This window comes from Pseudomonas sp. TE3911 (genome assembly GCF_054062775.1).
On the sequence record NZ_JBSSFP010000001.1, the window covers coordinates 3,719,755 to 3,835,097 of the forward strand.

A 115,343-nucleotide genomic window follows, 5' to 3' on the forward strand; every position below is an offset into this window, starting at 1 on the left:
AGGTTCTCCACCGACTTCGCGCTGGTGCTCCAGGCTGATATCTGCCCCCATCAGCCGCAGGATATCAATCACCCCGGTACGGGTAGGGTTGATGCCGACATGTTCCAGCAATAACTCGGAACCCTCGGCAATCGACGCAGCCACCATAAAAAACGCCGCCGAGGAAATATCCCCCGGCACCTCAATACGGGTAGCAGTCAGCGTATGACCCGACTCAACCGCTGCGGTAGCACCCTGCACCCTCACGGGATAGCCAAAACCTCGCAACATGCGCTCGGTATGATCGCGCGTAGGTGCTGGCTCGGTCACTGCGGTCTTGCCTTTGGCGTATAGCCCGGCCAGCAACAAACAGGATTTGACCTGGGCGCTGGCCATCGGCAACACATAGTCCAAACCTTTGAGCGACTGCCCACCACGAATGGTCAGCGGTGGACGTCCTTGCGGCCCGGTTTCGATCACTGCGCCCATCTCCCGCAGCGGCTTGGCCACGCGGCTCATTGGGCGCTTGGACAACGACGCATCGCCAGTCAACACGCTGTCAAAGCTTTGCGCTGCCAGCAAGCCGGACAACAGCCGCATGGACGTGCCCGAGTTCCCCAGGTAAATCGGCCCCGGCGCCGGCTTCAAGCCATTCAAGCCCACGCCATGAATGGTCACGCGCCCATGGTGCGGACCTTCAATGACCACTCCCATGTCACGAAACGCCTGCAAGGTCGCCAGAGCATCTTCGCCCTCAAGGAAGCCTTCGACCTCGGTCACGCCGTCGGCCAATGAGCCCAACATGATTGACCGATGAGAAATCGACTTATCGCCCGGCACACGGATGCGCCCGCTCAAGCGGCCACCCGGGTTGGCGACAAAGGTCAACTCGTCGGCGTTCACAGCGGTTTCCACATAGGCCCGGCGCGCCAGGATCTTGCTGAAATGCTCACGCGCCACCCGCGCACGGGTGAACACACCCAACAATTGATGACCATCACCCGCATCCACTGCATCGCGCAGGGCGTCGAGATCACTGCGGAAAGTGTCCAGAGTACGCAACACCGCTTCGCGATTGGCGAGAAAGATGTCGTGCCACATCACCGGGTCGCTGCCGGCAATTCGCGTGAAATCGCGGAAACCACCGGCTGCGTAGCGGAAAATATCCAAGTTCTCATTGCGCTTGGCCAAAGAGTCCACCAGACCAAATGCCAGCAAATGCGGTAAATGACTGGTTGCCGCTAGCACTTCGTCATGGCGCTCGACTTGCATATGCTCGACGTCCGCCCCCAACTCACGCCAGAGACGATCCACCACCGCCAACGCAGCGGGATCGGTTTGCTCCGACGGCGTCAGGATCACTTTATGCCGACGGAACAACTGCGCATTGGACGCCTCCACCCCGCTCTGCTCGGAACCAGCAATCGGGTGGCCCGGTACGAAGCGCGCGGGCATCCCGCCAAATGCCAGTTGCGCCGCGCGCACCACATTGCCTTTGGCACTGCCGACATCCGTGAGAATCGCCTGCCCCAAGTCCATACCCGCCAACAACGCCAGCAACTTCTCCATGGCCAGGATCGGTACCGCTAGCTGGATCACATCCGCGCCATGACACGCGAGCGCCAGGTCCGCTTCACAGCGGTCCACCACGCCCAGCTCAACCGCCAGCTTGCGCGATTGAGGGTCCAGGTCAACACCGACCACTTCACCGCATAGCCCACTTTCACGCAGGCCTTTGGCGAAGGAGCCGCCGATCAACCCCAGGCCGACCACCACCAGGCGACCGATCATAGGCACAGCAGGTTGCAATGCAGTGACATCAACCACGAGCCAGAACCTTGGCCAGCGCTTCCAGGAAGCGGCTGTTTTCAGCCGGCAAGCCGATGGTGATGCGCAGGTGGTTGGGCATGCCGTAGTTAGCCACCGGACGCACGATCACACCTTCGCGCAACAGACCCTGGAAAACAGGCGCGGCCACTTGGCCGAGGTCGACGCAAATAAAGTTGCCCTTGGACGGAATCCAGCCCAGGCCCAACTCACGCAAGCCTTCCTGCAACTGCAGCATGCCGTTTTCGTTGATGCGCCGACCTTCTTCCAGGTACTCGGCATCCTTCACCGCCGCACAAGCCGCCGCCAAGGCGAGGCTGTTGACGTTGAACGGTTGGCGTACTCGGTTCAGCACATCAGCTACCACCGCCGTGGACAGACCATAGCCAACCCGCAGCGAAGCAAGGCCGTAAGCCTTGGAGAAAGTGCGCGACACCAGCAGGTTCGGATACGCCGCCAGGAAATCCAGGCCGTCCGGCAGGTCGCTGCCTTCTGCGTATTCGATGTAGGCCTCGTCCAGCACGACCAGCACGTGCTCGGGCACATCCTGCAGGAATTCGTTGAGCGCCTGCTCATCGAACCAGGTACCCGTCGGGTTATTCGGATTGGCGATGAACACGACGCGGGTCTGGGCGTCGATTGCTGCCAGCATCGCTGGCAAGTCATGCCCCCAATCCTTGGCAGGAATCACGCGCGCATCAGCACCGACGGCCTGAGTGACAATCGGGTAAACCGCGAACGCATGTTCACTGAACACCGCATTCAGGCCTGGCGCCAAGTAAGCGCGACCGACCAGCTCAAGGATGTCATTGGAGCCGTTACCCAGGGTCACTTGGTTCAGATCGACCCGGCACTTTTCCGCCAACAACCACTTCAGGGCGAAGCCGTTGCCATCCGGGTAACGGGTCAGCTCCGCCAGTTCCTCACGAATCGCCGCCAGCACTTTGGGGCTAGGGCCCAGCGGGTTCTCGTTGCTCGCCAGCTTGACGATCTTCGACGGATCCAGGTTCAACTCACGCGCCAGCTCGTCCACAGGCTTGCCCGGAACGTAAGGCGACAGTTGTTGCACGCCCGGCTGAGCCAGGGCGAGGAAGTTGCCACTCATGTTAACGCCTCACAAAACCGCTTTCGGGTAAGAGCCCAGCACCTTGAGCGCCACGGCTTCTTGACTGATTTTCTCCAGCACACCTTTGACCAGCGGGTCGCGGTGATGGCCGATGAAATCGATAAAGAACACGTACGTCCATTTACCGCTGCGCGAAGGACGAGTCTCGATGCGCGTCAGGTCAATCCCGTTGTCGTGAAACGGCACCAGCAGTTCATGCAGCGCGCCAGGCTTGTTGCTCATCGAGACGATGATCGAGGTCTTGTCGTCGCCGGTCGGCGGCACTTCCTGGCTGCCGATCATCAGGAAGCGCGTTGAGTTGTCCGGACGGTCCTCGATTTTTTCGGCTAGACGCGTCAAGCCATAAAGACCTGCGGCCATATCACCGGCAATCGCCGCCGAGTTCCACTCACCTTTGACACGCTTGGCCGCTTCGGCGTTGCTGGATACCGCCACGCGCTCGACATTCGGGTAGTGGGCATCCAGCCACTTTCGGCACTGGGCCAGGGACTGGGCGTGGGAATAGATGCGGCTGATGCTGTCGGTCTTGGTGTTCTCGCCCACCAGCAGGTGATGGTGGATACGCAGCTCGACTTCGCCGCAGATCACCATGTCGTGCTCAAGGAAGCTGTCCAGGGTGTGATTGACCGCGCCTTCAGTGGAGTTTTCCACTGGCACCACGCCAAAATTTACCGCACCGGCCGCTACTTCACGGAACACTTCGTCGATGGCCGCCATCGGCTTGCTGATCACAGCGTGGCCGAAGTGCTTCATGGCCGCCGCCTGGGTAAACGTACCCTCAGGACCGAGATAAGCAACCTTCAGCGGCTGCTCAAGCGCCAGGCACGACGACATGATTTCACGGAACAACCGCGCCATCTCTTCGTTGCCCAGCGGCCCCTTATTACGCTCCATCACGCGCTTGAGCACCTGAGCTTCGCGCTCGGGGCGGTAGAACACCGGCACTTCGCCTTCAGCGAGGGACGCCATCTTCACCCGTGCCACTTCCTGGGCGCACCGCGCACGTTCACTGATCAGCTCCAGGACTTTCTCATCCAGGCTGTCAATGCGTACACGCAGGGCCTTGAGCTCTTGTTCAGACATTAGCCGTGTTCCTTTTCGAACTCTGCCATGTAGGCAACCAGCGCATTGATCGCGTGGATGTCGACAGCGTTATAGATGGAGGCGCGCATGCCACCCACCGAACGGTGGCCCTTGAGGTTCAACAGGCCGCGCGCGTCGGCACCGGCCAGGAATGGTTTGTCCAGACGGTCGTCAGCCAGGCGGAACGGCACGTTCATCCACGAGCGGTCGCTTGGATTGATGGGGTTGCTATACAGGCCGCTGGCGTCAATGAAGTCGTACAGGGTGCGCTTCTTCTCTTCGTTGAGCTTGCCCATGGCGGCGACACCGCCCTGCTCTTTCACCCACTCGAATACCAGGCCGGACAGGTACCAAGAGAACGCCGGCGGGGTGTTGTACATCGATCCGTTGTCGGCTGCGACCTTGTAGTTGAGCATGGTCGGGCACAGCGAACGGGCGCGGCCCAGCAGGTCTTCACGAACGATGTTAACCAGGATGCCACTTGGACCGATGTTCTTCTGCGCGCCGGCATAGATCATGCCGTACTTGGACACATCGATAGGCCGCGAGAGGATGTCCGAGGACATGTCGCACACCAGCGGAACGTCGCCGACTTCCGGCACCCAGTCGAACTCCAGGCCGCCAATGGTTTCGTTCGCGACGTAGTGCACGTAGGCCGCATCCTTCGACAGCTTCCATTCGTTCTGACCTGGAATGGCGAAGTAGTCGTAGGGCTTAGCGGTGCCGGCAACGTTGACGTGACCGTAGCGCGAGGCCTCTTCAATAGCCTTCTGCCCCCAGATACCGGTGTCGATGTAGTCGGCAGTGCCGTCTTCCGGCAGCAGGTTCAGCGGGATCTGGGCGAACTGCTGGCTCGCGCCACCCTGCAGGAACAGCACTTTGTAATCGGATGGAATGCCCAGCAAGTCGCGCAGATCCTGCTCGGCCTTGGTAGCAATGGATACGAACTCATCGCTGCGATGGCTCATTTCCATCACAGAGAGGCCTTTTCCATGCCAGTCGAGGAGTTCACCCTGCGCACGCTGCAGGACTGCTTCAGGAAGCGCCGCGGGACCGGCACAGAAGTTATAGGCTCTCTTGCTCACATCCAATCTCACTCTGATCTGGTGGGGTGGTGCAATAAATCGGGATTTCAATATTTCACAAGGGACAAACAACAAGGGGGCGAATCTTCATCCGCCCCCTTTGTGTCCGCTTATTCCTGCGGTTCTTCTTCGTCTGCGGCAGCATCGAGGGTTGGCTCGTCGACGATATCATCGCCACTCGCCATGACCTCACGTGCGAACTCGGCATCGGCCTCGTCCAGCTCTTCGCCTTCAACTTCCGATGGTTCCTGGACACGCTCCAGGCCTACCAGTGTCTCGTCGCTGGCCAGCTTGATGAGCGTCACGCCTTGGGTGTTGCGACCCAGGCTCGACACTTCAGCCACACGGGTACGTACCAGGGTGCCCTGGTCGGAAATCAGCATGATCTCCTCGCCGTCGAGCACCTGTACCGCGCCGACCAGACGGCCGTTGCGATCGTTGCTGACCATGGCAATAACGCCCTGGCCACCACGTTTGTACTCCGGGAACTCGCCGATGGCCGTACGCTTGCCATAACCACGCGCCGAAGCGGTGAGGATCTGGCTGCCTTCTTCCGGGATCAGCATCGAAATCAGCTTCTGCCCTTCCGGCAGACGCATGCCGCGCACACCGCGGGCGGTACGGCCCATGGCGCGAACGTCGGATTCCTTGAAGCGCGTAACCTTGCCGCCGTCGGAGAACAGCATGACTTCACGCTCGCCGTCAGTGATGGCCGCGCTGATCAATACGTCGCCTTCGTCCAGTTCCAGGGCGATCAGGCCCACGCTGCGCTGGCGGCTGAAGGATTCGAGCGGGGTCTTCTTCACGGTGCCTTTGGCAGTTGCCATGAAGATGAAGTGACCTTCGGTGTATTCGTCTACCGGCAGCATGGTGGTGATGTATTCATCACTGTCCAGTGGCAGCAGGTTGACCAGCGGACGACCACGGGCGGCGCGGGACGCTTCCGGAATTTCGTAGGTTTTGAGCCAGTACACCTTGCCCTTGCTGGAGAACAGCAGCAGCGTGGTGTGGCTGTTGGCGACCAGCAGGTGAGCGATGTAGTCCTCATCCTTCACGCCAGTAGCCGATTTACCTTTACCGCCGCGACGCTGGGCCTGGTACGCAGCCAATGGCTGGGTCTTGGCATAGCCGCCGTGGGAGATCGTAACCACGCGCTCTTCTTCCGGGATCATGTCACCCAGGGTCAGATCAAGACGGGCATCGAGGATTTCGGTGCGGCGCACGTCGCCGTATTCGGCGCGGATTACTTCCAGTTCTTCGCGGATCACTTCCATCAGGCGCACGGCGCTGTTGAGGATGCGGATCAACTCGCCGATCTGGTTGAGAATTTCCTGGTACTCGGCCAGCAGCTTCTCGTGCTCAAGGCCGGTCAGACGGTGCAGGCGCAGTTCCAGGATAGCCTGGGCCTGTTCCGGCGACAGGAAGTACTTGCCGTCACGCAGACCGTATTGCGGGTCCAGTGTCTCCGGGCGGCACGAGTCAGCACCGGCACGTTCAACCATAGCCACGACGGCGCTGGATTCCCACGGCATCTTGATCAGCGCTTCTTTCGCTTCCGATGGTGTCGGCGAGGCTTTGATCAGGGCGATAACCGGGTCGATGTTCGACAGCGCAACCGCCTGGCCTTCCAGAATGTGGCCACGCTCGCGGGCCTTGCGCAGTTCGAATACGGTGCGGCGGGTCACTACTTCGCGACGGTGACGCACGAAGGCTTCCAGCAGATCCTTGAGGTTCAGGATGCGCGGGCGGCCGTCGATCAGGGCAACCACGTTGATACCAAACACGCTTTGCAGCTGGGTCTGGGCATAGAGGTTGTTGAGGATCACCTCAGGCACTTCGCCACGACGCAGCTCGATCACTACGCGCATACCGTCTTTGTCGGATTCGTCGCGCAGCTCGGTGATGCCTTCGAGTTTCTTCTCTTTAACCAGCTCGGCGATCTTTTCGATCAGACGCGCCTTGTTCAACTGGTAAGGGAGCTCGGTGATGACGATTTGCTGACGGCCACCGACCTTGTCGATGTCTTCGATCATCGAGCGGGCGCGCATGTAAATGCGGCCACGGCCGGTGCGGTAGGCTTCGATGATGCCGGCGCGACCGTTGATGATCGCGGCGGTCGGGAAGTCCGGACCCGGGATGTACTGCATCAACTCATCGACGGTCAGCTCAGGGTTGTCGATGAGGGCCAGGCAACCGTCGATGACTTCACCGAGGTTGTGCGGCGGGATGTTGGTCGCCATGCCCACGGCGATACCGCTGGAACCGTTGACAAGCAGGTTGGGGATCCGGGTAGGCATGACAGCCGGGATCATTTCGGTGCCGTCGTAGTTCGGCACCCAGTCCACGGTTTCTTTGTGCAGGTCAGCCAGCAGCTCATGCGCCAGCTTGGTCATGCGCACTTCGGTGTATCGCATGGCAGCAGCGTTGTCGCCGTCGACGGAACCGAAGTTACCCTGGCCGTCTACCAGCAGGTAGCGCAGGGAAAACGGCTGGGCCATACGTACGATGGTGTCGTACACCGCAGTGTCGCCGTGAGGGTGATACTTACCGATCACGTCACCGACAACACGGGCAGATTTCTTGTACGGCTTGTTCCAGTCGTTACCCAGCTCGCTCATCGCGAACAGCACACGCCGGTGCACGGGCTTCAAGCCATCGCGCGCATCAGGCAGTGCCCGACCGACAATTACGCTCATCGCGTAGTCGAGGTAGGACTGTTTCAGCTCGTCTTCGATATTGACCGGGAGGATTTCTTTGGCCAGTTCGCCCATGAGAAGCCTGATTCCTTTTTCGGGTGAAACCTCGTCACATCCATATGGGACGAACGAAGCTCGCCGCTGCCGACAGAGTGCCTGACAACGACTTACGACAAATCAACGAGTTATGACACGGATCTGCACGTTATAGGCAACCCCTCGGGGCGGCCCTGGAAACCGCCGGATGTTATCACAATCGCCGCCACGCACCTATCCCCCTGATGCGCATGGAGACTAGTAATTTGACGGATGACAGGCTTGAGGGGGACGAGAGGGCCTCAGAGATGGGGTGGTGCTTTTTTTTGAGGGCGGATCCGAGGGTTTTATTGACTTTCAGGGCCAATCGGGGGCAAGCCCCCTCATACATTTTGACTGTGTTCGTCATTCAAGTGTGGGAGGGGCTTGCCCCCGGTAGCCATTTCACAGACACCGCAGCCCTCAATGCAGCCGCTTACGGCACATCAGCTTGGCCAATTTCGCCGTATCCGGCCGCTCAACCACGCCCTTCTCAGTCACAATCACATCAATCAAGTCGGCCGGAGTCACATCAAATACCGGGTTAAACGCATTAACCTCCAGGCGCTTCCCGTTGACCTCCAGCAGCTCACCCGGATCGCGCTCTTCCAACGCAACATCTTCGCCAGTGGCCATCATCAGATCCAAGGTCGAACTCGGCGCCACCACCATAAACCGCACGCCGTGATGCATGGCACACACGGCCAACTGGTACGTGCCGATCGTGCTGACCACATCTCCATTGGCCGCAATACAGTCAGCCCCGACGATCACCCAGGTCACGCCTTTGGTCTTGAGGATATGCGCGCCCGCCGAGTCGGCATTGACCGTGACAGGGATGCCCTCGCCCGCCAACTCCCAGGCCGTCAGCCGCGAACCTTGCAGCCAGGGCCGGGTTTCATTGGCATAGACGTGTTCAACCAAACCCTCCAAGAAGGCCGCACGCACAACCCCGAGGGCCGTGCCGACGCCGCCCGTCGCCAACGCGCCGGCATTGCCGTGGGTCAGGATCGCCTGGGCGTTGCCCTGGTGCTTGCGAATCCGCTCAACGCCCAACTGCGCCATCACAAGGTTGGCTTCGCGGTCACTTTCATGGATCGCGATGGCCTCTGCTTCCAGGACTGCCAGCGGATCGGCGTGCATCTTGATGCGATCCAGGCGATCGCGCATGCGCTTGAGGGCCCAGAACAGGTTCGACGCAGTGGGACGAGTATCGGCCAGCAGTGCGTAATCCTCCTCCCACGCAGCCTGCCAGTCTTCGCCCTCGGCCATACGATCACGGGCGGCCAGAACCAAGCCATAGGCCGCACTGATACCGATGGCCGGCGCACCACGCACCACCATGGCGCGAATGGCGGCAGCCACGTCGTCGACCGTGGAGCAGGCCACCCAGTTTTCCTGGGACGGCAAGGCACGCTGATCGAGCAGGTGCAGCGTGCCATCACGCCAATCGATGGCCTTCACTTTCTCCGCTGCCAACAGTCGGTCGCGCATCCCTTACTCCGCACTCATGAACAAAAGCCGCCGATTATAGCGATCCGCCAGCCAGGACGCTCGGGTATACTTCGCGCTTCTTTTATAGCTGCCCGGGAAGAAGCCTGCGATGACCTCCACTGCCGCCCCGCTCGACTTACTGCTACTGCCAACCTGGCTGGTACCTGTCGAACCTGCTGGCGTGGTGCTCAAGGAACATGGCGTGGGCATCCGCGATGGGCGCATTGCCTTTATCGGGCCGCGGGCCGCTGCCTTGAAGCTGTCAGCCACTGAGGTGCGCGAACTGCCGGGGATGCTGCTCAGCCCAGGCCTGATCAACGCCCACGGGCACGCGGCGATGAGCCTGTTTCGCGGCCTGGCCGATGACCTGCCCTTGATGACCTGGCTGGAAAAACACATCTGGCCCGCCGAAGCCAAGTGGGTCGATGAAGCCTTCGTGCGTGATGGCACCGACCTGGCCATCGCCGAGCAACTCAAGGGCGGCATCACTTGCTTCTCCGACATGTACTTCTACCCCAAGGTCGCCAGCGATTGCGTGCACAACAGCGGCATGCGTGCACAGATCGCGATTCCGATCCTCGACTTCCCGATTCCCGGCGCCAGTACCGCCGATGAGGCGATCCGCCAGGGCATCGAGCTGTTCGGCGACCTCAAGCACCACCCGCGCATCAAGATTACGTTCGGCCCCCACGCGCCCTATACCGTGTGCGATGCCAACCTTGAAAAGATTCGGGTGATCGCCGAAGAGCTGGACGCCGCGATCCATATGCACGTGCACGAAACCGCCTTCGAGGTACAGCAAGCCGTCGAACAGACCGGCGAACGCCCGCTGGCACGCTTGGGCCGCCTCGGATTACTGGGGCCGCGCTTCCAGGCCGTTCATATGACTCAAATCAGCGAGGACGACCTGGCTTTGCTGGTAGAAAGCAACACCAGCGTTATCCATTGCCCGGAATCCAACCTTAAACTGGCCAGCGGCTTCTGCCCGGTGGAGCGTCTGTGGCAGGCTGGGGTCAATGTGGCCATCGGCACCGATGGCGCTGCCAGCAACAATGACCTGGACCTGTTGGGCGAAACCCGCACCGCTGCGATGCTGGCCAAGGCCGTCGCCGGCTCGGCCACCGCGCTGGACGCGCACCGCGCATTGCGTATGGCTACGCTCAACGGTGCGCGGGCCATGGGCCTGGAAAGCGAGATTGGCTCCCTGGAAGTGGGCAAGGCGGCGGATATGGTCGCCTTCGATCTCACAGGGCTGGCGCAACAACCGATCTACGATCCGGTCTCACAGCTTATATATGCCACCGGGCGCGATTGCGTGAAACACCTTTGGGTCGCCGGCAAGCAGTTGCTCGACGATCGGCAACTCACCCGCATGGATGAACAACAGTTGACCGCCACGGCCATTGCCTGGGGAAAACGCATCAGCGGGCACACCGAATAACGCTGGCTCTGAACCTGAGTGTTCAGGACCGACAAACCGATTTATCAGATTTAGAGGATTCACCATGAGCAACGTCGACCACGCAGAAATCGCCAAGTTTGAAGCCTTGGCCCACCGCTGGTGGGACCGCGAAAGCGAGTTCAAACCCCTCCACGACATCAACCCGCTGCGGGTCAACTGGATTGACGAACGCGTCAACCTGGCCGGCAAGAAGGTGCTGGACGTCGGCTGCGGCGGCGGCATCCTCAGCGAAGCCATGGCCCAGCGCGGCGCCACGGTGATGGGGATCGACATGGGTGAAGCGCCGCTGGCCGTGGCACAACTGCACCAGTTGGAGTCCGGCGTGAACGTGGAATACCGCCAGATCACAGCCGAAGACCTGGCTGAAGAGATGCCCGAGCAGTTCGACGTGGTCACCTGCCTTGAGATGCTTGAGCACGTACCGGATCCCTCCTCGGTGATCCGCGCCTGCTTCCGCATGGTCAAGCCCGGCGGCCAGGTGTTCTTCTCCACCATCAACCGCAACCCCAAGGCCTACCTGTTCGCGATCATTGGCGCCGAATACATCATGAAGCTGCTGCCGCGCGGCACCCATGACTTCAAGAAATTCATCCGCCCGTCCGAACTGGGCGCCTGGAGCCGCCAGGCCGGGCTGACCGTCAAGGACATCATCGGCCTGACCTACAACCCGCTGACCAAGCACTACAAACTGGCCAGCGACGTTGACGTCAACTACATGATCCAGACCCTGCGCGAGGAGTAAGCCTGTGAAGTTGCGAGCGGTTCTCTTCGATATGGACGGTACCTTGCTGGACACCGCGCCGGACTTCATCGCCATCTGCCAGGCCATGCGCGCCGACCGCGACCTGGCGCCGATCAACCCGCAGCATATTCGCGATGAAATTTCCGGCGGTGCGCGGGCGATGGTCGCCGTGACTTTCTCGATGGACCCGGAGTCACCGGGCTTTGAGGAACTGCGCCAGGAATTCCTGGAGCGCTACCTGAAGGACTGCGCGGTGCACAGCAAGCTGTTCGACGGCATGGCCGAGCTTCTGGAAGACATCGAGAAGGCCAAGCTGGTCTGGGGCGTCGTCACCAACAAGCCATTGCGCTTCGCCGAACCGATCATGCAGCAGTTGGGCCTGGCCGAGCGTTCGGCCCTGCTGATCTGCCCGGACCACGTGACAAACAGCAAGCCGGACCCGGAACCGATGATCCTGGCGTGCAAGATGCTCGGTCTGGACCCGGCCAGCGTGTTGTTCGTGGGCGATGACCTGCGCGACATCGAGTCCGGCCGCGATGCCGGCACGCGCACGGCGGCGGTCAGCTACGGCTATATCCACCCGGACGACAACCCACGCCACTGGGGCGCAGATGTAGTGGTGGATCACCCACTGGAACTGCGCAAGGTGCTGGATAACGCACTGTGCAGTTGCTAATGGCTCACCGGCCTTAGTGATTGATAAAGATCCAAATGTGGGAGGGGCGGTGCGACGATTCGACTTGCCCCCGATTGCAGTGTGTCAGTCACTGCATTTGCTGACTGATACACCAGTATCGGGGGCAAGCCCCTCCCACAGGGGATCTTCAGTGTTTTCCAGCTCGCTGTTTGTAACCTGCTGAATTCTGTCGAGGCTTTTTATGTTTGATTACTCTGCACGTCCAGAACTGCTCAAAGGCCGGGTCATCCTGGTGACCGGCGCCGGTCGCGGGATTGGCGCGGCGGCGGCAAAAACCTATGCCGACCATGGCGCTACCGTGCTGCTGTTAGGCAAAACCGAAGCCAATCTGGCCCAGGTCTACGACGAAATCGAAGCGGCCGGCAACCCGCAGCCAGTGGTGATCCCATTCAACCTGGAGACCGCCCTGCCCCATCAATACGATGAGCTGGCAGCCATGATCGAAAAAGAATTCGGCCACCTCGACGGCCTGCTGCACAACGCCTCGATCATCGGCCCGCGCACGCCCATCGAGCAGCTCTCCGGTGAGAACTTCATGCGGGTGATGCACATCAACGTCAACGCAATGTTCATGCTCACCAGCACCTTGTTGCCGCTGCTCAAGCTGTCCCAGGATGCGTCGGTGGTGTTCACCTCCAGCAGCGTAGGGCGCAAGGGCCGCGCGTATTGGGGCGCTTATGGGGTGTCGAAGTTTGCCACTGAAGGCTTGATGCAGACCTTGGCGGATGAGCTTGAAGATGTGGCAGCGGTGCGGGCCAACAGCATCAACCCTGGCGGCACTCGTACCAGCATGCGGGCCCAGGCGTATCCGGGGGAGAACCCGATGGAAAGGCCTGCGCCGGAAGAGATCATGCCGGTGTACCTGTACCTGATGGGGCCGGACAGTGCCGGCATCAATGGGCAGGCGTTTGATGCGCAGTAACATCTGACACCCAACTCGCTGTGTGAGTTGGCTTTTGTAGTGAGCGGGCTTGCCCCGCGCGGGACTGCGAAGCGGCCCCAAAACCTGCCAGCGCGATCTCTCTGTCAGATCGCGCTGGCTGTAATGGGGCTGCTTCGCAGCCCCGCGCGGGGCAAGCCCGCTCATCACAGGTCTCGCCCCACATTGGGTTTACTTAGTTCTTCACCACTTCCTCAAGGGTGAAGCGCCCCAGCGGGTTTTGCAGAAAGTTGCTCACGTTCTTGCGTGAGATGTTGATGTAAGGGCTGTAGTACAAGTCGATCCAGTTCACATCCTGTTTCGCCAGTTTTTGCAGCTCCACATACATCTGCTCACGCTTGACCGGGTCCGCCTCAATCCGCGCCGCAGCCACCAGGTCCTTGACCTTGTCGTTCTTGTAGCGGGTCATGTAGTTCTGGTTGGTGTCGTGGCCCAGCACAAAGGTGGTCTTCTGGTCCGGGTCGAGGATGTCGTTGGTCCAGTACATCACGGAAATATCGTACTCACCGTCCACCAGCATCTGCCAACTTTGAGTCGGGTCGACCTTCTGCAGGTTGGCGGTGACGCCGACTTTGGCCAACTGGTCCTTGATGATCACCGCGATCTGCTCGTCAGCCTCATTGCCGGCGTTGACCACGTAGTTCAGCTTCAAGTCCTTGGCACCGGCAGCAGCCAGTAATTTCTTGGCTTCGGCCGGGTCGTACGGGCGTTGCAGGTTGTTGGCGTAGTGGTACAGCGAACCTTTTGGAATGTAGGAATAGGCCACGGTGCCCTGACCGTAGGTGGCGGTCTTGACCAGCGATTGTTTGTCGATGGCCATGTCCAGCGCCTGACGGACTTCCGGTTTGGCCAGCAGGCCATGGGCGTGGTTGATCAACAGGTGATCTTCACGGGTGGAAGGGTCGGCGTGGATCACCACGTTCTTGTCTTTCTTCAGCTCTTCAACCCGGGAGAACGGCACGAAGATCGCCGTGTCCAGCTCGTTGTTCTGCACCATGCGCATGCGCGTGTTGTCGTCGGTCACCGAGACCCACTCCACGCCATCCAGGCTCACATTCTTGGCCTGCCAGAAGTTCGGGTTCTTCTTCAGGATCACCCGATCGCCCTTGCGCCACTCCTCCACGGTAAACGCGCCGGATGTCACCGGGTTTTCCGAGTAGGCGTCTTCGCCCATCTTGGTCATGGCTTTTTCCGACAGGATCGAAACCGTCGGGGAGGCCAGTTGCGAGAGGAACGCCACGGCAGGCGTCTTCAAGGTGACGACCAGGGTTTTCGGGTCGGCGGCGTTGGCCGTGTTGATCAGGTTGAAAGGGTCCGCCCACAGCGAGGCTTTGTTATCGCGGATGCGCAGCAGGCTGAACGCCGCATCTTCAGCGGTGATCGGCGAGCCGTCAGAGAATTTCGCATCGCGCAGTTTGAAGGTGTAAGTCAGGCCATCCTTGGAAATCTCCCAGCTTTCGGCCAGGCCCGGTTCCATCTTGGTGCCCAGGTTATCCACGCGCACCAGGGTGTCGTAGACGTTGGCGAACACCCACGTGTCGCGGTTTTGCGCGCTTTTGATCGGGTCGAACGTGGTGCTGTCTTCACGGCAGCCAATAGTCAGGACGCCAGCGGCCTGGGCCAAACCAGCGGTCAGCGACCAAGCCGTAAGCGTAGCGGCGGCGAGCAACTTCAAGTGACGGGATTGCATGTCATAACTCCTTGTTCATGAATGGCAGGAAAGGGTCAAACCAAAGGTGATTCAAGCACGCAACTGTATCGATGCTCGTGCAGGAAATGAGTAGGCGGCGACGCCACGGAACACATGGCGCGCGCATACCGGCAACGTGGATGAAAGGCACAGCCGGTGGGCAAATTCAGTGGGCTCGGTGGCTCACCGGGCAAAGGTTCTGCAGGCAATGGCCGATGCGGATCGATCTCCGGAATCGCCTGGATCAACGCCGCCGTATAGGGATGGCGCGGCGCGCTGAACACTGCCTCAACGGGCCCTTCCTCGACAATCTTGCCCAAGTACATCACCGCCACGCGGTCGCACAGGCGCCGCACGATGGCCAAGTCATGGGCGATAAACAGGATGGCCAGGTTCATGCGCTGTTGCAGTTCCAACAGCAGATTGATGATCTGCCCCTGGATCGACACATCCAGCGCGGCCACGCACTCATCGGCGATGATCAGGCGCGGTTCCACCGCCAAGGCGCGAGCAATGCCGACGCGCTGGCATTGACCGCCACTGAGGGAGCCGGGTTTTCGACTGGCCAGTTCGGGGCGCAAGCCGACCAGCTCAAGCAGTTCATTGACGCGCGCCGGGATGCGCTCTGCCGGGACTTTGCGCTGCACCCGAAGCACCTCGGCGATGGTTTCGCCGATGGTCTGGCGCGGGTTCAACGCGGCGTAGGGATCTTGAAAGATCATCGCCGTTTCATGGCGCAAACGCGCGATGTCGATCGCGCTGCCGTGGGCCATGTCGATACCATCGAACAACACCTGCCCGGCGCTGATCGGGTTGAGGTGCAGGATCGCCCGGCCAAGGGTGCTTTTACCGCTGCCGGACTCGCCCACCAACCCGAGGGTTTCGCCGGCCGCCAGGTTCAGCGACACACCGTTCACCGCCCTCACCCACTGTGTGTTCAGGCCAAACAAACCGCTGCCGGACGCCGCAAAGCGCACCTCCAGATCCTTGATCTGCAACAGGCTCATGGTCGCGCTCCCAGCGGATAGTGACAGGCTACGCGGGCACCTTCTGGCAGCACCTCGGTACATAAGGCACCGACCTGCGGGCAGCGCGGATTGAAGCGGCAGCCGCCGGGCAAGGCATCCAGCAACGGCGGCTGGCCGGGAATGGTGCGCAACAAGGCGTGGCCACTGCTGTGGGCCGGCTGGCAGTCAATCAGGCCAGCGGTGTACGGATGTTGCGGATGGGCCAGCAGGTCGTACTTACTGCCGTGTTCGCACAGGCGCCCCGCGTACATCACCGCGATGGAATCGCAGGTTTGCGCCACCACGCCCAAGTCGTGGGTGATCATGATGATCGACAAGCCACGCTGGTCGCGCAGGTCCAACAACAGACGCAGGATTTGCGCCTGGACGGTCACATCCAGGGCGGTGGTCGGCTCGTCGGCGATCAGTACCCTTGGGTTGCAGCCCAAGGCCACGGCGATCATGGCGCGCTGGCGCATACCGCCGGAAAACTCGTGAGGATAGTTGTCGACGCGCGCCTGTGGATCGGGAATACCCACCTGGCGCAGTACGTCGATGGCGTGTCGTCGGGCATCTTTTTTCGACGCGCCCTGGTGCAGGCGAATACCCTCGGCGATCTGCTCGCCGATGCGCATCAGCGGGTCGAGGTGGCTGCTGGGGTTCTGGAAAATCATGCCCAATTGCCCGCCGCGTATCGCACGCATGCCCGCGTCATCCAGTGACAGCAGATCCTGACCGGCCAGGCACACGGCACCGCCCTGCACGCGCAGATCAGGCGACGGCAGCAGCCGCATCAGGCCTCGGCAGGCCATGGTCTTGCCCGAGCCGCTTTCGCCCACCAAACCAAGGATTTCGCCTTCGGCCAGGTCGAAGGAGACGCGGTCGACCAAGGTGACATCGCGCCCCGCGTTATTGGCGATTACGCTGAGGTCTCGTACCTGAAGCAGACTCATGACCGATCCCCTAACACTTGCGCCAACCCATCAGCCAACAGGCTGAAACCCATGGCCAGGGTCACGATGGCCAACCCCGGAAAGGTGCAGATCCACCAGGCCGTGGTAATAAACGCCTGCCCTTCGGCGACCATCGTCCCCCATTCGGCGGTCGGCGGTTGCACCCCAAGGCCCAGGTAGCTCACGGCGGCACCGTTGAGCAGCACCAGCACCGCATCGGACATGGAAAACACAATCGAGCCAAACATCGCATTCGGCAGCAAATGCCGGAACAGGATGCGCCCATGACCAAAACCCAGGCTCTTGGCGGCCAGGGCAAAGTCGCTTTCCTTGAGCACCAGGATCTGCGAACGGATCAGCCTCGCATACGAGACCCAACCCACCAGCGCCATGGCGATGTAAAAGCTCTTAAGGCCCGGGCCGAGGATGGCCATGATCGCCAGCATCAGCACCAGGAACGGGAACGCCAGGATCACATCGATCACACGCATGCAGAAACTGTCGAAACGACCGCCGATGTAACCTGAGACCGCGCCCACAAAGGTGCCGATCATGAAGGGGAAAATGACCCCGATGATGGCCAGCTGCAGGTCAATACGTGCGCCCCAGATGACCCTGGACAGAATGTCGCGACCGTAGTTATCGGTGCCGAATGGATGGGCCAGGCTGGGACCGATCAAACTGATATCGGTGTTCTGTGCAATCGGATCAAAAGGCGCGATCCATGGCGCCAACAGCGCCAGGGTCAACCACACCAACAGTATCAATAGCCCCCACGCGGCCGTCAGCCGGCCATTGCGAAAACCAAAGCGCAGGCGCAAGCGCCATGGGGCAATCAGCGGGCGGCTGCTCATTGCATTTTCACCCGCGGGTCGAGGGCCACCGTCGCCACATCCGCGATGAAGTTCACCACCACCGTCGCGCAGGCCAACACCATGGCCACGCCCTGCACCACCATGTAGTCGCGGGTAAAGATGCCGCGCACCAATAACTGACCGATGCCAGGAATGGCGAACAGGCTTTCGATGACCACCGTGCCGCTGATCAGCCAACCGATATTCACTGCCAGCAGGTTGACCGCTGGCACCAGGGAATTGGGCAACACATGGCGGCGAAACACGGCGGCTTCGGAAAGTCCGCGCGCACGGGCGGCGGTAACATGGTCCGCCTGCAACTCCATCAACATGCTCGCCCGCAGGTTGCGCACCAGTACTGCCGACAGCGCCAGGGCAATAGTCAGGCACGGCAGGACCATATGGTGTGCCTTGTCCAGCCAGGTGCGACCGTAGCCGGACACCGGGAACAAGCCCCATTTCACACTCAGCAGCAGGATCAGCATCAAGCCCAGCCAGAACGCCGGCATGCCCAGGCCCACCGTGGTGAATACGCGGATCAGGTTGTCGGCCCAGCCGCCTTTATTGCGCGCAGCCAAGGTTGCCAGGGGCACCGCGATCAGCAGCGCCAGCACCACGCTGCCGAGTACCAGCACCAGGGTCGGCTCGATACGGGTGACGATCAGCTTCAGCGCGTCGACCTTGTACAGCAGCGATTGACCGAGGTCGCCCTTCAGGAGGTTCTTCAGAAAATAGAAATATTGCAGCCACAACGGCTGATCGAGGCCGTACTGGGCGCGGATTTTCAGCAACGCGTCCGGTGTACTGCGCGAGCCGAGCAACGCACGCGCCGGGTCGCCGGGGATCGAGCGCACCAGCACAAAGGTAATCAGGCTGATGCCAAACAGCACCGGCAGCAATTGCAGCGGCCGGGACAGCACAAAACGGTAGCGCGCCAAGTTCATCCGTCAGCCTCGGTGGCGAGCAAGAAAGTCCAGCAGCACCGGGAAATACGCCTGGGGTTCTTCGTAGAACGGCATATGGCTGCTGTTGGGGAATACGTGCAGTTCGGCGTGTCTGGCCGCCATTTTCATGCGCATGGCACAGGCCGGGGTGAGTTCGTCGTGCTGGCCGGTGGTGATCAAGATCGGCATCTTGAAATCGGCCATCTCGGGGATGCGGTTCCAGTCCTTGAGGTTGCCGACATAGAGGAATTCGTTAGGGCCCTGCATGGTTTCGTAGGGGCCCATGTTCCAGTCGCCGAGGGAGCGTTTGACCGGCTCGGGCCATTCGTCCAGACGGCACACGTGGCGATAGTTGAGCAAGGTGATCGCGGCCTGGTACTGCGGGTGATCGAGAGTGCCCATCGCTTCATGGCGCTGCATCATGGCCACGGTTTCGCTGCCTAAGGCGCCGCGCAGGCGCTCCAGCTCCTGGGACAGGTGCGGAATGTCGCCGACAGTGTTTTCCAGGATCAGGCTTTTCAGCGCGTCGGGATAATGGATGGCGTATTCGATGCCCAGCCAGCCGCCCCATGAATGCCCGAGCAAGTGCACACGGCCCAGCCCCAGTGCCTGGCGCACGGATTCGACTTCTTCGACATAACGGCGTATTTCCCACAGGGAAACATCGGTCGGTCTGGCTGATGCCCCCGTGCCAAGCTGGTCGAATGCAACCACTCGCAGGTTATGCTCTTTGAGCCAGCCATGGGCGTCGCGCAAGTAGTCACACGGCAGGCCTGGCCCGCCGTTGAGGCACAACAGCACCTCATCGCCTTCGCCAAAGCTGTAGACCACGAGGTTATGGCCGTCGACTTGCACGTTGTACTGCTGGTCGGGGGCAATTTCACGCCACATGCATACATTCCTTGTGTTGTATCGGCCTGGCGAGTAGCGGCCGCTTGTCAGGCCAACACTACCGAGGATGCCGCGCGTCCATAACCTAGTAGTTCTTATAGGTTTGGCCTGGCAGTCCTTCGCCGGGGCGTGGCATTCTACTTGCCGCATGTCGAGATTCAAATGAATTCGGGAGCAGAACGGATGCTGACCAAGCTGACTGCCTTCAACAATCGTCTGATGCCGGGCAGGAGCCTGGATGAGCAGATGGACAACGCGTTTATCCTCGCTCAACAGTTAGGCTTCGATGCGCTGGTGTACGACTACTCCCCCGTGCCGATCGACCAGGACGGCGCATTGATCACCCCCTCGGTGCTGGAACTGCGCAATACACCACCCGACTGGCACGCATTATGGTGCAGCAAAGGGTTTTACCAGATCGACCCGGTGCAACACCTGGCCCTGAGCACGGTATCGCCTTTCGTATGGTCCTACGAAGCCAAGGCCGACACCCCACTGCAAAAAATCATCGATCCGTGCCACGCGCCGGTTTCATCCTACCTGCATGACCAGCAGCTGACCTGCGGCGTCAGCGTACCGATCCACCTGCCCCGTGGTGGCTTTGCTTCGCTGACCGGCCTGCGTATCGGTAGCGCGCACACGGTGTTGCAGGACGCGCAGCAAACTTTGTCGGATTTCAGTGTGATTTCCCATGCGTTGCAGGAAGCAGCCTACCCGCTGTTCAGCAAGGAACTGCGCACCTACCCCCATATTCACCTGACCAAACGCGAACGCGAGTGCCTGAAATGGGCCGCCGAAGGCCTGACCGCTGCTGAAATCGCCACGCAGTTGAGCCGTTCGCTGGCGGTGGTCACGCTGCACCTGGCTTCGGCGATGCACAAGCTGGGCGCCAAAAACCGAGTCCAGGCGGTGGTTCGGGCTACCCATTACCGCCTGCTGGAAGACTGATCCATCGGCAAAACCTAGCTGTTTTGCTAGTTACCTAAATTTCGCGCGCAGACTATCGTGTCCCTGAGCCTTTTTTCAGAGCAGGGTACGAAATGGAATTCATCGAAAAAATTCGCGAAGGGTATGCGGCCTTTGGCGCCTACCAGACCTGGTATCGCGTCACTGGCGACCTGTCCAGCGGCCGTACACCACTGGTCGTCATCCACGGCGGCCCCGGCTGTACCCATGATTATGTCGACGCCTTCAAGGACGTCGCAGCCAGCGGCCACGCGGTCATCCACTACGACCAACTGGGCAATGGCCGCTCCACGCATTTACCTGAGAAAGATCCGTCCTTCTGGACCGTCGACTTGTTCCTCAAAGAACTGGATAACCTGCTGGATCACCTGCAGATCAGCGACAACTACGCGATCCTCGGCCAGTCCTGGGGCGGCATGCTCGGCAGTGAACATGCAATCTTGCAACCCAAGGGTTTGCGCGCGTTCATCCCGGCCAACTCCCCGACCTGCATGCGCACTTGGGTCAGCGAGGCCAATCGCCTGCGCCAATTGCTGCCGGAAGGCGTGCACGAAACCCTGCTCAAGCACGAAGCCGCTGGCACCTATCAAGACCCGGAATACCTCGCTGCCTCGCGGGTGTTCTATGACCAGCACGTATGCCGCGTGAACCCCTGGCCGGAGGAAGTGGCGCGCACTTTCGCCCAGGTCGATTCAGACCCTACGGTTTATCACGCCATGAGCGGCCCGACCGAGTTCCACGTGATCGGCAGTCTGAAGGACTGGAAATCCATTGGCCGCCTCTCGGCGATCAAGGTGCCGACCCTGGTGATCTCGGGCCGACATGACGAGGCCACCCCACTGGTGGTCAAGCCGTTTCTGGATGAGATCGCGGATGTACGCTGGGCGCTGTTCGAAGACTCCAGCCACATGCCCCACGTGGAAGAACGCCAGGCCTGCATGGGGACCGTGGTGAAGTTTTTGGATGAGGCCTGTTCAGTGCCGCACCCCGTCCGCAAGGCTGGCTGAGTTCCAAATGTGGGAGGGGGCTTGCTCCCGATAGCGCTGGGTCAGTCACGACTACTGTGGCTGACACCCTGCTATCGGGAGCAAGCCCCCTCCCACATTTTCAGACCTCTGTGGTTTCAGGCTGCGCCGTTTTCCTTGGCACCTCCGCTACCAGCGGAATCTCCTTGCCCTCGGCATCAAACAACTTGCCGCCCCTGAAGTAATCTCCATCCCGCAACGCCGCGACATCGTGGAAGCACAAACTGCGCTCGGTCCCCGCCACGAACACCGACTGCTGATCCGAATTGCCCGCCGTGAAGTGGTTAAACGCCAGGTTCAACAAGATCGCCATGATCGCCGACGAGCTGATGCCCGAGTGGAAAATGGTCGCAAACCAGCTAGGGAATTGATCGTAGAAACTCGGCGCAGCAATCGGAATCATGCCAAAACCGATGGAGGTGGCGACGATGATCAGGTTCATGTTGTTGCGGTAATCCACTTTCGACAGGGTGCGAATACCACTGGCCGCCACGGTGCCGAACAGCACAATCCCGGCACCGCCCAGCACCGAGGTGGGCACCGCGGCGATCACCCGCCCCATAAATGGCAGCAGGCCAAGGATCACCAGGAACAGGCCACCGGTGGCAACCACAAAGCGACTCTTCACCCCGGTCACCGCCACCAGGCCGACGTTCTGGGCGAACGCACTCTGGGTGAACGAACCGAAGATCGGCGCGAACATACTCGACAGCATGTCGGCGCGCAGGCCATTACCGAGGCGTTTAGAGTCGACTTTGGTGTCGATGATTTCGCCCACGGCCAAGATGTCGGCCGAGGTTTCCACCAGGGTCACCATCACCACGATGCACATGGAAATGATCGCCGCGATGTGGAAGGTCGGCATGCCGAAATGGAAGGGCGTAGGGAAACCAAACATCGGGCCCTGGGTCACGCCGGAAAAGTCCGCCATGCCGAGGAACACCGCAATCACCGTGCCGATGACCATCGCCAGCAGGATCGACAGGCGCGAGATGGTTGCGCTGCCAATCTTGCTCAATAGCAGCACCAATACCAAGGTCAACGCCGCCAGGCCGATATTGGGCATGCTGCCGAAATCCGCAGCGCGGCTGTTACCGCCCATGGCCCAGCGTGCCGCCACGGGCATCAGCGTCAGGCCGATGGTGGTGATCACGATGCCAGTCACCAATGGCGGGAAGAACTTGGTAATCCGCGAGAACACTGGCGTGATCAGTAGCCCGATAAACGACGCGGCCATCACCGCCCCAAGAATCGCCGGCACCCCGCCAGCGCCGTCGCTGCCGACAATCGCCACCATGGTTGCCACACCGGCAAATGACACGCCCTGCACCAGCGGCAACTGACAGCCAAAGAACGGCAGGCCAAGGGTTTGCAACAGGGTGGCCAAGCCACCAGCGAACAGCGACGCGGCGATCAGCAGACCAATATCTGCCGGTGACAACCCGGCCGCCTGACCGACGATCAACGGTACCGCGACGATGCCGCCGTACATGGTGAGCACATGCTGCAGGCCGTAAGCCATGTTGGCGGCGACGCCGAGATTCTCATCTTCTGGCCGCTGCGGTGACGCCTTCGGGATAGTCATGGTGAGGGGTTCTCTGTTTTTGTTGTGCGGCCACTGTATGCAATGTTAGGACTAGATGTCCATAGAGTTGTATACAATCAATCGAACAAGATACCCTCCGCCGGCGTTACAAAAACAATCCGGCCGTGATGAGCCAGAACGCCAAAGGACCAGGACCATGAAAAAGGTATTACAGGGCGCCACCGTTGCACTCACCCTTCTCGGCGGCGGGGAGGCTGTCGCGGTGGAATGGATGAACAACAGCGTAGGCTTTCGCTACGGCCAGCAGTTCACCAACCCGAACAACCCCGATGAATTCAGCAAGCGCATCTACAGCTTCACCCACGCCAGCGGCTACCAGTACGGCAGCAATTTCCTGAACCTGGACGTGTTCCTGTCCGACAGCCGCGACCCGCGCAAGGGCACTGATCACGGTGGCAGCGAGGTGTACGCCGTGTATCGGCATCAGCTGTACGCCTCACGCGTATTTGATGTGCCGCTGGGCACCGGGCTGATCAAGGATTACGCGCTGACCTTGGGCTTTGATGCCAACCGCAACAACAACTTCGCCTCGGCCAAAAAGCGTGCGCTGGTGCTCGGCCCGACCTTGAAGTTCAACACCGTGGGCGTGCTGGACCTGAGCCTGATGTACTACAAGGAAAAGAATCACACCGGCATCCCCGGCGCGCAGGAGTCGAACCACACCTTCGACGACACCTACATGCTTAACCTGACTTGGATGCGCCCATTCGAAATCGCCAACCACGCGGCAAAATTCCAGGGTTTTATCAATTACGTCGGGGAAAAAGGCGAGGACTACCATGGCCGTGACACTGCGCCGGAAGCCTTGATGCGCACCGCGTTGATGGTGGCGGTACGACCGGGTAAGAGCGTAAAGCCGAACCTGTACCTCGGGGTGGGTTACGAGTACTGGCACAACAAATTCGGTGTGGGCGGCGGCCGGGGTAGCCGCACGTCAACACCGACGGTGAATATGGAGATCACGTTTTAGCCACTCACCCAGCCGAGTCAAAATGTGGGAGGGGCTTGCCCCCTCTCACAATGACCGCACTGTCAGCCTAAACGCGCGACAGCTTCGAAGCCGTGTGCTTCGGCCGCGCCAGCCAGTAGCCCAACACCGCAAGTGGCGCGGTCGCCAGCATCACGATCACGGTGATCAGCAGCGGTTGGTCGATCATCGAAGACACCAGCAGGCTGCTGAGAAAACACAGGCCCAGTTGCAAGGTGTTTTGCAACGCGGCCGCCTTGCCGGAATTTTCCGCAAACGGCATCAGTGCATTCGCCACCACGATCGGATAACTCGCACCGTTGACCAACGCCATCAGACAGAACGGAATCAGCAAGGTGGTGAGGGTCGGCACGGTCATGGTCGCAACCAGATACAGCGCCACCATGCTGATGCAGTAGGCCGCCAGTAACCAAGGCAACAGCGTCTTGCCCTGGAAACGCTGCAAGGCGCTGCGGCAGCTGTAGCCGCCCACCAGAAACGCCAGTGTCGGCAACACGTAACTCAGGCCGATGTCATTCGGGCTGTAGCCCATGTCGCCAAGGATGAACGGCGAAGCCGTCAGCCAGGCAAAGAAACTGGCGGAGCAGGCAGCGAAGATCATCACGTTGCCGGTGAACACCCGGGAGGTGAGCAACTGTCCATAACCGAGGCGTGTCGGAGTTTCTGCCTGCCGTTTCGGCACGCTGCGCAGGAACAAGGTCGGCAGCAGCAACAGCAGTGATACGCCCAGCAAGACCCCAAAGATCGCCTGCCAACCGAAGTGATTCAGCACCATCGCGCCCAACAGCGGCGCCAGGGCAGGCGACAGCGACATCAGCGGCATGATGCTGGCGAACACCCGGTGAGCCTTGTCGGCCGGGTAGCGGTCAATGACCAGCGCCTGCCAGCTCACAGCAGCGGAGCACACGCCAATGGCCTGCATAAAGCGCAAGGCCAGCAGTTGAGACGCGGTCTCGACCCAGAACATTCCGGCGCAGCCCAGCACAAACAGACTCAAGCCTGCGAGCAAGATCGGCTTGCGCCCCAGGCGATCGGACAACGGGCCCCACAGCAACTGCCCCAGCGCAAAGCCGGCGAGGAAAATACTCAAGCTGGCCCCCACCGCGCCAGCGCCAATCTGCAACTGCTCGCCCATGGCGCCGAACGCCGGCAAGTACATATCCATGGCCAGATAACCGAGCATGCTCAGCCCCGCCAGGTACCAGGTAAAACCAAAAGAATTTTTCATTGAAGCCTTGTAGATCTTGCCATCAAACTATTTGCTGACTGGCGGCCATTATGAGGCTGACAGATTTTGTGTGAAGCGATAATAATTGGACACTCTTATCAATAATTTTGAAGGCAGTCACCATGTGGTCTGAATACTCCCTGGATGTAGTCGATGCGGTGGCACGCCATGGCAGTTTCAGCGCTGCCGCCCAGGAATTGCACCGCGTGCCATCGGCCATCAGCTACACGGTGCGTCAGTTGGAAGAATGGTTGGCAGTGCCACTGTTTGTGCGGCGCCATCGCGACGTAGAGCTGACCCCGGCGGGCCGTCTATTTATAGACGAAGCCCGAGGCGTGATGAAAAAAATGCTCGGCACGCGGCGTCTGTGTCAGCAAGTGGCGAACGGTTGGAGCGGTCAGTTGAAGGTGGCCGTGGACTCCATCGTCAAACCCCAGCGTTGCCGGCAGTTGGTGCTGGATTTCTATCGACAGTTCCCCGAGGTGGAATTGTTGCTGGAATACGAGGTGTACAACGGCGTGTGGGACGCCCTGGCCGATGAGCGCACCGACATTGTGATCGGCGCCACCAGCGCGGTGCCGGTGGCCAGTCACTTCACCTTTCGCGACATGGGGTTGTTGAACTGGTTGTGTGTGGTCAGCGCCAAGCATCCACTGGCGGCGGTGCAAGGGCTGCTCAGCGATGACCAACTGCGCCCGTTCGCATCACTGTGCATGACCGACACTTCACGCAACCTCCCCAAGCGCGACACCTGGACGCTGGATAACCAACGTCGGCTGGTGGTGCCGAACTGGGCGTCCGCCATCGATTGCCTGCGTGATGGTCTGTGCGTCGGCATGGCGCCAGCGCATCAGGTGTTGCCGTGGATCGAACGCGGTGAACTGGTGGCGCTGCAATTGACCCGGCCCTTCCCCGCCAGCCCGTCGTGCGTGGCCTGGGCACAGAACAAGCTGTCCCCGGCCATGGCGTGGTTGCTGGAGTATCTGGGGGATAAAGAGACAATGAACCAGGAATGGCTCAATGGGCCTGATCCAATAAACGGGTGATGGCTCGCACGATCATTTCGACCTCCTTGGCATCCAGGGTCAACGGCGGCAACAGGCGAATGACCTTACCCCGCGTCACATTGATCAGTAGCCCATGCTCCTGGGCAGCGCGCTGGGCCAGTTCGCGGTAAGGGCTGGTCAGCTCGATGCCGATCATCAAGCCTTGCCCGCGAATCGCCATTACCTGCGGGTGTTCGTCCAATTCCATCCGCAACCGCGCCAGCAAGCGCTCGCCCTGCTGCGCAGCGTTCTGCAACAGGCCTTGCTCTTCGATAATGTCCAACACGGTGCAGCCCACCCGACACGCCAGCGGGTTGCCGCCGAAAGTGCTGCCGTGGCTGCCCGGCGTGAATAACTGGGCCACCCCCGCCCTTGCAAGGCAGGCGCCGATGGGCACACCGTTGCCCAGGCCTTTGGCCAAGGTCATCACGTCCGGCAGGATGCCTTCATGCTGGAAAGCAAACCAGGCGCCGGTACGGCCGATGCCGGTCTGGATTTCATCCAGCATCATCAGCCAACCGTGGCGCGTGCAGTGATCGCGCAGCGCTTGCAGGTAACCCGGCGGCGCCGGCAGCACGCCGCTTTCGCCCTGGATCGGCTCCAGCAAGACCGCCGCGATCCGCGTACCAAACGTTTTGGTGAGTGCTTCGATGGCCGCCAGATCACCAAACCGGACCTTGAGAAAATCCCCCGGCAAGCGCTGAAAACCAAGGCGCACCGACGGCCCATCACTAGCGGCCATGGTGCCAAGCGTGCGGCCGTGGAAGGCATTCTCCATGACCACCACCAACGGCTCTTCGATGCCTTTTTTCCAACCATGCAACCGCGCCAGTTTCAACGCGGTCTCGTTGGCTTCGGCGCCGGAGTTGTTGAAAAAAACGCGGTCCAGGCCGGACAGTTGCGTCAAGCGCTGGGCCAGACGCTGCTGCCAATCAATGCTGTAGAGGTTGGAGGTATGCAGCAACAGGCCAGCTTGCTCGCTGATAGCCGTCACCAGTTTCGGGTGGGAGTGGCCGACATTGGTCACCGCCACACCCGCTACCGCGTCCAGGTATTCACGGCCCTGTTGATCCCACAGGCGTGTGCCCAGGCCACGGGTAAAACTCAAGGCCAAGGGTTGGTAGGTGGTCATCAGGCAGGCGGCGGTCATGGTGGCAGGCTCCGGTTGTGGTGATGGAAGTATCGTTAGCCACCTCAGCTGGATAAACTGCGCTTTCCTGCAATGACTTTAAATCAGGGATTTATAATGGACCTGTTCCAGGCAATGTCGGTGTACGTGAAAGTGGTGGAGACCGGCAGCATGACCGCTGCGGCACAGGCCTGTGGGATGTCGACCACAATGGTCGGTAACCATTTGCGCGCCTTGGAGCAACGCCTGGGCGTCAGCCTGCTCAAGCGCACCACCCGCAAGCAGAGCCTGACGGAATTCGGTGGCCAGTATTACCAGCGCTGCCTGGAAGTGCTGGGACTGGTCGCCGACTCCGAACAATTGGCAGAACAGGCCCACAGTGACGTTCCCAAAGGCACCCTGCGCATCACCGCGCCACCCGCCTTCGGCACCGAACGCCTGGCGCCGGCCTTGAGCGAATTCTCGCAACGCTACCCGCTGATCAAACTGTACGTGGTGCTCAGCAATCAGCGTATGGACATGGTCGACAGCGGCTTTGACGTGGCGATCCGCCTGGGCGAACTGGAGCCGTCGAGCCTGATCGCCCGCCCCATGCAGGACTACACCATCACCCTATGCGCCTCACCGCAATACCTGGAACGGCGTGGCACGCCACAGACGCCTGTAGACCTGCAGCACCACGACTGCCTGGCCTTCGCCTACCCATCCACCGACGACTGGCGCAATGCCGACAAGCTCTGGCGCATGACCGGCGCAGAGGGCGAAGTGGAAATCCCGGTGTCCGGTTCGCTGACCATCAACAGCTCCCAAGCCCTGCGCCAGGCGGCAGTGCAAGGCATGGGCATCGTCATGCTGCCCGACGCCCTGGTACAGCCCGACCTGCAGAGCGGCAAGCTGGTGGCGTTGCTGACCACTTACCAACTGCCCAGCCGTCCCATGCACTTGCTGTATGGCCAGGACCGCTATCGCCTGCCAAAGCTGCGCGCCTTTGTCGATTTCGCCATGGAGAAATGGGCGCGCTAGAAGCCCACACCCAACTCCCTCAGCCGAGCCGCCGTCTGTTCGGCTGACACATGGTGAATGCCTTGCCAGCCGAGGGCGATGGCCGCGTCGATATTGCCGCCAACATCATCGATAAATACGACTTCTCATGGCTGGATATCCGGCAAATGGGCACGAACTTGACTAAGGCTGGCGTGGTAGATCGCCGGATCGGGCTTGATCAGCTTCAACTCGCCAGACACCACGATGTCGCGAAAACACTGCAGGAAGGGATAGTGGGCACGGGCATAGGGAAAGGTTTCGGCTGACCAGTTGGTAAGCCCAAACAAGGGCATGTTGGCTGCATGCAGCGCCCTGAGAATCGCCACGCCTTCGGGCAACGGGCCACGCAGCATTTCATGCCAGCGGTCGTAGTACGCCGTGATCAGGGTTTTGTGGTGCGGGAATTGATTGATCAGGACGTGCGTGGCTTCGGCCAGCGGCCGACCCGCGTCCTGCTCGGTGTTCCAGGCCTGGGTGCAGATATTCTCGAGAAACCATTGCCGCTCATCATCATCGGCAATCAGCTTGCGGTACAGGTGTTGCGGGTTCCAATCGAACAACACACCGCCGAAATCAAACACTACTGCGCGAATCGTCATGGGGTCCTCCCGTGTGTGAAACGACATAACCATCACAGTCTGGCATGCCTGCGACCTGCAAGAGCATGTAAGAGCGAGTAGGAACGCTCTGAGAATTCGACCAGGCCCGGCGATGGGAAACAGCGGAGCTCCCGTGCAGTACGCGGTTTTAACTGACTTGTGCGAGTTCAACTTCACACAGACAGTCACACTCGTTCTCTGCGATTGAGGGCGCTTTCACCTTAGTGTCGGTCGGACAACTCAAGGAGCTGGCGTTTGGAGGGAATCGTTCAACTTCGCAGTAGACATACGTGGAGAAACTTCAATGACAGGCATGATTTCCTCAGTGATTTCCCCTTGCGCGCACAGCCTTCATGCGCTGCAAAGCTACCGTGCCCAGGGCACGAATGATCCCGCAGCCGATCTGGTCGGCCAAGTAAAAAACCAAACAGGCATCGTGACGAGCCATCTTGCCCCCTTGCAAGGCATCGCGGTAATCACCAACTCCATCATTGGCGTACGCCCGGTCGAAACCGTGGCAACAGGCCTGATAGAAGCCGGGCACCCCACCAAGGACTTCCACATCAAAGGGAAAAGCGCCAACTGGGGCCCCCAGGCAGGTTTTATCTGTACAGATCAGGCGCTCAGCAAGCTTGAGCAATTTGCTGAAAAAACGCCGGCCAAAGTGGCCAAGGCCAATGAGCAAATCCAGGCGTGCATCCAGGAAGGCCATGCAGTTGCAACCCCTCTGAAACTCTCGGGCCAGCGCATTGATGAGCTGCTCAAGCTCGGCCAGATAACCCAACTGGCAGCCCATGGACCTGACGGCATATTGCAGTTGAGCGCCTGCGGGCCCAGTCAACAGTCGTATACATTCGAAGGCCATCGCACGTCGCCTTCAAGTGACAGCTACCTCATCACTCATCAGGGCAAGCCCCTCGAAGTGCTGGCCAAGCAATCAGAAGGCAAACCGTTGACCGCCGATTACGACCTGCACATGATCGCGCCCCACATCAGCGACTTTGGTCCACAGGACAAACTCCCCGTGCCGGACGTGGCCCACCGTGTCTTCAGGGATCGAGTTGAGCGCTACAAGCAGGTTCCGAAAGAGCTACGCGCAGACTTTGAAAGTGCGGCGCACTTCTACCAGAAAGAAGATCCCCACCTCGGCAATGCGACACCGCGAATAGAGCAGATGATAGAACTCATCAATCAAACGTTGATAGGCGAGGGAGAGCGCGTGGTTCATCACAATGCGGACTCGGGCAGCCCGGCAACGGAAGTGGCCGACAATTACCCGGCGACGTTTTTCCTGCCGGCAAAACTGGGCCGATTCAATGAAATCAGCATCATCCGCGACAGTAGGGAAATGGCAGAACTGATAAAGACCGCCAAGGACAGCGGTTATCACGTACCGCTGAATCCACTCTGGGAGAAAGACGTGACCACTGTCAGGCGGTCCGACTTTACCCTGGCAAAAAACCGTCTTTCTTGAATCAAGAAAGAGCTGACAGCGGCCTGATAACCCGGTTATCAAGACCGCTGTCAATCACATCATTTACGCCTGGACCAGACCGTTGATCTTCACGATCGGGTTCACGTCAGCGTCGTAGTCCACGCCATCGACTTCAAAGCCGAACAAGCGCAGGAACTCCGCCTTGTAGCCGGCAAAATCGCTGATCTCGTTGACGTTTTCGTCAGTAACCTGATCCCACAGTGCCGCAACGGCGTCCTGGACCTTAGGCTCCAACTCAGCCAGATCGGCACGCAGGCGGCCGTCGGCGTCGAGTTTCGGCTCGCTGCCGTACAGGCTGTCCTTGAACAGACCGTAGACCTGCTCGATGCAGCCTTCGTGGGTGCCCTGCTCTTTCATCACGCGGAACAGCAGCGACAAGTACAACGGCATGATCGGGATCGCCGAACTGGCCTGGGTCACCACGGCCTTGAGCACCGACACGCGGGCGTCGCCCTTCAGTGCGGCCAGGTTGTCGCGCAGGGTCAGGACTTTCTTGTCGAGGTCTTTCTTGGCTTCGCCGATGGAGCCGTTCCAGTAGATATCCTGGGTCAGCTTCTCGCCGAGGTAGGTGAACGCGGTGGTCTTGGCGCCTTCGGCCAACACGTCCGCATCACGCAGGGCGTCGATCCACAGCTGCCAGTCGGCGCCACCCATGACATTCACGGTGCCGTCGATTTCTTCCTGGGTTGCAGGCTCAAGGGTGGTGTCGACCACAACGCCTTTGTCGGTATTGATACCGCGCAGGGTCACAGCCTTGCCAATTGGCTTGAGGGTGGAGTTATAGACTTCACCGGTTTTAGGATCGGTACGGCGTGGCGCCGCCAGGCTGTAGACCACGAGGTCGATCTTGCCCAGGTCTTTCTTGATGGTTTCGATGGTCAGGCGCTTGATCTCGTCAGAGAACGCGTCGCCGTTGATGCTCTTGGCGTACAGGCCTTTTTCGACGGCAAACTTCTCGAACGCAGCACTGTTGTACCAGCCAGCGGAGCTGAGCTTGCCTTCTTCGCCTTCTTTCTCAAAAAACACGCCCAGGGTGTCGGCGCCGCAGCCAAACGCAGCACTGATACGCGCGGCCAGGCCGTAGCCGGTGGAAGCGCCGAGGACCAGCACCTTCTTGGGGCCGCCTTCGATGACGCCGTTTTTAGTGACGTAGTCGATCTGCTCTTTGACGTTCGCTTCACAGCCAACAGGGTGAGCGGTCACACAGATAAAGCCACGAACCCGCGGTTTGATGATCATAAAAATTTCTGCCTCTTCCAAGGTGCCGAAGGCCAATGGTGGCCATTCAACTTCAATCGTACCGGTCTATGACGCCTGAAAAACCGAAGCGTCACGATAGACGTAAATCTTCCGTTTACAAAATTCAATCCACACAAGGCTGGCAAGGCTTGGAAACGATGTAAAGCCTGCACAAGGTCGCACGCCTTTGCGGTGATGCCGTCGCTGCTCAACGCCGTGATCGCAGGGTTTTGCGGAATGGCCGTTACCCTGCGTCGGGTTTTCTACAAAAACTGGAAGCTGATTCGGTAAGTTCTGCGGCATGATGGGGGTGGACGGTATTTGCGCTGGGCCCCGCGCCTGAGGTAAATATTCGGCTCGTGCGACCGTTTACGGCGCCCATCATTCTCAAGCTATCGCGCCTCGTCGGGTGCGGTGGCTGTGCTTTCAAGGAATCAGAATGCCCCAACGCCAAGTCATCAATGCCTCCGTCAGCCCCAAGGGCAGCCTCGAAACCCTGTCCCAACGTGAAGTCCAGCAACTGAGCGAAGCCGGTACCGGCAGTATCTACACCCTGTTCCGCCAGTGCGCCCTGGCGATCCTCAACACCGGCGCGCATATCGATAACGCCAAGACCATCCTCGACGCCTACAAAGACTTTGAAGTGCGCATCCACCAGCAGGACCGTGGCGTGCGCCTGGAACTGTTGAACGCGCCTGCCGACGCGTTTGTCGATGGTGAAATGATCGCCAGTACCCGTGAGATGTTGTTCAGCGCACTGCGCGACATCGTCTACACCGAGAACGAACTGGACAGCCAGCGCATCGACCTGAGCAACTCTCAAGGCATCACCGACTACGTGTTCCATCTGTTGCGCAACGCCCGCACGCTGCGCCCCGGCGTGGAACCGAAGATCGTGGTGTGCTGGGGTGGGCACTCGATCAATACCGAAGAATACAAATACACCAAGAAAGTCGGCCACGAACTGGGCCTGCGCAGCCTCGACGTATGCACCGGTTGCGGCCCCGGCGTGATGAAAGGCCCGATGAAGGGCGCGACCATTTCCCACGCCAAGCAACGCATCACCGGCGGCCGCTACCTGGGCCTGACCGAGCCGGGCATCATCGCCGCCGAAGCGCCGAACCCGATCGTCAACGAGCTGGTGATCCTGCCGGACATCGAAAAACGCCTGGAGGCCTTTGTGCGTGTCGGCCACGGCATCATCATCTTCCCAGGCGGTGCCGGCACGGCTGAAGAGTTCCTGTACCTGCTTGGCATCCTGATGCACCCGGACAACCGCGACGTGCCCTTCCCGGTCATTCTCACCGGGCCGAAACAGGCTGCGCCGTACTTGCAGCAACTGCATGCCTTCGTCGGTGCCACCCTGGGCGAAGCAGCGCAGGCGCACTACCAGATCATCATCGACGACCCGGCCGAAGTGGCCCGCCAAATGACCGTCGGCCTCAAGGCGGTGAAACAATTCCGCCGCGAACGCAACGACGCGTTCCACTTCAACTGGCTGCTGAAAATCGACGAAGGCTTCCAGCGCCCGTTCGACCCGACCCACGAAAACATGGCCGGCCTGCAACTGAGCCACGCACTTCCACCCCACGAACTGGCGGCCAACCTGCGACGTGCCTTCTCGGGGATCGTGGCCGGCAACGTGAAGGACAAAGGCATCCGCCTGATCGAGGAGCATGGGCCGTACGAGATCCACGGCGACCCGGCCATCATGAAGCCGCTGGATGAGCTGTTGCAGGCGTTCGTCGCCCAGCACCGCATGAAATTGCCGGGCGGTGCGGCGTACGTGCCTTGTTATCGCGTAGTGCAGTGAGATAAAGGGGCTGGCCGGTCGGTCATCGTTTTTATCGCCTTGGCCCATCGGCAAGGTTGTGAACACACCGCCACCTTTGACCTCAATGCGGTCAAGGCGGCGGGCATCAAGCGCCTGACCTGAACCCGCGCGTTGCGGCGAAGGGCAGGCTTTGGTAAAAACCACCTCTGCCCCTGATCGAGAGAAAGCCCCACGTGCGCTCGTTTCTTCTTGCTGCCCTGGCCTTGTCGCCGTCCCTCGCCCTGGCCGATATCGCCTGGCCTGAGCTACCGAAAACCTGCTTCGTCAGCGGCCGTTCGGCCACCAGTACGGATGTCGACACTGGCTGCGCGGCGTTTCTGATCAATGTGAAGGGCAAGGCAGCGGGTACACCGATCAAGCTGGATATTCCCCAGTACGCGATGCACGTCGACGAAGCCACCGGCAAGGAAACACCGGTGATCATCATCCAGGCGGAAGAGAACGGTGAGGTTAAAGCCGTGGGTTACAAGGAGTTGGGCACCGATCAACTCGGCGCCGCGCTGTTAAGGGAAGTCAGGCTCTTGGGTACGAAAAAGCCCTCTTAGGACGAAGCTCAGCGAATCCAGCCACCAACCTGCCAGTGGTATCCATCATTGCGCTGCACCCAATGCGGATGCACATAACGATAGCCCTGGCGCACAGGCTCCCAATGGCCGTGTACCGCAACATAGCGCCCACCTTCCCAGCGCCAGTAACCACGCGACCATATGTAACCTTCGCGTACCGCAGGCTCGACCTCGATCACCTGCACCGGTGGCGGTTGTGGCGCAACCACCTCGACATACTCACGTTGTGGCGGTCGACGCTCATGCACGACACGCTCTTGCACACACCCGGATGCCGCAACGACCATGGCCGCCAATGCTGCGTAACGTAGCAACATATAACCCCCTCGGGCGCTGACGCCCAACACTTGCACCAGTAAAAAATGCCCCCGTATTTGAGCCACGCTCCTGCTAAGGCCTGGGTACTTTTTTAACAGGTGATGTCTGTCGGATTGCTGAACTGTTCTCACGGCCATGAAAAAGCCCGCTGACCGTCACCGGTTCAGCGGGCTTTTTTACAGTTGGACCTGAATCAGCGCCCTACCTGTTTTTACAGCGCCAGATCAGACGCCGGCTTGCTCGGCTCAGCCGCAGGCTTCGCAGCCTCGGTCGCCTTGGGAGCAGCCATTGCCGGGATCACCGGCGGTGTAGGCAGTTGCAGGATATTGGCGGTGTAGGCCCATTCCTTGGCAACGGCTTCAGGACTGTCGTTCAGCTTGGTGCCGTAGCTTGGCACGATCTGATGCAGCTTTTCCTGCCAGGCCGGAGTAGCCACCTTGTCCTTGAACACTTTCTGCAGCACGGTCAGCATGATCGGAGCCGCGGTGGACGCGCCTGGCGATGCACCCAGCAGGCCTGCGATGGTGTTGTCGGCGGAGCTGACCACTTCGGTACCGAGTTTCAGGACGCCGCCCTGCTCTTCGTCACGCTTGATGATCTGCACGCGCTGACCAGCTTGCCACAGGCGCCAGTCGGATTGCTTGGCGTTCGGGAAGTACTCTTGCAGCGCCTTGAAGCGGTCGTCATCGGACAGCATCAGTTGGCCAGCAAGGTACTCAACCAGTGGGTATTCACGAATACCGACTTTGGTCATTGGCCAGATGTTGTGGGTGGTGGTGCTGGTCAGCAGGTCCAGGTACGAGCCTTCTTTCAGGAACTTGGTCGAGAAGGTGGCAAATGGGCCAAACAGAATTACGCGCTTGCCATCCAGCACGCGGGTGTCCAGGTGCGGAACCGACATCGGTGGCGCGCCAACCGAAGCCTTACCGTAGGCCTTGGCCAGGTGCTGCTCGGCAACGGTTGGGTTATCGGTCACGAGGAACGAACCACCCACCGGGAAGCCAGCGTATTCCTTGGCTTCAGGAATGCCCGACTTTTGCAGCAGGTGCAGTGCACCGCCGCCGGCGCCGATGAACACGAACTTGGCGTCAGTTTCAGTCTTGGTGCCATCTTTCAGGTTTTTGTAGCTGACACGCCACGAACCGTCGGCGTTCTTGGTGATGTCCTGCACTTCGCTCGACAGTTTCAGGTCGAACTTAGGTGTGGTTTGCAGGTGAGCAACGAACTGGCGGGTGATCTCGCCGAAGTTCATGTCGGTACCCAGCGGGCTCCAAGTGGCCGCGATTTTCTGGTTCGGGTCACGCCCTTCCATCATCAGCGGAACCCATTTGGCGATCTGCGCCGGGTCTTCGGAGTACTGCATGCCGGCGAACAGCGGGCTCGCTTTCAGGGCTTCGTAGCGCTTCTTGAGGAACTTGATGTTGTCATCGCCCCACACAAAGCTCATGTGCGGAGTGGTGTTGATGAACGAACGAGGGTTCTTCAGCACGCCCTGCTGGACCTGCCAGGACCAGAACTGACGGGAGATCTGGAACGCTTCGTTGATCTCGACCGCTTTCGGGATCTCAACGTTGCCGTTCTTGTCTTCCGGGGTGTAGTTCAGCTCGGCCAGGGCCGAGTGACCGGTACCGGCGTTGTTCCAGCCGTTGGAGCTTTCTTCGGCCACGCCGTCGAGGCGCTCGACCATCTCCATCGACCAGTCCGGTTCCAGCTCGTTAAGCCAGACACCGAGGGTTGCACTCATGATGCCGCCGCCGATCAGCAGCACATCGACTTTCTTTGCCTCTTCCGCATGAACGGACGTGATCCCCAGCGACAAAGCCAGCCCCAGCAGGGCAGTGTTTACTTTTTTAAACATCAGTAGCACCTATGATAAAACGCCATCCGCCCCACTGCCCCTGATCATGGGCAACCCTCAATCACGCTACGCCAGGCAACGTACCGCGGGGTTTGCACACTCACACGAAGGCCACAGGGTGGGCACACAAAGCCGACGTATCGACCTCACTTTTATGTCCCTTCTGCGCTGACTTTTTATCTTTATTGGCTTCAGCAACCTGGGCGACAGTCAACCGCTGGGACGTATACGGATGTACGTACCAAGGAAAGACTAGACCAAGACGGCGCGCAGAATATCACGCCCGGCGTCGGATATGGACTCACCGGTCGAACGGCCATCAGTAGGCCAGCTTTTAAGATCTGTCTCATGTGCCTCCAAATCCCAGCATTGCACTATGGATTGGCTTACCCAAGGGGGGTAAGCAGACAACCATCCATCTCGTAAAGGGCATTGCAATGCTGAACAAACTGAGCCAAATCACTCTCGCATGCGGCGCTTGCTGGCTGCTGGCCGGTACCGCACAGGCTGCGGACGGGCAGATCCAATTCACCGGTTCCGTGACCGACAACGCGTGCACCATCAAAACCGGCGACGAGAGCAAGTCCGTGACACTCGATCCGGTGCGCATCGCTGACTTCGGGAAAACAGTGGGCGCCACCGCCAAGCCGAAAGCGTTCTCGATCAGCCTGGACAACTGCAGCACCGCGACCAAGAAAAACGTCGCGATTACCTTCAGCGGCCAGGAAGACGCCAGCGACTCCACCCTGCTGGGCCTGACCGGTGAAAACCAGGTCACAGGTATCGCGATCAAGATCGCTGACGCGCGTACCGGAAACGCGGTTCCACTGAATACCGCGACCGCCGACTACGACCTGCGAGCGATGTCCAACACCTTCAACTTCACCGCCGCCTATGTGCGCACCGCCGCCGATGTGACTACGGGCACGGGCGACGATGCAGTGACCACGTCTGGCATCGGCACCGGTCAAGTCAACGCCCTGGCCAGCTTCGACGTTACCTACAAGTAATTGCTCGTCAACACCGTGGGCCTGGCGCCGTCGCGCCGGCCTACGGACTTTTAAAGGTCTCCCCTCATGCGTTTGAAACTGTATTTTTTGCTCGCGCTCTTACCGCTCTGGCATGTCGCAGCAGCGGACGCCGCCGTGACAGTAGGCGCCACGCGCCTGATCTACAACGGCGCCTCCAACGAAGCCAATCTGAATGTGAGCAACCGCGAAGACACCTCGCCTTACCTGGTGCAGTCCTGGGTCAGCCGTTTCGGCGGCACCAGCGAAGAAAGCGTCGACAGCTTTATCGTCACCCCGCCGCTGTTCCGGCTCGACGCCAATAAGGAAAACATCCTGCGTGTGATCTTTGCCGGTGGCGCCGATGTGCCACAAGACCGTGAAAGCCTGTTCCTGATGAACGTCAAGGCGATCCCGGCCATGAGTGACGACCAGAAAGGCAAGAACGTGCTGCAGATCGCCCTCAAGACCACCATCAAGCTGTTCTACCGCCCCGCTGGCCTTAAAGGCGAACTCAAGGACGCGGTGGCGCAAGTGAACTGGAAGGCCAATGCCGGCGCGCTGATGTTCAACAACACGTCCAAATTCCATGTCGTGGTCAGCGAGCTGAAGCTCAACGGCCAGCCGATCACCCAGGCACCGGATGTGCTGCGCCCCGGCCAACAGCAGGAACTAGCGATCCAGGCCAAGCCCGGTGATGAAGTGCAAATGAGCTACATCGATGACTACGGCAGCGTCGTGACCGCCCCCGTCGTCCGCCTTCACTGATACCCAAGCGCCAACCTCGAAACGCCATTTCAGGAACGCCCATGCCCCGTTCACTCCCATTCATGCGCCGTTGCGCCATGAAGGCTTTCGGCTGCCCGATCGCGGCGGCCTTGGCCTTGCATTTGGCCCCTGCACAGGCTGGCTACGAGTTCGATGCGTCGTTCCTTGAGATCGGCGGCGGGCAGAGTTCGGCCGCCGTGAAACAACAGGTCAGCGCCATGAGCGAAGGCCAGTTGCCGGGGATTTACCGGGTAGACGTGTTGGTCAATGAGCATTCGGTCGAGCAGCGCGATGTACGCTTTATTCGCGCCAGCGGTACGTCGGACCGCTCCTCCACCGGGCTTTTCCCGTGCCTGGATACCGACTTTTTTCGTAGCCAAGGGGTTGCCGATACCGCCCTGCAAAACCGCAGCGACGCCGACGCTACCTGCATCGCGTTCGACCAAGGCCTGGCCGGGATGGTCTACGACTACGATTTCAACCGCCAGGTGTTGTCGATTGAGATCCCCCAAGCGTACCTGGGCAGCATCCCGTTTGAAGTACGCCGCCGGCAGTGGAGTGACGGCGAGCAAGTAGCGTTCACCAACTACAGCTTTTCCGGGAGTACGGTGGAGTCCGACACCGGCAGCCGCCAGGACCAGTTCGGCAGCCTGCGCAGCGGTATAAACGCCGGAGCCTGGCGGCTGCGCAATTTCTCCACCTGGCAGAAAGGCACAGGCGACACCGGGCGTTGGGAGTCGATGGAAACCTACGCCCAGCGCAACATGGGCAACATGATGGCGATTGCCACCGTGGGCGACTCCACCACCGAAGGTGACCTGTTCGACGCCATCCCCTATCGCGGGCTGGGCATTGCCTCGGACATGGACATGCTGCCGGACCAGGCCCGCCAATTCGCGCCAGTGATTCGTGGCATCGCCAACGGCCGCTCGCGGGTGATCATCCGCCAGCGCGGTTACGTGATCCATGAGCAGTGGGTGCCCTCGGGGCCGTTCGCGTTGACCGACCTGTACCCCACCGCCAGCAATGGCGACATTGAAGTCACCGTGGAAGGCCCCGATGGCCAGCGCCAGGTGTTTACCCAGTCGTTTTCGTCGGTGCCTTACATGCTGCGTGAGGGCCAACAGAGCTACTCGGTATTCGCCGGCCAGTACCGCCCGGCGCAAGCGACCACGCAGCAGGACACCCCGCGTTTTATCCAGGCGTCCCTGCGGCGCGGCCTGGCCGGCGGCACCACGCTGTTCGGCGGCAGCCTGCTGAGTGATCAGTACAGCGCCGGCCTGCTAGGGTTCGCCCACGACTTCGCCGGTTTCGGTGCGATTTCAGTGGACATGACCCACGCGCGCAGCGAAGCCATGGGCCCGGCAAAAACCACCGCCAGCGGCCAGTCGTTTCGCTTTCGCTACTCCAAAGCCCTGGCGGCCACCGACACCAACTTCAGCCTGATCGGTTATCGCTATTCCACCGGCGGCTACTACTCGTTCAACGAGGCGCTCAACAGCCGCACCAACGAGCAGTCGCTGGAGATGTACCGCAGCGGCCATATGAAGAGCAACTTCACCGCCAACGTGTCCCAGCAACTGGGCAGCTACGGCGGTGTGTATGCCAACGTGACGAAAACCAACTACTGGGACAAGAGCAATGCCGACACCTCGATTCAACTGGGCTACAGCGCCAGCGTCGGGGACATTTCCTACACACTCGGCTTGAGCGCTAACAAAGGGGACAGCAGCAATGACCGCACGCTGTCCCTGAGCATCAGCATGCCGCTGGGCGGTACACGCAACCAGCGTGTATCGGTCAACGCGAACCAGAGCGCGCGGGGCACGGCCTCGCGCACGGCGACGTTGAGCGGCAATGCGCTGGAGGACGACACCCTGGCCTACAGCGCTGGCGTGTCGCAGCAAGTCAACGCTAATGACCGCGTGATGGGCAGCACGTTTGCCGCGCGCTATGACGCGCCCAACGCCATCGTGCACGGTGGCTATAACGAGACCTCCGGTAGCCGGCAGCTGGACATGGGCATCGAGGGCTCGGTGGTCGCCTATGACCGCAATCTTATTTTCAGTCAGCCTCTGGGCGAAACCAACGTGATCGTGGCCACACCCGGCGCCGCAGACGTGGGAATCGCCAACAAGCGGGGTGTGCGCACCAATGCCAATGGCTACACGGTGGTGCCGTCTGCCCTGCCCTACCGCAAGAACCGTATGTCGCTGGACACCCAGTCGATGCCGGCTGACGTCGACATCGCCCAACTGGTGCAGGAGGTCACGCCGAATCGCGGTGCCTTTGTGCTGGCGGACTTCGAGACCCGCAAAGGCCAACGCATTCTGTTCCGCATCATCGATGCACGCGGCGAAGCGGCACCGTTTGCCGCCAAGGCCGAACTGTTCGCCCCGGATGGGCGCTCTTTGGGTAGCACACTGGTGGCTGACAAGGGCCGTGCGTACCTGAGCGGCGTACCGGCGCAGTCACGCCTGTTGATCAGCGTGGATAACCAGCCGTGGTGCAGCCGCGAATTGAAACTGGACGATAAAGGGCCTGCCGAGGGTGGGATTACACAACTGAACATTCAATGTGAGCGCGCGGCCGGTGGGTCGGGTGCCAAGGATTCGTAAGTAATGATCATGAAAATCAAGCCTGGAAACTGCTTGCTGAAGCTCATGACACTGGTGGTACTGGGTTGGCTGTCGCCTCAAGCACAGGCTTTTATCAGTGGAAGCATAAAATGCTCTCTCTCGGGCTATCCATCCAACGGTTACGAATTCGCCGCCGGAGCCGAGATGAAAGTCCCATTCAGCGGTACCTGCACAGCGGTACGTACCTACCCGTCTGGCGCAGGTACCAATTTGGAAATCACGGCGATTTCCGGAGCGTCCCCCGCTAACCTGCAGGTCCTGGACCCCTATAGCAACACCTATATGCTTCAACTGCCGCTGGGCAGTTGGGGAGCCGCATGCTTGGGTGGGACTTGCGCGCCCATACTCGCCGGACGCTCGGTTTCTTACGTGTACTACGTAGTGGGAACCGCCCCGAGTACGCCGGGCCGGCGCACCGCGAGAGTGAAGCTTGGCGTGACCTCTACAGGTGGTTGGCAGGCCTATGCGGAATGGTTCCATGAGTGGCTATTCATCTACAACGTCCGCGCCGTCAGTTGCAGCTTGAGTTCTCCGAGCGCCGTCAACTTGAAATTCGGCACTATCAGCAGCGCTAATCTCAGCGCCGTTTCGCAGTCGACCAGCGTGTCACTCAATTGCCCGTCGTCGATGCGCGCCAACGTGACCTTGACGCCGAGCCAGTCAGTGGTCAACGCCAATACCGGAGTATCACGCACCACGCTTGCGGGGCTGAACATGCAGGCTATCTGGACCGACAGCGGCAACCCGGTGGTTTTTACCAGCCCGCGCGCGATGCTACTGAGGGCCGGCAGCAACAGCGTGAATTTGAGTTTCAAGCCGCAACTGGAGGCTGGGAAATCGCCTGCCGGTGCGTTCCAGAGCCAATACACCCTGAACATCAATTACCAATGAGACTTTCATGAAAACGTCATTGCTCGCCCTGGTACTGCTCGGCACTGCCGCCCAGGCCGCCGACACCGTGAATATCACCGTAAGCGGCACCCTCACCCGACCGCCCTGCGTACTGACTTCTGGCACCTCCCTCACGGCAGCATTCGGTAATGTGCGCACCGACCAGGTCGCCACCACCGATACCGTAGCGGTTCCCGTGAAAATGACCTGCCCGGCTGGCTCATCGCTGAACGTAAGCTTCGCTTCCAGCAAAGGCACGCACACCGACACCGTGGCCAAGACCACGGCCGACAACCTCGGCGTTTCGCTGTTGTGGGCAGACAATACGGTGGCCAACCTCAAAGGCACCGCCAAGGCCTACAGCAACCTGAGCGGCAACGTCGACATCAGCCTCAAGGCGAAGCTGATCGCACAAGGCACCCTGACGCCGGGCGCGTTCACCTCGTCGATCGTCATGACCATCAACTACCTATGAAAGCGCTTATCTGGATACTGCTGGCGGTGACCGGCACGGCGGTTGCGCAACCGGCGGATGAGGCGAAGATCGATGTCAGCGGCAAGTTGATCGCGCCGCCCTGCACACCACGTTTTCCCACCTCGCAACAGTTGAAACTGGGTGACGCCAACCTCAACCAGTTGGTCGATGACAGCGTCGCCGCTACCGACGTACCGCTGATCTTCGACTGCCAAGCTGACAGCCAGGTGAGCCTGACGTTTTCAGCGGGGTTGGGCAGCGCTGACAACCAGACCCTGCTCACCAATCGCGCTGGTCTGGGACTGCGCCTGGGGCTGTTGAATAAAAGCGCGAAGGCCGATTTCAGTCTGGGAGAAACCAGCAACTGGACGGTGGAAAAAGAACCATTGGAACTGACCCTACGAGTCAAGCCGGTGACCGTGGGCGAACTGCCCGAAGCGGGCAGCTACAGCGCAACGCTGTTGATGCAGATGACGTACCGCTAACCCCCCTACTGAAACTGCCGGGCCTCGATGCAATAGGTCAGCAGCGCCTGATCACTGTCCACATCCAGCTTGCGCATGGCCGAGATCTTCTGTGCGCTGACGGTCTTGTTGCTGCGGCTCAATTGCCTGGCAATGTCGCTGACACTCATCCCCGTGACGAATAAACGCAGCACCTCCATCTCCCGCGGCGACAAGCTCTGGAACCGCTCCTGCACCTGAAACCCGTTGCCCACCACCGACGTCGCCGCCGGCATCGGTGCCCGGTAACTGCGCTGGGCACTGATGGCGCCCAGGGCTTTCTCGATTTCACCGTGCAGGTGGTTCTTCTGGATCACGCCGGCCACGCCCAACTCCTGCAAACGCGTGAGGATCAGGCTGTTGGAGATCATGGTCAGCACCAACACTTGGGTCTCGGGGAAGTGGCGCAGGATGTACTCGATCAACTTCAGGCCATCGCCATAAGTGTCATCGCCGGGCATGTTGAAATCGGTGATCAGCACTTGCGGCCGATGGCTGCGCAACTGCTCGATCAACTGCGTCGAACTGACCGCCTCGCCCACCAGGCGGTAGCGGGCGTCGCGCTGCACGATTTCGCGCACGCCCACCAACACGATGGGATGGTCATCGGCTATGACGACGTTCATGTCTCGCATGGTTCAGCTCTCTTGTAGGGGGCGTTCATCAGGTGGATGACTCGGCCAGCAGGCACTGCGCGACGGCCGTCAAGCGCGCGCACAACACACGGATCTGCGTGGTGGCATGGCTGTCCAACGGGCCATCGTAGAGGGTGTTTTCCCATGTCTGACAGGCGTTGGACAACAGCCCGGCGCGCACGCTGGCCAGCGCGCCGTTGAGGCTGTGCAGGCGTTGGCGCACCCGATCGGAGTCGCCGGCGTCCAGGCCCTGTTCAATGAGTTGCACGTCGACCAGCAGGGTCTCGCCCATCAGTTTGCGCATGGACGGCGACAGCTCGATCCAGCCTTCGCGGTCGCGGTCCGGCGCCGGTGTCGTCAGGGCCGTGGCGCGCCTGCAGTGCGCCATCAACGCCTGGCGCAACATGCTCAGGCTCAGCGGTTTGACCACCCAGGCATTCATGCCCACCGCGAGGCAGCGTTCGCCTTCCTCGCGCAACGCATTGGCGGTGACGCCGATAATCGGCACCTGCACGCCCTGTTCGCGCAAGGCGCGGGCCAGGTCGTAACCATTGAGGCGCGGCATGTTGATGTCGGTGATCACCAGATCAAAAGGCTGCGAGCCCCAGATCTGCAACGCATGCTCGCCGTCCCGCGCCACGGTGGCCTGGGCCCCGAGCGCTTCGAGCTGCTCCTGCAATACCGCCTGGCTGACCGGGTTGTCTTCGGCCACCAGCACCCGCACGTTCAGGCACGGCGCATCCAGACAGGGCGAGGCCAGCGCCGGGCTGATGGCTGAGGGTACAGAAGTGAGAATCGGCAAGGTAATGAACAGCGAAAAACTGCTGCCAAGGCCCGGTTCGCTGACCACGCGCATGCTGCCGCCCATCAATTCACTGAGGCGCGAGCAGATCGACAGCCCAAGGCCCGCGCCATTGCCATCCTGGCCGCCGGCCACTTGGTAGAACGGTTTGAAGAGCTGTTCCACGGCCTTTTCCGGAATGCCCACGCCGGTGTCGGTGACTTGCCATTGCAAGGCGACTTCCTGCTCGAACAGCTGTTGCACGGTGAGGCGCAAACGCACGCGGCCGGAGTCGGTGAACTTGATCGCATTGCCCAACAGGTTGTGCAGGATCTGCCGAATGCGCCCGGCATCGCCGCGCAGTTGCTGTGGCACCTGCGGGTCGATCTCGGCGTCGATCTGCAAGCCTTTGTTGCGCGCCGTGGCGGTGAACGCCAGCACCGACTCGTCCACCAGTTGATGGGGATCGAAGGCAGCCGCCTCCACCGCCATTTGCCCGGACTCGATCTTCGACACGTCGAGCACGTTGCTGATCAACTGGAACAGCACAGTGGACGAGCCCTGGATGATTTCCAGGTACTGACGCTGGCGCTCGCTCATGTCGGTCAGGGCCATCAGTTCCAGATTGCCCAGCACGCCATATAAGGGGGTGCGGATCTCATGGCTCATGGTCGCGAGGAACACCGTCTTGGCCTCGTTGGCGGCGGTGGCTTCCTGACGGGCCTGGTTCAGTAATTGGGCTTCGTCCACATGCCGCGTGATGTCGTTGCAGCCGCAAAGAAATACGTCGTCGCCCTCGTAGCGCGCGGCCACCACCACAACCTGCAAATAACGGCCGTCCACCGCGAGGCACATTTCGCCGGGGGTGTCGGCGCCGTCGTTGGCCTTGAGTACTGCCAGCAAGGAAGCGGTGCCGCCCAATTGCAGGGCGCGCTGGTTCTCCAACAGCAGTTGCGTGTCGCTGCGCCGCACCACGCACAGCCCGGCCGGGGCGTTGTGGAGCATGATGCGGTTGAACGCTTCGCTCTCGAACAGCCGCTCCTGAGCGCGCTGCGCCGGGATGACGATGCGCGTCTTGTACCAATGATTGATCCACCAACCCAGCAGCATGGCGGCGAGGAACGTGAGGCCGAGACCGAGCAGCGGCCATTTGGCGTAGCGCAGGAAGTCCTGATAGGTGATGGCGTACAAGCCGGTCCAGCGTTCACCGCCCGCGCTGGTCATCTTGAAGCGCAAGCCCTGGCGGCTGAAGCTCAAGCCCATCGGCGCCATCCGTTCGTCGCCGAGGCTGCCGAGCAACACGTCGCCCTCGGGCGCGATCAGGGTGAACTGGTTGTAGACCGACAGTCGCAACACCCGCTCGAACTCATCGACCTGGGACGTATCCACCACCGCCGCCAAGGCCAGCAAGCCCTGGCCTTGAGCAGCCGGCAACACAGCGCCGGGCACATCAAGACCGATCATGGCGACCACGCTGCGGCTGTCGTGATACAGCTGCGACGGCGCGCGCATCCAGCGCACGCGGCTGTCATTGAGCAAGGCAGCCTGGCGCTGTTGCAATTCATGCAAGCGCCCGACCACCTCGCGGTACTGTCCGGGCAACAACGGCTGATGCTGGCGTAGGCCGCCAATGCCGGGCACAGCGAGGCTGGTGAGGTTGTCAGGGGTGAGCACGAACAGCTGTGGCGATGCATAAAACGAGCTGGCCCAATAGCCGCCATAGTAGTCGGTCAATTGCACGCCAAATGCCAGCGCGCGCCGTGTGTCATCCGCCGATAAGCCGGGATCGTGGGACAAGGTGAACGGCAGCGAGAGCGCAAACCCCTTGGCCTGCAACACCACCTGCCCTGCGTCGCGCTGCACCTCCACCACCGACGTCGATTGCACCGCCGGCAACGGCGGCGAGTTGCGCTGGCTGTAACCGCTGGCCACATTGCGCAGAAACGCCTCATGCTCATGGATGATTTCCACCACACGGGCAAAGTGAAACTGGATCTTTTCCTGTTCGGCTTCCAACAAACGCGACACTGCCCAATAGCAACTGCTGGACAGCAGCAAGGCGAGCCCGGTGAGCAACAACAGGGCTTTGTTCAGGCGTTGAGAGCTTTGCGCCAGCTTGTCCAGGCGCAGACTTGCATGTTTCATCGTCAGTACCGCGAAAAGCCTGGAATCAGGACGTAGGGCCTATGCTTCATCCGGCATTGACCGATAACACCCGGCTGACCGGATGACCCTTCCTCTGGGCTTCTTGACTGTGTGACCCCGGCCGTTCAGATAAGTGCTGGCGCAGGGCCATCTTCGATCAACAGCGCGCTGAATTTTTCGGCAGCGACGCCGTGGGAAATCAAGAAGCCTTGCACCTGGTCGCAGCGAAAACGCCTCAGCACCGCCAGCTCAGCCTGGGTTTCGGCGCCTTCGGCGATGGTCGTCAGGCCCAGTTTGCGGCCCAGTTCGATGATGCTTTGCAAGGCCGACGCCAGGTGTTCGTTGTCTGCACAACCGTGCACCAGTGAGCGGTCGATCTTGACCTCGTTGAACGGCGTAGACACCAGGTTGAAGTAAGAACTGAAGCCCTTGCCAAAATCATCCTGGGCCAGACCGAAGCCCATCAGGCGCAGGCGACATGCTCCAGCGTAGTAGTTGCTGGCCAACTGTGTGGTGGAGCTTTCCATCAGTTCGAAGGTGATTTGCCGGGGCTCCGCGTCGCGCTGCAGCACTTGGGCCAGCAAGCGATCGACCAGGTCGCACTGGTCGAGCAGATGGGTTGGCAGGTTGATCGATACCGGCAACCGGTAGCCGAGCTGCGCCCACTGGGCCTGGGCGGTCAGGGTCTGGGCGAGGATGCAGGACAGCAGTTGGGTTTCCAGGCCCTGGCGTTCGATCTCGCCGAGAAACTCGGCGGGCATCAGCAGGCCCTCCTGCGGGTGGACCCAGCGAGCCAGGGCTTCGGCGCCGACAATACGCCCGTCGTGCAGGGATTTCTTGGGCTGGAACCAGGCCTGGATCTCACCGTTGGTCAATGCGCGGGCCAGGGTGTCCCGCGCCAGGTTGACGCCGCGATGGCAACACGGCGTGCGCGCCTGTTCAGCCAGCCGGTCGAGGCAATCGCGCAGGCTGCGCACCTGCGGATCGCTGATCGGTTTGGACAGTAATCCAGCCACCGTCAGGCCCAGGTTGCCCGCGACCTCCCCGGCCCCCACCAACATGCGCCGCGAAGCCACACTCATCAGCGCCAACGCGGGCGGCGCCTGCAGGCCGGCCAGTTGCTGGATCAGTTGCACACCGTCCATCCCCGGCATCATCAGGTCGCTGAGCAACAGGTCGTAATGCTGGCTGGCCAGGCGCTGCAACGCGGTGGCGCCATCCCAGACCGCGTCGACGTCAAACCCGCCGATGGCCTGGAACACGTTGATCAGGTACTCATGCTGAAAGGGATGGTCTTCCACGATGAGCACGCGATAGGCACTCAAGGCTCGCTCCTTTGAAAGCGCTGCAGGCACTGATAGAGCGCGCGCAGGGTAAACGGCTTGACCAGGCAGTGGTCCATGCCGGCGCTGAGGCAACGCTCGGCTTCGTCGAGCATCGCGTTGGCCGTGGCGCCGATGATCGGCAGCGAACAGCCCAAGCGGCGAAGTTGTTCGGTGAGTTCGTAGCCGTTCATGCGCGGCATGTTGACGTCGGTGAGGACCATGTCAAAGGGGCGCTCGCCCCACAGCGACAGCGCTTCGATACCGTCGCCGGCGAGCACCACGGTGCAGCCGAGTTCTTCCAACTGATCGCGCAGGATCAATTGGTTGATCAGGTTGTCTTCAGCCACCAGCAGACGCAGGTTCAGGCTGACCTCGGCGGGCGCCTCGCGGGGGATGGGCGACAGGTGTTCCTCGATGCCCTGGGCGCGGCTGACGGCACGATTGAGCGCGTGCAGGTTGTTCAAGCCGATCTGCCAACACGCGCCCGGTCCCAGCGAGACGCCATGCTCATCAGCCGATGCAACTACCCGTGGGCCCGACCAGCGAAGCCGCGCAGCATCGACCGCGCCAGGATAAAGCTCGACCAGCACCGCGCCGGGGTCTGTGGCGACGGATTCGGGCACGCCCAATTGCGCCCGCGCACCCCAGCGCCGCAACCAGCCCCCGATGCTCTCGGCCAGTTCGCGTACCGGTGACACCACATAGACCCGCTCGCCCAACAACGGCAAGGCCCAGGGTTGATCGTCGGTGACCTGCTCCAACGGCAAGTTGAAGGTAAAACTGCTGCCCAGGCCCGGCTCGCTGACCACACGCAACGTGCCGTTCATCAAGTGCACCAGGCGCTTGCAGATCGACAGCCCGAGCCCGCTGCCCGCCACCACATTGGCGTTGCCGCTGGCCTGGAAGAACGGCTCGAACAAATCGGGCTGGTCGTGCGCCGCAATGCCTTTGCCGGTGTCGACCACCTGCCACTGCAACATGCTGCGCTCGCCCTCACGGCTTTCCAGGCGTAAACGCAGGACGATGCGCCCGCTCTCGGTGAATTTGAGCGCGTTGTTGAGCAGGTTGTTGAGGATCTGCCGAATCCGTGTGACATCGCCGCGCACGCGTTCGGGGGTGTGCGGGTCGAGGCAACTGAACAATTGCAGGCCCTTGCTCTGGGCGGCACCGGCATAGCCTTGAATCACTTCCTGCACCAGTTCCAGCGGAGAAAACACCGTGAGTTCCAGGGACAACTGCCCGGCTTCGATCTTGGAGACATCCAACACGTCGCAGATCAATTGCAGCAGGTTCGCGGAGGAACCTTCGATGGCATTCAAGTAGCCGCGCTGCTGGTTGTTGAGCTCGGTGCGGGCAAGCAACTCCAAGGTGGCCAGCACGCCATACAACGGCGTGCGGATCTCGTGGCTCATGGTTGCGAGGAACAGGGTCTTGGCCTCGTTGGCCGCATCCGCCAGGGTTCGCGCCTGCTCCAGCGCCAACTCGACCTGTTTGCGCTCGCTGATGTCGCTGAAGGCACAGATCAACACTTCTTCACGTTGGTAACGGGTAGGTGCAAAGCTCAGGAACAGGTGGCGACCATCGGCCATCTGCAACTCGTCGGTGCTGCCGTGTTCGGCGTCATGGAAGGCACGGCGAACCCAGTCGAGACACAGTTGCCGGCGCTCCTGGCCCTTGCCCAGCCATTGGCGCGACAACGGGTTTTCCAGCACCACTTCACCGTCACTGCGCCGTAGCACACACAAGGCCACCGGGGCGATCCGAATGACCGCGCTGCTGAACGCTTCGCTCTCCACCAACGCTTCGATGCGATTGGCCGCCGGGATGATCAGGCGCTGGTCGATGCGCCGTACCAGGCGCACCATCAGCAGGCTCGACAGAGCGCACAGCAGCAAGCAGACCAGCAACGGCAGCGCCAGGCTGGGCAACAGCGAGCTCAACTCCAGGCTGTAGACGATCTGCCAGTGCGAATAGCCCAAGTGCTTGCGGATCGCCAGGCGGTCGGGCAACCAGCGGCTGCCTTCCCAGCCGAAACTGGCGGTGGAGTGATACTGGCGCAACACCTGCGCCGCCGCCGGTTGATGGGGCGCGCTGCTGAAAATCAGCTGGCCCGCGCCGTCGAGCAACATGAAGTCGCCGGCCTTCTCATGCTGCAAGGCGTTGATCAGGTCCGGTCCGTCCACCTCTAATCCAAGCCAGCCCGATGAAGGACTGCGCTCGTCCAGGCGCGTAAAAATGTACAGCGATGAATCCAGGCGACTCTGCTCGGTCAGCCACAGCTCATCGCTGACCGACACCTTGCCGGTATCCACCGCCATCAAGCGTTTCAACACCGACTCCGGTACGGCTCCCGGCGCTTCGCCCACGGTAAACAGGCGCTCGACCAGCGGCGTGGCACGCTGCGGCACGTAAATCAGGTTGACCTGGTTGGCCTGCAAGTAATCAAGCATGCGTCGGGTCAGCCACAGGCTCCAGATATTGCCTGCTTCACCGAGGGTGATATGCACTTCTTCGGCCGGCACTTCATTGAGATTGCCCACAGGCGGCGTCTTATGGCTGACGGTGGACAGGCCGAGGCTCTTCAACAGCGTCTGGCGGCTGACGAAAAAACTCTGTGCGTCGGAAATCGCCTCGTTCATATAACTGCGCCGCAGCGAAATTTCCTCGCTGAATGCCGCACGCAGATAACTGTAAGCCCCCACATAAACGCCGAGCACCAACGCAAAGGCAAACAAACGCAACAACTTGCGGGCTGCCTTGGGCGTCGAGAAGGTTGAATCGAGGGGTTGCAGGAAATGTTTGAGTTTCATCGCCCAAAGGTTAGGGATGAGCAGGAGCCGGGTGAATAAGACGGATCTCAAAGGCCGGCGCCGCGATGGGATGGAACTCAGGCGTAATCCGCTGTTCTAGACTCCTTCGTGGCCGCCTCGTTAGGATCGGCGGCTCGTCTTTCCCTCCTGCACAGAGCGATCCATGTCTATCCAGCAAACACCCGGGCACGTATTGCCCGCGCGCAGCGCCGCCAAAATGGAAGCCGCCATGGCCGTGGGCGCTTTCGCGATCGGTACCGGCGAATTCGCGATCATGGGCCTGATGCCCGACATCGCCCAGAACCTGGGGTTGAGCGAACCTCAGGTCGGCCACGCCATCAGCGCCTATGCGCTGGGCGTGATGGTCGGCGCGCCGCTGCTGGCGATCCTCGGCGCCAAGCTGCTGCGCAAACATATGTTGTTGCTGTTGATGGGCTTGTACGCGCTGGGCAACTTCGCCACGGCATTCACGCCCACCTTCGGTTCGCTGGTGGCGTTCCGCTTTATCAGTGGCCTGCCCCACGGCGCCTATTTCGGCATCGCTGCCGTAGTCGCCTCCAGCATGGTGCCGAACGACAAACGCGCCGGTGCCGTCGCCCGCGTCATGATGGGCCTGACCTTGGCCATGCTGCTCGGCAACCCCATCGCCACCTTCCTCGGCCAACACCTGGGCTGGCGCTCGGCGTTCGCGCTGGTCAGCGTGATTGCGCTGTGCACCATCGCCCTCGTCTGGCAATTCGTGCCGCACCGCCATGACGAAGAACGCAGCGACCCACGCAAGGAACTGCGTGCCTTCACCAAACCCCAGGTGTGGATGGCACTGTCCATCGGCGCAATCGGGTTTGCCGGGATGTTCTGCGTGTTCAGCTACCTGGCACCGACCATGCTCGAAGTGACCAAAGTCTCGCCACAGTGGATTCCCTTCGGCCTCGCCGCGTTTGGCGTGGGCGGGATCATCGGCAATATCGCCGGCGGCAAGCTGTTTGATCGCATGCAGTTTCGCGCGGTGGGTTGGATCCTGGTGTGGTCGATTGGCGTATTGCTGTTCTTTCCGTTCGCAGCGGCATCGCTGTGGGGCGTGCTGCTGAGCATGGGCCTGGTCGGCACCATGGTGGCGTTGGCTGCACCGTTGCAGATCCGCCTGATGGACATCGCCCACGAAGCGCCAAGCCTGGCGGCAGCGTCCAACCATGCGGCATTCAACTTGGCGAACGCGCTGGGCCCGTGGTTTGGCGGCATGGCGATCACGGCCGGGTTGGGCTGGACCAGCACCGGCTATATCGGCGCAGTCACAGCGTTGGCCGGGTTGGGGATCTATCTGATTGCACGACGGATGAAAGGCGGGGAATAAACGAATAGAACCGGTTGAAATCAGGCATCAACGCCAGGAAACGCTCAGATAACCCTACGTGAAAAATATTTCATTTCCAGACAGGTTACGTTCAGGTTGGATCCAATAGATCGTGCATGTAACATGTCTGTAATACTTTTCCGAATGACAAGGATGTGTTTTGAGCTTTCCCGATAGAAATGTGCTTGAGAATTTTCCCGCAACGCTCAATCACGGCAACGCGACGGTGTTCACCACACACACCAGCGACGACGGAGTCCACCAAGCGATTCAGGACCTGATCGACACTCGCCATCAACTCAAAAACCGCATCAGCGCGCCGTTGAAAGGCATGGAGAACGATCTGTTCGCCAAGTCCCAGCCGTTGGACAGCCTGCGTCCTAAACTGCGCGTCACCTTCGGACGCTCCAAACGCGACGGCACATTCGACTGGCCCGTTGAGGAAGTCATCAACACCCTGGGCGCGCAGAAGCGCGGCGCACCGGTCGCCGGACTGCGTGGTTTCGGTTACAGAAAATCTGCGCTTGGCCTAATCCAGGAATTCTTCATCTTCACCGAGATGCTCGACGGCTACCTCAGCGGCCTGGAATGGCTCAAGCAGGAACGCGACGTCGTGAGCCTGATCACCGCGTCATTCAAATTGCTGCGCGCCTTGCACAGCAAACACATCATCCACATGGACTTCTGGGCCAACAATGTGATGGTCGACCCGCAGCACCCCACGTGCGCCAAGGCGATTGACCTGGAGAACTGCTTCCTCACCCAGACTGACTACCTCACCGAAGTGCTGGCCTTTCAATTCGGCTTCTATTATCGACGCGAGGTCTTCCGCTTTGTGATCGAGCAGGATTACGACCGCATGGTGATGGAAGAACTGGTCAACTATCCCGGTATCGACCGTGCGCGCTTTGACGAGATGTACACACTCAGCAAGCACGAAAACATCAGCCGCCGGGCACGGCGTGAGATTTTCCATAAAGGCACTGTCGAAGTGGGCTGACGCAGCCCTGCCTGTAGTAGCGGGCTTGCACAGGGCCGGGCGAGAAAGTGCGGGAAATTTCCTGAGGGATTTAGCGGTCTGAGCTGCACAGCCGCCTCAATCTGTATTTACTGATTCCCAAACTGTGTCGAAGGGCCCACTGTGAAATTCATTTGTGCACTCACGCTTCTATTGCTCGCCCAGGCTGCCTATGCGGCCGAGTCCCCCGCGAACCCTGATCCCTACGGCGGCCCTGATAAACGCCCAGAGAACAGTGAAAATGTCACAACGTACTTGAACGAAGATGGCTCCTCCACCACCTCGGCAGTGATGGTTTATGGCGATGGCCATAAGGAACACTGCATTATCCAAATGGCACCGCCTGCAGCGACACATCGGCTACCGAAAGTCACCAGCAAGACGTGCACAAGGATTCACTCGTACTTTAAATAGCGGGCGCAGGGGGGAAGCCGCGATGTCCATGCGTACGTTACCAACGTCTCCTAGTACGTAGTATCCTTAAAATTAAATATCCCCCCTCGATCACTGACCATGCACAAAACCCAGTCGTTTTTACCCAACAAAATTGGTCGAGATTTTATAGTCGGTGACGTCCACGGGCACTTCAAGCTATTAGAGCTTCTTTTAAAAAAAGTGGACTTCAATGAACGCATAGATCGAATCTTCTCTGTGGGCGACCTCATTGACAGAGGACCCGACTCCATCGATGCCGTGGTCTGGCTACAGAAGCCCTGGTTTCACGCCGTGAGAGGCAACCATGAACAGATGGTTATCGACTGTGTTTCTGGCAATGGCGACATTGCCAGGCATTCGCGCAACGGTGGAGCATGGCTCTACAAACTATCAACTCAATTTCAACAGACCCTGTCTGACGCCTTAAAAGATCTTCCTCTAATAATAGAGGTTGAATTAACAGATGGTCGAAAAATTGGGATTGTGCACGCAGAGACTCCGCTGACGCATAACGATGACACCTGGCAGAGTGCAAAGGACGCAATCACGGGTCAATTTGGCGAAGTCCATCAACGCCTAGCGTTAGAAAAAGCACTGTACGCCAGAACAAAAATCGAATGCCTCGACGAAGCTTTAACTCAAGGTATTGATCAAGTTTATGTCGGCCATTCAACTGTATCCTCCCTTACCTATTTGGGAAATACGATCTACATAGATACAGGCTGCTCCTTTGACGACGGAGCGTTAACCCTCATAGAACTAACGACTCAGACGGCTACAAACGTTTCCATGCAAGCAATGCACTAAAGAGACGCCAGGGTCAGGCCACGATATCCGACACAATCATTGATTGAGGATCCTCACCGTGTCCCCTGTCGCTTGAGACGGTGAAGAGCGTAAAACACCCCTGATACATCCCTGATAAACTAGGCCACTCGCCTCGTTGACTCAGATTCCCAATGTCCCTACAAACAGCTCCACTCTCCCGCCGCTTCTCCGTTGCCCCGATGATGGATTGGACCGACCGCCACTGCCGGTTCTTCCTGCGCCTGCTCTCCAAACACGCCCTGCTCTACACCGAAATGGTCACCACTGGGGCGATCCTCCATGGCGACCATGAGCGTTTCCTGCGTCACAGCGAGGCCGAGCACCCCCTTGCTCTGCAATTGGGCGGTAGCGTTCCGGCGGATCTGGCGGCCTGCGCGCGCATGGCCGAGGCCGCTGGTTACGACGAAGTGAACTTGAACGTCGGCTGCCCCAGCGATCGGGTGCAGAACAATATGATTGGCGCGATCCTGATGGCTCATCCGGCGCTGGTGGCCGATTGTGTGAAGGCGATGCGTGATGTGGTGTCGATTCCGGTGACGGTGAAGCACCGTATCGGGATCAATGGCCGGGACAGTTATGCGCAGTTGTGTGATTTCGTCGGGACGGTGAAGGACGCCGGTTGCACCAGTTTCACCGTGCATGCGCGGATTGCGATTCTGGAGGGATTATCGCCTAAGGAGAATCGGGACATTCCGCCCTTGCGCTATGACGTGGCGGCGCAGTTGAAGCAGGACTTCCCTGAGTTGGAGATTGTGCTCAACGGGGGCATCAAGACGCTGGAGCAGTGCCATGAGCACTTGCAGACGTTTGATGGCGTGATGTTGGGGCGGGAGGCTTATCACAATCCGTATTTGCTGGCGGAGGTGGATCAGCAGTTGTTTGGCAGTGCACAGCCAGTGATCAGTCGAGCGGACGCGTTGGCGCAGTTGCGGCCTTACATTGCTGAGCATTTGGCCGGTGGCGGGACGATGCATCATATTACGCGGCATGTGCTGGGACTGGGCACTGGGTTCCCCGGGGCACGCAAGTTCAGGCAGTTGCTGTCGGTGGATATTCATAAGGCCGCGGATCCGTTGGCATTGTTGGATCAGGCTGGGGCTTTGTTGGAAGGGCGTTGATTGGGTGGCTTCCAGGGGAGTCCGTTGATTATTGGCTGAGCTGGCACACCGTCATCGGGGGGCAAGCCCCCTCCCACATTTGGTGCGGTGTGTGCCGGGGAAGGCATCAGTAGGCATGAAGGCGATATCCAAGTGTCATCGGGCAGTTGGGTTGAACCTGCTGGCGAATTTGCCCTCCTATTTAGCACCACGGCCGGTCATTCAAACGGCTGTTTTCAGGTTGTTGCCCTCGCAAACGATCGAACGCATTTGCGCCCTTGAGCGCCTCTCGGCGCTCGGGTAATGTCATCAGACCCATAGGACAGAGCACGCTCATGACTTCCAAGCTGGAACAACTCAAGCAATTCACCACTGTCGTAGCCGATACCGGCGATTTTTCCACCCTCGCCAAGCTCAAGCCGCAGGATGCAACCACCAACCCTTCCCTACTGCTCAAGGCCGCGTCGATTCCGGGCTATGCCAAGCTGCTGGATGAGTGCGTGCAGGACTGCAACGGTGATGTGGGCCTGGCCAGCGACCGTTTTGCGGTCGCTGTGGGGCAAGAGATTCTTAAAGTTGTGCCGGGCCGCATTTCCACCGAAGTGGATGCCCGCCTGTCGTTCGACGAGGCCGCCATTCTCAAGCGTGCGCACCGTCTGATTGACCTGTACGAAAAAGCCGGCGTTGGCCGCGACCGTGTACTGGTCAAGATCGCCTCTACCTGGGAAGGCATCCGCGCGGCAGAGAAGCTGGAGAAAGAAGGGATCCAGACCAACCTGACACTGTTGTTCTCCTTTGCCCAGGCTGTGGCGTGTGCTGAGGCTGGGGTATTCCTGATTTCGCCGTTCGTGGGCCGCATATACGATTGGTACAAGAAGGCCAACGGTAACGACTACACCGGCTCCGATGATCCGGGCGTGCAGTCGGTTACGCGCATCTACAACTACTACAAGGCTAATGGTTATAAAACGGTAGTGATGGGTGCGAGCTTCCGTAACCTGAGCCAGATTGAAGAATTGGCCGGGTGTGATCGCCTGACCATCAGCCCGGACCTGCTGGAGAAGCTGGCGGCGGATGAAGGCAAGCTGGAGCGTAAGCTGTCGCCTGGCCATGCCGGTGAAGCGCGAGTGCATATGACTGAAGCGCAGTTCCGTTGGGAGTCCAACGAAGATGCGATGGCGACTGAGAAGCTGGCGGAGGGCATTCGTCAGTTTGCCCGTGACCAGGAAAAACTTGAGGCGCTGTTGTCCGCCAAGCTGTAAACAGCGGGGACGTCAAAAAGGGCGGTACCTGTGAGGGTACCGCCCTTTTTTTGTGTCTCAAACCGATCTCAGTTCAACTGCGGGAGCGGCTGCTCCCGATAGCGGTGAGCCAGTTGTGAATGTACTGACTGACACTGCGCTATCGGGGCTCCTCCGACATTTGGAATGTATTCGACAGAAGGATCAGTGACGCTCGAGGGCGTTGACGAGGTCGTGAAACGCTTCGCGATTGGACTCATTGAGGCCCATCAGGATCTTGTGCGCTTCCAGCACCTTCACCCGCACCATTTCTTCGGACTGATCCTGGGACGGCAGGTCGGTAAGACATTCCGGGCAAGGAATCGGACGATCAACGATGTTGAACACCTGATCAAACCCCATGGACTGCAGCAGCCGGGTGATGTCTTCGTGGGTGGTGACGACGGTCGGCAACAGGCCAACCTTCTGCCGAGACAGAATGGACAACTTGGCTAATAGCCCAAGGGTGGTGCTGTCAATGCTGCGAGTTTCAGTCAGATCGATCACGATCGCCGAGAAGTTCAGCGCAGTGAAGATCCGCTCAATCGTCGCATCCAGCGCCGAACATAAGGTCAGGCGCACTTCACCGACAAACTTCAGGACGAAGGTCCCGTCTTGCTCAGCGAATTGGATTCTTCCGGTACTCATCAAAGATTCCTGCTCAACACCAATAGGGCGATATCATCCGGCATCTCCGCTAGCGTGGCCAATCCAAAAACCTGCCGCAGGCCATCCAGGCTGCCGCCAGCTGCCTTGACCCGTTGGGGCAAGGCGGCTTCTTTCTCTTTGAGTGTAGGCTCTGGAAGAAGGTCCAGGATGCCATCGGACATCAGCGTCAGGCTGAAGGTCGGCGGCAGTTCCAAAATGTGGTCTTCGTAGGTGGCTTCATTGAACAAGCCGACGGGCAGACCACGCCCTTCCAGGTAACGCACACTGTCTGGAGTGTATAAAACAGGCATCGGCAGGTGACCGCCAATGCTGTAGGTCAAAAGACCGGTTTCTTCATCGATCACGCCGCCTACCATCGTCACGTGCTTGCCCAACTTGCAGCTGATCAGGCCTCGGTTGATGTGGCCCAGCACCTCGGAGGGAGTGAATTCCGGCAAGGTGCCATTGCGCTTGGATTCAAACAACAGCCGTGTGGTCATGAACTTCAACAACACGGTGACAAAAGCAGAGGAAGCACCGTGGCCCGAAACGTCGGCCAGATAGAACGCCACACGTCGCTCATCCACACGGAAGTAGTCGACAAAATCACCCGACAGGTACAGCGAAGGGATGATCTGGTGCGCAAACTTGAACTCGTCGATGGTCCATGGGCTGACCGGCAGCATGTTCATCTGTACCTGGCGACCGGCGTTCTGGTCTTCCTGGAGCAGGTTCAGGCTGGCTTCGAGCTCGCGGTTGGCGGTTTCGAGCTTTTCGCGGTAACGCTGGTTCTCGACCAGCAGACGTGCACGATCCAGCGCGCGGCGCACCGAGTGCTCCAGCACCGCAAGGTCTTCCAGGGGTTTGATCAGGTAGTCGGCGGCGCCCAGGCGCAAGGCCTCAACGGCGTCGTTCATCACGCCGGCACCGGACACAACAATCACCGGAGTCTGCGGGGCAAGCTCAGTCACCTGGCGAATCAGCTCCAGGCCGCCCATCTGGGGCATGCGCAAGTCGCAGATCACGAGGTCGGGCTGGTCGCGCTCGAATACCTGGAGACCCTGTTGGCCATTACTGGCCTGCAGGACGCTGAAGCCACTGTCTTCCAAATAGGCCGCGAGACTCGCGCGCACTACTTCGTCGTCATCGATTATCAGCAGCGTGGCACTGGTTTTTTGCATGTGGGCAAACGGCGCCAGAATTAGGTTGGCGTAGGCAACTCGGCAATGGCCGGGGTCACACTACTGGATTCGCTTTCTAGCCTCTCTGTCCTACAAAAGCGTAGGCGTTTTGCCCACGCACAACTGTAAAGCAGAGGTGCCCTTCTAAGGCGCAGACGGTACTCCCATCCGCCAGGTGTTTCAAGCTCATGCCGATGGTCGCCAGGCGTCTTTACATCGCAAATCACCGGGAGTTATAAGAACAGCCACGACCACAACACAAAGTAAGGATGGAACCCATGAGCGAACACGAGCGCGACTACGCCGAGAAACGCGATTTCATCCGCATGCGAGTGGATGCCGATGTGTCTTTGATCCACGAAGGCCAAGAGATTGCCGGGGTTTGCGTGGATCTTTCCAGCTCCGGAATGCAAGTGCAGGCACCGCGCCAGTTCAACGTAGGAGACCTGCTGAGCGTGCGGATTGATTCAGAACATCCGGCCCTTAAAGGCCTGGAGGCAGATACCAAAGTGGTGTGGGCCAAAACGGTGGGCAATGATCAGCAATTGGGCCTCAGCATCCTGAAAATGCGCTGAAACCCGCGCACAAAAAAGGCGATCACTCAGGATCGCCTTTTTTCATTTCAAACGATCACCTCTTAAAAGTCGTCGACGACCTTGCCATCTTTGACCTTGAACTCACGGTTCTGCAGGTAGGCGTTACGAATGAAGGTGTATTTGTCGCCGGTGATCAGCTTCTCACTGTCGAGCAAGCTGGCACGGGCGTCGACGATGCCAAGGCCCATGACGCTGTTACGCAGGGACACATCATCCATATAGCGATAAGGCTGGGTGTAGCTGTCGACGTACTTGGACGGCGCATCACGCAGGGTGCTTGGACCCAGCAGAGGGATCATCACGTACGGACCGCTGCCAACGCCCCAGTAGCCGAGTGTCTGGCCGAAGTCTTCATCGCTGCGTTGCAGCCCCATTTTGGTGCCTACGTCGATGAAGCCCAGCACACCAAACGTGGTGTTAACCAGCAAACGGGCAGTATCGACACCTGCATTGTGAGGTTTTAGCTGCAGCACATTGTTGGCCAGGTTGCCGACGTCGCCGATGTTGCGGAAGAAGTTGTGGATACCGTCTTCAACAAATTGCGGAGTGATCCATTGATAGCCTTGGGCCAATGGCTTGAGGGCATAGGTATCAACAGTGTCGTTGAAGGTAAAGATCGGGCGGTTGACGCTTTCCCATGGATCATCTTCCGACGCAGCTTGCACAGCGAACGGGGCCAGCAGAACGGTGGCACACACCGACAGCTGAGCGAAGTAGTGGCTCCAGCGCATAGCTTTTGCTCCTTGAATGGTCTGTCATGGGCGCTATGCCCTGAATAAGGTAGCCAGTATATGACGGAAGTGCCCAATTAGGCAGCCGCCGGGAAAACTCATACCGCAAATGGACAAAATTCCTACAATTGAGCCAACTGTCATCGGACTGTCATCCTGCCTCGATAGCGTCACAGCTATTTCAGGGATGTCGACATGCCTCAAGCCGAGATTGCAATCACCAGCGCACCCGCCTTGACCGCCGTGCTGTTTGGCCTGAGTGGCTGCCTAGTGGATTTTGGCTCACAGGCGCGCACCGACTCTCCTTCCCCGGATTCACAAGCCACGCCGGGCGCCCTGAAAATCCTGCGCAACCTCAAAGAGCTGGGCGTGCCCTGCGCTTGGCTGGATGAGCTGCCGCCTGCGGTGACCACTCCTTTGGCCGCCACCTTGCCCACCTGGCTCAAAGCAGCCTCGCCCTCCTCCATCCGCTGGCCCGCCCCCCACGCGTGCTGGCAAGCGCTGATGGAATTGAATATCGAACGCCTTGAAGGCTGCGTCCTGGTCAGCGGCGAGCCGCGCTTGTTGCAATCGGGACTTAACGCCGGGCTGTGGACCATCGGCCTGGCCTCCTGCGGTTCGCTGTGTGGCTTAGCGCCCGAGCAATGGCAGGCACTGAGCGACAAGGAACGCGAACACAAGCGCGGCAAGGCCACCGTGACGCTGTATGGGCTGGGAGTGCATTCTGTGATCGATCACTTAGGCGAACTCGGCACCTGCCTGGCAGACATCAGCCGGCGCCAGCTCAAAGGCGAGAAGCCCTGATCGAGATCATGCACAGTCGGCGCCGGTGGATTAATCTACAGTTCATCCCGTAGACCTTTCTCAGCGTGCCGTGGTCTATGCCAGTGCCTATCGATAAAAGGAAGAACGTCATGCCTGATCGCAAAAAACTGGAAGAACAGGTCAATATCCTGCGCGGGCAATTGGAGCAGGAGCCACCGCTATCGGAAGAAAAACGTGAAGCGCTGGAAGGGTTGATTGCCAAATTCGAAGTGCAACTTGAATTGGAACCGGCCACCCAGACACCGAGCATCGCCGATGATGTAAACCGTGCAGTGGAAGGTTTTGAACTGGACCATCCGGGCATTGCCGGGACACTGCGCAATATCGTGATCACCCTGGGCAACATCGGCATTTAACCCGAACCCAAGCCAGACACAGAACCAGAATGCGGGAGGGGGCTTGCCCCGATTGCGGAGTGTCAGTCACCGAACCTGTGCCTGAACCTCTGCTATCGGGAGCAAGCCCCCTCCCTCATTTGTTTTACTGGCGGGCCAGGCGCACGTTCTGGAACGCCACATCCTCGGTACTGCGATAAGGGTTGATATCCAACCCGCCGCGCCGCACATAGCGCGCATACACCGTCAATTTCTCCGGCTTCAGCAGGCGCTGCAGGTCGAGGAAGATGCGCTCCACACACTGCTCATGGAAGTCCGAGTGCTGGCGAAAGCTCACGATGTATTCCAACAGGCTGGCGTGATCCAACGCTTGACCACGGTACTCCACCACTACGCTGCCCCAGTCCGGCTGACTGGTAACCGGGCAATTGGACTTGAGCAGGTGGCTGTGCACGCTCTCCTCGACAATCCGCGAGTCGTCGCAACGCAACAACTCGGGGCGCGGATGTTCGTAGCTGCTGACGTTAATATCCAGATCGTCAATGCATACGCCCGGCAGTGCCATCACACCCTCGGCCTCGATCTCTGCAAGCCTGCGGATGCGTACGGTCACTGGTTTGCCGGCGGCAGCACTCAGGTCAGCGCGCAGTGTCGACTCAAGGCTTTGCGTATCGGCAAAGGCGGTCTGGTTCAGCGAGTTGAGGTACAGCTTGAATGACTTGGACTCGATGATATTCGGCGAGTCGGCCGGGATACTGAACTCACCAATGGCCACCACCGGCTTGCCCGACGGCAACAGCCAGGACAGTTCGAAGCAGTTCCAGAAATCCACGCCCTTGTAAGGCAGGGTCTCGGCACTCAGGCCCAGCTCGGCCCACTTGGCGGCGCGAGGAATCGGGAACAGCAACGAAGGCGTGTACGTGGAGATGTATTCACTGGACTTGCCCAGCGGCGAATGTTCGGCTGCGGGATGCATGGCGGAAACCTGGCTAAATAAACCGCGCCAGTCTACCAGCCTTTGCCCCCGCCCTTAAGAAACGCCTTACTCAACGGTCAGCTTGCCGACCATGCCTGCCTGGTAATGCCCGGGCAGGTTACAGGCGAACTCCAGGCCGGTGGCCTGGGTGAATGTCCACGTCAGCTCAGCAGTTTTACCGGGCTCGACCAGCACACTGTTCGGGTCATCGTGCTTCATTGCACCATGGCCCATGGCGCTGTGGTCCATCTTGCCCATGCCGGTGGACGTGAGCATGCCGCTGGCCTGCATCTGCAACATTTCCTTCTGATGCGCCGCGTGCATCGCCGCGTCACCGAGGTTGAATTCATGCAGCAACTGGCCCTTGTTGACCAGCACGAAGCGCACCGTCTCACCGGCTTTTACATCCAGGGACTTGGGCGCAAAGGCAATATCCTGCAGCGTCACTTCTACGGTGCGCGTGGCCTTGTCAGCCGCCGCTGGTTGACCAAATGCATAGCTGTGGGATGCATCAGCCATTGCATTGAAACTCAACGCCAACAGGCAACCCGCCAACAACTGGGGTGTACGCAACGTCATCTCTCTTCTCCAAAATGTATAACCGGCTTGAGCCGCACTCTAAGATTACGCCGCTGCCAGCCAACTGACTGCTAGATTACAACTTTGTCAGGTTGCGCCCCGCACCTGGTCCCCACGGTATAAAGCCCCCTCGCCACCCGTTGCCAAGAGCTACCCCATGAAATTGCTGATCGTCGAAGACCAACCGAAAACCGGCCACTATCTGCGTCAAGGCCTGGCCGAGGCTGGCTTTACCACCGAACTGGTGGCCGACGGCACCAGCGGCCAGCACCTGGCGCTGACCGGCGATTATGACCTGCTGATCCTGGATGTAATGCTGCCCGGTCGCGACGGTTGGCAAATCCTGCAAGCGGTGCGCAGTGCCGGTCTGGAGATCCCGGTGCTATTTCTGACCGCCCGGGATGCCGTAGAGGACCGCGTGCATGGCCTGGAATTGGGCGCCGACGATTACCTGATCAAACCCTTCGCCTTCTCCGAATTGCTGGCGCGGGTGCGCAGCCTGTTGCGCCGTGGCAGCAGCACGCCCCAGGAAACCGCCCTGCAAGTGGCCGACCTGCGTTTGGACCTGATCCGCCGCCGCGTCGAGCGCGACGGCCAACGTATCGACCTGACCGCCAAGGAGTTTTCTCTACTGGAACTGCTGCTGCGCCGCCAGGGCGAAGTGCTGCCCAAAACGCTGATCGCCTCCCAGGTGTGGGACATGAATTTCGACAGCGACACCAACATCATCGAAGTAGCGATCCGCCGCCTACGCCTCAAAGTCGATGACAACTTCCCTAATAAGCTGATCCACACCGTTCGCGGCATGGGCTATGTGCTGGAGGAGCGGTGCAATTGATCAAGCGCCTGTCCCTCGCCAGCCGCCTGGCACTATTGTTTGCGGCTTGTACGGCAGTGGTGTCGCTGATTGCAGGCGTGCTGTTCAACCAAGCCAGTGAGGCGCACTTTGTCGAGTTGGACCAGCAGCAACTCGACAGCAAACTTGTGGCGTTGCGCAGCACCTTGCAGGGTGTCGACTCACCTCAAGCGTTCAACCAACGCGAGGCGCAACTGCGCGTCGAACTCAATAGACAGCCCGACCTTGCACTGCGCATCACTTCAGCCGGCCAGCGCTGGCTGGACGATGCGCCGAACGTCGCCCTGCCCACCGCGCCCGGCCTGCATAGCCTACAAAATGCCGGCACCGATTACCGCGTCTACAATGCGCCACTGAACGCTGGCCAAGCTGACTCACCGCAACTGAGCCTGATACTCGACATCACCCACCACCAGCACTTCCTGCAACGCATGCAGCGTTTGATCTGGCTCACCGTTGGCCTCTCTGCCCTCGCCACCGCGCTGCTGGGCGCCTGGGCCGCACGCAGCGGCTTGCGCCCATTGCGGCGCATGGGCGAAGTGGCTGCCAGCGTATCGGCCCACTCCTTGACCCAGCGCCTGCCACAGCAACACATGCCGGCGGAACTGGCTGAACTGGCCCAGGCCTTCAACGCCATGCTGGGACGATTGGACGACGCGTTCCAACGCCTGTCGGCCTTCTCCGCCGACATTGCCCATGAACTGCGCACGCCGCTGTCGAACCTGCTGACCCAGACCCAAGTCATCCTCACCCAGCCACGCCCGCTGGAGGATTACCGCGAGGCGCTGCACAGTAATTTGGAAGAGCTGCAATGGATGGCCCAACTGGTCAACGACATGCTGTACCTGGCCAAGGCGGACCACGGTTTGCTGATGCCCAAGCGTGAGCCATTGGCCCTGGCCGATGAAGTGGAGGCGTTGCTGGAGTTCTTTGCGTTGCTGGCCGAGGACGCGCACGTATCGCTGGTACGAGAAGGCAGCGCTCATACAGCCGGGGATCGCGGCATGTTGCGCCGGGCTTTGTCGAACTTGCTGGATAACGCCCTCAGGTTCACCCCGGCAGGCGGCGAAGTGCGGGTAAGAATAACCGAAGGCGCAATGGGCGTGACGCTAGCGGTGGAGAACACCGGTGAAGGCATCCCCGGGGCGTTGCTACCGAGGCTGTTTGATCGGTTCTATCGGGCCGACCCGGCGCGCCATGAAGGCAGCAGCGAACATGCGGGGCTGGGGCTGGCGATTACCCAGTCGATCGTGCGCGCCCATGGGGGGAGGATTTTTTGTGAGTCCGGGGCTGGATGGACGCGGTTTGTGATTGAGCTGCCAGCTGTAGATTGATGCAAGCTGCACCGGCCCTATCGGGGGCAAGCCCCCTCCCACACTTTGATCTATGAATACCTCAAATGTGGGAGAGGGCTTGCCCCCGATAGCGGTCTCAATAATTACGAGTATCTCAGCGCATGCGCCGGTTCAATCTTCGCCGCCCGATACGCCGGATACAGCGTCGCCAAAAAGCTCAACACAAACCCGGCGGTGCAGATCAACACCACATCGCCACCTTGCAGCTCCGAAGGCAGGTTGCTGACGAAGTACACATCCGAACTAAAGATATGCTGCCCGCTCACCCGCTCGACCCAGCCCACCAACTCGCTCACGTTGAGCGCTGCAATCACCCCCAGTACGCCGCCGATCAAGGTACCGACAATGCCGATCACCGTGCCCTGCACCATGAAGATCGCCATGATCTGCCGGGGCGTGGCGCCGATGGTGCGCAGGATCGCGATGTCCGCGCCTTTGTCATTCACTACCATGATCAAGGTGGCGATGATGTTGAACGCGGCCACGGCGACGATCATCAGCAGCAGCAGGCCGATCATGGTCTTTTCCATTTTCATCGCGCTGAACAGGCTGCCCTGGGTGTGGGTCCAGTCATCTGCCTTGTAGGCCGCGCCGAGGCTGGTGGCAATGTCCGTGGACACCTTGGGCGCTGCGTACAAATCTTTAACCGCCAAGCGCACACTCTGCACCTGGTTCGGCTGCCAATGCTGGATTTCCGCCGCGTCGGCCATGTGTATCAAGGCCATGGAACCATCCAACTCGGCGCCGACCTTGAAAATCCCCACCACGTTCAACCGCTGCATACGCGGGGTGATGCCGCCCGGTGCAGTGCTGATTTCCGGCACGATCAGGGTGAGCTTGTCGCCCACGTTCAAGCGGAAACGCCGGGCGGTGATTTCACCGACCACCACGCCGAACTCGCCGGGTTTCAGGTCGTCCAGTTTGCCCTGAACGATGTGCTGGGCCACGATCGACACCTTGCCTTCTTGGGCCGGGTCGACGCCGCTGATCTCGATCGGCTGCATCGCACCCTTGTAGGAGAACATGCCGTCCATCTGCGTGAACGGTACTGCAGCGGTCACTTGCGGATTCTTCATCGCCGCCGCGGCCACCGGCTGCCAATCATCAATCGGCTTCACGCCGACGATGGTGGCGTGGGGCACCATGCCGAGGATGCGCGAGCTCATTTCGCGCTGGAAGCCGTTCATCACCGACAGCACCACGATCATCGCCAACACGCCCAGGGCGAGGCCGATCATCGAGGTCATCGAGATAAACGAAACAAAACGGTTGCGGCGCTTGGCGCGGGTATAGCGCGTGCCGATGAAAATCGATAACGGTCTGAACATTCGCTTGCACCGCCTGAAAAATTAAAAAAGCCCGACGCCAGGCGCCAGGCTTGAAACGGGTCAGATGGCGACCAGATGACCTTCCTGCAGGTGCAGCACGCGGTCCATCTGGCGGGCCATGCTCATGTCATGGGTCACCACCAGGAATGCAGTGCGCATCTGGGTGCTCAGCTCCAGCATCAAATCCTTGATGCCCTGGGCGGTGTGGGAGTCGAGGTTGCCGGTGGGCTCGTCGAGCATCACCAGGCCTGGGTTGTTCACCAGGGCGCGGGCGATTGCCACACGCTGGCGCTCGCCACCGGACAGTTCGGCCGGCTTGTGCTCAAGGCGATGGCCCAAGCCGACACGCTCCAGCAAGGCCTTGGCACGCTGGCGTGCTTCCGGGATTGCGGTCTTGCCGATCAGCAGCGGCATGCAGACGTTTTCCAGTGCGGTGAATTCCGGCAACAAGTGGTGAAACTGGTACACAAAACCCAACGAACGGTTGCGCAACTGGCCACGGGCCTTTTCATTCAAGGCTGACAATTCTTCGCCAGCCAGCCAGACGCTGCCCTGGGACGGCGTGTCGAGGCCGCCCAACAGGTTCAGCAAGGTACTTTTGCCGGAACCGGAACTGCCGACGATCGCCACGCGTTCGCCCGGATGGAGCTCAAGTTGCAGGTTGGACAGCACCACCACTGACTCAGGGCCTTCCTCGTAGGATTTGCCCAGGTTGCGGCAGCTCAGGATTGCTTTTTCACTCATGCCCGATTCACTCATAACGTAAGGCCTGTGCTGGCTGGGTACGTGCCGCGCGCCAGGCTGGATACAGGGTGGCAAGGAAACTCAGGACCAACGCAGCGCCGCCCACCATCAACACGTCCTGGGCCTGAACCTGGGACGGCAAGTAGTCGATGAAGTAGACGTCTGCATTGAGGAACTTGTGGCCGATCACTTTCTCAAGCAAGGCGATGGCTGCGCTGACGTTAAGCGCGGCCAGGATGCCCACGGCGGTGCCGATCAAGGTACCCACCACGCCGATCACGGTGCCCTGCACCATAAAGATCGCCATGATCTGCCCCGGCGTGGCGCCCAGGGTACGCAGGATGGCGATGTCGCCTTTCTTGTCATTTACCACCATCACCAGCGTGGAGATGATGTTGAACGCGGCCACAGCGACGATCAGCAGTAGCAGCAGGCCGATCATGGCTTTTTCCATGCGGATGGCCTGGTACAGGTTGCCGTGGGTACGGGTCCAGTCACGGGCGTAATACTCGGTTTCACCCAAGTGCTGGGCGATATCCCAGGCACCGCGCGGGGCGTCGAACAAATCGCTGAACTTCAGGCGCAGGCCCTGCACCTGATCCGGCTGCCAGCGCTGGAGGCGGGCCAGATCGGTGAGATTGGTCAGCCCGAGGTAGCCGTCGATTTCGCCGGCGCCCACATGGAAGGTGCCGACCACGGTAAAGCGTTTCATGCGCGGAAACATGCCCGCCGGGGTCACGGTGACTTCCGGCGCGACGAAGGTCAGCTTGTCGCCGAGGCCCACGCCGAGCTTGGCTGCGGCCTTGTCGCCGATCACGATGCCGAAATCACCAGGCGCCAGATCGTCGAGTTTGCCCTGCAACATGAACTTGTCGATGATCGACACGTTGCGTTCCTGGGCGGGGTCGATGCCATTGAGCAAGATCTTCTGCACCTTGCCATCATGGGTCAGCAGCCCCTGCATCTGGGTAAACGGCGCAACGGCCACGACCTTGGGGTTCTGCTTGACCTTGGCGGCCAGGTTTTGCCAATCGTTGATCGGCTCGCCCGACTCGATGGTCGCGTGGGGCACCATGCCCAGCACGCGGGTGCGCATCTCATGATCGAAGCCGTTCATCACCGACAGCACCACAATCATCACGACTACGCCCAAGGCGAGCCCGATCATCGAGGTCAAGGAAATGAACGACACAAAATGATTGCGGCGCTTTGCACGGGTATAACGCGTGCCAATAAATACGAAGAGAGGTCTGAACATGTCGGGGCTTGTTCGGAGGAAAAGAAGACGTCCCGGTGGCGGGGTCTGGTAAGCAGCTTTACACTCTGACCATTACCGTTACCTGGGGTTCGCCATGTCGACATTAGATGAAGAAGAGCGCCGCGAATACTACCGTATCGACGACATGATCGCACTCCAAATCAAAAACCTGTCGGCCCCCGAAGCGGCGAGCAAGGAAGTGTTGCTGGATGATTCACCGCTGTTCAACCTGCTCAGCGAATTGCATCTCAGCGAATTCGAAGCCCAGCACCTGCTGCGCCAACTGAGCGAGAAGGACCGCACCCTCGCCGCCTTCCTGCGCGTGCAGAACAAGCGCGTAGACCTCCTCAGCCAGATCATGGCACGCGGCCTGCTCGATGAGGTGGGCGCACCGCAGCCGGTGATCATCTCCGAAGGCGGTATCGACTTCCAACACCCTACCTCACTGGTCACCGGCGCTCACTTGGCCGTCAAGCTGGTGCTGATGCCCCAGGCGCTCGGCCTGCTGCTGCGGGCACGGGTCACCCATTGCGATCCCAAGGGCGATGGCTTTGACGTGGGCACGGAATTCGAGTCCATGACCGATACCCAACGCCAACTGCTGGCGCGCTACATCCTGCAAAAGCAGGCCCAGGAACGCCGCCTGGCGCGGGAACAAAGCGACGACATCTGAATTCGTATTCACTACGCCAGCCAGCCTGGCGCAAAGGAGCAACTGTGACCCTGATTTACGGCCACCGCGGTGCCAAAGGCGAAGCACCGGAAAACACCCTGACCAGCTTCCAGGAGTGCCTCAAGCACGGTGTACGCCGCTGCGAACTGGATCTGCACCTGTCCATGGACGGCGAGTTGATGGTCATCCACGACCCGACCCTCAAGCGCACCGCTGACCGGCGCGGCAAGGTCGTCGAGTATTCGGCGGCGGACCTTGTGAAGATGGACGCACGCAAAGGCGGCCCAGGCTGGATCAAACCGTGCCCGATCCCGCGTCTGGAAGAGCTGTTCGAGCAGTGCGACTTCGATCACTGGCAACTGGAAGTCAAAAGCGCTTCGCGCACCCGCGCCGCGACCACCGTGCTGGCAATCCGTGAGATGGCGGTACGTTTCGGCCTGATGGACAAAGTCACCGTGACTTCAAGCTCGCGGGAAGTATTGAAAGCGGCGGTTGAACTCACCCCGGACCTGTCACGCGGACTGGTCGCCGAATACGCCTGGCTCGACCCGCTGAAGGTCGCGCAAAACTACGGCTGTGAGTATCTGGCATTGAACTGGACGCTGTGCACCCCGGAGCGTCTGGAAAAAGCCCAGCGCCAGGGTTTGCACGTGTCCGTATGGACGGTCAACGAACCTGCGCTGATGCGCAGGCTCGCCGACTTCGGCGTAGATAGCCTGATTACAGACTTTCCCGGTTTGGCCACTGCCACCCTCGGGAATTACTGAAATCGGTCTCCCCGGCCGGCTCAGGCCACCGGCCGGAGCCGCTCAAAAAAGCCGGTTGAGGCCGTCGTAGGCCGCTACCCGATAGGCTTCAGCCATGGTCGGGTAGTTGAACGTGGTGTTCACAAAGTACTTGAGGGTATTTTGCTCGCCCGGCTGGTTCATGATGGCCTGGCCGATGTGCACGATCTCCGACGCCTGATAGCCGAAGCAATGCACACCGAGCACCTCAAGGGTCTCGCGGTGGAACAGGATCTTCAGCATGCCTTGGGGCTCACCAGCGATCTGCGCACGCGCCATGCTCTTGAAGAACGCCTTGCCGACTTCATAAGGCACCTTGGCCTTGGTCAGTTCGTGCTCGTTCTTGCCGATCGAGCTGATCTCGGGAATCGTGTAGATCCCGGTCGGCACGTCGTTCACGTAGCGCCAGCTGCCGTTGTCGACGATGCTGCCAGCAGCCGAACGGCCCTGGTCATGCGCCGCACTGGCCAGGCTTGGCCAGCCGATTACGTCACCAGCGCCGTAGATGTTGGTTACACAGGTGCGGTAGTTCTCGTCCACCTCGATCTGGCCACGGTTGTTGACCTTGACCCCGATGTTTTCCATGCCCAGCTTGTCGGTGTTGCCGGTACGGCCGTTGCACCACAACAAGGCGTCGGCCTTGATCTTCTTGCCGGACTTGAGGTGCAGGATCACACCGTTGTCCAGGCCTTCGACACGCTCGTACTCTTCGTTATGGCGCACGGTGATGTTGTTGTTGCTGAAGTGGTAGCTCAACGCCTGGGAAATTTCCGAGTCGAGGAAGCTCAGCAATTGGTCGCGGTTGTCCACCAGTTCCACCAATACACCCAGGCCGCTGAAGATCGAGGCGTATTCACAGCCGATCACGCCGGCGCCGTAGATGATCAATTTGCGCGGGGTGTGGCCCAAGCTCAGGATGGTGTCGCTATCGTAGATACGCGGATGGTGGAAATCGATATCGGCCGGGCGATACGGGCGCGAACCGGTGGCGATGATGATGTGCTTGGCCACCAGCTTCTCGACCACGCCGTTGGCGCACACCACTTCGACGGTTTGCTCGTCGGCGAAGCTGCCGGTTCCGAAGAACAGGTCGACACGGTTACGGGCGTAGTAGCCGGTACGCGAAGCCACTTGTTTGGAGATAACTTTCTCGGCGCTCTTGAGCACATCCGGGAACGAGAACCAGCGCGGCTCACCAATGGCCCGGAACATCGGGTTGGTGTTGAACTGCATGATCTGGCGGACCGAGTGACGCAAGGCCTTGGACGGGATGGTACCCAGGTGGGTGCAGTTACCGCCGACCTGGCGACGGCTATCGACCATCGCCACCTTGCGCCCTGCCTTCGCGGCGTTCATCGCCGCACCTTCTCCAGCCGGGCCGGAACCCAGTACCACCACGTCGTAGTTGTAGACAGCCATGCGTACTCCTCAGAACAGGCCAGGCGTACGGTTGGACGCCTGGCTAAATCATGCCGCGGCCAGCGGTCATGAAGGACAATTTGGCTCAAGTGTGTGAACCGGGGCACAGTCTATATAAGGCTCAACGCCGCGCACATTAACCCTTGGTCGCGTCGTAGGCCAGTATTGCCTTTACTACACGGCGCAGATTACCGCTAAATCCTGACACGGCCAGAAATTGAATTACCCTGTAGGCACGCACGTTTTTCAGGACGGGGCATTATGCGACATATAGTTATCTGTTTGATGATGATGCTGTCGATCACGGCGCATGCTAATGAGGCGGATCGATTGAAGCAGGCCGATTTCCCGGCACAGTCCCAGGAACTGGTCCTGAAAAACCAGGCGGTGCTCACGTACCTCTGGGCGGACGTGTACGCGGCGGCGCTATATGCCCCGGCGACGCTGAGCGCCAGACAGGCCTGGGACCAGCAAAAGGCGCTGCGCCTGGTGCTTTATTACTATCGCGACATCGACCGCTCCGACGTGATCAAGGCCGCCACCGCTACGCTGGAGCGCCAGCAAGCCAGCGCACGCTTAAAGCCCGAGCTGGATCAACTGCATGCCAGCTTTCGCAACATACGCAAAGGTGATCGATATGCCTTGGACTTTCATCCAGGGCGCGGCTTGAACCTTGAGATCAATGGCCAAGTGGTGCTCAGCAGCCGTAATGAGGCACTGGCCAGGGCCTACCTGGGTATCTGGCTGGCGCCCAAAGGGCTGTCTGAAGAGTTGCGCGGCAAATTGTTGAAATGAAAATGGCCTGCCGTGGGGTATGCATCCACTGAACGACCGCTATCGGGGGCAAGCCCCCTCCCACATGTCGACTTGTGAATACATTCAAATGAGGGAGATAGCTTGCTCCCGATGAGGCCCTGATCGACAACACAAAACCTGCTGCCATAAAAAAGCCCCGAACCAGTCGGGGCTTTTTCATTCAACGCAGAGGCTTAGCGCGGAAACGCAGGCGGGTTAACCCCAGCCATGTCTTCCATCACGCGAACCACCTGGCAGCTGTAGCCGAACTCGTTGTCGTACCACACGTACAGCACAACACGGTTGTCCTGGGTAATGGTCGCTTCCGCGTCCACCACACCGGCGTGGCGCGAGCCAACGAAGTCGGTGGACACCACTTCCTGGGAATTGACGTAGTCGATTTGCTTGTGCAGATCGGAGTGCAGCGCCATGTAGCGCAGGTACTCGTTCATCTCTTCACGGGTGGCGGCTTTCTCAAGGTTCAGGTTGAGAATCGCCATCGACACGTTAGGCGTCGGCACACGGATCGCGTTACCGGTCAGCTTGCCGGCCAGCTCAGGCAAAGCTTTGGCAGCAGCGGTGGCAGCACCGGTCTCGGTGATAACCATGTTCAGCGCGGCGCTACGACCACGGCGATCGCCTTTGTGGAAGTTGTCGATCAGGTTCTGGTCGTTGGTGTACGAGTGAACGGTTTCAACGTGGCCGTTAACGATGCCGAACTTGTCGTTCACAGCTTTCAGCACCGGCACGATGGCATTGGTGGTGCAGGAAGCGGCGGACACGATCTTGTCGTCAGCAGTGATTTCACCGTGGTTGATGCCGTGCACGATGTTCTTCAGCTTGCCTTTGCCAGGTGCGGTCAGAACAACACGGTCGACACCCGGGCAGGCCAGGTGCTGGCCCAGGCCTTCGGCATCACGCCATACGCCGGTGTTATCCACCAGCAGAGCGTCCTTGATGCCGTACTGGGTGTAATCCACCTCAGACGGGTTCTTCGCGTAGATCACCTGGATCAGGTTACCGTTGGCGGTGATGGTGTTGTTTTCTTCGTCGATGACGATGGTGCCGTTGAACGGACCGTGTACCGAATCGCGACGCAGCAGGCTGGCGCGTTTGGTCAGGTCGTTGTCGGCGCCTTTGCGCACGACAATGGCACGCAGGCGCAGGCCGTCGCCGCCACCGGTTTTTTCGATCAGGATGCGTGCCAGCAGGCGGCCGATACGACCGAAGCCGTACAGAACCACATCAGTGCCTTTACGGGCAGCGGCGTTTTGCTGGCCAACCACATCGGCCATTTCTTCACGCACGAACTGCTCGGCAGTGCGGCCCGCGCCTTCTTTGCGGAATTTGTACGCCAACTTGCCCAGATCTACCGAGGCCGCACCGAGCTTGAGCTCGCTCATGGCCTTGAGCAGTGGGAATGTTTCGTGGACGGAGAGTTCGCTGTCGTCGGCAGAGCGATGGCGCGCAAAACGGTGCGCCTTGAGAATCGCGATGACGGACTGGTTGATCAGGCTGCGGCCATAGATCGAGCTCACCACATTGTTATTGCGGTACAGCTGACCGATAAGCGGGATCATCGCTTCTGCGAGTGCTTCACGGTCGATCCATTCACCAAGACACTGGTCGGGCTTCTGAGTCACGGGAACCTTCCACATGTAGGGGCTGAAAAAAGGGGCTACATTATGCCGCCCGACTGTCCTCGTCGCAATGCGCGCCAGGCAACAAAAAGTCCTTGCTAAAAAATACCGCCCCGCTGCAGCCCAGTAAATACGCGGGTTCCAGAAGGCCACTAGTTCAACGAGTCGGCCGACTTGTCCGTAACCCTCCTAAACATTCACGCTTTTTGGCACTACATATTGAGTCAAAACACGCCATTGTTTGTCTTAGCCACTACATTTCCTACAAACCGTAATAGGCTCAGTCAGCAACTGACAGGCGGCACCTCGGGCCGTTACAATTACCGACTTTGTCGCAACGCTTGGAGCTCAACCTTCCGTGCCCGTTCTGCGTCTACCGCTACTCCCTGCCGCGGCAGGTAAACAGCACTGGGGCAACCTGCCCGGTGCCGCCCTGAGCCTGGCCATTGCCGAGGCTGCCAGCGCAGCCAAGCGCTTTACCCTGCTGCTCACCGCCGACAGCCAAAGCGCCGAACGGTTGGAGCAGGAGCTGAGCTTCTTCGCCCCCGATTTGCCGGTGCTGCATTTTCCCGACTGGGAAACCCTGCCCTACGACCTGTTCTCGCCGCATCAGGACATCATTTCACAGCGCATCGCCAGCCTGTACCGCTTGCCGGAACTGGCCCACGGTGTGCTCGTGGTGCCGATCACAACGGCCCTGCACCGTCTGGCACCGACCAAGTTCCTGCTGGGCAGCAGCCTGGTGCTGGATATCGGCCAGAAACTCGATGTGGAACAAATGCGCACGCGCCTGGAAGCCAGCGGCTACCGCTGCGTCGATACGGTGTATGAGCACGGTGAATTCGCGGTGCGCGGCGCCCTGATTGACCTGTTCCCGATGGGCAGCAAGTTGCCGTACCGCATCGACCTGTTCGATGACGAAATCGAAACCCTGCGCACCTTCGATCCGGAGAACCAGCGCTCTATCGACAAGGTCGACTCGGTCAAGCTGCTACCCGCGCGGGAATTCCCGCTGCAAAAAGACGCGGTGACCCGCTTCAAGGCGCGCTTCCGCGAACGCTTCGATGTCGACTTCCGTCGCTGCCCGATCTTCCAGGACTTGAGCAGTGGGATTACCCCCGCCGGTATCGAGTACTACCTGCCGCTCTTTTTCGACGAAACCTCCACGCTGTTCGATTACCTGCCCCAGGACACCCAGGTGTTCTCGCTGCCGGGTATCGAGCAAGCCGCGGAAAACTTCTGGAACGACGTGCGCAACCGCTACGAAGAGCGCCGCGTCGACCCGTCCCGTCCTTTATTGCCACCCGCCGAGCTGTTCCTGCCGGTGGAAGACTGTTTCGCGCGCCTGAAAAACTGGCCGCGCGTTGTCGCCAGCCAGCAGGACGTGGACGCCGGCAGCGGCCGCGAACGCTTCCCAGCCGGAACGCTGCCGGATTTGGCGATTCAAGCCAAAGCCACGCAGCCCCTGGAGGCTTTGTCCAACTTCCTCGGCGACTTCCCCGGCCGCGTGCTGTTTACCGCCGAATCCGCCGGCCGTCGCGAAGTGCTGCTGGAATTGTTGGAACGTCTGAAACTGCGGCCAAAAACCGTCGACAGTTGGCCGGACTTTGTGAAAAGCAAAGAACGCCTGGCGATCACCATCGCACCGCTCGACGAAGGCCTGCTTCTGGATGATCCGGCCCTGGCACTGATCGCCGAGAGCCCCCTGTTCGGCCAGCGCGTGATGCAGCGGCGCCGTCGCGAAAAACGCGCCGACGCCAACAACGACGCCGTGATCAAGAACCTCACCGAGCTGCGCGAAGGCGCGCCGGTGGTGCATATCGACCACGGCGTGGGTCGCTACCTCGGTCTGCAGACGCTGGAGATCGATAACCAGGCCGCCGAATTCCTCACCATGGAGTACGCCGAGGGCGCGAAGCTCTATGTGCCGGTTGCCAGCCTGCACCTGATCGCCCGCTACACCGGCAGCGACGACGCACTGGCGCCGTTGCACCGCCTGGGGTCCGAGACGTGGCAGAAAGCCAAGCGCAAGGCCGCCGAACAGGTGCGCGATGTCGCCGCTGAACTGCTCGACATTTACGCCCGTCGCGCCGCCCGCGAAGGCTATGCCTTTGCCGACCCAAAAGCCGACTACGCCACCTTCAGCGCCGGCTTTGCCTTCGAAGAAACGCCGGACCAGCAAACCACCATCGAAGCCGTGCGCGCCGATATGCTCGCGCCAAAGCCGATGGACCGCCTGGTGTGCGGCGACGTGGGTTTCGGCAAGACCGAAGTGGCGATGCGCGCAGCCTTCATTGCCGTCCACGGCGGCCGACAAGTCGCGATCCTGGTCCCGACCACCCTGCTCGCCCAGCAGCACTACAACAGCTTCCGCGACCGCTTTGCCGACTGGCCGGTGACCGTCGAAGTGATGAGCCGCTTCAAGTCCGCCAAGGAAGTGAACGCCGCGATCGCCGACCTGGCCGAAGGCAAGATCGACATCGTGATCGGCACGCACAAGCTGCTGTCGGACGATGTGAAGATCAAGAACCTGGGTTTGGTGATCATCGACGAAGAACACCGCTTCGGCGTGCGTCAAAAGGAACAGCTCAAGGCCCTGCGCAGCGAAGTCGACATTCTTACGCTCACTGCGACGCCGATCCCCCGCACCCTGAACATGGCGGTGTCGGGCATGCGCGATCTGTCGATCATCGCCACACCGCCGGCACGCCGGCTGTCGGTGCGCACCTTCGTGATGGAGCAGAACAAAAGCACGGTCAAAGAAGCACTGCTGCGTGAACTGCTCCGTGGTGGCCAGGTGTACTACCTGCACAACGACGTAAAAACCATCGAGAAATGCGCCGCCGACCTCGCCGAACTGGTACCGGAAGCACGCATCGCCATCGGCCACGGTCAGATGCGCGAGCGTGAACTCGAACAGGTGATGAGCGACTTCTACCACAAGCGCTTCAACGTACTGATCGCCTCGACCATCATCGAGACTGGCATCGACGTACCGAGCGCCAACACCATCATCATCGAGCGCGCTGATAAGTTCGGCCTGGCGCAGTTGCACCAACTGCGTGGCCGCGTCGGCCGTAGTCACCACCAGGCTTACGCCTACCTGCTGACGCCGCCGCGCCAACAGATCACTTCCGACGCCGAGAAGCGCCTGGAAGCCATTGCTAACACCCAGGACCTGGGCGCCGGATTTGTGCTGGCCACCAACGACCTGGAAATCCGTGGCGCCGGCGAACTGCTGGGCGACGGCCAGAGCGGGCAGATACAGGCCGTCGGCTTCACCTTGTATATGGAGATGCTTGAACGCGCGGTGAAAGCCATCCGCAAGGGCGAGCAGCCGAACCTCGATCAACCCCTGGGCGGCGGCCCGGAAATCAACCTGCGCTTGCCGGCCTTGATTCCCGAAGATTACCTGCCGGATGTGCACGCACGGTTGATCCTGTACAAACGCATCGCCTCGGCCACCGACGAAGAAGGCCTCAAGGATTTGCAGGTTGAAATGATCGACCGCTTCGGCCTGCTGCCGGAACCGACCAAGAACCTGGTGCGCCTGACCTTGCTTAAATTGCAGGCCGAGCAGCTGGGTATTAAGAAAGTCGACGCAGGGCCACAGGGCGGACGCATCGAGTTCGAAGCGCAAACGCCGGTAGACCCGTTGGTGCTGATCAAGCTGATCCAGGGCCAACCCAACCGCTATAAGTTCGAAGGGGCTACGCTGTTCAAATTCATGGTGCCGATGGAACGTGCCGAAGAACGCTTTAATACCCTGGAGGCGCTGTTTGAGCGCCTCATCCCGAAATCTGTTTGAAGGACGCCCCAATGCGCCTGTTCCGCATTTTGAGCTTGTTGTTGGTGGTACTGGCGCCTTCGGCATTTGCCGACAGCCCTTACCAGGTAGAAATGATCCTGGTGCGCCAAAACGCGGAGCCGGTGATCAACAGCCGCGCCGCGCCGGAAAACTGGGATGCCGGGGCTGTGCGCCTGGGCGACAAGATGAGCCCGCCGCGCCTGAACAATATCGTCGACAAGCTCAGGGCCGATAACAGTTACACCGTGTTGGCGCACAAGGCATGGGAACAGAACCTCGGTGAACAGCCGGTCAAAATCGCGATCACCGACGGCGAGGAGCAGTTCGGCCAGTTCCCTATCGAGGGCACGCTGAACCTGCAACTGGGGCGCTTTACCGATATCGATGCGCAATTCTGGATCAACCAGTTCGACAGCAAGGGCAGCGTGATTGCCAGCGAGCACCTGAACCAGACCGACGTGCGCACCAAGAACAACCAACTCAACTATCTGGACGGCGGCCACCTGGCACTGCTGATCAAGATCACTTCGCTGACCGCCAAGCCACCCAGCGCACCACCGCCCGACATTCAGGACTGATCCAGCGCCATGCCCCTGACATCGTCGCTGACCAAACCCCTGGCCCCTTCGTGGGCCAATCGCTTCAAAGAGCAGAGCCTGGAGCGCGGGCGACGTTACGCGCTGGAGAACCGGGTGCGCATCGTCGAATCCGGTGACAGCACCATCATCGCCAGTTGCGAAGGCTCGGGCGGCAACGTTTACCGACAAACCATATCGCTGCGCGAATCGGCCAAGGGCTCGCTGATTCTGGTAGACAGCCGCTGCACCTGCCCGGTGCACACCAATTGCAAACACATCGCTGCAGTCTTGCTCAAGGTCCAGGAAACACTGGCGTATCCGGCAGCCGCCCAGGACGCCGAATTGCTGGAAAAACTCCAGGCCGTACTGGATAACCGTGTGGTGTTGCCGCAGGTGGTGATGGAGGACGTGCTGCCGGTCCCGCGCCTGTGGCTGGCGAGTGTCGAGTTCAGTGCGTTCGAACCGCGCAATGGCAAGATGCAGCGCTATATCCAGCACCGTGCCGCGCTCTCGTTCAATTACTTGGGCAACTATGTCAGCGGGCAAAAGAACGCCGACATCATCGTGCGCCAGGAAACCCAGAGCCTGCGCATCAAGCGCCATCCGGAGCTGGAACAACCCTTTCGTGAACGACTGCGCCTGCTGGGTTTCAAGATCGCCACCCGCCAGAGCAAGGCACTGCCGGAAAGCGCTGGCGAGCTCTTCGAAATGGTCAATGACAGCGCCTGGCTGAACTTCACCCTTAACGTCTCACCCACCCTGCGCGCCGAAGGCTGGGAATTGCAGATCGATGAGGATTTCGGTTTCGACCTGAGCCCGGTGGACGACTGGTACGCCACTGTCGATGACGGGCCTGAGCGCGATTGGTTTGACCTGGAACTGGGCATCATCGTCAACGGAGAGCGGCTGAGCCTATTGCCGATCCTGCTGAATCTGATGCGCTCCCACACCGAGATCCTCAACCCGGAGAAACTCGCTCGGCGCCGCGATGACGAACTGATCCTGGTGAATATCCCCGGCCTGCCCAACGGCCACGGCCCACTGCAAGTGGCATTACCTTATGGCCGCCTGAAACCGGTTCTGGCAACGCTTGGCGAGTTTTACCTACAGGACCCTGGCACCACCACGCTGCGTTTGGCCAAGGCCGATGCAATTCGGTTGAACCCGCTGGAAGACCTGCCACTGCAATGGGAAGGCGGCGAGAAGATCCGCAACTTTGCCCAACGCCTGAGGGATATCAAGGACTTCACCTGTGCGGCGCCCGAGGGTTTGAACGCGACGTTGCGCCCGTATCAGTTGGAAGGCCTGAGCTGGATGCAGTCGCTGCGGCAATTGGACGTCGGCGGGATCCTTGCGGATGACATGGGCCTGGGTAAAACCCTGCAGACCCTGGCGCATCTGCTCAGCGAAAAGATTGCCGGACGCCTGGACCGGCCCTGCATGGTGGTGATGCCCACCAGCCTCATCCCTAACTGGCTCGACGAAGCTGCGCACTTCACACCGCAACTCAAGGTATTGGCGCTGTACGGCGCGGGACGCAAGAAACACTTCGCCAACCTGCAGGACTACGATCTCCTGCTCACTACCTACGCCCTGCTGCCCAAGGATATCGACCACCTCGCCGCCCTACCCTTGCACGTATTGATCCTCGACGAAGCCCAGTACATCAAGAATCCCTCAAGCAAGGCGGCCCAAGCGGCGCGCGAGCTGAATGCTCGGCAGCGCCTGTGCCTAAGCGGCACGCCCTTGGAAAATCATCTGGGCGAGCTGTGGTCACTGTTCCACTTCCTGCTGCCAGGCTGGTTGGGCGACGTAAAAAGCTTCAACCGTGATTACCGTGTGCCCATCGAAAAGCGCGCCAGTGAGGTGCGATTGCAGCACCTCAACGGCCGGATAAAACCCTTCCTGCTGCGCCGAACCAAGGAACAAGTGGCGACGGAGTTGCCACCCAAGACCGAAATCATCCACTGGGTCGACCTCAACGAGGCCCAGCGCGACGTGTACGAAACCATGCGCCTGGCCATGGATAAAAAGGTCCGCGACGAGATCACCCGCAAAGGCGTGGCGCGCAGCCAGATCATCATCCTTGAAGCGCTGCTCAAGCTGCGACAGGTCTGCTGCGATCTACGCTTGGTCAACGACGCCACTCTGCCTGCCCGCGGCAGCAGCTCGGGCAAGCTCGACAGCCTGCTGGAAATGCTCGACGAGTTGTTTGCCGAAGGTCGCCGGATCCTGTTGTTTTCCCAGTTCACCTCGATGCTGAGCCTGATCGAAGTCGAACTGAAAAAACGCGGCATTGCCTATGCGCTGCTCACCGGCCAGACCCGGGATCGGCGTACGCCGGTGAAGGATTTCCAGAGCGGCAAGTTGCAGATTTTCCTGATAAGCCTGAAGGCCGGTGGCGTGGGGCTTAACCTGACGGAAGCCGATACCGTGATCCACTACGATCCGTGGTGGAACCCGGCGACGGAAAACCAAGCCACTGACCGTGCGTATCGCATCGGGCAGGAGAAGCCGGTATTTGTCTATAAGCTGATTGCCCGAGGGACGGTGGAAGAGAAAATCCAGCACCTGCAGAAGGAAAAATCCGACCTGGCGGCGGGTGTGCTGGATGGACGAACCACCGGGGATTGGCAGTTGGGCAATGAGGAAATTGAAGCGTTGTTTGCGCCGCTGCCTGATAAGCAAGAGAAGCGCTGACCGTTAGATTGTTTGGTAGGCAAGCCACACACCTGGAATGAACACCCTGTGAGAGCTGACTTGCCTGCGATGGCCTCGCCGCGATGTTCAGCCGATCAACTGAGCCTTTCGCAACGCAGTGAGCGCCGCCAACCAACGCGGATCCTGCTTGTAATCGGTCGAAGCAATCGCCTTACCACGCATGCGCGCAATTCGGGGCGATGGAGTGACTTTCATCCGCTGCGCCGCAGTGAGGGCAAGCTCCGCAGCAGCACGGTCATTGCACACCAGCCCCATGTCACAGCCGGCCGTCAATGCCGCTTCGATACGACTGGCCGCATCGCCGACCACATGGGCACCGGCCATGGACAGGTCATCACTGAAAATCACCCCGTCAAATTGCAGCTCGCCGCGCAGGATGTCCTGCAACCAACGGCGCGAGAAACCAGCAGGCTGGGCGTCGACTTGCGGGTAGATGACGTGAGCCGGCATCACCGCCGCCAATTGCTTGCTCAGACGTGCGAAAGGCACCAGATCATTGGCGCGAATCTGTTCCAGGCTACGTTCGTCATTGGGAATGGCAACGTGGGAATCAGCCTCTGCCCAACCATGTCCCGGGAAGTGTTTGCCGGTCGCAGCCATGCCAGCGCTGTTCATGCCACGAATAAAGGCACCTGCGAGCACCGCAGCACGCTCGGGGTCGCCCTCAAAGGAACGGGTGCCGACCACCGCGCTGCGTTGGTAGTCCAAGTCCAACACCGGGGCGAAGCTTAAATCCAGGCCGACAGCCAACACTTCGGTGGCCATTATCCAACCGCACTGCTCGGCCAGGTATTCAGCGTTGGGGTTATCCGCCAGCGCACGCATAGCCGGCAGGCGCACGAAGCCTTGGCGCAAACGTTGTACACGACCGCCTTCCTGATCGACGGCCAGCAGCAAATCCGGGCGCACCGCGCGAATCGCCGCGCTCAGTTCACGCACTTGGCGCGGATGCTCGATATTGCGCGCAAAAATAATCAGGCCACCCACTTCAGGCTGACGCAACAAGTGGCGATCCTCGGCCGTCAGCCAGGTACCGGCAACGTCGACCATCAAAGAACCTTGCAGGGCAGCAGTCATAAACCTTCCTTAAATAACGCACACAACCCGGTGCACTTGCTTCGCGCGATACGCGCGGCAAGCACAACGGGTTGCGAGTAAATAGCTGAATTCGGCATGGCGGCTAGCTTAGCGGATGCAAGCAGCCGCGCACACCCGGCGTAGTCAAACCTTGGCAGGAACCGGCGCAGTTTTGCTGCGTGGACGCAACTGGGCAGCGGCCATGCCCGGATCGGTCACACCGGTTTCGGCGCGCATGCCGGCGGCGAGGAACGGCACCATCAGGCGCATGACCTGTTCGATGGAGGTGTTGACGCCGAAATCGGTCTCGGCAATCGCACGCAGTGCCTTGATACCCGACATGCTGAACGCCGCCGCACCCAGCATGAAATGCACACGCCAGAACAGTTCGATAGGCGGGATACGCGGCGCCGCTTCGTTGACCAGCAACATATAGCGGCGGAACACCTTGCCGTACATGTCTTCCAGGTAACGCCGCAAGTGGCCCTGGCTTTGGCTGAAAGCCAGGCCCAACAGGCGCATGAAAATCGATAGATCGTTGCCACTGCGCGGTTGAACCACCAGGGCTTGCTCGACGAGGATCTCCAGCAGCTCTTCCAAGCTGGGCTTGTTGTCGGCCTTCGCCTGACGGCGCTCTAGCTCACGATCGAGACTTGCGCAAAACGGCCCCAGGAAGCGAGAGAACACCGCCTGGATCAGGGCTTTTTTCGAGCCGAAATGGTAGTTCACAGCGGCGAGGTTGACCCCTGCCTTGCTAGTGATCAGCCGCAATGAAGTTTCAGCAAATCCTTTTTCCGCGAACAATTGCTCGGCAGCATCGAGAATGCGTTCAACGGTTTCCGACTGGGCCATGACTACTCCGCCTGACAAACACTTGTTTGAAACATACGTTTCAGGGTGTGTCTTGTCAAGCCTGCGGGTTCGCTTTCCGGCCGGTCAGTCATCTATTTCATCGCTATTTAATCACATCCCTTCAGGTCTGTAGGCAGTGCCATACCTGCGTTGTAGGAAGGATGGCGAATGACCGTCCAGCGGAGCCACAGAAAAGGATGATTGCCAAGTGCAGTTCACTGTATATAATCCCAGTCACTGTATAAAAAGACAGAGCGATCAACATGCTAAAACTGACGCCACGCCAAGCTGAGATTCTGGCTTTTATCAAGCGCTGCCTCGATGACAACGGCTACCCGCCGACACGAGCTGAGATTGCGCTGGAACTGGGGTTCAAGTCCCCCAACGCCGCCGAAGAACACCTCAAGGCACTCGCCCGCAAAGGTGCGATCGAGATGACCCCCGGTGCCTCGCGCGGTATTCGCATCCCTGGCTTCGAAGCCAAGGCCGACGAATCGACACTGCCGATCATTGGCCGCGTTGCCGCTGGTGCGCCGATCCTGGCCCAACAGCACGTCGAGGAATCCTGCAACATTAACCCGACTTTTTTCCATCCGCGTGCCGACTACCTGTTGCGGGTGCACGGCATGAGCATGAAAGACGTGGGCATCTTTGACGGCGACCTGCTAGCCGTCCACACCACCCGCGAAGCCCGTAATGGCCAGATCGTCGTCGCCCGCATCGGCGATGAAGTCACCGTAAAACGCTTCAAGCGCGAAGGCAGCAAGGTCTGGCTCCTGGCCGAGAACCCTGAGTTCGCTCCGATTGAAGTAAACCTGAAAGATCAGGACCTGGTGATCGAAGGCTTGAGCGTCGGCGTCATTCGCCGCTAAAGGAGGCATCATGCAGCTCGTACACACCCCACAACACACACAACTGTCGCTGTTCGAGGCCTTTATGGCTCAACCCCTTGCGCCCATCCTCAAGGAAACGGTAGAGGCGCCCTGGAGCGCTGAACCCGAGGCGTTCAGTGAACTGTCGTTGCGCGGTGCGGCCGGGAGCTGCCTGAGCCTATTGGCACCTATCCTGCGTGATCTGAGCGAAGATCAGGATGCACGCTGGTTGACCCTGATTGCCCCGCCCGCCAGCCTTACACAGGCCTGGCTGCGGGACGCCGGCCTCAATCGTGAGCGCATCCTGTTACTGCAACCGCGCGGCGCGCAAAGTGCCCAGCAGTTGACATGCGAAGCGTTGCGCCTGGGTCGTAGCCATACGGTGGTGAGCTGGTTGAATCCGCTGAATGCGTCGGCCAAGCAGCAATTGATCAGTGCCGCACGCACGGGTGATGCACAGAGTTTGAATATTAGATTGGGATAAAAAGCTGGGTTTGATGAGGGCGCGAAGAGGGCTGATTGTAGTGAGCATGCTCATTATGCTTAGCGAGCTTCTGTGGCGAGCGAGCTTGCCCCGCGCCGGGCTGCGAAGCGGCCCTGAATAGATTGATGCGGTATATCGGATAATCCACGGCGCCTGGTTTTAGGGCTGCTTAGCAACCCAGCGCGGGGCAAGCCCGCTCACCACAACAAGTACACTCATCAAAAAATCCGCTCGCAATAAGCAGCGCGCGGCACAGACTCAGTGAAGAACCCGCGACCCATCCTCTTTCTCCGGCTCGCCTTCCGCCAGGCGACCAGCCATCTGCACACCTACGCTCAACATGGCTTTTGCCACTTCCACGTGCTGGCCTTGCAGGAACGCTTTTGCGTCCTCTGAAAAGTCCAGAATAACCAGAGAACCCTCGTCCTCAGCCCGACGCAGCTCGATTCGGCCGTCAGGCAACTCAACAATTTCCAGAAAGGACGTCGGCATAAAAGTCTGTTCTCCACGAAAGGCCGGGATTATATCAGTCATCCACCCAGCCTCGCTGAGGATCTAGGGAGGTTTCTTTACAGCTTGATGAACGGTGCTTTCTAAACCTACTCGGGGTTTAGCACTCGTTCAGGCCCTCACGAAAGCGCAGCGCCATCTTCTTCAGCTCCTGACGCCAGCCCTCCAACTCTTCCCGGCTCAATGACTTAGGCTCGTCCTCCTCCAGCGCAACTGCCAAGATCAATGGCTGCCTCACGTCACTCTTAGGCACATGGGGAACACGCGGCGGCTGAAACATATCGGCATGGGCCTTGAGCAGGCGCGCCACCCAGCTGTCTGGGCTCTGGGCCATCTCTACCAGTTCCGCCAGCTCAGGAATCGCCATGGTCTCCAGCACTTCACGGCTCATGATCATTTCCGCACGGGGCGAACCGGCCTGGGGTAAGCGGTAGAACCCGGCGATTTCATGGCACAGGCCCAGCAAGGCGCCGTACAGGTGGAATAAGGCCGCTTCACGCCCCGCCTGAACCAGCGCGATAGCATTCATCTCCTTCCCTTCCTCGGCACGACCAAGGGCTTCCAGGGACAAACCCGCGAAGTAAATTTTCTGATTGGTACGGGTATAGAGTTCGTTGGCCATGACGGCAATCTCCACAACGAATGAGGCGCGATGCTGGCTTAACAGTGTCACGGATCAACCGAGCCCGCTGCAAGCGCAAAAAAAGGCCGCCCATACAGGCGGCCTTTGTCTATCGCAAATTAGTCGATCAAGCGCCTTGGCGCTTGTCTTCGACCTTCCACTTGCCGCCGTCGTAGAACGCTTTCCAGCCGGTAGGCTTGCCGTCTACTTCGGTCTGTACGTACTGCTCCTTGGTCTTGCGGCTATAGCGGATCACGGCTGGACGACCATCCGGGTCCTTCTTCGGCGCTTCACACAGGAAGTGGTACTTCGGATCGATCTCGTCCTTGTGCGGAACGATTTCCAGCACCAACGGCGCGCGGGTCTCGCGGTTTTTCGGGAACTGGCTTGCCGCCAGGAACAACCCCGAAGCGCCATCACGCAGGATGTAGGTATCGTTGACCTTCTCGCACTTGAGTTCCGGCATCTTCACCGGATCCATCTTCGGCGGCGCCGCATCACCGCTTTTCAGCAGTTTGCGAGTGTTCTTGCAGGTCGGATTGGTGCAACCGAAGAACTTGCCGAAACGACCCGTCTTGAGCTGCATCTCGCTGCCGCACTTGTCGCATTCCAGGCTCGGCCCTTCGTAGCCCTTGATGCGGTAGGTGCCCTCTTCAATCTCGTAGCCGTTGCAATCCGGGTTGTTACCGCAGATGTGCAGCTTGTGCTTCTCGTCCAGCAGATAGGCGTCCATAGCCGTGCTGCAGATCGGGCAGCGGTGCTTGCCACGCAAGACCAGCGACTCGGACTCACCTTCGTCATCGGCGGCGATTTCATCACCCGGCACCAGATTGATCGTGGCCTTGCAGCGTTCTTTCGGCGGCAAGCTGTAGCCCGAGCAACCAAGGAACACGCCGGTGGATGCCGTACGAATCTGCATCGGGCGGCCGCACGTCTGACACGGGATATCGGTCATAACCGGCTGGTTGGCACGCATGCCGCTCTCAGGGCTCTCAGCTACTTCGAGTTTCTTTTTGAAGTCGCCGTAGAACTCGTCGAGTACATTTTTCCAGTCGCGCTCACCTTGGGCCACGTCATCGAGGTTCTCTTCCATGCCGGCGGTAAAGCCGTAATCCATCAGGTTGGAGAAGCTCTCGGACAGACGCTCTGTAACGATGTCGCCCATCTTTTCCGAATAGAACCGACGGTTGTGCAGCGCTACATAACCACGGTCCTGGATGGTGGAGATGATCGCCGCGTAGGTCGATGGACGACCGATACCGCGCTTTTCCATTTCCTTGACCAGGCTGGCTTCCGAGTAACGCGCCGGTGGCTTGGTGAAGTGTTGGGACGGGTCGAGCTTGATCAGCTTCAACGTATCGCCCTGGGCCATGTCCGGCAGTACATCGTCGTCACCAGGCTTGGCGATTTGCGGCATCACGCGGGTGTAGCCATCGAACTTGAGGATACGGCCCTTGGCACGTAGTTCGAAGTCGCCAGCACCCACGCTGACGGTTGTCGACAGATATTGCGCCGGCAGCATCTGGCAAGCCAGGAACTGGCGCCAGATCAGCTCGTAGAGGCGCTCAGCGTCGCGCTCCATGCCACTCAGCTTGCTTGGCTCGGTGTTGGCATCGGAAGGACGAATCGCTTCGTGAGCCTCCTGGGCGCCTTCTTTGCTGCTGTAGACGTTCGGCTTCTCCGGCAGGTACTTCTTGCCGAACTCGCTTTCAATATAGGTACGCGCCATTGCCACCGCGTCTTGCGACAGGTTGGTGGAGTCAGTACGCATATAAGTGATGTAGCCGGCTTCGTACAGACGCTGGGCCATCATCATGGTTTTCTTCACGCCGAAGCCCAGGCGGTTGCTCGCGGCCTGTTGCAGGGTGGAGGTGATGAACGGTGCCGACGGTTTGCTGCTGGTCGGCTTGTCTTCGCGCTTGACGATGCTGTAGCTGGAGGCCTTGAGCTTTTCCAGCGCGGCCATGGCCTGAGCTTCGTTCAGCGGCTTGAAGGCTTCACCTTTCTCGCGGGCCACTTCAAAGCGCACGTTGTTGCCCTTGGCAGTGCCCAGGTCGGCGTGGACTTCCCAATACTCTTCAGGGTTGAACGCACGGATCTCACGCTCACGCTCCACCACCAGCTTGACCGCTACCGATTGCACACGACCGGCGGACAGCCCACGGGCGATCTTGGCCCATAGCAGCGGCGAGACCATGTAACCCACGACGCGGTCGAGGAACCGACGGGCCTGCTGCGCGTTGACACGGTCGATATCGAGCTCGCCCGGCTTGGAGAAGGCTTCCTGAATGGCTTTCTTGGTGATTTCGTTGAACACCACACGCTTGTAGCGGCTGTCGTCACCGCCAATGGCTTCCCGCAGGTGCCAGGCAATGGCTTCCCCTTCGCGGTCCAAGTCCGTCGCGAGATAGATGGTGTCGGCATCTTTGGCGAGCCGGCGCAGCTCTTCGATGACCTTTTCCTTGCCCGGAAGGATTTCGTACTTGGCCTTCCAGCCATGATCCGGGTCCACACCCATGCGCGAGACCAGCTGCTTGCGCGCTTTCTCTTTAGGCGTGAGCACCGGACCTTCGCCCGCAGCCGCCTTGCCGCGCTTGGCGGCGGGCTCCTTGCTGGCGCTAGCCGAACCGCTGGTGGGCAGGTCTCGGATATGGCCGATACTCGACTTCACCACGTACTCGTTACCCAAGTACTTGTTGATGGTCTTGGCCTTAGCCGGGGATTCCACAATGACCAGCGATTTGCCCATGGATCGGAAAATTCCTGAATTCGAGAAGTGAAAGGCGGTTGGCGCCTGACGCGGCAACGCTATATATAGTGGCAACAAGGTGAGGTCAAGCGCAGCATTCTGCGCCGCCTGCCGTTATTGCCCTGAAAAAAGACTGGGTTCGGCCTGGACCAAAGCAAAGCGCGGGACCTGCTCGCCGTCAACTTCGACGGTCTCCAGAAACATGCTCAAGGGACGCACCCAAAAGCCGTAATCGCCATACAGTGCTTGGTAGAACACCACTTCTTCTTCGGTCTCGGAATGCCGTGCCACGCTGAAAACGCGGTACTGCGGACCCTTATAATGTTGGTAGAGCCCTGGTTCGACTTTCATGCTCTGGCCCCCTTACAAAATTTGTTGAAAAAAAATATTAAAAATTCCAAAAAACAAAAACCGGGGCACTTGGCCCCGGCTTCCGTCAACTCAACGCTTAGACGCGTTCGAAGACGGTGGAAATGCCTTGGCCGAGACCAATGCACATGGTTGCAACCCCAAGGTTACCGCCATTTTGCTTCATCACGTTAAGCAAAGTGCCGGAAATACGCGCACCGGAACAACCGAATGGGTGGCCCAGGGCAATCGCACCGCCGTGCAGGTTAACCTTCTCGTTCATCTTGTCGAGTACTTTCAAATCTTTCAGCACCGGCAGGGCCTGTGCGGCGAAAGCTTCGTTGAGCTCGAAGAAATCGATATCGGAGATAGTCAGGCCCGCGCGCTTCAACGCTTTTTGTGTGGCCGGTACAGGACCATAGCCCATGATTGCCGGGTCCACACCCGCCACTGCCATCGAACGGATCACTGCCAGCGGCTGGATGCCCAGGTCCTGGGCACGCTGCGCCGACATCACGATCATGCACGAAGCACCGTCGGTGATTTGCGACGAAGTACCCGCTGTCACGGTGCCGCCCTTTGGATTGAATGCCGGCTTCAGGGCCGCCAAGCTTTCCAGGGTGGTGTCCGGACGAATGGTTTCGTCGTAGTCGAACAGTTTCAAGAAGCCGTTCTCGTCGTAACCGTTCATCGGGATGATTTCATCCTTGAACTTGCCTTCCACGGTCGCCTTGTGGGCGAGTTGGTGGGAGCGCAAGCCGAACGCGTCCTGGGCTTCGCGGGTAATGCCGTGCATCTTGCCGAGCATTTCTGCAGTCAAGCCCATCATGCCAGAGGCTTTCGCCGCGTAGAGCGACATGTGCGGGTTTGGATCGACGCCGTGCATCATGCTGACGTGGCCCATGTGCTCCACGCCACCTACTACAAACACATCCCCGTTGCCAGTCATGATCGCTTGGGCGGCGGTGTGCAGCGCGCTCATGGACGAACCGCACAAGCGGCTCACGGTCTGGCCAGCAGCTGTGTGCGGGATCTGAGTCATCAGCGACGCCATGCGCGCGATGTTCCAGCCCTGCTCTAGGGTCTGGTTGACGCAGCCCCAGATTACGTCTTCGACTTCGTTCGGGTCGACCTTGACGTTGCGTTCCAGCAATTTGCTGATCAGGTGCGCGGACATGTCTTCAGCGCGGGTGTTGCGGTGCATGCCGCCCTTGGAGCGGCCCATCGGTGTGCGACCGAAGTCGACAATCACCACGTCTCTTGGATTCAAGCTCATAAATATTCTCGCTCTAGTCGTCTGGGCGCTTAACCGAAGAAGCTCTGGCCATTTTTGGCCATTTCACGCAGCTTCGCGGTCGGGTGGTACAGCGGGCCCAGATCAGCGTATTGATCAGCCAGGGCAACGAATTCGGCCACACCGATCGAGTCGATGTAACGCAGCGCACCGCCACGGAATGGAGGGAAACCAATACCGTACACCAAGCCCATATCGGCTTCGGCGGCGGTTTCAACGATACCGTCTTCCAGGCAGCGAACGGTTTCCAGGCACAGGGCAATCATCATCCAGTTGATGATGTCCTCATCGGACACCTCACGCTGTTCGTAGATGACCGGTGCGAGCACTTCGTGAACCGATGGATCGGCGACTTTTTTCTGCTTGCCCTTCTTGTCGGTCTCGTAGGCATAGAAGCCCTTGCCGTTCTTCTGGCCCAGGCGCTTGGCTTCATAGAGAGCATCGACAGCGGAGCGGCGGTCGTCTTTCATGCGGTCCGGGAAGCCTTCAGCCATCACGTCACGACCGTGGTGGCCGGTGTCGATGCCGACCACGTCCATCAGGTACGCCGGGCCCATCGGCCAGCCGAATTTTTCCATGACTTTGTCGATGCGCACGAAGTCAACACCGGCGCTCACCAGCTTGGCGAAACCACCGAAGTACGGGAACAGCACGCGGTTGACCAGGAAGCCTGGGCAATCGTTGACTACGATCGGGTTCTTGCCCATTTTCTTGGCGTAGGCAACGGTGGTGGCAATCGCCAGCTCGCTGGACTTCTCGCCACGGATCACTTCCACCAACGGCATCATGTGCACCGGGTTGAAGAAGTGCATGCCGACGAAGTTTTCCGGACGCTTGAGGGCCTTGGCCAGCAGCGAGATGGAAATGGTCGAGGTGTTCGAGGCCAGGATGGTGTCGTCTTTGACGTGGCCTTCAACTTCAGCCAGTACCGCCTGCTTGACCTTCGGGTTCTCGACAACAGCTTCGACCACCAGGTCGACATGGCCGAAATCGCCGTAGGACAGCGTAGGACGAATACCGTTAAGTACTTCAGCCATTTTCGCTGCGGTCATGCGACCTTTATCAACGCGCCCCACGAGCAGCTTGGCGGCTTCGGCCAGACCTTGCTCGATACCGTGCTCGTTGATGTCTTTCATCAGGATCGGCGTGCCTTTGGACGCCGACTGATAGGCAATACCGCCGCCCATGATACCGGCGCCGAGTACGGCAGCCTGTTTCACGTCCTTGGCGATTTCGTCGTAGGCCTTGGCCTTTTTCTTCAGTTCCTGATCGTTCAGGAACAGGCCAATCAGGCTTTGGGCAGCCGAGGTTTTCGCCAGCTTGACGAAGCCTGCCGCTTCCACTTCCAGGGCTTTATCGCGACCGAAGCTCGCAGCTTTCTGGATGGTTTTGATCGCTTCAACCGGCGCCGGGTAGTTCGGACCGGCCTGGCCAGCGACGAAACCTTTGGCGGTTTCGAACGACATCATTTGTTCGATGGCGTTGAGCTTGAGTTTTTCCAGCTTCGGCTGACGCTTGGCCTTGTAATCAAATTCGCCGCTGATGGCGCCCTTGATCAGGTTCAGTGCGGCTTCGGCCAGTTTGTCCGGAGCAACCACGGCGTCGACGGCACCGACTTTCAGCGCGTCTTCAGCACGGTTTTCCTTACCGGCGGCGATCCACTCGATGGCGTTGTCGGCCCCGATCAGGCGCGGCAGGCGCACGGTGCCGCCGAAACCTGGGTAGATGCCCAGTTTGACTTCAGGCAGGCCGATTTTGGCGGTGGCCGACATGACGCGGAAGTCTGCGGCCAGGCACATTTCGAAGCCACCGCCCAGCGCGATGCCATTGATCGCGGCAACGGTCGGTACGTTGAGGTCTTCGAAATCGCTGAAAATCTTGTTGGCTTCGAGGTTGCCAGCCACCAGCTCGGCATCGGGCAGCTTGAAGTTGTCGACGAATTCGGTGATGTCAGCGCCGACGATAAACACGTCCTTGCCGCTGGAGACGATCACGCCCTTGACCGAAGCATCTGCTTTGATGGTGTCTACGGCCTGACGCAGTTCATTCAGGGTTAGACGGTTGAACTTGTTGACGGACTCACCCTTGAGGTCGAATTTCAATTCGACGATGCCACTTTCAAGAGCCTTAACCGTGATGGCTTTACCTTCGTAAATCATCAACTGATCTCCACGATATGGAAGCTGAACAGTACACATTGGACGCTGGCCTCTGGTTGGACACTGGCCTTTAGGTCAATGCTCACTCCAATCCGCCAGGCACACCCGCCAATGCGATAGTCGGGATGTATGTGCGCGCGGTCTGACAGACAAACGCTCAATTCATACGCCCGTTTGATTTGGGTACGCCACCTTCATCCAATTCCAGGCAATTGTCAATCGCTCGAAAGGCTAGGAAAAACGCGACTTTCCAGTCATTTCAGAACTCAAACCATAGGCGCACGCTTCGCCAATATTCAAATATTCACGAAATCAATTATAGGAAGGATGTGGGAAAAGACTGTACAGAACGGGATATCCGGCTAGGCTAGCCGCAACCATAACGCGCACGGATGAACATCCGACGCAGCAAGCACAGATTACCGGCCTGCCTGGCCAACTCCAGCCCGATGATGATGTCGGGCTTTTTATTGCCTGAAATTCAGTAGGCGCTTCAGGCCAGCGCTTTGAGCAGCGCATCAATGGCGAGCAAATCACTCGCTTCGCCCTTCTCGCCCCAGTACAGGGCAATCATCTGCTTATCGGCCTCGACCTTGTAGACGTTGGCCGGCAGCGTTGCAAAATGCGGCAACAACTTCTCATCGTCGCAGACTTCACGCCATTGATTAACCCACACACCCGGCTCCAACTGCCAATAACTCCAGGTTGCCGGCGTGCTGCCGCGTCGTGGCCGGCAGTATTGCGCACAGGGGCTCGGCGGCTCTTGCTTGAGCCAGTGCGGCCACTCCTGAGGTGCCAATTGCATGGCCAGGCCGATGCGGCGCGCCTCCATGCGCAGGGCCATTCGCCCGCTCTGGTGGCGCGAAGGGCGTAGCCATGCCAGAGGGCTCAGAACCACCACAAGGATTGACACCACTATCCAGACCGTCATATGAGTACCCCCGAATTTCTAGATGAGCGGATTTGACCTGACGCAACCCCATCCGCTTGAAAGCAGCCATACTGAACTTATTGCAGTCCCCTGGAGGAACGCCCCATGTCCTACACACATATTCTGGTCGCCGTCGACCTGACCGAAGAGTGCGATCCAGTGATCAAGCGCGCGCAGGCTTCAGCAATCGCAAACGGCGCCAAGCTGTCACTGATACACATCGTCGAGCCCATGGCCATGGCGTTTGGCGGCGATGTGCCGATGGACCTTTCCCAACTGCAACAACAACAGTTCGATCAGGCCAAAGAACGCCTGGACCGGTTGATCATCAAATACCCGGAACTGACCAAGGAAAACTCCCACCTCACTTACGGCCAACCGCGCCAGGAGATCCACCACCTGGCCAAGGAACAGAACTGCGATCTGATCGTGGTGGGCAGCCATGGCCGTCACGGCTTGGCATTGCTGCTGGGCTCCACCGCCAATGATGTACTGCACGGAGCGCCGTGCGATGTGTTGGCCGTTAAGTTGGTAAAAAGCTCGTAACGCCGATGAAGATGCAATGCGGGAGGGGGCTTGCCCCCGATAGCAGCCTCTCAGTAGAAACACCACTGACTGAGACACCGCTATCGGGGGCAAGCCCCCTCCCACATTTGAGCCACTTTTTTACTGACCTAAAGTCACTCAGGCATCTAACTCTGCCCAACGCTCCATCAGCACTTCCAGCTCCTGGTTCAACTTCTCCAGAGAAGCGATGACCTTGGCAGTTTCCGCCGCCGGACGCAGATAAAAACCCGCATCAGCCATGTCGGCTTCTACCGCAGCAATCTGCTGTTCCTTGGCGTCGATATCACCCGGCAAGGCTTCCAGCTCGCGCTGCAACTTGTAGCTGAGCTTCTTCTTGGCCGTCGGCGCAGCCTCGGGTGCAGGGGCAGCAGCGGCAACAGGTGTGACCACCGCCGAGTTCAAGTCGGCCTTGCCGGACTTGCTCTCGGTCACGCCCAACAGGCGCGGTGAACCGCCCTGGCGCAGCCAGTCCTGATAGCCACCGACGTATTCGCGCACCTTGCCTTCACCTTCGAAGACCAGGGTGCTGGTGACCACGTTATCGAGGAATGCCCGGTCGTGGCTGACCATCAGCACAGTGCCGTTGAAGGTCAATAAGACCTCTTCCAGCAGTTCAAGGGTTTCTACGTCGAGGTCGTTGGTCGGTTCGTCGAGCACCAGCAGGTTGGCAGGTTTGCTGAACAGTTTGGCCAACAGCAAGCGTGCGCGCTCACCACCGGACAAGGCCTTGACCGGCGTCCGTGCGCGCTGCGGGCTGAACAGGAAGTCGCCCAGGTAGCTCAGCACGTGGCGGCTCTGGCCGTCGATGTCGATAAAGTCGCGGCCTTCAGCCACGTTGTCGATCACGGTTTTTTCCAGGTCCAACTGATGGCGTAACTGGTCGAAGTAAGCCACGTCGATGCGTGTGCCCTCCTCCACGGTGCCGCTGGTCGGTTTCAGACCATTGAGCATCAGCTTGAGCAAGGTAGTCTTGCCGGTACCGTTGGCGCCCAGCAGACCAATACGGTCGCCACGCTGCAGGACCATGGAGAAGTCCTTGATCAGGAACGGACCGTCCGGGTGATGGAAGCTGACGTTTTCCAGCACCATCACTTGTTTACCCGACTTGTCGGCGGTATCCAGTTGGATATTGGCCTTGCCGGTGCGCTCACGACGCTCGCTACGCTCAACACGCAGGGCTTTGAGGGCGCGCACGCGGCCTTCGTTACGGGTGCGGCGCGCTTTGATGCCCTGGCGGATCCAGACTTCTTCCTGGGCCAGCTTTTTGTCGAACAGCGCGTTGGCAGTTTCTTCAGCCGCCAGCGTCGCTTCTTTGTGCACCAGGAAGCTGGCGTAGTCGCCGTTCCAGTCGATCAAGCCGCCGCGATCCAGTTCAAGGATGCGCGTGGCCAGGTTTTGCAGGAAAGAACGGTCGTGCGTGATGAACAGCACGGCGCCCTGGAAATCCTTGAGGGCTTCTTCAAGCCAGGCGATGGCGCCGATGTCCAGGTGGTTCGTTGGTTCGTCGAGCAGCAACAGATCCGGCTCGGACACCAGGGCCTGGGCCAGCAGCACGCGGCGACGCCAGCCGCCGGACAACTCGGCGAGGGTCTTGTCGGCCGGCAGTTGCAGGCGGCTCAGGGTGCTGTCCACCAGTTGCTGCAGGCGCCAGCCATCACGTGCTTCGAGGTCCTGCTGAACGTGCATCAGCTTGTTCAGGTCTTCCTCGGTGACGCAGTTCTGCGCCAGGTGATGGTATTGCGCAAGCAACTCGCCCACACCGTCCAGGCCTTCGGCAACCACGTCGAACACTGTCCGTCCGTCGGCCACCGGCAATTCTTGCGGCAATTCGCCAATCTTGAGGCCCGGGGCGCGCCAAACAGAGCCGTCATCGGGCTTTTGGTCGCCTTTTACCAGCTTCATCATGCTGGACTTGCCGGTGCCGTTGCGGCCGATGATGCACACCCGCTCACCACGGGCGATCTGCCAGGACACCTTGTCCAACAACGGCATAGCGCCGAAAGCAAGGGACACATCGCTGAATTTGAGCAGGGTCATACGCTTCTCCAAAAACTGGGCGCGCATTCTACCTGAGTTGAGGGTGGGATGCGGCCAGCATTTTCAAGGCCGACACGTTCTGTAGGACATTTCCCGTAAACCTGAACGAACCGGCCAGCAAAGCTTTCGCCGGTCGCTGGCAAAAGGCTAAGCTAGGGGCAATCAGCGTCGGCAGTGCCGGCGCTAGTCGTGATTTCTCTGCACGGACGTCTCATGCGCAGTCGCCTTTTCAACTTTTTATCTTGTCTGCTTCTTTCCGCCACCGCCGTTCAATCCGCCCAGGCCGTGGACCTCACCACCCAACGTCAATATTACGATGAAGCCAAGCGCGCTCTGGCCAAGGGCGATACCGGCCCGTACATGCAATACAGCCAGGCCCTGGCCGATTATCCGCTTACACCGTACCTGGCCTACGACGAACTGACTGCGCGCCTGAAAAGCGCGAGCAACCAGGAAATCGAGCAGTTCCTGGCCAAAAACGGCGACCTGCCCCAGGCGAACTGGATGAAACTGCGCTGGTTGCGCTGGCTGTCCGAGCGTGGCGACTGGCAAACCTTTGAAAAGTACTACGACCCCAAACTCAATTTCGTCGAACTGGACTGCCTGCACGGCCAATACCAACTCACCCACAACCTCAAGGCCGAAGGCTACAAGACCGCCGAAAAGCTGTGGATGACCGGCAAATCCCAACCCGCCGCCTGTGATGCCACGTTTGGCCAGTGGGCCGCCGACGGCCAACTCACCGAACAGAAAATCTGGGACCGCACCAAACTCGCCGCCGAAGCGCGCAACTACGCGCTGGCCAACAGCCTGGTAAAAACCCTGCCAACCCTCGGTGCCCAAGGTCGCCTGATGGTGGACGTGGCACAAAAGCCCGACATGCTAAGCGATCCATCGCGCTTCCAGCCGGCCACCGAGGCTATGTCGGATGCCGTTGGCCTGGGCCTGCGTCGCCTGGCGCGCCAGGACCCGGACAAAGCCATGGCCCTGCTCGACGGTTACGCCAGCAGCATGCACTTCTCCCGTGACGAAAAAGTGGCAATCGCCCGTGAAATCGGCCTGACCCTGGCCAAGCGTTTCGACCCACGCGCCCTTGAGGTGATGACCAAGTACGACCCGGAACTGCGCGACAACACCGTCTCCGAATGGCGCCTGCGCCTGCTGTTGCGCCTGGCGCGCTGGGAAGATGCCTACCAGTTGACGCGCAAACTCCCACAAGACTTGGCCACCTCCAACCGCTGGCGCTACTGGCAGGCGCGCAGCCTTGAACTGGCTGAGCCGAAGAACCCGCAAGCATTGGTGCTCTACAAGAACCTTTCGCGGGAGCGGGATTTCTACGGTTTCCTCGCCGCCGACCGCTCCAAGGCTCCGTACCAGTTGAACAACAAGCCGCTGGTGATGAGTCAGGCGCTGGTCAATAAAGTGCGTAACACACCCGGCGTGCGTCGCGCTCTGGAGTTCTACGCCCGTGGCCAGATCGTGGATGGCCGCCGCGAGTGGTACCACGTCAGCCGTCATTTCAACCGTGATGAGATGGTCGCCCAGGCCAAGCTGGCGTACGACATGAAGTGGTACTTCCCGGCGATCCGCACCATTAGCCAGGCCCAGTACTGGGACGATCTGGATATCCGCTTCCCAATGGCCCACCGCGACACCTTGGTGCGTGAAGCCAAGGTGCGGGGCCTGCATTCGAGCTGGGTATTCGCCATTACCCGCCAGGAAAGCGCCTTCATGGACGACGCCCGCTCCGGCGTAGGCGCCAGCGGCCTGATGCAACTGATGCCCGGCACCGCCAAGGAAACCGCGCGCAAATTCAGCATCCCGCTGGCTTCCCCGGCCCAGGTCCTGGACCCGGACAAAAACATCCAGCTCGGCGCCGCCTACCTGAGCCAGGTGCACAGCCAATTCAACGGCAACCGCGTGCTCGCTTCCGCCGCGTACAACGCCGGCCCCGGCCGCGTGCGCCAGTGGCTGCGCGGAGCGGATCACTTGAGTTTCGATGTATGGGTGGAAAGCATCCCATTCGACGAAACCCGCCAGTATGTGCAGAACGTGTTGTCTTATTCGGTGATCTACGGGCAAAAACTCAACTCACCACAGCCGCTTGTGGATTGGCATGAGCGCTATTTTGATGACCAGTAAGGTCTGAAGCGACTCTGAAAATGCCCGCATCGAAAGATGCGGGCATTTTCATTTCCACGGCTGAAAATATTCTGATCGCCCGGGGAAATACACATACAGAAAAAACATGATGGAACGCGAAAAGTCTGATGTTCACTCAGCCCACGAGCTCAGTCGATAAATCATCTCTGAGTGACTGACTTCAAAATGGCCTAGAGAGAAACTCAGACATGACACTCACGTCCATCAGCAGCCGCTTAAACACTCAGCCCGCGACTAACGTCATCCCCCCCCCGCCACTCTTCGAGGTCAAGAGTGAAAAGCCGCCCACGCCTGATCAAGATGCCGACACAACGCCGCAAGCCAAGGCCGATCAGGAATTGGCCGTGCTGTTTGCCGCCGTATCAGCCAGATCGGCGAAAACCGGCCCATCGTACGATGGCATCGAGAGCGTTGAGGGTATCCCGCCAAGTTCGACCTTCGGCCAGTGGTGGACGCACCTGCATACGCTGCTCAAGCATCCCCAATTCGTCGAATGGGCAACGCAAAGGCACATTAATCTTTCCAAACCCTTAATGATCAGTCTGCGCGACCAGATCACCTTCACCATGACTGATGGGCGCCGGGAGGTGTTCAGGGCAACGGATGAAAATCCGCTCTGGCCGGTCGTTGTGGCGCCGATTCTTCGCGCCGCCAACGTCGTGGCGGCGGGCAACAGCCCCCTTCGTCTGTCCGCATCGGACTCCACATCTGCGCCCTTTGAAGTGGTGGCGAATTTTCACGGTGAATCGGTACCCCTCACGACGTCACGGACAGCACAGTTACAGCAGACCCAGACATTCACCAAAAACGCCGCCAACGCGGTTCCGAACAAGGTCGAGGATGGGCCGGCCAATACGGGCAAGCTCAATACAGAGCGGACCGCCCTTGGCGACTTGGTGGACACGCGCGCGCTCTGCGAAAAGCTCAAGGGCCTTGTGCGCTATGGTACCGAGGGGATTGAGGAGCGGTTAAAGAACACAACGATAGAGGTGCACCCGCACTCGTCATTCGGCCAAGGCCCCGAAGCCGGCCCTGGACGCACCGTGACACTTGAGCAATTTATCCTGGCAAATAACTGGCGGTTGCCCAGCACGCTTGAAGCACTGGAGAACATGATCAGCACGCTCAATGCCCCACCGTTGCAGGCACCACACCTAGGCAGCCTGGGTGGGGCGATCTCGTGGCCGGCCCCGCTGAGCGACCACGACCAAAAGAGCGTTTACAGTCATTTTCACTACAACCTGCAACTACCGGCGTTGGTGAAGGAAAGAACGGAGCCCCAAAACCCACGGGGAGTTTTGGGTTATCTCACAAGCCACCTGCACATTTCCCAAAACGAATTGCGCGACCCACTTAAAGTCATCGAAAAAATCATCAACACACCAAAAGCCATCGAACTCGAAGCCGCCTTGCACCAAAAGATGGGGGATGGCTGGAAGACCAGCTCTAGCCATGACTGGCTGTTGACTGCCATCGCTACCACTCTGGACCCAGAAAGCATGTTTGGCCCGCAACTCAATCATCTCGCGGGTTTCAATCTGGCCGACGGACGTTTCATGGGGCAGCCCCTCGCAACTATCAAGCAGGCGTTCATTGACCACCTGATAAAACTGAACAGAGCCTCGCCGGACATGGCGCCCATTGCTGCACAAATGCTGCTTTCGCGCACAGCGCCGGAGTTATTGGTCAAAAACGTTCCTGCCAGCATTACGTTGGGATCGGCAGCGTGGGTGAGTTTCAAAGCGGCGGTGACGCGGATCGAGGCCTATAGCCCTGGTGCCACGATGCAGATGACGTTTGCGCAAGTGTGTGCCAGAGATGCCCTGGACCCGATTTCGCAAGAGGGGCAGGCCATTCAGCAAGTGACATCGCGAGCGGCGCTTATTGAGTGGGGCAAGATCAACGGCGAACTCGTGCCCCGCGATGACGGGAACTATCCTCAGGCTGACATTGATCGGGTACAGCGCGCGCTCGCTGACAAAACTTCAACGTTGCAACAAGCCGTCGAGCAACTTGCCAGTAAGGTGCCGACCCAACGCGATGTGGCGCTACAGCAACTCAAGCAACAATTCGGCGAGGGGCTTCCCTACGAACTTAAATGCTTTCGCGATAATAGCCCCCGCGGCAGAGGCCACGGAAACCTTGCTAGCTCCACGCAGCCAAAATATTCGCTACTGGACTTTTATCTTTCAAAACCCGAAGTCAATCCGTTTTCTAATTGGGTATCCGATAACAACACGATTGCCCCCAGCATGATTGCCCGTCTTGCTCACTTGCCAGACGCAAAATCCCTCCATAAGCAAGCCTTTGTCGACTACACGGAAGGCACCAAAAAAGCACAGGCGAGCGTGATAAAAAACCAGCTTGCGAAACTTCCTCTGGAAGATCGCAAGAATCTTGAGTTTGGCAGCATTCGTATATTCATAGAGGGTCAGGTCAGCCGTTATGAAAGCAACCTCCCAGGTTTCACAATTAATGACGAAGATAAAGTACCCAGCCAGCCGAAAGAGCAAAAGGCACTGATCTTCCAGACCGAGCGCGACGGGAACCTGGAGTTTTATGAAATATCAGCGCAAAAAGGCCAAATAAATAAACGTGACGATCTGAAGACAAACTTTAAGGAAGGCCCCCAAGGAGATTGGGTCAAGGTGCCCAGCCATCAAGGTTCAAAATGGACAAATACGGCGATCCATGAAGTCAAACCAAGCGCCTCCCAAGATGCAGTACAACAACGGGCCAGGCAATTGCCAGTGACCATCCCTGCCTCGTTCAGCAGCGCGCGCAGTGCCTATATCAGTAATACGGTAGTCAATTACTCCAACCCGGAATCAAACTTTGAGCAACTACTGGAACTGACCAAAAGCATCACGACATTCGATGAAGAAGCCGATAAGGAAAAAGCCCTGTTCAACATAATTGTAGGGCTAATACCTGGGGCGTCTGCCGTTAAAAACCTGATCAACGGAGACCCCTTGGCGGCACTGGGAGATCTGTTGTTTGACGGGGTGATGTACTTGACCGGCTCGGCCCTGGGCAGAGGCGCGAGTGCCGTTGGCGGTCCCAGAGGCGCGACCCGGGTGGCCATGGCGAGCAGCCGAATAGGTCGCGGCGTGCTGGGTAAGGCCTCGGGCGCGCCGGCCAGCAGTGCCCGGCTGGCCGCAGGCACGAAACCCCTTAATGCACGGCAACTGTCGCAGAGCACGATGGATCACGCTCAACTGCGTGCGTTTGCCGAACGAGCCGACATAGCGGAAGGCACTTATCGCGCCCCCGGTGCACTCGAACCCAGCCGAGTAACCGCCCAACTGGATAACCAAACCGGTCACTGGCTGCACTATGACGTGAATAAAAACACAGCTTACGGGAAGAAACTGGATAACTTCTCACCCGACAATCATCGGCCAATTTCAGCCGCAACAGGCAGTCAACCTGCAACTTCACCTGTGTCTTTCGAAAAAAGTCTGGCCTATGACAACGTCATACAAATGAAAGGCACGATGAAAGACCTCAAACTTGTGGCCAATGAAATGCATGTGTTCGTCGACACCTATAAAGGTGTTGATCGCCTGAATATTGTCGCCCACGGTCTTGAGCGCAGCCGACTGGACAGATTTTTGAACCGTGGAAGCAGCATCGTTATCGACAATACCGCGTACTCGGCCAAAGACTTGGTCGCTTTGTTGAACACGAAAGGCGTCGACCCCAGCGCCTTTAACAATGTGCGGCTATTGGTTTGCTACTCTGGCGAGGGTGGCAGTCGCGCCTTCGGCAGCTTGCTGCAAAAGGAGATCAACCGGCCGGTGAAGGCGTTCGAGGGCTCGGTTTCAATGCAACACGGCTCTACGTCATTGACGGCCGCGCGAGACGACCTGATTGCGCGGATCAACGAGATCAGCCCCGGCATCTCTACTAAAAACGCCGAGCGGCTGGCAGATATGAACATGTATCAGGCCTTTGTAGGGAAAGTCACCCAGCACGTTGTCAAGACTCACGGTAGCAAGATAAAGATGAACGTGGCGCTTCTGGGCGAGCCCAAACACTATGTGGACACTAGGGTTTCGTACAAACCTGTCTACTTCCGTTAGCACTGGTGCCAGGCATAGCAGGTCATTGCGCTTGCGCACCACTATTGAACTGCAATGCCGCCAACCGCGCATACAACGGGTTGCTCGCAATCAGCTGCTGATGCGTGCCCACCGCAACCAGTTTGCCTTGGTCCATTACCGCAATGCGGTCGGCGTTCTTCACCGTCGCCAGGCGGTGGGCAATCACCAGCGTAGTACGGCCCTGCATCAATTGCGGCAGTGCCTGCTGGATCAAGTGTTCACTTTGCGCATCCAGAGCGCTGGTGGCTTCGTCCAGCAGCAGGATTGGTGCGTCCACCAGCAACGCGCGGGCGATGGCCAAGCGCTGGCGCTGGCCACCAGAGAGGCCCAGCCCGCCATCACCGAGGTGGGTCTGGTAGCCGTCGGGCATTTGCAAGATGAAGTCGTGAGCATGGGCGATGCGTGCAGCGGCTTCGACTTGCTCGCGGGTAGCTGAGGGATTGCCGTAGCGGATGTTCTCTTCGACGCTGCCGAAAAACAACGCCGGGCTCTGGGACACCAGGGCAAAGTGGCGGCGCAGGTCCAGGGGGTCGAGGTCGGTCAGCGGATGGCCTTCGAGCAGGATTCGGCCATGCTGCGGATCGTAGAAACGCAGCAGCAGGTCGAAGATCGTCGACTTACCCGCGCCGGACGGGCCGACGAGTGCCAGGGTTTCACCGGGGTTGATGGTCAGGTTCAACCCGTCGATAGCGTAGCTGTCAGGTCGCGAGGGATAGGAAAAGCGCAGATCTTGCAGCTCCATACGGCCACTGACCCGCTCGGGCAATTTCACGGTATCAGTTGCCGGCGCCTGGATTTCATTAGTCGACTGCAACAGCTCACCAATCCGCTCAGCTGCACCGGCTGCACGCTGCAGCTCACCTAGCACTTCGCTCAGGGTGCCAACCGCGCTGCCGACGATCAGGCTGTAAAACACGAACGCCGCCAGTTCGCCGCCGGAAATGCGCCCACTGATCACGTCCATGCCGCCGACCCACAACATCACACCCACGGCGCCGAGCACCAGCATGATCACCAGCGTGATCAGCCAGGCGCGCTGGGCGATGCGTTTACGCGCGGTGGCAAAGGCTTCTTCCACGGTCACCGCAAAGCGCTGCTCGTCCTGAACTTGGTGGTTATAGGCCTGCACGGTCTTGATCTGGCCAAGGGTTTCGGACACATAACTGCCCACATCGGCAATGCGGTCCTGGCTCAGGCGCGACAGGCTACGCACGCGGCGCCCGAAAATCAGGATCGGCGCCAGCACCAGCGGCAATGCAACCACCACGATGCTGGTGAGCTTGGGGTTGGTGACGAACAGCAACACGATGCCGCCAATGACCATCAAGGCATTGCGCAGGAACAGTGACAGCGACGAGCCGATCACCGATTGCAGCAAGGTAGTGTCGGTGGTCAGCCGCGACTGGATTTCCGAACTGCGGTTGTTCTCATAGAAGCCGGGATGCAGGTAGATGAGGTGGTTAAACACCTGCCGACGAATATCCGCCACCACTCGCTCGCCAATCCAGGAGACCAAGTAAAACCGCGCAAAAGTACCCACCGCCAAGCCAAGCACCAGGATCATGAACAGGCCGATGGACTGGTTGAGTAGGTGTGGCGATTGGGTCATGAAGCCCTGGTCCACCAGCAGGCGAATGCCTTGGCCCATGGACAAGGTAATCCCGGCGGTAACGATCAGCGCCAGCAAAGCACCCAGCGCCTGCCAGCGGTATGGCGCGATAAAACGGCTGGCCAGGCGAATCGCGCGGCGTTGACGGGTTGAGAACATAGGGGCATCACCGATGAGGAACCTGTACCCAACATTGGGGGAACTTGGGCAAATAACAATGAGTCAGGTTAATTATGCCCGCCGATACTCATCCCTAGAGGCTATCGGTCTAATGCCCGGCTGGAAATCGGCCGCCGTTTCTGGTGGACTGAGTATTCGAACCGGTGGTCGTGCAGGGAGTTGTAACAGCGCGGTCACGCGGGGGTTTTAAAGTAGGTATACAACCTGATGAGGAGACAGGCCATGACCTTGCAAAACAGCAGCGATGCCAAAATTGAAGTGATCCGCCAACCCCAGCAGTTGCCTTGCTCCGTCATCGACGCCCAAGGCCATGAGGTGCAGATCACCGAAGAAATGATCCAGCAAGCGTGCCGCGAACTGGAAGAAAAACTGGTCAAGCCTGCCCAGCAAGGCTGAAGCGCCCAAGCTCTTTCAGACCCGGCCTCGATGGCCGGGTTTTTTATGGGCGCTTAAACAGCTACCGCGCCCAGTGCGGACACGATCTCCGACAACGCCGCCGACTCCCCATTGATGCGCACGCTCAAGCCATCAATCTCGCGACGCTCGGGATAGTGCTTGCGCAGCAGGTCGAACGCCTTGCGCTGCTCTTGCACAGTTCCAACCAGGCTCCGACGGAAATCCGCATCATCCCGGCGCGGGTCGTACACGCTGCGGCACAAGGTCGCCAGCGCCCAGGCCGGGTCGGTCGAGGCATTCAAGTGCACTTCAGCCAACCACAGCGCAGGCAACAGCTCACTCAACTGAATGCTCGGTTCCTGACCCAGGTATGCGCAAAACGCCTGGTAGATCTGCGCCGTGCCGCGCTGACGGCCTTCCAGGCTGTAACCGGCGATATGCGGTGTGGCCAGCACGCATAGGTCGGCCAGGTCCACATCCACTTCGGGCTCGCCTTCCCACACATCCAACACCGCTTGCAGGTCTTCGCGTTCCAACAGCACCTCGCGCAGGGCGGCGTTGTCCACTACCGGGCCACGGCTGGCGTTGATCAGCCAAGTGCCGGGTTTGAGTTGTTCGAGGCGCTGACGGTCGAATAAATGCCAGGTAGAGCCATTGCCGGACTTGGTCAAAGGCGTGTGCAGGCTGATCACGTCACACTGCTCGATGATCTGCGCCAGGCTCACATAGTCGCCCCCTTCGGCGATCCGCCGCGGCGGGTCGCACACCAGGACATTCCAGCCCAGGCCTTTGAGCACCTTGACCAACCGCCCGCCCACTTCACCGGCGCCGACAATGCCATAGGTGCGTTGGTTGAGGTCGGCGCCTTCGATCTCGGCGAGGGTCTGCAGGCTGCCCAGCACGTAGTCCACCACGCCACGGGCATTGCAGCCAGGCGCGCTGGACCATTGGATGCCGGTCTGCTTGAAGTAGTCGAGGTCCAAGTGATCGGTGCCGATGGTGCAGGTGCCGACAAAACGCACCTTTGAGCCCTCCAGCAACGCGCGATTGACGTTAGTCACCGAGCGCACCAGCAGTACGTCAGCCTGCTCGACCGTGGCGCGATCAAGGGAACGGCCGGGCACCCGGCGAATCTCGCCAAATCCTTGGAAGAAGGCATCGAGCAGCGGGATATTTTCGTCGGCAACAATCAGCATGGCAGGCTCCTTTGGCGGATCAGCAGTGTACAGGGATGCGATCTGCAATGTGGGAGGGGGCTTGCCCCCGAATAGCCGTGTGTCAGCGACTATCCAGTGACTGACACTCTGCAATCGTGGGCAAGCCCCGTCCCACCAGGGATATGCGGTGCCCTGGGAGGTCGCTTACAAATCCCTAACACAGGTTTTTTCCTGACCATGGTGTCAAGGCGTAGAATCCGCCGTCCTTGCGCTATTTTCTATTGGACACCCGCACGTGAACACTGCCGCCACCCCCCTCACCCGCCCCGCCCGTATCAGTCGGGAAGTGCGCGACCTGCTGACGCTCGCTCTGCCAATCATGATCGGCCAACTGGCTACCACCGCCATGAGTTTTGTCGACGCGGTGATGGCCGGACGTGTCAGCCCCCAGGACCTGGCGGCAGTGGGGTTGGGCAACTCGATCTGGATCCCGGTGTACTTGCTGATGAGCGGCACGCTGCTGGCCACCACACCAAAAGTCGCTCAGCGCTACGGTGCCGGCAAATTCAGCGAAATCGGACCGCTGGTGCGCCAGGCCTTGTGGCTGGCGGTGGTCGTGGGGATCCTCGGAGGATTGCTGCTGCTGTGCGCCGAACCGATCCTGCATGCCATGAAGGTCGAGCCTGACCTGATCGTGCCGTCCATGGGCTACCTGCACGGCATCGCTGCGGGGATGCCAGCGATTGCGCTGTATTACGTGCTGCGCTGTTTCAGCGATGGCCTGGGCCGTACGCGACCGAGCATGGTCATGGGCCTGGTCGGCCTGGCGCTGAATATTCCGCTGAACTACATCTTCATTTACGGCCACTTTGGCGTGCCGGCCATGGGCGGCGTGGGCTGTGGCTGGGCCACCGCCATTGCGATGTGGGTGATGATGCTCGGCCTGGCCGTCTGGACGCGCTGGGGCCCGGCCTATCAGAGCAGTGAATTGTTCAAGCGCTTTGACTGGCCGCAATGGGCCGTGATCAAGCGTGTATTGGGGATTGGTCTGCCGATTGGCGTCGCGATCTTTGCCGAGTCGAGCATTTTTGCAGTGATCGCCCTGTTGCTCGGCAGCCTCGGCGCCACGGTGGTGTCCGGGCATCAGATTGCACTGAACGTCAGCTCCCTGGTGTTCATGATCCCCTACTCCCTGAGCATGGCCGTCACCGTGCGCGTCGGTCAGGCCCTGGGGCGTGGCGAAGCGCGTGAAGCGCGCTTCGCCGCCGGGGTCGGCATGGGCACCGCGCTGGCATATGCCTGCCTGTCGTGCAGCCTGATGCTGTTGTTTCGCGAGCAGATCGCGACGATCTACACCCCGGACCCGGTGGTGATCCACCTAGCGTCGACGCTGATCGTATTCTCGGCGCTGTTTCAGTTCTCGGACTCGATCCAGGTCACTGCCGCTGGCGCATTGCGGGGCTATCAGGACACCCGGGTGACCATGGTGCTGACGTTGTTCGCCTACTGGGGCGTGGGGTTGCCGGTGGGCTACGCCCTGGGGCTGACTGACTGGCTCGGCGCGCCCAGCGGCCCAAGCGGTTTGTGGCAAGGGCTGATCGTGGGCCTGAGCTGTGCGGCGGGGATGTTGCTGGTACGCCTGGCGCGCAGTGCACGCCGGCGTATCCGGGCGGATAAGGCGCGCGCTTAGTCGGCCTTTTTGCGAATCCAGTACAGGTAGGTGCCGGCCTGTTCCTGCTGATCCACCAATTCGTGGTCAAGGAACACGCAGAACTTGGGAATATCGCGACGGGTTGACGGGTCGGTCGCGATCACTTTGAGCAAGCCGCCTGCCGGCAGGTCCCGGATGTGCTGGTGCAGCATCATCACCGGTTCCGGGCAGTTGAGGCCTGTTGCATCGAGAACGCCGTCTACGGGGCTGTCGTTAATATCGCTCATTGATTACTCCTCGTTAACGGGCCTTGGTTTTCTTCGCATCCACCAGCCGACGCAGGTGGCACGTCACTTCCTCACGGTCGTGGTAAAGCTGCTTGCAACCGATCTCCACGCGGATGCCGCGCGCCTTGAAACCCTCTTCGATGCGCTCCAGCAGACGCTTCACTTCGGCATAACGCTGCTTCATCGGCAACTTCAGGTTCACCACCGCCTCGCGGCAATATCCTTCGCCAATCCAGGTTTCCAGCAGCGCGGCGTTGCGTGCGGGTTTCTCCACAATGTCGCACACCATCCAGTCAACCGGCTGCTTGGGCACGAAGGTGAAACCGTCGGCCATCAGGTGCTGCACCAGGCCGGTGTCCATCAGGCTTTCGGCCATGGGGCCGTTGTCGATGGCCGTCACCAACATGCCCCGGTTGACCAGTTGCCAAGTCCAACCGCCCGGCGCGGCACCGAGGTCGACGCCGGTCATGTCGCCGTGCAGGCGCTCGTCCCATTGATCGCGGGGGATAAAGTGGTGCCAGGCCTCTTCCAGCTTGAGGGTTGAGCGGCTTGGCGCGTCACGCGGGAATTTCAGGCGTGGAATGCCCATCGGCCACATCGCCGAGTTGTTCGACTCGGCCAGCCCCATGAACACTTCGCGGCCACTCTTGAACGTCAGCAGCAAGCGCGGCTTGCTCGGGTCGTCCACCAGTTTGCCGGCGTTGAGCAGGGCTTTGCGCAGGTGCACTTCGAATTTCTTGCAGAAGTTCGACAGTTCCTTGCCATCGTTGGTGTCGACCATCTCCAGCCAGAGGCTGCCGCACACCGGGAATTCACGCAGGTGAGCGAGGATCACGCTGATGCGATCGGTTTCCGGCAGGTCGATAAACACCCCGCGCGCCCACTGCCTCGGGAAGATCAGCTCGGCAAAGCGTTGGCCGTGCATCAAGCGCTGGGCGCCGTCTTCTTCGGTGCAGACAAATTCGGCGCAGGCGCTGCCGGTCTTGGCTTTGGCGTAGCCGGAAACGTTCAGACGCGCGGCGTGTTCCGCGATCTCGGAACAGACTTCGCCTTCAAAACCCGGGCGGCAGTGCATAAAAAGGGTGTTCATTGAATCTCCTGGCAACTGGCTTGCTCGATCGCAATGCCTGTCATGAAAACGCGCGCATGATAGCCGAGTTCGGAACCTTGGACTTGCCCATAGAGTCCAGTTATTAGCCTGCTAATGAAAACAGCGCTAGTTTTAAAGCTCTGTTCGTCCCGTCAGGTCCGTAGCCGTGCGGACCATAAGGAGTCATGTAATGTCATCCCTTGATAGCCTGAGAACCCTTAAAACTTTAGAAATCGACGACAAGACCTACCACTATTTCAGCCTGCCCGAAGCCGCCAAGAGCCTGGGCGACCTGGATAAGCTGCCGATGTCGCTCAAGGTGCTGCTGGAAAACCTGCTGCGCTGGGAAGACAACAAGACCGTCACCGGCGCAGACCTCAAGGCCATTGCCGCCTGGCTCAAAGAGCGCCAGTCCGACCGTGAGATCCAGTACCGCCCCGCCCGCGTGCTGATGCAGGACTTCACCGGTGTACCCGCCGTAGTCGACCTGGCCGCCATGCGCGCCGCCGTGGCCAAGGCCGGGGGCGACCCGCAGCGCATCAATCCGCTCTCCCCCGTGGACCTGGTGATCGACCACTCGGTAATGGTCGACAAGTTCGGCAATGCCGACGCCTTCGAAGAAAACGTCGATATCGAAATGCAGCGCAATGGCGAACGCTACGCCTTCCTGCGCTGGGGCCAGAGCGCCTTCGACAACTTCAGCGTGGTGCCGCCGGGCACGGGCATCTGCCATCAGGTCAACCTGGAATACCTTGGCCGCACCGTCTGGACCAAGGACGAAGACGGCCGCACCTACGCCTTCCCCGACACATTGGTCGGCACCGACTCCCACACCACCATGATCAATGGCCTCGGCGTATTGGGCTGGGGCGTGGGTGGCATCGAAGCGGAAGCGGCGATGCTCGGCCAGCCGGTGTCGATGCTGATCCCGGAAGTAATCGGCTTCAAGCTCACCGGCAAATTGAAAGAAGGCATCACCGCCACCGACCTGGTGCTGACCGTGACCCAGATGCTGCGCAAAAAAGGCGTGGTGGGTAAATTTGTCGAGTTCTACGGCGACGGCCTGGCCGATCTGCCCTTGGCCGACCGCGCTACCATCGCCAACATGGCCCCGGAATATGGCGCCACCTGCGGATTTTTCCCGGTGGATGACGTCACCCTGGATTATCTGCGTTTGTCCGGTCGTCCGGCGCAAACCGTGAAACTGGTCGAGGCTTACACCAAGGCCCAAGGCTTATGGCGCAATGCCGGTCAGGAACCGGTGTTCACCGACAGCCTGGCCCTGGACATGGGCAGCGTCGAAGCCAGCCTGGCTGGGCCAAAACGTCCACAGGACCGTGTGGCCCTGCCGAATGTCGGCCAGGCCTTCAGCGACTTCCTCGACCTGCAATTCAAACCCACCAACAAGGAAGAAGGCCGCCTGGAAAGTGAAGGCGGCGGTGGTGTGGCCGTGGGCAACGCCGACCTGGTGGGCGAAGCAGACTACGAATACGAAGGCACGACCTATCGGCTGAAAAACGGCGCGGTGGTGATCGCCGCCATCACCTCCTGCACCAACACGTCCAACCCCAGCGTAATGATGGCCGCCGGGCTGGTGGCGAAAAAAGCCGTGGAAAAAGGCCTCACGCGCAAACCGTGGGTGAAGACCTCACTGGCTCCCGGCTCCAAGGTGGTCACCGACTACTACAAGGCGGCAGGCCTCACTCAATACTTGGACACCCTCGGCTTTGATCTGGTGGGTTATGGCTGCACCACCTGCATCGGCAACTCCGGGCCATTGCCCGAGCCGATTGAAAAAGCCATCCAGAAGGCCGACCTCGCCGTGGCCTCGGTACTGTCGGGCAACCGTAACTTCGAAGGCCGCGTGCACCCATTGGTGAAAACCAACTGGCTGGCATCGCCGCCGCTGGTGGTCGCCTATGCGCTGGCTGGCACCGTGCGCATCGATATCAGCAGCGAGCCGCTGGGTAACGATCAGGACGGAAACCCGGTCTACCTCAAGGACATCTGGCCAAGCAGCAAAGAAATTGCCGACGCCGTGGCGCAGGTCAGCACCAGCATGTTCCACAAGGAATACGCCGAGGTGTTTGCCGGCGACGAGCAGTGGCAGGCCATTAATGTGCCCCAGGCCGCGACGTACGTGTGGCAGAAGGATTCCACCTATATCCAGCATCCACCCTTCTTCGAGGACATCGACGGCCCGTTGCCGGTGATCAAAGACGTCATGGGCGCCAACGTGCTGGCGATGCTGGGCGACTCAGTCACCACCGACCACATCTCCCCCGCCGGCAATATCAAGGTCGACAGCCCCGCTGGCCGCTACCTGCGCGAGCAAGGCGTCGAACCGCGGGACTTCAACTCCTACGGCTCACGCCGCGGTAACCATGAAGTGATGATGCGCGGCACGTTTGCCAATATCCGCATCCGCAATGAAATGCTCGGTGGCGAAGAAGGCGGCAACACGCTGTACATCCCCACCGGCGAGAAGATGCCGATTTACGATGCGTCAATGAAATACCAGGCTTCGGGCACGCCGCTGGTGGTCATTGCAGGTCAAGAGTACGGCACCGGCTCCAGTCGTGACTGGGCGGCCAAAGGCACCAACCTGCTGGGGGTCAAGGCGGTGATCGCCGAAAGCTTCGAGCGAATCCACCGTTCCAATCTGGTGGGCATGGGTGTGTTGCCATTGCAGTTCAAGCTGGATCAGAACCGCAAGGCGCTGAAGCTCACGGGCAAGGAGAAGATCGATATTCTCGGGCTGAGCGAGGTGGAGATCGTGCCGCGGATGAACCTGACGCTGGTGATTACCCGCGAGGATGGCAGCCGCGAGAAGGTCGACGTGCTGTGCCGGATCGATACCTTGAATGAAGTGGAATACTTCAAGTCGGGGGGGATTTTGCACTATGTGCTGCGGCAGTTGATTGCGTCGTAAGGCGATCTCAAAAGCAATGGAGAACTAATGTGGGAGGGCGGTGCGACGATTCGACTTGCTTCCGATAGCGTTGGATCAGTCATAGATGTTTTGACTGACATACCGCCATCGGGAGCAAGCCCCCTCCCACACTTTGACCGCGTTTAACGCTTCAGATCAGCCGAACAGCCACTTCCACAACAGCACCAGAACGACCACTGCCAGCACCGGCCGCGCAATGCGGTAAGCCTTTGGATGCTTGCGCTTCCACTGTTTGACCACACCACTGAACTTGTCACTGAAGGTCTTGCTCCAGGCATACGCCTGGTTGATGCCGCCGACGCGCTCGTCATCCAGGTTCTGCGGCGCCGTGGCGCGGCCCAGTTGCTTGCTGACCCAACGGTTGACGCGGGTCATCACGCGATTACTCAGCGGGCGCTCGATGTCGCAGAACAGGATCACGCGTGTCTTCTCGGTTTCGTTCTTCACCCAGTGCACGTAGGTTTCGTCGAACATCACGTCCTCACCGTCACGCCAGGCATACACCTGGCCGTCGACGAAGATGCGGCAGTCGTCGGAGTTCGGCGTGGACAAGCCCAAGTGATAACGCAGGGAACCGGCAAACGGGTCACGGTGCGGGTTGAGGTGGCTGCCGCCCGGCAACAACGCAAACATCGCCCCTTTGACGTTAGGAATGCTGCTCACCAAGGCCACGGTTTTCGGGCACAGCGCCTCGGCCGATGGCAGGGGTTTGTCGTACCACTTGAGGTAAAAACGCTTCCAACCCTTTTTGAAGAACGAACCGAAACCGGCGTCGTTGTTCTTTTCGGCGGCGCGAATGTAACCCTCGTCGAACAGGTGCATGGCCTCTTCGCGGATCACTTCCCAGTTGTCCTTGAGCACGTCCAGTTCCGGAAACTTGCTGCGGTCCAGGTAAGGTTTGGACGGCACGGCCGAGAACAGGTACATCAAGGCGTTATAGGGGGCGAATAGCGCCGAATGGTTAACGAACTGGCGCAACATCGGTAAACGGGCCTTGCCGCGCAGGTGTACATACAGCGTGCTACCGATAAACAGCAGCAACACCGACAGTTTGGCGGCCAAAGAAAAGGTCATGCAGCAACTCCTGGAAATAAGCGTCTGGCCAACAACTTCCCGTCACGGGGAAACCAGACGTAGCAGCCAGCCATGATAAACAGTTGGGCCAGTATGCAGAAGGCCCAGGGTAACGGGGCTGACACACATCAACCCCAAACGCTCATCAGGCCTGGTTTTCCTGCTCGGTAAACAAATCGCTGAATAGCATGCTCGACAGGTAGCGCTCGCCAGAGTCCGGCAGGATCACCACGATGGTCTTGCCCTGCATTTCCGGCTTCTCGGCCAGGCGCACGGCCACGGCCATCGCTGCGCCACAGGAAATACCGCACAGAATTCCCTCTTCCTGCATCAGGCGCCGTGCCATGGCCTTGGATTCGTCGTCGGTCACCAACTCGACGCGGTCAACCATCGAAAGATCGAGGTTTTTCGGCACAAAGCCGGCGCCAATGCCCTGGATCTTATGCGGGCTGGGCTTGATTTCTTCACCGGCCAGCGCCTGGGTGATCACCGGCGACACAATCGGCTCCACGGCCACCGACAGAATCGGCTTGCCCGCAATATTCTTGATGTAGCGCGACACCCCGGTAATGGTGCCGCCGGTGCCCACGCCCGCTACCAGCACATCGACCGCGCCGTCGGTGTCGTTCCAGATTTCCGGACCGGTGGTTTTCTCGTGGATCTCGGGGTTCGCCGGGTTTTCAAACTGGCCCGGCATGAAGTAGTTGGCTGGATCGTTGGCGACGATTTCGCCGGCCTTTTCGATAGCGCCTTTCATGCCTTTGGCCGGCTCGGTCAGGACCAACTCGGCGCCCAGCGCCTTGAGCACCTTGCGGCGCTCGATGCTCATCGACGCCGGCATGGTCAGCAGCAGCTTGTAACCACGGGCGGCGGCGACAAACGCCAGGCCGATGCCGGTGTTGCCAGATGTGGGTTCGACAATGGTCATGCCCGGTTTGAGTTTGCCGGTGCTTTCTGCGTCCCAGATCATGTTTGCGCCAATGCGGCACTTCACCGAGTAACCCGGATTACGCCCTTCGATCTTGGCCAGGATGGTCACGCCACGGGGGGCGATCCGGTTGATCTGCACCAGGGGCGTGTTACCGATGGAGTGCGCGTTGTCTGCAAAAATGCGGCTCATGACGGGTCCTATAGGCAATTTCAAGAAGGCAATAAGGGTATGCCTCGTACTGCAAAGCGTCCAGTCAGAGGAACGTTGCTCGGCTCGCGGCAGTCCATGTTTTACCTGCAAGGAGAACTGCCCGATGAAACGTCGCTACAGCTGGCCACTATGGACCGTCGCCGGATTGCTGGTGGTCATGGTTGCCTTAAGCATCGCCCTGCCCTACTTAGTGCGTAATTATCTGAATGACAAGCTCGCCGACATGGGCGATTACCGAGGCCGAATTACCGACGTGGACCTGGCGCTGTGGCGCGGCGCCTACCGGATTAACGGCCTTGAGATCATCAAGGTCGACGGCAAAGTGCCGGTACCGTTCGTCAAGGCGCCGCTGATCGACCTGGCGGTGAGCTGGCATTCGCTGTGGTACGACCATGCAGTGGTCGCCAAAATGCGTTTTATCGAGCCTGAAGTGAATTTCGTCGACGGCGGCGCTAACAAGCAGGCGTCCCAGACCGGTAAGGGCACCGACTGGCGCGAGCAGTTGAGCAAGCTGGCGCCGATCACCCTTGATGAAGTGCGTATCGAAGAGGGCAAGATTGCCTTCCATAACTTCAGTTCCAAACCCGTGGTGAAGATCGACGCGACCAACGTCAACGCCAGCTTTTATAACCTGACCAACGTCGTCGACGTCAAAGGCAAGCGCGACGCCCGCTTCGACGGCAAAGCCCTGCTGCAAGGCCAGGCCCCGCTGGAAGCCAGCGCCACCTTCGACCCGCTGAGCAATTTTGAGAACTTCGAATTTCGTTTCCGCGCCAAAGACCTGCAACTCAAGCGCATGAATGACTTTGCCTCGGCCTACGGTAAGTTCGACTTCAAGGCCGGCACCGGCGATGTAGTCATCGAAGCCCAGGCCGAAAAAGGCCAACTGACTGGCTATATCAAACCGCTGCTAAGGGATGTGCAGGTGTTTGACTGGCAGCAAGACGTGGAGAACAAGGACAAGAACATCTTCCGTTCGATCTGGGAGGCCGTGGTAGGTGCGAGCGAAACCGTGCTCAAGAACCAACAGAAAAACCAATTTGCCACCCGCGTCGAACTCAGTGGCAGCGTGCATCAGAAGGATGCCAGCGCGTTCTCTGCGTTTTTAGCGATTTTGCGCAATGGTTTTATCCAGGCGTTCAATGCGCGCTATGAACAGCCCAAACCCAGCGCAGATTAAAATATGGGAGGGGCAAGCCCCCTCCCACATTGGTCATTCAGAGACTGAATAACCCGTCTGCGTTCACAGTCGCCGGGGCTGCGCGGTATAGTCCCGGCATTGATGAATGCGAGGAAACACCGATGAAGTTCGAAGGCACCCAGGCCTATGTGGCTACCGATGACCTGAAACTGGCCGTCAACGCCGCCATCACCCTGGAGCGGCCGTTGCTGGTCAAGGGCGAACCGGGCACCGGCAAGACCATGCTCGCCGAGCAACTGGCCGAATCCTTCGGCGCCAAGCTGATCACCTGGCACATCAAATCCACCACCAAGGCCCATCAGGGCTTGTACGAGTACGACGCGGTCAGCCGCCTGCGTGACTCGCAGTTGGGCGTGGACAAGGTGCACGACGTGCGCAACTACCTGAAAAAAGGCAAGTTGTGGGAAGCGTTCGAATCCGAAGAACGGGTGATCCTGCTGATCGATGAAATCGACAAGGCCGACATCGAGTTCCCCAACGACCTGCTGCAAGAACTCGACAAGATGGAGTTCTACGTCTACGAAATCGACGAGACCATCAAGGCCAAGAAACGCCCGATCATCATCATTACCTCCAACAACGAAAAAGAGCTGCCGGATGCCTTCCTGCGCCGCTGCTTCTTTCACTACATTGCCTTCCCCGACCGCACCACCCTGCAAAAGATCGTGGATGTGCACTACCCCGACATCAAGAAGGACCTGGTCAGCGAAGCGTTGGACGTGTTCTTCGACGTGCGCAAAGTACCGGGCCTGAAGAAAAAGCCATCCACCTCCGAACTGGTGGACTGGCTCAAGCTGCTGATGGCCGACAATATCGGCGAAGCGGTGCTGCGCGAGCGCGATCCGACCAAAGCCATCCCGCCGCTGGCCGGTGCCTTGGTCAAGAATGAGCAAGACGTGCAACTGCTGGAGCGTCTGGCGTTCATGAGCCGTCGCGGTAATCGCTAATGTTGCTCAACCTGTTCAACGAGATGCGCGCCGCCAAGGTGCCGGTGTCCGTGCGCGAGCTGCTCGACCTGATCAACGCGCTCAAGCAGCGCGTGACCTTCGCCGACATGGACGAGTTCTACTACTTGGCCCGGGCGATCCTGGTCAAGGACGAGCGGCATTTCGACAAGTTCGACCGCGCGTTTGGTGCCTATTTCAACGGCCTGGAAAAGCTCGACGACCATTTGCAGGCGCTGATCCCCGAAGACTGGCTGCGCAAGGAATTCGAGCGTTCGCTGAGCGATGAAGAACGCGCGCAGATCCAATCCCTTGGTGGCCTCGACAAGCTGATCGAGGAATTCAAAAAGCGCCTGGAAGAACAGAAAGAACGCCATGCCGGCGGCAACAAATGGATCGGCACCGGCGGCACCAGCCCGTTCGGCTCCGGCGGCTACAACCCCGAAGGCATTCGCGTCGGCGACGCCGGCAAGCGCCAGGGGAAGGCGGTGAAGGTCTGGGACCAGCGCGAGTACAAAAACCTCGACGACCAGGTTGAGCTGGGCACGCGCAATATCAAGATCGCCCTGCGCCGCCTGCGCAAG

General features: G+C 59.7%; 93 protein-coding genes and 2 pseudogenes (2 of these 95 only partly in view). 46 read left to right on the forward strand and 49 right to left on the reverse strand.

Annotated features, from left to right (window positions below):
* The 6 genes from ACVWXD_RS16840 to mtnA form a co-directional block, all read right to left on the reverse strand.
* Window positions 1–1,770: the 5' portion of a bifunctional prephenate dehydrogenase/3-phosphoshikimate 1-carboxyvinyltransferase gene (locus tag ACVWXD_RS16840; RefSeq protein ID WP_442116797.1), read on the reverse strand. It extends 441 nt beyond the left edge of the window; only the first 1,770 of its 2,211 coding nucleotides appear in the window; the start codon lies at window positions 1,768–1,770; the stop codon falls past the left edge of the window.
* Window positions 1,771–1,798: 28 nt separating this feature from the next.
* Window positions 1,799–2,911 carry a histidinol-phosphate transaminase gene (gene hisC / locus ACVWXD_RS16845; RefSeq protein ID WP_457371195.1) on the reverse strand — a complete coding sequence of 371 codons (1,113 nt, stop codon included), beginning with the start codon at window positions 2,909–2,911 and terminating at the stop codon, window positions 1,799–1,801.
* 9 nt (window positions 2,912–2,920) lie between these two features.
* A complete protein-coding gene (gene pheA, locus ACVWXD_RS16850) occupies window positions 2,921–4,015 on the reverse strand; it encodes a prephenate dehydratase (protein ID WP_003172650.1) in 1,095 nt (364 codons plus the stop codon).
* Window positions 4,015–5,100: a 3-phosphoserine/phosphohydroxythreonine transaminase gene (serC, locus tag ACVWXD_RS16855; RefSeq protein WP_457371196.1), complete on the reverse strand. Its 1,086-nt coding sequence runs from the start codon at window positions 5,098–5,100 to the stop codon at window positions 4,015–4,017. The genes pheA and serC overlap by 1 nt, the downstream gene beginning before the upstream one ends.
* 110 nt (window positions 5,101–5,210) lie before the next feature.
* A complete protein-coding gene (gene gyrA, locus ACVWXD_RS16860) occupies window positions 5,211–7,871 on the reverse strand; it encodes a DNA gyrase subunit A (protein ID WP_032888910.1) in 2,661 nt (886 codons plus the stop codon).
* A gap of 423 nt (window positions 7,872–8,294) precedes the next feature.
* The gene (gene mtnA, locus ACVWXD_RS16865) at window positions 8,295–9,365 is read right to left on the reverse strand and encodes an S-methyl-5-thioribose-1-phosphate isomerase (protein WP_099601430.1); all 1,071 of its coding nucleotides are present in this window, start codon (window positions 9,363–9,365) and stop codon (window positions 8,295–8,297) included.
* 109 nt (window positions 9,366–9,474) lie between these two features.
* Between mtnA and ACVWXD_RS16870 the strand changes: the two genes are divergently transcribed.
* The 4 genes from ACVWXD_RS16870 to ACVWXD_RS16885 all read left to right on the forward strand — a co-directional run bounded on the left by ACVWXD_RS16870 (window position 9,475) and on the right by ACVWXD_RS16885 (window position 13,188).
* The gene (locus tag ACVWXD_RS16870) at window positions 9,475–10,806 is read left to right on the forward strand and encodes a TRZ/ATZ family hydrolase (RefSeq protein ID WP_099601429.1); all 1,332 of its coding nucleotides are present in this window, start codon (window positions 9,475–9,477) and stop codon (window positions 10,804–10,806) included.
* 64 nt (window positions 10,807–10,870) lie between these two features.
* Window positions 10,871–11,569 (forward strand): bifunctional 2-polyprenyl-6-hydroxyphenol methylase/3-demethylubiquinol 3-O-methyltransferase UbiG, encoded by a 699-nt coding sequence (gene ubiG, locus ACVWXD_RS16875; protein WP_017734479.1) that lies wholly within the window; start codon window positions 10,871–10,873, stop codon window positions 11,567–11,569.
* A gap of 4 nt (window positions 11,570–11,573) precedes the next feature.
* Entirely contained in the window at window positions 11,574–12,245 is a 672-nt protein-coding gene (gene mupP, locus ACVWXD_RS16880) for an N-acetylmuramic acid 6-phosphate phosphatase MupP (protein ID WP_032888903.1), read from the forward strand.
* Window positions 12,246–12,447: 202 nt separating this feature from the next.
* Window positions 12,448–13,188 carry a YciK family oxidoreductase gene (locus tag ACVWXD_RS16885; protein WP_457371197.1) on the forward strand — a complete coding sequence of 247 codons (741 nt, stop codon included), beginning with the start codon at window positions 12,448–12,450 and terminating at the stop codon, window positions 13,186–13,188.
* A 193-nt stretch (window positions 13,189–13,381) separates the two neighbouring features.
* On the opposite strand, the gene ACVWXD_RS16890 is transcribed toward ACVWXD_RS16885, so the two are convergent.
* The 6 genes from ACVWXD_RS16890 to ACVWXD_RS16915 are packed head-to-tail and all read right to left on the reverse strand — an operon-like array spanning window position 13,382 to window position 19,545.
* The gene (locus ACVWXD_RS16890; protein WP_095184187.1) at window positions 13,382–14,896 is read right to left on the reverse strand and encodes an ABC transporter substrate-binding protein; all 1,515 of its coding nucleotides are present in this window, start codon (window positions 14,894–14,896) and stop codon (window positions 13,382–13,384) included.
* 35 nt (window positions 14,897–14,931) lie between these two features.
* Window positions 14,932–15,903, reverse strand: coding sequence for an ABC transporter ATP-binding protein (locus ACVWXD_RS16895; protein WP_260366605.1), 972 nt, complete (start codon window positions 15,901–15,903; stop codon window positions 14,932–14,934).
* Entirely contained in the window at window positions 15,900–16,856 is a 957-nt protein-coding gene (locus ACVWXD_RS16900) for an ABC transporter ATP-binding protein (RefSeq protein ID WP_032888895.1), read from the reverse strand. Before ACVWXD_RS16900 ends, ACVWXD_RS16895 begins: the two co-directional genes overlap by 4 nt.
* On the reverse strand, window positions 16,853–17,710 hold the full coding sequence (locus tag ACVWXD_RS16905) for an ABC transporter permease (RefSeq protein ID WP_457371198.1): 858 nt from the start codon (window positions 17,708–17,710) through the stop codon (window positions 16,853–16,855). The genes ACVWXD_RS16900 and ACVWXD_RS16905 overlap by 4 nt, the downstream gene beginning before the upstream one ends.
* On the reverse strand, window positions 17,707–18,654 hold the full coding sequence (locus ACVWXD_RS16910) for an ABC transporter permease (protein WP_260366607.1): 948 nt from the start codon (window positions 18,652–18,654) through the stop codon (window positions 17,707–17,709). Before ACVWXD_RS16910 ends, ACVWXD_RS16905 begins: the two co-directional genes overlap by 4 nt.
* A gap of 3 nt (window positions 18,655–18,657) precedes the next feature.
* On the reverse strand, window positions 18,658–19,545 hold the full coding sequence (locus ACVWXD_RS16915) for a proline iminopeptidase-family hydrolase (protein ID WP_095184185.1): 888 nt from the start codon (window positions 19,543–19,545) through the stop codon (window positions 18,658–18,660).
* Between the two features lie 183 nt (window positions 19,546–19,728).
* Here ACVWXD_RS16915 and ACVWXD_RS16920 point away from each other — a divergent pair, with 183 nt between their 5' ends.
* Both ACVWXD_RS16920 and ACVWXD_RS16925 read left to right on the forward strand, forming a co-directional pair.
* Window positions 19,729–20,493, forward strand: coding sequence for a LuxR family transcriptional regulator (locus tag ACVWXD_RS16920; protein ID WP_032888888.1), 765 nt, complete (start codon window positions 19,729–19,731; stop codon window positions 20,491–20,493).
* A gap of 92 nt (window positions 20,494–20,585) precedes the next feature.
* On the forward strand, window positions 20,586–21,518 hold the full coding sequence (locus tag ACVWXD_RS16925; RefSeq protein ID WP_032888886.1) for a proline iminopeptidase-family hydrolase: 933 nt from the start codon (window positions 20,586–20,588) through the stop codon (window positions 21,516–21,518).
* Between the two features lie 100 nt (window positions 21,519–21,618).
* On the opposite strand, the gene ACVWXD_RS16930 is transcribed toward ACVWXD_RS16925, so the two are convergent.
* Window positions 21,619–23,121 carry a nucleobase:cation symporter-2 family protein gene (locus ACVWXD_RS16930; protein ID WP_122752665.1) on the reverse strand — a complete coding sequence of 501 codons (1,503 nt, stop codon included), beginning with the start codon at window positions 23,119–23,121 and terminating at the stop codon, window positions 21,619–21,621.
* 157 nt (window positions 23,122–23,278) lie between these two features.
* Here ACVWXD_RS16930 and ACVWXD_RS16935 point away from each other — a divergent pair, with 157 nt between their 5' ends.
* Complete coding sequence (locus ACVWXD_RS16935; protein ID WP_457371199.1) at window positions 23,279–24,112, forward strand: nucleoside-binding protein; 834 nt, start codon at window positions 23,279–23,281, stop codon at window positions 24,110–24,112.
* 67 nt (window positions 24,113–24,179) lie between these two features.
* Here ACVWXD_RS16935 and punC read toward each other — a convergent pair whose 3' ends face one another.
* Window positions 24,180–25,358, reverse strand: coding sequence for a purine nucleoside transporter PunC (gene punC / locus ACVWXD_RS16940; RefSeq protein WP_032888880.1), 1,179 nt, complete (start codon window positions 25,356–25,358; stop codon window positions 24,180–24,182).
* Between the two features lie 122 nt (window positions 25,359–25,480).
* On the opposite strand from punC, the gene punR reads away from it, so the two are divergent.
* Window positions 25,481–26,404 carry a DNA-binding transcriptional activator PunR gene (gene punR / locus ACVWXD_RS16945; protein WP_095184183.1) on the forward strand — a complete coding sequence of 308 codons (924 nt, stop codon included), beginning with the start codon at window positions 25,481–25,483 and terminating at the stop codon, window positions 26,402–26,404.
* Here punR and ACVWXD_RS16950 read toward each other — a convergent pair.
* On the reverse strand, window positions 26,376–27,554 hold the full coding sequence (locus ACVWXD_RS16950; RefSeq protein ID WP_095184182.1) for an acetylornithine transaminase: 1,179 nt from the start codon (window positions 27,552–27,554) through the stop codon (window positions 26,376–26,378). The genes punR and ACVWXD_RS16950 overlap by 29 nt on opposite strands.
* A gap of 96 nt (window positions 27,555–27,650) precedes the next feature.
* Between ACVWXD_RS16950 and ACVWXD_RS16955 the strand changes: the two genes are divergently transcribed.
* Window positions 27,651–28,556: a LysR family transcriptional regulator gene (locus ACVWXD_RS16955; RefSeq protein WP_095184181.1), complete on the forward strand. Its 906-nt coding sequence runs from the start codon at window positions 27,651–27,653 to the stop codon at window positions 28,554–28,556.
* Here ACVWXD_RS16955 and ACVWXD_RS16960 read toward each other — a convergent pair.
* Window positions 28,553–29,176: pseudogene (locus tag ACVWXD_RS16960) on the reverse strand (HAD family hydrolase). The gene ACVWXD_RS16955 and the pseudogene ACVWXD_RS16960 sit on opposite strands and share 4 nt — an antisense overlap.
* A 304-nt stretch (window positions 29,177–29,480) precedes the next feature.
* Between ACVWXD_RS16960 and ACVWXD_RS16965 the strand changes: the two are divergent.
* Entirely contained in the window at window positions 29,481–30,650 is a 1,170-nt protein-coding gene (locus ACVWXD_RS16965) for an anthrax toxin-like adenylyl cyclase domain-containing protein (RefSeq protein WP_457371200.1), read from the forward strand.
* A 63-nt stretch (window positions 30,651–30,713) separates the two neighbouring features.
* Here ACVWXD_RS16965 and fabV read toward each other — a convergent pair whose 3' ends face one another.
* Window positions 30,714–31,910 carry an enoyl-ACP reductase FabV gene (gene fabV / locus ACVWXD_RS16970; protein ID WP_457371201.1) on the reverse strand — a complete coding sequence of 399 codons (1,197 nt, stop codon included), beginning with the start codon at window positions 31,908–31,910 and terminating at the stop codon, window positions 30,714–30,716.
* A 192-nt stretch (window positions 31,911–32,102) separates the two neighbouring features.
* Here fabV and ACVWXD_RS16975 point away from each other — a divergent pair.
* The 3 genes and pseudogenes from ACVWXD_RS16975 to ACVWXD_RS16985 all read left to right on the forward strand — a co-directional run.
* Window positions 32,103–32,201: pseudogene (locus tag ACVWXD_RS16975) on the forward strand (aspartyl/asparaginyl beta-hydroxylase domain-containing protein); the annotation flags it as partial.
* A 148-nt stretch (window positions 32,202–32,349) separates the two neighbouring features.
* Window positions 32,350–33,723, forward strand: coding sequence for a nucleotide 5'-monophosphate nucleosidase PpnN (ppnN, locus tag ACVWXD_RS16980; protein ID WP_032888871.1), 1,374 nt, complete (start codon window positions 32,350–32,352; stop codon window positions 33,721–33,723).
* A 194-nt stretch (window positions 33,724–33,917) separates the two neighbouring features.
* Entirely contained in the window at window positions 33,918–34,289 is a 372-nt protein-coding gene (locus ACVWXD_RS16985; protein ID WP_032888869.1) for a hypothetical protein, read from the forward strand.
* An 8-nt stretch (window positions 34,290–34,297) separates the two neighbouring features.
* Here the strand turns inward: ACVWXD_RS16985 and ACVWXD_RS16990 are convergent, their stop codons facing one another.
* Window positions 34,298–34,627, reverse strand: a complete 330-nt coding sequence (locus tag ACVWXD_RS16990) for a YXWGXW repeat-containing protein (RefSeq protein ID WP_095184329.1) — start codon at window positions 34,625–34,627, stop codon at window positions 34,298–34,300.
* A gap of 212 nt (window positions 34,628–34,839) precedes the next feature.
* On the reverse strand, window positions 34,840–36,486 hold the full coding sequence (gene mqo / locus ACVWXD_RS16995; protein WP_032888867.1) for a malate dehydrogenase (quinone): 1,647 nt from the start codon (window positions 36,484–36,486) through the stop codon (window positions 34,840–34,842).
* A 437-nt stretch (window positions 36,487–36,923) separates the two neighbouring features.
* Here mqo and ACVWXD_RS17000 point away from each other — a divergent pair, with 437 nt between their 5' ends.
* The 6 genes from ACVWXD_RS17000 to ACVWXD_RS17025 all read left to right on the forward strand — a co-directional run bounded on the left by ACVWXD_RS17000 (window position 36,924) and on the right by ACVWXD_RS17025 (window position 42,751).
* Window positions 36,924–37,496, forward strand: coding sequence for a fimbrial protein (locus tag ACVWXD_RS17000; protein WP_032888865.1), 573 nt, complete (start codon window positions 36,924–36,926; stop codon window positions 37,494–37,496).
* Window positions 37,497–37,562: 66 nt separating this feature from the next.
* Window positions 37,563–38,261 carry a fimbrial biogenesis chaperone gene (locus ACVWXD_RS17005; protein WP_032888863.1) on the forward strand — a complete coding sequence of 233 codons (699 nt, stop codon included), beginning with the start codon at window positions 37,563–37,565 and terminating at the stop codon, window positions 38,259–38,261.
* A gap of 41 nt (window positions 38,262–38,302) precedes the next feature.
* Complete coding sequence (locus tag ACVWXD_RS17010) at window positions 38,303–40,879, forward strand: fimbria/pilus outer membrane usher protein (protein ID WP_260366612.1); 2,577 nt, start codon at window positions 38,303–38,305, stop codon at window positions 40,877–40,879.
* 3 nt (window positions 40,880–40,882) lie between these two features.
* Window positions 40,883–41,791, forward strand: a complete 909-nt coding sequence (locus ACVWXD_RS17015; RefSeq protein WP_457371202.1) for a fimbrial protein — start codon at window positions 40,883–40,885, stop codon at window positions 41,789–41,791.
* Between the two features lie 7 nt (window positions 41,792–41,798).
* Window positions 41,799–42,266 (forward strand): fimbrial protein, encoded by a 468-nt coding sequence (locus tag ACVWXD_RS17020; RefSeq protein WP_095184177.1) that lies wholly within the window; start codon window positions 41,799–41,801, stop codon window positions 42,264–42,266.
* Window positions 42,263–42,751, forward strand: a complete 489-nt coding sequence (locus tag ACVWXD_RS17025) for a fimbrial protein (protein ID WP_181643964.1) — start codon at window positions 42,263–42,265, stop codon at window positions 42,749–42,751. Before ACVWXD_RS17020 ends, ACVWXD_RS17025 begins: the two co-directional genes overlap by 4 nt.
* Before the next feature lie 5 nt (window positions 42,752–42,756).
* Here the strand turns inward: ACVWXD_RS17025 and ACVWXD_RS17030 are convergent, their stop codons facing one another.
* From ACVWXD_RS17030 to ACVWXD_RS17045, 4 genes are all read right to left on the reverse strand, one after another.
* On the reverse strand, window positions 42,757–43,404 hold the full coding sequence (locus ACVWXD_RS17030) for a response regulator (RefSeq protein ID WP_032888855.1): 648 nt from the start codon (window positions 43,402–43,404) through the stop codon (window positions 42,757–42,759).
* A 28-nt stretch (window positions 43,405–43,432) separates the two neighbouring features.
* Window positions 43,433–46,330: a hybrid sensor histidine kinase/response regulator gene (locus tag ACVWXD_RS17035; protein ID WP_181643965.1), complete on the reverse strand. Its 2,898-nt coding sequence runs from the start codon at window positions 46,328–46,330 to the stop codon at window positions 43,433–43,435.
* Between the two features lie 125 nt (window positions 46,331–46,455).
* Window positions 46,456–47,655, reverse strand: coding sequence for an EAL domain-containing response regulator (locus ACVWXD_RS17040; protein ID WP_032888851.1), 1,200 nt, complete (start codon window positions 47,653–47,655; stop codon window positions 46,456–46,458).
* Entirely contained in the window at window positions 47,652–50,465 is a 2,814-nt protein-coding gene (locus ACVWXD_RS17045; RefSeq protein WP_457371203.1) for an ATP-binding protein, read from the reverse strand. The genes ACVWXD_RS17040 and ACVWXD_RS17045 overlap by 4 nt, the downstream gene beginning before the upstream one ends.
* A gap of 163 nt (window positions 50,466–50,628) precedes the next feature.
* On the opposite strand from ACVWXD_RS17045, the gene ACVWXD_RS17050 reads away from it, so the two are divergent.
* From ACVWXD_RS17050 to tal, 5 genes are all read left to right on the forward strand, one after another.
* Entirely contained in the window at window positions 50,629–51,816 is a 1,188-nt protein-coding gene (locus ACVWXD_RS17050; protein WP_032888847.1) for an MFS transporter, read from the forward strand.
* A 160-nt stretch (window positions 51,817–51,976) separates the two neighbouring features.
* Complete coding sequence (locus ACVWXD_RS17055; RefSeq protein ID WP_260366614.1) at window positions 51,977–52,816, forward strand: lipopolysaccharide kinase InaA family protein; 840 nt, start codon at window positions 51,977–51,979, stop codon at window positions 52,814–52,816.
* A 531-nt stretch (window positions 52,817–53,347) separates the two neighbouring features.
* A complete protein-coding gene (locus tag ACVWXD_RS17060) occupies window positions 53,348–54,076 on the forward strand; it encodes a metallophosphoesterase (protein ID WP_457371204.1) in 729 nt (242 codons plus the stop codon).
* Between the two features lie 152 nt (window positions 54,077–54,228).
* On the forward strand, window positions 54,229–55,215 hold the full coding sequence (gene dusA, locus ACVWXD_RS17065) for a tRNA dihydrouridine(20/20a) synthase DusA (protein WP_457371205.1): 987 nt from the start codon (window positions 54,229–54,231) through the stop codon (window positions 55,213–55,215).
* A 314-nt stretch (window positions 55,216–55,529) separates the two neighbouring features.
* On the forward strand, window positions 55,530–56,456 hold the full coding sequence (gene tal / locus ACVWXD_RS17070) for a transaldolase (RefSeq protein ID WP_032888840.1): 927 nt from the start codon (window positions 55,530–55,532) through the stop codon (window positions 56,454–56,456).
* A 183-nt stretch (window positions 56,457–56,639) separates the two neighbouring features.
* Here the strand turns inward: tal and rssC are convergent, their stop codons facing one another.
* Window positions 56,640–57,122, reverse strand: coding sequence for an anti-sigma factor antagonist RssC (rssC, locus tag ACVWXD_RS17075; protein WP_032888838.1), 483 nt, complete (start codon window positions 57,120–57,122; stop codon window positions 56,640–56,642).
* On the reverse strand, window positions 57,122–58,303 hold the full coding sequence (gene rssB / locus ACVWXD_RS17080; protein ID WP_181643970.1) for a two-component system response regulator RssB: 1,182 nt from the start codon (window positions 58,301–58,303) through the stop codon (window positions 57,122–57,124). The genes rssC and rssB overlap by 1 nt, the downstream gene beginning before the upstream one ends.
* Window positions 58,304–58,581: 278 nt before the next feature.
* Between rssB and ACVWXD_RS17085 the strand changes: the two genes are divergently transcribed.
* Window positions 58,582–58,878, forward strand: a complete 297-nt coding sequence (locus tag ACVWXD_RS17085) for a PilZ domain-containing protein (RefSeq protein WP_447095770.1) — start codon at window positions 58,582–58,584, stop codon at window positions 58,876–58,878.
* A gap of 62 nt (window positions 58,879–58,940) precedes the next feature.
* On the opposite strand, the gene ACVWXD_RS17090 is transcribed toward ACVWXD_RS17085, so the two are convergent.
* Window positions 58,941–59,630, reverse strand: coding sequence for an MlaA family lipoprotein (locus ACVWXD_RS17090; RefSeq protein WP_032888832.1), 690 nt, complete (start codon window positions 59,628–59,630; stop codon window positions 58,941–58,943).
* Window positions 59,631–59,825: 195 nt separating this feature from the next.
* Here ACVWXD_RS17090 and ACVWXD_RS17095 point away from each other — a divergent pair, with 195 nt between their 5' ends.
* Window positions 59,826–60,434, forward strand: a complete 609-nt coding sequence (locus ACVWXD_RS17095) for a hypothetical protein (protein WP_032888830.1) — start codon at window positions 59,826–59,828, stop codon at window positions 60,432–60,434.
* A 110-nt stretch (window positions 60,435–60,544) separates the two neighbouring features.
* A complete protein-coding gene (locus tag ACVWXD_RS17100) occupies window positions 60,545–60,811 on the forward strand; it encodes a DUF4404 family protein (protein ID WP_032888829.1) in 267 nt (88 codons plus the stop codon).
* Between the two features lie 124 nt (window positions 60,812–60,935).
* Here ACVWXD_RS17100 and queF read toward each other — a convergent pair whose 3' ends face one another.
* Together queF and copI are read right to left on the reverse strand one after the other, a co-directional pair.
* A complete protein-coding gene (gene queF / locus ACVWXD_RS17105) occupies window positions 60,936–61,766 on the reverse strand; it encodes an NADPH-dependent 7-cyano-7-deazaguanine reductase QueF (protein WP_095184123.1) in 831 nt (276 codons plus the stop codon).
* Between the two features lie 66 nt (window positions 61,767–61,832).
* Window positions 61,833–62,345 carry a copper-resistant cuproprotein CopI gene (copI, locus tag ACVWXD_RS17110; protein ID WP_032888825.1) on the reverse strand — a complete coding sequence of 171 codons (513 nt, stop codon included), beginning with the start codon at window positions 62,343–62,345 and terminating at the stop codon, window positions 61,833–61,835.
* 157 nt (window positions 62,346–62,502) lie between these two features.
* Between copI and ACVWXD_RS17115 the strand changes: the two genes are divergently transcribed.
* Complete coding sequence (locus ACVWXD_RS17115) at window positions 62,503–63,183, forward strand: heavy metal response regulator transcription factor (protein WP_032888823.1); 681 nt, start codon at window positions 62,503–62,505, stop codon at window positions 63,181–63,183.
* Complete coding sequence (locus ACVWXD_RS17120; RefSeq protein ID WP_099601502.1) at window positions 63,180–64,535, forward strand: heavy metal sensor histidine kinase; 1,356 nt, start codon at window positions 63,180–63,182, stop codon at window positions 64,533–64,535. The genes ACVWXD_RS17115 and ACVWXD_RS17120 overlap by 4 nt, the downstream gene beginning before the upstream one ends.
* A 104-nt stretch (window positions 64,536–64,639) precedes the next feature.
* On the opposite strand, the gene ACVWXD_RS17125 is transcribed toward ACVWXD_RS17120, so the two are convergent.
* From ACVWXD_RS17125 to ACVWXD_RS17135, 3 genes are read right to left on the reverse strand one after another with little or no spacing between them, the layout of a single operon-like run.
* Window positions 64,640–65,884 carry a lipoprotein-releasing ABC transporter permease subunit gene (locus ACVWXD_RS17125; RefSeq protein WP_032888822.1) on the reverse strand — a complete coding sequence of 415 codons (1,245 nt, stop codon included), beginning with the start codon at window positions 65,882–65,884 and terminating at the stop codon, window positions 64,640–64,642.
* 60 nt (window positions 65,885–65,944) lie between these two features.
* Window positions 65,945–66,628, reverse strand: coding sequence for a lipoprotein-releasing ABC transporter ATP-binding protein LolD (gene lolD / locus ACVWXD_RS17130; protein WP_024074097.1), 684 nt, complete (start codon window positions 66,626–66,628; stop codon window positions 65,945–65,947).
* 7 nt (window positions 66,629–66,635) lie between these two features.
* Entirely contained in the window at window positions 66,636–67,886 is a 1,251-nt protein-coding gene (locus ACVWXD_RS17135; protein ID WP_032888819.1) for a lipoprotein-releasing ABC transporter permease subunit, read from the reverse strand.
* A gap of 94 nt (window positions 67,887–67,980) precedes the next feature.
* Between ACVWXD_RS17135 and ACVWXD_RS17140 the strand changes: the two genes are divergently transcribed.
* Both ACVWXD_RS17140 and ACVWXD_RS17145 read left to right on the forward strand, forming a co-directional pair.
* Entirely contained in the window at window positions 67,981–68,559 is a 579-nt protein-coding gene (locus ACVWXD_RS17140; RefSeq protein WP_032888817.1) for a PilZ domain-containing protein, read from the forward strand.
* A gap of 44 nt (window positions 68,560–68,603) precedes the next feature.
* Window positions 68,604–69,326 (forward strand): glycerophosphodiester phosphodiesterase, encoded by a 723-nt coding sequence (locus ACVWXD_RS17145; protein ID WP_032888815.1) that lies wholly within the window; start codon window positions 68,604–68,606, stop codon window positions 69,324–69,326.
* 42 nt (window positions 69,327–69,368) lie between these two features.
* Here the strand turns inward: ACVWXD_RS17145 and sthA are convergent, their stop codons facing one another.
* Window positions 69,369–70,763 (reverse strand): Si-specific NAD(P)(+) transhydrogenase, encoded by a 1,395-nt coding sequence (sthA, locus tag ACVWXD_RS17150; RefSeq protein ID WP_032888814.1) that lies wholly within the window; start codon window positions 70,761–70,763, stop codon window positions 69,369–69,371.
* A 261-nt stretch (window positions 70,764–71,024) separates the two neighbouring features.
* Between sthA and ACVWXD_RS17155 the strand changes: the two genes are divergently transcribed.
* The gene (locus tag ACVWXD_RS17155) at window positions 71,025–71,558 is read left to right on the forward strand and encodes a chalcone isomerase family protein (RefSeq protein WP_457371206.1); all 534 of its coding nucleotides are present in this window, start codon (window positions 71,025–71,027) and stop codon (window positions 71,556–71,558) included.
* A 194-nt stretch (window positions 71,559–71,752) separates the two neighbouring features.
* Here ACVWXD_RS17155 and ACVWXD_RS17160 read toward each other — a convergent pair whose 3' ends face one another.
* A complete protein-coding gene (locus ACVWXD_RS17160; RefSeq protein WP_032888810.1) occupies window positions 71,753–73,216 on the reverse strand; it encodes a glyceraldehyde-3-phosphate dehydrogenase in 1,464 nt (487 codons plus the stop codon).
* Window positions 73,217–73,556: 340 nt separating this feature from the next.
* On the opposite strand from ACVWXD_RS17160, the gene mfd reads away from it, so the two are divergent.
* From mfd to ACVWXD_RS17175, 3 genes are read left to right on the forward strand one after another with little or no spacing between them, the layout of a single operon-like run.
* Entirely contained in the window at window positions 73,557–77,006 is a 3,450-nt protein-coding gene (gene mfd, locus ACVWXD_RS17165) for a transcription-repair coupling factor (RefSeq protein WP_032888809.1), read from the forward strand.
* A gap of 11 nt (window positions 77,007–77,017) precedes the next feature.
* Window positions 77,018–77,584, forward strand: coding sequence for a CsiV family protein (locus tag ACVWXD_RS17170; RefSeq protein ID WP_032888806.1), 567 nt, complete (start codon window positions 77,018–77,020; stop codon window positions 77,582–77,584).
* Between the two features lie 9 nt (window positions 77,585–77,593).
* The gene (locus ACVWXD_RS17175) at window positions 77,594–80,284 is read left to right on the forward strand and encodes a DEAD/DEAH box helicase (protein WP_122755752.1); all 2,691 of its coding nucleotides are present in this window, start codon (window positions 77,594–77,596) and stop codon (window positions 80,282–80,284) included.
* A gap of 87 nt (window positions 80,285–80,371) precedes the next feature.
* Here ACVWXD_RS17175 and nagZ read toward each other — a convergent pair whose 3' ends face one another.
* The gene (gene nagZ, locus ACVWXD_RS17180) at window positions 80,372–81,382 is read right to left on the reverse strand and encodes a beta-N-acetylhexosaminidase (RefSeq protein ID WP_032888802.1); all 1,011 of its coding nucleotides are present in this window, start codon (window positions 81,380–81,382) and stop codon (window positions 80,372–80,374) included.
* A 144-nt stretch (window positions 81,383–81,526) separates the two neighbouring features.
* Window positions 81,527–82,234: a TetR/AcrR family transcriptional regulator gene (locus ACVWXD_RS17185; protein ID WP_032888800.1), complete on the reverse strand. Its 708-nt coding sequence runs from the start codon at window positions 82,232–82,234 to the stop codon at window positions 81,527–81,529.
* 263 nt (window positions 82,235–82,497) lie between these two features.
* On the opposite strand from ACVWXD_RS17185, the gene lexA reads away from it, so the two are divergent.
* Window positions 82,498–83,106 carry a transcriptional repressor LexA gene (gene lexA / locus ACVWXD_RS17190; RefSeq protein ID WP_003172575.1) on the forward strand — a complete coding sequence of 203 codons (609 nt, stop codon included), beginning with the start codon at window positions 82,498–82,500 and terminating at the stop codon, window positions 83,104–83,106.
* A gap of 10 nt (window positions 83,107–83,116) precedes the next feature.
* On the forward strand, window positions 83,117–83,590 hold the full coding sequence (sulA, locus tag ACVWXD_RS17195; RefSeq protein WP_099601405.1) for an SOS-induced cell division inhibitor SulA: 474 nt from the start codon (window positions 83,117–83,119) through the stop codon (window positions 83,588–83,590).
* Window positions 83,591–83,848: 258 nt separating this feature from the next.
* On the opposite strand, the gene ACVWXD_RS17200 is transcribed toward sulA, so the two are convergent.
* The 7 genes from ACVWXD_RS17200 to ACVWXD_RS17230 form a co-directional block, all read right to left on the reverse strand.
* The gene (locus ACVWXD_RS17200; RefSeq protein ID WP_032889274.1) at window positions 83,849–84,082 is read right to left on the reverse strand and encodes a hypothetical protein; all 234 of its coding nucleotides are present in this window, start codon (window positions 84,080–84,082) and stop codon (window positions 83,849–83,851) included.
* A gap of 118 nt (window positions 84,083–84,200) precedes the next feature.
* Window positions 84,201–84,722 carry a DUF6586 family protein gene (locus tag ACVWXD_RS17205; protein WP_260366621.1) on the reverse strand — a complete coding sequence of 174 codons (522 nt, stop codon included), beginning with the start codon at window positions 84,720–84,722 and terminating at the stop codon, window positions 84,201–84,203.
* 127 nt (window positions 84,723–84,849) lie between these two features.
* Complete coding sequence (gene topA / locus ACVWXD_RS17210) at window positions 84,850–87,471, reverse strand: type I DNA topoisomerase (protein WP_457371207.1); 2,622 nt, start codon at window positions 87,469–87,471, stop codon at window positions 84,850–84,852.
* 114 nt (window positions 87,472–87,585) lie between these two features.
* Window positions 87,586–87,822, reverse strand: a complete 237-nt coding sequence (locus ACVWXD_RS17215; protein ID WP_010212074.1) for a DUF1653 domain-containing protein — start codon at window positions 87,820–87,822, stop codon at window positions 87,586–87,588.
* Window positions 87,823–87,919: 97 nt separating this feature from the next.
* Entirely contained in the window at window positions 87,920–89,095 is a 1,176-nt protein-coding gene (gene fadA / locus ACVWXD_RS17220) for an acetyl-CoA C-acyltransferase FadA (protein ID WP_024074080.1), read from the reverse strand.
* A gap of 29 nt (window positions 89,096–89,124) precedes the next feature.
* Window positions 89,125–91,272 carry a fatty acid oxidation complex subunit alpha FadB gene (gene fadB, locus ACVWXD_RS17225; protein WP_032888792.1) on the reverse strand — a complete coding sequence of 716 codons (2,148 nt, stop codon included), beginning with the start codon at window positions 91,270–91,272 and terminating at the stop codon, window positions 89,125–89,127.
* Window positions 91,273–91,765: 493 nt separating this feature from the next.
* The gene (locus ACVWXD_RS17230; RefSeq protein WP_032888790.1) at window positions 91,766–92,203 is read right to left on the reverse strand and encodes a hypothetical protein; all 438 of its coding nucleotides are present in this window, start codon (window positions 92,201–92,203) and stop codon (window positions 91,766–91,768) included.
* A gap of 105 nt (window positions 92,204–92,308) precedes the next feature.
* On the opposite strand from ACVWXD_RS17230, the gene ACVWXD_RS17235 reads away from it, so the two are divergent.
* Window positions 92,309–92,749, forward strand: coding sequence for a universal stress protein (locus ACVWXD_RS17235; RefSeq protein ID WP_457371208.1), 441 nt, complete (start codon window positions 92,309–92,311; stop codon window positions 92,747–92,749).
* A 138-nt stretch (window positions 92,750–92,887) separates the two neighbouring features.
* Here ACVWXD_RS17235 and ACVWXD_RS17240 read toward each other — a convergent pair whose 3' ends face one another.
* A complete protein-coding gene (locus tag ACVWXD_RS17240) occupies window positions 92,888–94,807 on the reverse strand; it encodes an ATP-binding cassette domain-containing protein (RefSeq protein ID WP_032888786.1) in 1,920 nt (639 codons plus the stop codon).
* A 213-nt stretch (window positions 94,808–95,020) separates the two neighbouring features.
* Between ACVWXD_RS17240 and ACVWXD_RS17245 the strand changes: the two genes are divergently transcribed.
* Both ACVWXD_RS17245 and ACVWXD_RS17250 read left to right on the forward strand, forming a co-directional pair.
* Entirely contained in the window at window positions 95,021–96,949 is a 1,929-nt protein-coding gene (locus tag ACVWXD_RS17245; protein WP_181643973.1) for a transglycosylase SLT domain-containing protein, read from the forward strand.
* Window positions 96,950–97,158: 209 nt separating this feature from the next.
* Window positions 97,159–101,055 (forward strand): hypothetical protein, encoded by a 3,897-nt coding sequence (locus tag ACVWXD_RS17250; protein WP_457371209.1) that lies wholly within the window; start codon window positions 97,159–97,161, stop codon window positions 101,053–101,055.
* Between the two features lie 22 nt (window positions 101,056–101,077).
* Here ACVWXD_RS17250 and ACVWXD_RS17255 read toward each other — a convergent pair whose 3' ends face one another.
* Complete coding sequence (locus tag ACVWXD_RS17255) at window positions 101,078–102,844, reverse strand: ABC transporter transmembrane domain-containing protein (protein WP_099601402.1); 1,767 nt, start codon at window positions 102,842–102,844, stop codon at window positions 101,078–101,080.
* Window positions 102,845–103,087: 243 nt separating this feature from the next.
* Here ACVWXD_RS17255 and ACVWXD_RS17260 point away from each other — a divergent pair, with 243 nt between their 5' ends.
* On the forward strand, window positions 103,088–103,261 hold the full coding sequence (locus ACVWXD_RS17260; RefSeq protein WP_032888780.1) for a PA1571 family protein: 174 nt from the start codon (window positions 103,088–103,090) through the stop codon (window positions 103,259–103,261).
* 53 nt (window positions 103,262–103,314) lie between these two features.
* On the opposite strand, the gene pdxB is transcribed toward ACVWXD_RS17260, so the two are convergent.
* Window positions 103,315–104,457 (reverse strand): 4-phosphoerythronate dehydrogenase PdxB, encoded by a 1,143-nt coding sequence (pdxB, locus tag ACVWXD_RS17265; protein WP_401382427.1) that lies wholly within the window; start codon window positions 104,455–104,457, stop codon window positions 103,315–103,317.
* A gap of 256 nt (window positions 104,458–104,713) precedes the next feature.
* Here pdxB and ACVWXD_RS17270 point away from each other — a divergent pair, with 256 nt between their 5' ends.
* On the forward strand, window positions 104,714–106,108 hold the full coding sequence (locus ACVWXD_RS17270; protein WP_032888778.1) for an MATE family efflux transporter: 1,395 nt from the start codon (window positions 104,714–104,716) through the stop codon (window positions 106,106–106,108).
* On the opposite strand, the gene tusA is transcribed toward ACVWXD_RS17270, so the two are convergent.
* Entirely contained in the window at window positions 106,105–106,356 is a 252-nt protein-coding gene (gene tusA / locus ACVWXD_RS17275) for a sulfurtransferase TusA (RefSeq protein ID WP_032888777.1), read from the reverse strand. The two genes, ACVWXD_RS17270 and tusA, sit on opposite strands and share 4 nt — an antisense overlap.
* 13 nt (window positions 106,357–106,369) lie before the next feature.
* Window positions 106,370–107,446 (reverse strand): 23S rRNA (cytidine(2498)-2'-O)-methyltransferase RlmM, encoded by a 1,077-nt coding sequence (gene rlmM, locus ACVWXD_RS17280; protein ID WP_032888775.1) that lies wholly within the window; start codon window positions 107,444–107,446, stop codon window positions 106,370–106,372.
* 190 nt (window positions 107,447–107,636) lie between these two features.
* Between rlmM and acnA the strand changes: the two genes are divergently transcribed.
* Complete coding sequence (gene acnA / locus ACVWXD_RS17285; RefSeq protein ID WP_457371210.1) at window positions 107,637–110,378, forward strand: aconitate hydratase AcnA; 2,742 nt, start codon at window positions 107,637–107,639, stop codon at window positions 110,376–110,378.
* Between the two features lie 156 nt (window positions 110,379–110,534).
* Here the strand turns inward: acnA and ACVWXD_RS17290 are convergent, their stop codons facing one another.
* Complete coding sequence (locus ACVWXD_RS17290) at window positions 110,535–111,473, reverse strand: aspartyl/asparaginyl beta-hydroxylase domain-containing protein (RefSeq protein WP_032888770.1); 939 nt, start codon at window positions 111,471–111,473, stop codon at window positions 110,535–110,537.
* 145 nt (window positions 111,474–111,618) lie between these two features.
* The gene (gene cysK / locus ACVWXD_RS17295; protein WP_122764924.1) at window positions 111,619–112,593 is read right to left on the reverse strand and encodes a cysteine synthase A; all 975 of its coding nucleotides are present in this window, start codon (window positions 112,591–112,593) and stop codon (window positions 111,619–111,621) included.
* A 124-nt stretch (window positions 112,594–112,717) separates the two neighbouring features.
* Between cysK and ACVWXD_RS17300 the strand changes: the two genes are divergently transcribed.
* The 3 genes from ACVWXD_RS17300 to ACVWXD_RS17310 form a co-directional block, all read left to right on the forward strand.
* A complete protein-coding gene (locus ACVWXD_RS17300; protein ID WP_122755744.1) occupies window positions 112,718–113,794 on the forward strand; it encodes a DUF748 domain-containing protein in 1,077 nt (358 codons plus the stop codon).
* Between the two features lie 122 nt (window positions 113,795–113,916).
* Window positions 113,917–114,762, forward strand: coding sequence for an AAA family ATPase (locus ACVWXD_RS17305; RefSeq protein WP_003210690.1), 846 nt, complete (start codon window positions 113,917–113,919; stop codon window positions 114,760–114,762).
* Window positions 114,762–115,343, forward strand: the 5' portion of a protein-coding gene (locus ACVWXD_RS17310) for a vWA domain-containing protein (protein WP_095184104.1). Its footprint extends 597 nt past the window's final position; 582 of the gene's 1,179 nt are visible here — the first part of the coding sequence; its start codon is at window positions 114,762–114,764; its stop codon lies beyond the right edge, outside the window. Before ACVWXD_RS17305 ends, ACVWXD_RS17310 begins: the two co-directional genes overlap by 1 nt.

Excerpts from the sequence above, each read along its gene's own strand:
- ACVWXD_RS16900 (WP_032888895.1), bottom strand. The coding sequence starts at position 16,856 with ATGAGTCTGCTTCAGGTACGAGACCTCAGCGTAATCGCCAATAACGCG.
- ACVWXD_RS17230 (WP_032888790.1), bottom strand. The coding sequence starts at position 92,203 with ATGACGGTCTGGATAGTGGTGTCAATCCTTGTGGTGGTTCTGAGCCCT.
- ACVWXD_RS17240 (WP_032888786.1), bottom strand. The coding sequence starts at position 94,807 with ATGACCCTGCTCAAATTCAGCGATGTGTCCCTTGCTTTCGGCGCTATG.
- ACVWXD_RS17025 (WP_181643964.1), top strand. The coding sequence starts at position 42,263 with ATGAAAGCGCTTATCTGGATACTGCTGGCGGTGACCGGCACGGCGGTT.
- ACVWXD_RS16905 (WP_457371198.1), bottom strand. The coding sequence starts at position 17,710 with ATGAGCAGCCGCCCGCTGATTGCCCCATGGCGCTTGCGCCTGCGCTTT.
- ACVWXD_RS16935 (WP_457371199.1), top strand. The coding sequence starts at position 23,279 with ATGAAAAAGGTATTACAGGGCGCCACCGTTGCACTCACCCTTCTCGGC.
- punC (WP_032888880.1), bottom strand. The coding sequence starts at position 25,358 with ATGAAAAATTCTTTTGGTTTTACCTGGTACCTGGCGGGGCTGAGCATG.
- cysK (WP_122764924.1), bottom strand. The coding sequence starts at position 112,593 with ATGAGCCGCATTTTTGCAGACAACGCGCACTCCATCGGTAACACGCCC.
- ACVWXD_RS16885 (WP_457371197.1), top strand. The coding sequence starts at position 12,448 with ATGTTTGATTACTCTGCACGTCCAGAACTGCTCAAAGGCCGGGTCATC.
- gyrA (WP_032888910.1), bottom strand. The coding sequence starts at position 7,871 with ATGGGCGAACTGGCCAAAGAAATCCTCCCGGTCAATATCGAAGACGAG.
- ACVWXD_RS16915 (WP_095184185.1), bottom strand. The coding sequence starts at position 19,545 with ATGTGGCGTGAAATTGCCCCCGACCAGCAGTACAACGTGCAAGTCGAC.
- ACVWXD_RS17290 (WP_032888770.1), bottom strand. The coding sequence starts at position 111,473 with ATGACCTTTTCTTTGGCCGCCAAACTGTCGGTGTTGCTGCTGTTTATC.
- ACVWXD_RS17090 (WP_032888832.1), bottom strand. The coding sequence starts at position 59,630 with ATGCGCTGGAGCCACTACTTCGCTCAGCTGTCGGTGTGTGCCACCGTT.
- ACVWXD_RS17035 (WP_181643965.1), bottom strand. The coding sequence starts at position 46,330 with ATGAAACATGCAAGTCTGCGCCTGGACAAGCTGGCGCAAAGCTCTCAA.
- ACVWXD_RS17115 (WP_032888823.1), top strand. The coding sequence starts at position 62,503 with ATGAAATTGCTGATCGTCGAAGACCAACCGAAAACCGGCCACTATCTG.
- ACVWXD_RS17010 (WP_260366612.1), top strand. The coding sequence starts at position 38,303 with ATGCCCCGTTCACTCCCATTCATGCGCCGTTGCGCCATGAAGGCTTTC.
- ACVWXD_RS17050 (WP_032888847.1), top strand. The coding sequence starts at position 50,629 with ATGTCTATCCAGCAAACACCCGGGCACGTATTGCCCGCGCGCAGCGCC.
- hisC (WP_457371195.1), bottom strand. The coding sequence starts at position 2,911 with ATGAGTGGCAACTTCCTCGCCCTGGCTCAGCCGGGCGTGCAACAACTG.
- ACVWXD_RS16955 (WP_095184181.1), top strand. The coding sequence starts at position 27,651 with ATGGACCTGTTCCAGGCAATGTCGGTGTACGTGAAAGTGGTGGAGACC.
- ACVWXD_RS16925 (WP_032888886.1), top strand. The coding sequence starts at position 20,586 with ATGGAATTCATCGAAAAAATTCGCGAAGGGTATGCGGCCTTTGGCGCC.
- fadA (WP_024074080.1), bottom strand. The coding sequence starts at position 89,095 with ATGAGCTTGAATCCAAGAGACGTGGTGATTGTCGACTTCGGTCGCACA.
- tal (WP_032888840.1), top strand. The coding sequence starts at position 55,530 with ATGACTTCCAAGCTGGAACAACTCAAGCAATTCACCACTGTCGTAGCC.
- ACVWXD_RS17185 (WP_032888800.1), bottom strand. The coding sequence starts at position 82,234 with ATGGCCCAGTCGGAAACCGTTGAACGCATTCTCGATGCTGCCGAGCAA.
- ACVWXD_RS17235 (WP_457371208.1), top strand. The coding sequence starts at position 92,309 with ATGTCCTACACACATATTCTGGTCGCCGTCGACCTGACCGAAGAGTGC.
- ACVWXD_RS17095 (WP_032888830.1), top strand. The coding sequence starts at position 59,826 with ATGCCTCAAGCCGAGATTGCAATCACCAGCGCACCCGCCTTGACCGCC.
- punR (WP_095184183.1), top strand. The coding sequence starts at position 25,481 with ATGTGGTCTGAATACTCCCTGGATGTAGTCGATGCGGTGGCACGCCAT.
- fabV (WP_457371201.1), bottom strand. The coding sequence starts at position 31,910 with ATGATCATCAAACCGCGGGTTCGTGGCTTTATCTGTGTGACCGCTCAC.
- queF (WP_095184123.1), bottom strand. The coding sequence starts at position 61,766 with ATGCATCCCGCAGCCGAACATTCGCCGCTGGGCAAGTCCAGTGAATAC.
- ACVWXD_RS17245 (WP_181643973.1), top strand. The coding sequence starts at position 95,021 with ATGCGCAGTCGCCTTTTCAACTTTTTATCTTGTCTGCTTCTTTCCGCC.
- tusA (WP_032888777.1), bottom strand. The coding sequence starts at position 106,356 with ATGAGCGATATTAACGACAGCCCCGTAGACGGCGTTCTCGATGCAACA.
- pdxB (WP_401382427.1), bottom strand. The coding sequence starts at position 104,457 with ATGCTGATTGTTGCCGACGAAAATATCCCGCTGCTCGATGCCTTCTTC.
- fadB (WP_032888792.1), bottom strand. The coding sequence starts at position 91,272 with ATGATTTACGAAGGTAAAGCCATCACGGTTAAGGCTCTTGAAAGTGGC.
- ACVWXD_RS17160 (WP_032888810.1), bottom strand. The coding sequence starts at position 73,216 with ATGTGGAAGGTTCCCGTGACTCAGAAGCCCGACCAGTGTCTTGGTGAA.
- ubiG (WP_017734479.1), top strand. The coding sequence starts at position 10,871 with ATGAGCAACGTCGACCACGCAGAAATCGCCAAGTTTGAAGCCTTGGCC.
- nagZ (WP_032888802.1), bottom strand. The coding sequence starts at position 81,382 with ATGACTGCTGCCCTGCAAGGTTCTTTGATGGTCGACGTTGCCGGTACC.
- ACVWXD_RS17255 (WP_099601402.1), bottom strand. The coding sequence starts at position 102,844 with ATGTTCTCAACCCGTCAACGCCGCGCGATTCGCCTGGCCAGCCGTTTT.
- ACVWXD_RS17125 (WP_032888822.1), bottom strand. The coding sequence starts at position 65,884 with ATGTTCAGACCGTTATCGATTTTCATCGGCACGCGCTATACCCGCGCC.
- sulA (WP_099601405.1), top strand. The coding sequence starts at position 83,117 with ATGCAGCTCGTACACACCCCACAACACACACAACTGTCGCTGTTCGAG.
- ACVWXD_RS17155 (WP_457371206.1), top strand. The coding sequence starts at position 71,025 with ATGCGACATATAGTTATCTGTTTGATGATGATGCTGTCGATCACGGCG.
- ACVWXD_RS16930 (WP_122752665.1), bottom strand. The coding sequence starts at position 23,121 with ATGACTATCCCGAAGGCGTCACCGCAGCGGCCAGAAGATGAGAATCTC.
- ACVWXD_RS17100 (WP_032888829.1), top strand. The coding sequence starts at position 60,545 with ATGCCTGATCGCAAAAAACTGGAAGAACAGGTCAATATCCTGCGCGGG.
- ACVWXD_RS17060 (WP_457371204.1), top strand. The coding sequence starts at position 53,348 with ATGCACAAAACCCAGTCGTTTTTACCCAACAAAATTGGTCGAGATTTT.
- ACVWXD_RS17020 (WP_095184177.1), top strand. The coding sequence starts at position 41,799 with ATGAAAACGTCATTGCTCGCCCTGGTACTGCTCGGCACTGCCGCCCAG.
- ACVWXD_RS17205 (WP_260366621.1), bottom strand. The coding sequence starts at position 84,722 with ATGGCCAACGAACTCTATACCCGTACCAATCAGAAAATTTACTTCGCG.
- mtnA (WP_099601430.1), bottom strand. The coding sequence starts at position 9,365 with ATGCGCGACCGACTGTTGGCAGCGGAGAAAGTGAAGGCCATCGATTGG.
- ACVWXD_RS16870 (WP_099601429.1), top strand. The coding sequence starts at position 9,475 with ATGACCTCCACTGCCGCCCCGCTCGACTTACTGCTACTGCCAACCTGG.
- ACVWXD_RS17140 (WP_032888817.1), top strand. The coding sequence starts at position 67,981 with ATGTCGACATTAGATGAAGAAGAGCGCCGCGAATACTACCGTATCGAC.
- ACVWXD_RS17260 (WP_032888780.1), top strand. The coding sequence starts at position 103,088 with ATGACCTTGCAAAACAGCAGCGATGCCAAAATTGAAGTGATCCGCCAA.
- ACVWXD_RS16890 (WP_095184187.1), bottom strand. The coding sequence starts at position 14,896 with ATGCAATCCCGTCACTTGAAGTTGCTCGCCGCCGCTACGCTTACGGCT.
- pheA (WP_003172650.1), bottom strand. The coding sequence starts at position 4,015 with ATGTCTGAACAAGAGCTCAAGGCCCTGCGTGTACGCATTGACAGCCTG.
- mqo (WP_032888867.1), bottom strand. The coding sequence starts at position 36,486 with ATGTTTAAAAAAGTAAACACTGCCCTGCTGGGGCTGGCTTTGTCGCTG.
- ACVWXD_RS17135 (WP_032888819.1), bottom strand. The coding sequence starts at position 67,886 with ATGTTCAGACCTCTCTTCGTATTTATTGGCACGCGTTATACCCGTGCA.
- acnA (WP_457371210.1), top strand. The coding sequence starts at position 107,637 with ATGTCATCCCTTGATAGCCTGAGAACCCTTAAAACTTTAGAAATCGAC.
- ACVWXD_RS16920 (WP_032888888.1), top strand. The coding sequence starts at position 19,729 with ATGCTGACCAAGCTGACTGCCTTCAACAATCGTCTGATGCCGGGCAGG.
- ACVWXD_RS17030 (WP_032888855.1), bottom strand. The coding sequence starts at position 43,404 with ATGCGAGACATGAACGTCGTCATAGCCGATGACCATCCCATCGTGTTG.
- ACVWXD_RS17005 (WP_032888863.1), top strand. The coding sequence starts at position 37,563 with ATGCGTTTGAAACTGTATTTTTTGCTCGCGCTCTTACCGCTCTGGCAT.
- ACVWXD_RS17015 (WP_457371202.1), top strand. The coding sequence starts at position 40,883 with ATGATCATGAAAATCAAGCCTGGAAACTGCTTGCTGAAGCTCATGACA.
- ppnN (WP_032888871.1), top strand. The coding sequence starts at position 32,350 with ATGCCCCAACGCCAAGTCATCAATGCCTCCGTCAGCCCCAAGGGCAGC.
- ACVWXD_RS17200 (WP_032889274.1), bottom strand. The coding sequence starts at position 84,082 with ATGCCGACGTCCTTTCTGGAAATTGTTGAGTTGCCTGACGGCCGAATC.
- rssC (WP_032888838.1), bottom strand. The coding sequence starts at position 57,122 with ATGAGTACCGGAAGAATCCAATTCGCTGAGCAAGACGGGACCTTCGTC.
- rssB (WP_181643970.1), bottom strand. The coding sequence starts at position 58,303 with ATGCAAAAAACCAGTGCCACGCTGCTGATAATCGATGACGACGAAGTA.
- ACVWXD_RS17045 (WP_457371203.1), bottom strand. The coding sequence starts at position 50,465 with ATGAAACTCAAACATTTCCTGCAACCCCTCGATTCAACCTTCTCGACG.
- ACVWXD_RS17085 (WP_447095770.1), top strand. The coding sequence starts at position 58,582 with ATGAGCGAACACGAGCGCGACTACGCCGAGAAACGCGATTTCATCCGC.
- rlmM (WP_032888775.1), bottom strand. The coding sequence starts at position 107,446 with ATGAACACCCTTTTTATGCACTGCCGCCCGGGTTTTGAAGGCGAAGTC.
- ACVWXD_RS16990 (WP_095184329.1), bottom strand. The coding sequence starts at position 34,627 with ATGTTGCTACGTTACGCAGCATTGGCGGCCATGGTCGTTGCGGCATCC.
- copI (WP_032888825.1), bottom strand. The coding sequence starts at position 62,345 with ATGACGTTGCGTACACCCCAGTTGTTGGCGGGTTGCCTGTTGGCGTTG.
- ACVWXD_RS17170 (WP_032888806.1), top strand. The coding sequence starts at position 77,018 with ATGCGCCTGTTCCGCATTTTGAGCTTGTTGTTGGTGGTACTGGCGCCT.
- dusA (WP_457371205.1), top strand. The coding sequence starts at position 54,229 with ATGTCCCTACAAACAGCTCCACTCTCCCGCCGCTTCTCCGTTGCCCCG.
- lolD (WP_024074097.1), bottom strand. The coding sequence starts at position 66,628 with ATGAGTGAAAAAGCAATCCTGAGCTGCCGCAACCTGGGCAAATCCTAC.
- sthA (WP_032888814.1), bottom strand. The coding sequence starts at position 70,763 with ATGGCTGTCTACAACTACGACGTGGTGGTACTGGGTTCCGGCCCGGCT.
- ACVWXD_RS16910 (WP_260366607.1), bottom strand. The coding sequence starts at position 18,654 with ATGAACTTGGCGCGCTACCGTTTTGTGCTGTCCCGGCCGCTGCAATTG.
- ACVWXD_RS16965 (WP_457371200.1), top strand. The coding sequence starts at position 29,481 with ATGACAGGCATGATTTCCTCAGTGATTTCCCCTTGCGCGCACAGCCTT.
- lexA (WP_003172575.1), top strand. The coding sequence starts at position 82,498 with ATGCTAAAACTGACGCCACGCCAAGCTGAGATTCTGGCTTTTATCAAG.
- ACVWXD_RS17250 (WP_457371209.1), top strand. The coding sequence starts at position 97,159 with ATGACACTCACGTCCATCAGCAGCCGCTTAAACACTCAGCCCGCGACT.
- ACVWXD_RS16950 (WP_095184182.1), bottom strand. The coding sequence starts at position 27,554 with ATGACCGCCGCCTGCCTGATGACCACCTACCAACCCTTGGCCTTGAGT.
- ACVWXD_RS17305 (WP_003210690.1), top strand. The coding sequence starts at position 113,917 with ATGAAGTTCGAAGGCACCCAGGCCTATGTGGCTACCGATGACCTGAAA.
- topA (WP_457371207.1), bottom strand. The coding sequence starts at position 87,471 with ATGGGCAAATCGCTGGTCATTGTGGAATCCCCGGCTAAGGCCAAGACC.
- ACVWXD_RS17300 (WP_122755744.1), top strand. The coding sequence starts at position 112,718 with ATGAAACGTCGCTACAGCTGGCCACTATGGACCGTCGCCGGATTGCTG.
- ACVWXD_RS16895 (WP_260366605.1), bottom strand. The coding sequence starts at position 15,903 with ATGAGCCTGTTGCAGATCAAGGATCTGGAGGTGCGCTTTGCGGCGTCC.
- ACVWXD_RS17215 (WP_010212074.1), bottom strand. The coding sequence starts at position 87,822 with ATGAAAGTCGAACCAGGGCTCTACCAACATTATAAGGGTCCGCAGTAC.
- ACVWXD_RS17000 (WP_032888865.1), top strand. The coding sequence starts at position 36,924 with ATGCTGAACAAACTGAGCCAAATCACTCTCGCATGCGGCGCTTGCTGG.
- ACVWXD_RS17175 (WP_122755752.1), top strand. The coding sequence starts at position 77,594 with ATGCCCCTGACATCGTCGCTGACCAAACCCCTGGCCCCTTCGTGGGCC.